This is a genomic window from Solibacillus isronensis, from assembly GCF_023715405.1.
GTDB classification, from domain to species: domain Bacteria; phylum Bacillota; class Bacilli; order Bacillales_A; family Planococcaceae; genus Solibacillus; species Solibacillus isronensis_B.
In genome coordinates, this window is the sequence record NZ_JAMBOC010000004.1 from 1 (window position 1) to 115,343 (window position 115,343).

Here is a 115,343-nt window from a genome sequence, read left to right on the forward strand (position 1 = left end):
AATTTCCGCTCGACTTGCATGTATTAGGCACGCCGCCAGCGTTCGTCCTGAGCCAGGATCAAACTCTCCATAAAAGTAGTTTGAAAGCTCATTTGCTTTGCTAGCGATCCAACTTCGTTAGAAGTTGGAATCTATTGTTTGCTTCATTTAAGAAGCTTGTTTCATTAACGTTGCTTGTTCAGTTTTCAAGGTTCATTTTGTTTCGTTGTCGTTTTAGCGACTTCTCTAATTTAACATCTCTGTTTCTTTTTGTCAACAACTTTTTTGAAAAAGTTTTTTGAAAGAAATTCGAGAAAGTAATTTAGTTTTTTTCAAGTACGTCTTAGCGACATTTAATATATTACAATACTTTCAATGTTTTCGTCAACACTTTTTTAAAAATAATTTCAGAGCGTTTATAAACGCTCTGCTTAATATACTATAACCCATACTCAGATTCAATATAAAGTCTGTCTACATAATAGTTCCTGTGGAATATCACTTCGTTTTTAGCAATAACAGTATCCACCAGAATTAACTCTTTTTCAATTAAGTATTCAACAAACACTTCCAAGTCTACAGAGTAATAACTCAGCTCAGGATGATCATGCAATTGCTGAATCGTCCATGAAGGTTGTGCAAGCATTGTTTCCAAAATATGTTGCGCCCCATCCGTAGTTCTGGAATTGATTAAAAACTCACCGGCTAAAAACAATAACTCCAGACGCTTCTCAAGACTTTCGTTACTCATAATCAATTCTTCATATAATTTATAAATTGCTGGATCATTACGTTTTACCTGAGCCCAAACAGTCACTTCAGGATAATGCCCACTATCGATAATCGATAATCTTCCTAAATGATGCAATGAAGCAACTACATGATTGTACGCATCTAAAAAATGACCATCTTCAAATAATTCTTTTCCTTCTTTATAACGACGGATTAACTTGGCAAACTGGATACCTGTTTTTAATTTACGACCGAAGAATGGGAACTCTTGTAATTCAGAACGTAGTTTATATAGAAACTCATTGCGGTCAAACATAATTTTACCGTGGAAAAGCCAATCAACCAACCGCTTATTCGAACCAATGAAAATCCATTTACGTAACCGTTCCTCCGTTAAAATATGCATCACCATTTTCGCTTCACCATATGAATAGTGTTTCGAATAAATAGGCTTATCACTTTCTTTTACAATAATTAAAAGAACCGAATCAAATGTATCGGTCATATTCTCAGCACCTTCACGCTTGTTTATCAATATTACTCCGAGCGTTTCCGGCTGACTTGCACGTTCCTGATAAATCGGTCTCAAAATATGTTCCATTGTTATCCCCCTATAAAGTTTACCTTCTATATAATGTCATTGTAGATGCTATAAGATAAATTAACTAGTATTACATTGATAAACTTTCAGCCATGATGAAAGTCCATCATTTCCTTAAAACAAATAATAGAAATCCCGTTATTTTTTCTTTCGCCATTCATTTATAAAAACCCTTCATTTCAACATTTTTAAATAGTATTAAGGGATATATACAAGCCGCCTAATTCTTTCCTGTCTACTAATTTATATCCAATTTATGTTATAGTATATTTTAGATTAGGAGGCAATTGAAATGAAAAAATATAATAGTAAAATTAATAAGATCCGCTCTTTTGCATTATCCCTTATTTTCATCGGCTTCGTTATTATGTATGGTGCAATCTTTTTCAAAAATAATCAAATACTTGTATTAATCTTCATGACAATTGGACTTCTTTGCATCATCGGCAGTACAGCTGTATACGGCTGGATAGGATTGTTGTCTACAAAGGCTGTGCAAGTCGTCTGTCCGGAATGCGGGAAATGGACAAAGATTTTAGGTCGTGTGGATATTTGCATGTATTGCAATGAACCGCTTACTTTAGATCCTGCATTGGAAGGAAAAGAATTCAATCAAGAGTACAATAAAAATTAATTGTTAGACAGTACTGGAGTAAAGGTGATTAAACTTTTGCTCCAGTTTTTTATATAAAAAAACCTAGCAACAACCGTTACTAGGTTAAATATTATTGAACTTTTGTTGCACCGACTGCTACACAGTCAGGACATGTACCATAGACTTCTAAACGGTGCGAATTAACTTGAAAGCCTGTTACTTGCGAAGCAAACTGCTCCACTTCATTTAATCCGGGATAGTGGAAGTCTACAATTTTACCGCAGCCATCACAGATCATGTGATAATGGTCGCCCGTTACGAAATCAAAACGACTCGCTGCATCCCCATAAGTAAGCTCTTTTACTAAGCCTACTTCACGAAAGACACGTAAATTATTATAAACTGTTGCTACACTCATATTAGGAAACTTATCGCAAAGCGCCTTGTATATATCATCAGCTGTTGGGTGAATCATACTTTGAATTAAATATTCCAAAATCGCATGACGCTGAGGAGTAATTCGTACACCAGTAGTCTTTAACGTGTCCAGCGCATCCTTTAAATGCAATTCAGACATCGTCATGCACCCCTTTTCATACATATTATTAATTTGTAATCGTTATAATTAGTGTAGCGAATTTGTCCATGCGTTGTCAACAATTGCTTATTCCAATTGAATTAAAAGTATTGGGTAGAAAAGCTAATTGAAAATGAAAGCGATTAAAGGCTTATTCTTTCATATAGCATTCTCAATTAGTACCCTCTAAGAATATCCATTTTATTTTCTAAGTCACGTTCCCCATTGAGCCATTTTTCCAGACTTGGTTTGAAAATATCCAGACTGCGCTCTACATAACGTGATGAATGACTCGAAAAATGTGGTGATAATGTAACATTGTTCAAGTCCCATAGCAGGCTGTCTGCCGGTAATGGCTCGATCTCATAGACATCCAATACGGCATGCTCTATCAGCTCGTCTTGTAAAACGCCGACAAGAGTATCCGTTTCCACTAAGTCACCTCTTCCGAAATTCATAAAGATGGCTGAACTCTTCATCAGTTCAAAATGCTCGCGAGTCAGCATATGCTTCGTTTCCTTAGTAGACGGCAGCATCGAAAGAACAATATCTGCTTTCGGTAACTGCTCTTTTAAATCATCCAGCTTATATGTTTCATTCATATACGGCGCTTCGTTGCCTGAGCGATTGCAGCCAATTGTATGCACATCAAATGCCTGCAAAATACGTCCTACTTCTCCGCCGATTGCACCCGGACCGATAATCAATGCCGTACTTCCATTTAGCTCTGTCGGACGCGCCTTTTTATTCCATTCTTTCTTCTGTTGCTGCTCATAAATAAACGGTAATACACGTTTCAATGATAAAATATGAGCTAAAATCGATTCAGTCATCGGCTTCTTATGTATCCCGCGAACATTCGAAACGAGTATATTACGTTTCGCGATCGCTTCTGCCGGCATCTTCTCGATTCCTGCAGATGCAACGAAAATCCATTGCAATTTGTCTGCATGCTGTAAATGTTCTTCCTTTAAATCTTCCCCATAAGTTACTAAAATTTCGGATTGTGCAAGTTTCTCCACATCCAACTTCTTATCAAATAAAAAATCTACCTGAGGAAACTGTGCTAAAAGCGGCTGTTTTAAATCTTCGCGTGGTTCAAATGTAAAATAAATCGTTACCATTGTCATTCCCCTTTGCGCACCTATTAATTCGTGCGATTTTTTAAATAGTTTAACACATCTTCAATATGATTTTTCACCCGTACTTTGCGCCACTCCTTTTCAACGATTCCCTCTTCATTAATTAAAAACGTTGAACGCTCAATACCCATATACTCTTTTCCGAAGTTTTTCTTCAATGTCCATACACCATATTTCTCAGCAACTTCATGATTCTCATCCACTAATAATGAAAACGGCAATCCGTGCTTTTCAATAAACTTTGTATGCTTCGCTGCATCATCCAAACTTACACCTAAAATTACAGCATTCAAATCTGAAAAATCTTCATATTTATCGCGGAAGTCGCAAGCCTGTGTTGTACAGCCAGGTGTTAAATCTTTTGGATAAAAATAAAGAATAACGTTTTTGCCTTTATACTCTTCCAGCGAAATCATTTTCCCCTCTTCGTTTTGCAATTCAAATACTGGTGCTTTTAAATTTTCTAATGTCATGTCTATTCCTCCAAAATTTTCTTCTATGATACAAAACAATGCCCGATGCTTCAATTTCTTTGGCGTTCCCTTTCATTACATACTACAATAGATATGAAATCATTTCATGTAACCTATTTTGGAGGAATAAATTATGAATCATACTAAATCTGAACAGCTTCATGCAGAAGCACTCGAACATATCGTTGGCGGGGTAAATAGTCCATCCCGTTCTTATAAAGCAGTAGGCGGCGGTGCACCTGTTGTCATGGTCCGCGGTAAAGGAGCATACTTTTGGGATGTGGACGGTAATCGCTACATCGATTATTTAGCAGCCTATGGACCGATTGTTACGGGGCATGGTCATCCGCATATCGCAAAAGCCATTGCACATGCAGCAGAAACAGGGGTATTATTCGGTACACCGACAGAGCATGAAATCAAATTCGCAAAAATGTTAAAAGAAGCTATTCCTACATTGGATAAAGTACGTTTTAACAACTCAGGTACAGAAGCCGTGATGACATGTGTACGTGTGGCACGCGCATTTACAGGCCGCACAAAAATCATTAAATTCGCCGGCTGCTATCACGGTCACTTCGACCAAGTACTTGTTGCCGCGGGATCAGGTCCTGCAACATTAGGTTCACCTGACTCTGCCGGTGTTCCTCATGCTGTCGCAACAGAAGTAATTACCGTTCCTTTTAACAATAATGAAGAATTTACATTAGCGATGGAAAAATGGGGCAATGATGTTGCAGGGATTTTAATCGAGCCAATCGTCGGCAACTTCGGAATTGTAGAACCTCACAAAGGATTTTTGGAACATGTACATGCATTGGCAAAAGAGTATGGTGCATTAACAATTCACGATGAAGTCATTACAGCTTTCCGTTTCCACTACGGTGCAGCGCATACAATGCTTGGCTTAACTCCGGATTTAGTCGCAATGGGGAAAGTAATCGGCGGCGGTCTGCCAATCGGTGCATACGGTGGTCGTAAAGAAGTAATGGAAACAGTCGCTCCACTTGGCCCTGCATATCAGGCTGGTACGATGGCCGGTAACCCTGCAAGTATGCAAGCAGGTATTGCATGTCTAGAAGTGTTGCAGCAACCGGGGATTTATGAAGAGATGGATCGCTTAGGTGCTCTTCTTGAAGAAGGTATTTTAGCCGCTGCAAAAAAACATAATGTGACGATTACACTAAACCGTTTAAAAGGCGCATTCGCTGTTTACTTTACTGATGTCAAAGTGGAAAACTATGAGCAGGCGGAAAATACGGACGGTGAAAAGTTCGGTCGCTTCTTTAAATTAATGTTATCCCAAGGCATCAACTTAGCCCCTTCAAAATATGAAGCATGGTTCTTAACGACAGAACATACAGAAGCAGACGTGAAAGAAACGTTAAAAGCAGTAGATTACGCATTTTCTCAACTATAATAACAACTGCCGCTATACATTTTATAGCGGCTTCTCTTCATTGACTCCCTCAGAAAGGAGGAAAAGAACATGAAACTAGGTGCACGCGTTTTAAAAACGGGTGTTGCAATTGTTTTCGCCTTATTTTTAGCTCAAATACTGAATGTACCCTCACCTGTGTTTGCTGCAATTGCTGCTGTATTCGCAATCCAGCCTTCTATTTACCGCTCTTATCTTACAATTTTAGAGCAAATACAGGGTAATATAATCGGCGCTACCATTGCTGTCCTATTCGGTCTCATTTTCGGTCATCATATCGTGGCTGTCGGTATTGCCGCTATTGTCGTCCTTGGCATTATGATGAAGCTAAAGCTCGAAAAATCCGTTTCACTGGCACTCGTAACGATGATTGCCATTATGGAAGTACCGGGCGATGATTTTCTGATGTTTGGTTTAATCCGATTTAGTACTGTGATGCTGGGTGTTTTTGCTGCTTTCGTTGTCAATATGTTATTTGTACCGCCTAAATACGAAATAAAATTATTTAAAATGATTAACTCTGTCCAGGATGATATCATTCGCTGGACACGTTTAGCCGTTCGCCAGGCTAGTGAACATACTTCAACGAAAATGGCTGTAAGTAAATTGCAGTCCCGACTAAATGAAATTGATACAATGTATGGTTTTTTCAAAGAAGAACGCAGTTATTTCAAAAACCGGAAGTATGTGAAAGCCCGAAAACTGGTTATTTACCGCCAAATGTTATTAACTTCGAAAAAAAGCTATGAGTTGCTCGTTCGTCTGCATAAACATGAAAATGAGCTCGGGAAGTTACCAAGTAAATTCCAAGTAATTATTCAAGAACGTTTAGATTTCTTGCTAACCTACCACGAACAACTGTTATTGAAATATACCGGGAAGCTGAGGCCAGAACATTCAAAATGGACACGTCACGAGGAATATTTGCAAGGCAGTGAGCTAATGGAGCAGTTTATCAAACAGATCGCCCTTGCTCAGGAAGAGGCGGCAGAAGATGAGCAGTTTTCAAGCTACCATCTGCTTTATATTTTATCGCGGATATTAGATTACGAGGAAAACCTGGAGCATCTTGATACGTTGATCGTTTCTTATCGCAGCTTCCATAGTGAAGAAAAAAACCTCGACTTGGAATCAGAGTTCTACTAAATAAAAAGAAGGTGTGCATTTTTCGCACACCTTCTTTTTAACTTTTCATCTTCGGATCAAGTGCATCCCGCAATCCGTCGCCCATAAGGTTAAAGCCGATTACAGTCAGCATAATCGCAAGTCCCGGGAAAATCATTGCCCATGGTGCGTTTAGTAAAAACATCCGCGCATCTGCGAGCATTTTCCCCCACTCAGGCTGTGGCGCTTCTGCACCAAGTCCTAAAAACCCTAGCGCTGCCGCTTCGATAATCGCTGTCGCAATCGCCAGTGTCCCCTGTACGATTACCGGAGTCATTGAGTTCGGCAAAATATGCTTCCATAATATCCGGGAGTTTTTCATACCGATTGCTCTAGCAGCATGAATATACTCTTCTTCTTTAATACTTAGAACCCGCGACCGAATCAGTCGGCCAAAGTTCGGTATATTAATAACCGCAATGGCAATTAATGCGTTTTGCAATGATGGTCCTAAAATCGATACAATGGCGATCGCCAATAAAATACTTGGAAACGCAAGCATAATATCAAAAATTCGCGAAATAATCGTATCAACCCAACGTCCATAGTACCCTGCAATAATCCCTAAAAAACTGCCGGCAACTGCAGAGATTAACACGGCCGATAAACCAACCGTTAACGAGATGCGTGCCCCATGTAAAATTCGCGAAAATATGTCGCGACCCAGATCATCTGTTCCAAACCAGAAATCAGCAGATGGAGGCTGCAGACGCATACTTAAATTTTGCTCGTTTATACCTTGTGGTGCAAATAAAGGGCCGAGTATTGCCAGAAGCACAAAGAATAACACAATTGCACTGCCGAACAGCGCAGACTTACTTTTCTTGAAATTCGTCCACGCCTCTTGCCACGGTCCTTTTACTCGTTCTTCTTCAATTCGCTGAACTTTATTTTGTATAACTTCAGCCATGCTATGCGCCTCCTCTCTAGTTGTATTTAATGCGCGAATCAATCACTGTATATAAAAGGTCAACAATCAAGTTAATCATTACGAATAAAAAGGCAACAATTAATATACCTGACTGGATGACAGGATAATCACGGAATCCTATCGCTTCGTATATATAGCGTCCAATTCCCGGCCAACTAAATATCGTTTCCGTTAAGATCGCACCGCCTAAAAGCATACCCGTTTGTAAACCGACTACTGTCAAAACAGGAATCAACGCATTTTTCAATGCATGCTTATAAACAACAACGAACATTTTCTGACCTTTTGCCCGCGCTGTACGAACAAAATCCGAACGCATTACTTCCAACATAGAGGCTCTTGTCATACGTGCAATGATCGCCGTCGGAATCGTTGCGAGTGCAATGCCAGGTAAAAATAAGTGCTTTAACACTACAATAAATTGATCAAACCGGCCTTGCCATAATGTATCAATTAAGTAAAAGTGAGTAATTGCCGTAACCGGATCCCGCACTTCTTCCCGTCCCGATGTCGGCAACCAGCCCAGCTGAATACCGAATGCCCATTGCTCCATTAAACCTAACCAGAAAATCGGCATCGAAACACCAATTAAAGCAATCACCATCGCTAAGTAATCAAACCATGAATTTTGAAACCACGCCGAAACAATCCCTGCATTTACCCCAACGATAATTGCAATAATCATCGCGAAAAATGCCAGTTCAAATGTAGCTGCTAAATAAGGCCACATTTCAGAAGAAATCGGCTGCCTTGTTCTTAATGACTCCCCCAAATCTCCCGTTACAATCCCTTTTAAGTAATCGAAATATTGAATATACCACGGATTATCTAGGCCAAGTTTCAAGCGAAGTGCCGCGATTGCATCTGCAGTAGCTTGCTGTCCTAAAATGACTTGTGCTGGATCACCGGGAATGGCACGAATAATTAGAAATACTAAAAAGGTCATCCCAAGTAATACAGGTATTAGATGCAGTAGACGTTTGCCAATGTAGTGAAGCATGCTCTTCACCCCTTTTATGAATGTATGTTTCTACTAGTTGAAAAAAGGAGAGGAATATTCCTCCCCTTTCACTTAACTTTCTATTACTCCATTGAAACGTTATGCAATTTATCAGAGCCTGTTGGGTGTGGCAAGAACCCATTCACACCTGCTTTTGCTGCAAGTAATGGTGTAGAGTGTGCAAGCGGAACCCATGGAGCGTCGTCATGAATGATTTCCTGAGCTTTTTTGTATAATTCATTACGCACATTTTCATCTGTTTCAGACTGTGCCTGAATTAATAAACTATGAACTTCTTCATTAGTATAGTACGCATAGTTATTTGAACCGATATTGTCTTTGTCTAACAATGTGTAGATGAAGTTGTCTGCATCTCCATTATCACCAGTCCAGCCAAGCATGAATGCATCTGCTTCACCGTTTTTCGCTTTTTCTAAATATGTTGCCCATTCAAATGTTACGATTTTCGATGGGATTCCAACATCTTCTAAGTTTTTCTGAATAACTTCCGCCACTTTCGCTCCGTCCGGCATATAAGGACGAGGTACCGGCATTGCCCATAACTCAATTTCTTTTCCGTCATAGCCAGCTTCAGCTAATAATGATTTCGCTTTTTCTGGATCATAAGGGTATGGAGAAATTGCATCATTGTAACCGCTAATTGATGATGGCATCGGGTTTGCCGCCACTTCTGCACGTCCTTCAAAGAACGCATCAACAATCGCCTGTTTATCGATTGCATAGTTTACTGCTTGACGTACCAATTTGTTATCAAACGGTGCGCGTGTATTCGTTAAACCTAAATAGCCAATGTTCATTGATGGACGTTCAATCAGTTGTAACGTCGAATCACCTTCTACTGTTTTACCGTCTGAAGGGTTAATACCATCCGCTAAATCGATATTGCCTGCCATTAATTCATTTAAACGAGCAGAGTTATCCGGAATTGAACGGAAGATAACTTTATCTAATTTCGGGAAACCTTCTTGCCAGTAGTCCTCAAATTTCTCAATCGTGATTGAGTCATTACGTTTCCATTCTGTGAATTTAAATGGACCTGTACCTACAGGGTTATCGCCGAATTTATCGCCTGCTGCTTCAAATGCAGTTGGTGAACCAATTCCGAACGGGCTCATTGCCAAGTTTTTAAGGAATGGTGCCTGCGGACGAGAAAGTGTGAATACAACTGTGTAATCTCCTTCTGCCGTTACATCTTTAATAATATCTTCGCCCTCTGCTTTAAACATAGAGTTGAAATAGTAGAAATCTTCCTCTTTTCCACCTTTCCAGCGATTGATATTCTTAATTACCGCTTCTGCATTGAAGTCTGTACCGTCATGGAACTTTACACCTTCTTGAAGTTGGAATGTGTAAGTTAAACCATCTTCACTTACTTCCCATTCTTTTGCTAGTCCAGGGTTGATCGTTGTATCTTGTTCCCCGAAGTTTAGTAATGTTTCAAATAGGTTTTGTGTTACTTTGAATGATTCGCCATCTGTTACGATACCTGGATCAAGTGATACAGAATCTGCTCCACGGCCAAATACTAATACTTGAGGTGTTGAAGAACTTGAATTGTCTGTCGTACTGCTGTCTGTATTTGAACTTGAATCGTTGCTTGGTTCTGATGATGACGTTTCTGCATCGTCAGCACCACAAGCAGCTAAAAATAATGACATTATTAATAGCATCATAAGACTTACTAAATACAATTTACCTTTCCTCAATAAAAAAACCCCCTAGACTTTTTAATCTATTATCATTGTGGCGTTTCATATAAATGACACGCCACAGAATGACCTGGTTTAACTTGCTGGAGCATCGGAATTACTTGCTTGCACTTATCCATCGCAAAAGGACAGCGTGTATGGAATGTGCATCCTGTCGGCGGGTTTGACGGGCTCGGTATATCACCTTTCAGCAATAGCTGTTCCCTCTCAAACTGCGGATCTGGAATTGGTACAGCCGATAATAGCGCCTGTGTATAAGGATGTAATGGCTCATGATATAACGATTCGCTTTCCGCAATTTCGACAAGCCTGCCTAAGTACATCACGCCTACCCGGTCACTAATATGTCGCACAACCCCTAAATCATGGGCAATAAATATATATGTTAGTTTCAAATCTTCCTGCAACCGCTGCATTAAATTTAAAACTTGTGCTTGAATGGATACATCCAGTGCAGATACCGGTTCATCTGCAATAATCAATTTCGGATTTGTCATTAAGGCTCTGGCGATACCGATTCGCTGTCTTTGTCCGCCGCTAAACTGATGAGGATAGCGTTTTGCATGATAGGAGCTTAAACCGACGATTTCCAAGTATTCATGTACTTTCTTTTTGCGTTCCTTTGCATTTCCAATCCCGTGTACAATCAACGGTTCCTCTAATATTTTTTCAACCGTATGTCTTGGATTTAATGAGGCATACGGATCCTGAAACACCATTTGAATCTCTCTCCGGACTTTTCGCATTTGTTCGTTATTTAACTTTGTGAGCTCTACGCCATCAAATGTCACCTGGCCTTCTGTTGGTTCATGCAATCGCATAATTGCCCGGCCCGTAGTAGATTTCCCGCAACCGGATTCTCCGACAATGCCTAATGTTTCCCCTTCATAAAGCTCAAACGAAACGTCATCTACAGCCTTCACATCACCGACATGACGTGCAAACATCCCATGCCTGATCGGAAAATATTTTTTCAGATTGTCAACTTTCAGCAGCACTTTCGACATGTGTAACTCCCCCTTCTTCCATATCCAATAAGAAGCATCTTGCTTTATGTGTACCGGACGATTCATATAGCGGAGGATTATTTGTTAAACAACGATCGAATGCATATTCACAACGTGCTGCAAAACGGCAGCCTTCCAAAATGGAACCTGGTTTCGGGACATTTCCAGGAATCGAATAAAGCGTATCCTTTTTATAACGCATATCCGGAACTGACTGGATAAGCCCTTTCGTATAAGGATGCTGCGGGTTTCTAAATATTTCATTAACTGGTGCCTCTTCTACGATTTGCCCCGCATACATAACAATGACGCGCTCACAAGTTTCTGCAACAACACCTAAATCATGTGTGATGAGTAAAACAGCAGTATTCAGCCGTTCATTTAAATCCCGCATTAACTTTAAAATTTGGGCTTGGATTGTTACATCGAGGGCTGTTGTCGGTTCATCGGCAATAAGCACTTTCGGATTGCATACAAGAGCCATCGCTATCATTACACGTTGCCGCATTCCGCCCGACAGCTGGTGTGGATAGTCTTTCAGCAACTGTTCCGCGCGCGGCAAACCTACCAGCTTCATGATTTCCACCGCCCGGGCACTCGCTTCTTTTTTCGACCATTTCGGATGATGGATTCGAATCGCTTCGATTAATTGATTTCCGATCGTAAACAACGGATTCAGCGAAGTCATCGGCTCCTGAAATATCATTGCGATTTCATTGCCTCGAATTTTGCGCATTTGCTTATCTGAAAGCTTTGAAATATCTTGCCCTTTCAATAAAATTTCTCCATTTGTAATTTTTCCGGGAGGACTCGGTACGAGGCCCATAATAGAGAGGGAAGTAACACTTTTACCACAGCCGGACTCCCCTACGATGGCGAGAATTTCCCCTTCATGAATTGAAAAGCTTATTCGATCGACAGCTGCAACCTTTCCACTGTCTGAAAAAAATGTCGTTTCTAACTCTCTCACTTCAAGCACAGCTTTTCGACTCATTTAACCACCCCAATATTCTGAAGATTAAAAGTATTTGAAAATATGATATTATAACATCTAGTAATTTACAACATTATCGTAAAAAAATGTAATTTTAAATATACATAAAAAAAGTGACCATGCTGATTTATTTCAACATAGTCACTTAATTTTAATCTAATTTTTGTACTTGGAATAAGTTATAATATGCTCCTTGTTGCTCCATTAGTCGTTGATGATTGCCGGATTCTATAACTTCTCCGTGTTCAATAACGATAATGTTGTCAGCGTGGGTAATTGTAGACAGGCGGTGAGCAATAATGATCGTCGTCCGCTCATGTGCTAAACGGTCAAGCGAGTCTTGAATTAGTGCTTCACTTTCCAGATCGAGTGCAGAAGTCGCCTCATCCAATACTAGAATTGGCGGATTTTTTAGAAATACTCGTGCAATTGCTACACGCTGCTTCTGCCCGCCTGAAAGTTTGACACCACGTTCTCCTACTTTCGTGTCATAACCTTCTGGTAATCCCATAATAAAGTCATGGGCATTCGCCGCTTTGGCAGCAGCAACTATTTCCTCATCTGTCGCATGCGGATTTCCCATTAAAATATTCTGCTTCACTGAATCACTAAACAAAATATTATCCTGTAATACTATCCCGATTTGCGAGCGTAATGATTCAATCGTAACATCTTTAACGTTTTGATCATCAATTTTTACCGCTCCCTCCGTCACATCATAGAAGCGCGGAATCAAACTGACGATTGTTGATTTCCCCCCGCCGCTCATACCTACAAAGGCAACAGTTTGTCCAGGTTCAATCGTGAAATCAACTTCATTTAAAATCGTGTTTCCATCTTTATCATACTTGAATGTAACATGATCAAATTGAAGCTTCCCTTTTGCTGCGGGTAACACCATTGCGTTAGGCTTGTCTTGAACTTCATATTTCTCATCCATCAGTTCAAACATTCGGTCCATTGAGGCAATTGACTGAGTCAATGTTGTCGATGAACTCACCAAACGACGAAGCGGACCATACAAGCGTTCAATATAAGCATAAAATGCGACTAGTACACCGATGGATAAGTCACCTTGTAAAAACTGATAACCTGCAAAGCCAATCACGATCAGCGGTGCCATATCCGTAATGGTATTAACGACAGCAAAAGATTTTGCATTCCAGCGTGAATGGTCCAGCGCTTTATTAAGAAACTCCCCATTCGTTTCATCGAAAATCTTCTGTTCATGCTTTTCCAATGTAAAACTTTTAATAATGCTCATACCGGCAACACGCTCATGTAAATAACTTTGAACGCCTGCCAAAGCCTGTGAGCGTTCCTTCGTTAAGCTACGAAGTCTCCCGAAGAAATACTTTACACTAAATGCGTAAAAAGGTAGTGCTATAAGCGACACAAGCGTCAACTTTACATCCATTGCAAACATAACACCGATTACGATTAAAATAGTGGCCAAATCGAGCCATAAGTTCATTAATCCGGTCATAACAAAGTTTTTCGTCTGCTCAACATCATTGATGACTCGCGAAATTACTTCTCCGGCCCGCGTATTCGCATAATACTTTAAGCTTAACTTTTGTAAGTGGCCATACAATTCCTTACGAATATCAAATAGAATATTGTTACTCAAGTTTTGCGCAAAGTATTGGCGGTAATATTCGATTGGTGGTCGAATAACAAAAAACAATACGAGTGCAATACCGATCCATGTAAATAATTGGCTTGTTTTTTCTTCTGTAGACATACCATCCTTTAGTAATATATCATCGATAATTATTTGCAGGAGCCATGGTAAAAATAACGGAATCGCAAATTTAAGTATGCCGATTACGATCGTTAAAAATAAAAGCATTTTATACGGCTTGACGAACCGCATATAACGTTTAATACTATCCAATGCAAAAAACACTTCCCCTCAGAAATTTTGCAACAGCAATTATCATATCATAATTCCCCATTAAGCATTTACACATGTACTTTACCCAAAAGAAAAACACAAGCAACCTAAAAAGTTACTTGTGTCTCATCTACTCTTTATTTGCCTGAATTTCACTCAATAAGATATACCGATTTGTCCAAGACTCTATGAAGTCCGGAGCGAATGGTCCACGACGTTGTTCAATCCAGCTTACCAATGTTTTTACATTCCGCTGTAAAATTTTATCTATGACTTCGGGGTAGTTCATTTCCAACCTGTGCTGCTCATATTCATCTTCATCCAATAATGCATGACTCATATCAGGAAACACTTTTACGTCCAAATCATAGTCAATATATTTTAAGCAGTTGTTATCAAACACAAACGGTGAACTGATGTTGCAATAGTAATACACCCCGTCATCCCGCAACATACAAATAATATTGAACCAATGCTCTGCATGAAAGTAACAAATCGAGGGCTCACGTGTCAGCCAGGTGCGACCGTCTGATTCAGTAACAAGTGTTTTTTCATTTGCACCGATAATAATATTTTTTGTTGCTTTTAATACCATCGTTTCTTGCCAGACACGGTGGATATTACCATTGTGCTTATAACTATGTATTTGGATTTTTTCTCCTTCAACCGGTAATGCCATCATAAAGCCCACCTTTTCGTCTTAGCTAAAAATTCTAGCAGTCTTTATTGTATTATAACAATGCTTTGGCAAAACTTGTAGTTCGAATGCAATTATTTTCAATTTTGCGTGAAAATTATTGCGAATCCTTAATAGTTGCACATATTAAAACAAAGTATCAATAAGTTCAGCTTCTTATATGATTTCCCTGCTCTTTCTTTTTAAAACAAAAAAGATGTTCTGAAAGTTTGCACTTTCAGAACATCTTTCTGCACTTCATTAGAAGTTGTTGTTGTTACGCTTCGCGAATTGTGCGTTACGTTGCTCTTGTTCGCGTTGCTGTTTTTGGTTTTGTTGTTGAACTTCGTTGAAGTTTTGGTCTTGACCAAATTCTTCAAGGTTGTTGTTTTGGCGATTATTTTGTTTTTGATTTTGGTTTTGGTTTTGGTTTTGCTGGTTGAACTCGTTGAAGTTTAGTTCTTGACCAAACTCTTCAAAGTTGTTTTGTTGGTTGTTGCGTTGGTTTTGGTTTTGTTGATTATTACGGTTTTGCTGATTATTACGGTTTTGGTTTTGTTCATTGCGACTCATCTTGTATCACCTCCATGACCTTTATTGTGGTCTGGTGATAAAAGAATTATGCATTTATTTTTTCCCAGATTTTTAACATCGGCACAGGCATCGGTAATTTAGCAATTTGCTCTTTTGTAAAGAAAGCCATATTTTCCTGTTTGCCATTCACTTCAGCTACATCGACTAAATAGCTGTCAATATGCCATTTCAAATGTGAAAACACATGTTTGAAACTTAAAATCGGTTCTTTAAAATTGTGCTCCAAAGTTACGTTATATTGTTTTTCCACTTTGGTTAAACTATTTTCATCTGACTGGCGTTCAATCATAATAAACTGCCACATATTTGCGAGCAGACCATCTTCAGGACGCTTCTCCATTAAAAAACGACCTTCTTTATCACGAATAATATAAACATCATATTCAATATTTTTTGTTTTCAGCTTTTTGGATTTAACCGGTAAGCTGGATGGGTCTCCTTCATGGAATGCTGTGCAATAATCACGCACTGGACATAATAAGCATTTCGGTGAAGTCGGTGTACAAATTAATGCTCCAAGCTCCATCAGTCCTTGATTGAACGCAGAGGTATTTTCTGGATCAATTAGCTCCGTTACCGCTTGTTCAAAAATTTTCTTTGTTTTCGGCAAAGCGATATCAGCATCTATATTTAATACACGACTTAGTACACGCATAACATTTCCATCTACAGCATGCTCCGGCTTTCCGTAAGCAATACTTAATATTGCTCCTGCTGTATATGGTCCAACACCTTTCAGCTTTGAAATGTCAACGCGGTTATCCGGTACTTTTCCACCGTACACTTCGACTACTTCCCGTACACCTGCTTGTAAATTACGGACACGGGAATAATAACCTAAACCTTCCCACATTTTAAGCAACTCTTCTTCCGGGGAATAGGCTAAACTTTCCGCTGTAGGGTATTTTTCTATAAAACGGTTGTAGTATGGGATGACTGTATCAACTCTTGTTTGCTGCAGCATTACTTCAGACACCCATATTTGATACGGTTCTTTCGTCCGACGCCAAGGCAAATCTCGTTGTTCTTCCAAAAACCATTGTACTAAAGCCTGGCGAAATTGTTTTGTATATGGATAGTTCACATTGTCCTCCAAAAATTCGATTTTATTTCCTTCAAAAAGGGTATATTATAATGTGGATACTATTGCTAAATTTTTCCGTTCTCGAACGGTTTTAAGATCGAGGGGTTGATACATTTGGATTCAGGCACACATTTCGTCATGGGGATTGCTATCGGAGGCCTAGCACTTGTAGACCCGACTGTCGCAAGTCATTCCATGACCTTTACGGCTGTAATGGCTGGAACGATTATCGGACAACAGGCACCGGATATTGATACGGTTTTAAAACTTCGTAATAATGCGGTTTATATACGACATCACCGAGGGATTACACATTCAATACCTGCCGTTTTACTATGGCCTCTATTAATAACAGGTGTACTCGCTCTTATTTTACCTGATGTCCATCTATTCAATGTTTGGCTATGGACACAGATCGCCGTATTCTTACATGTGTTTGTAGATATTTTCAATGCATACGGCACACAGGCATTGCGCCCGTTTTCAAAAAAGTGGGTTGCACTCGGTGTTATTAATACATTTGATCCAATTATATTCACCATGCACTGTATCGGTATTTTACTTTGGTTATTAGGGACAGAACCTGTCCTCACATTTACGGTCATGTACATTATTATTTTCTTCTATTATATTTTACGTTTTGCTCTTCAAAAGGCGGTTAAAACTGCTGTTCATCATGAACTGCAGGACGAAGAATTTGTAATTGTTGCTCCGACAATGCGTTTTTTCCATTGGAAAGTTGCCGCAAAATCTAAAACGCACTTTTATGTTGGTCGTGCCTATCGCCGATCCGTCAATATTTACGATAAGTTCGAAATTGAGCCTATCCCAAAAACGGAGCTCGTTGAAAAAGCGATGAAAGATCCAAACTTAGATGCTTTTTTATCATTTTCACCACTTTACCGGTGGGAAATTTCAGAGCTTGAAAGCGGCGTAACAGAACTGCGTTTAATCGATTTACGATACCGCAGTAACGATCGCTATCCTTTCGTTGCAGTCGCCCATTTAGATGACGAGCTTAACATTGTCAATTCTTATACCGGCTGGATTTTCACAGAAGAAAAATTGCAGAAACGACTGCAAATAGGAGCCGGCAATGACTGAATAAAAGACGGAAAACCACCAGCCACAACTGGTGGTTTTATGTTGCAATCAGCAAAGAAGCTACACAATTGCTGAATGGTTTTAATTCAACGTATCATCACTGTCATTTAAAAGTTGCGCATATTTCGGGTTTTGTGCCGCAAATAAGTGAAGCTTATCCCCATAGCTTTCAATCAACTGGCTCACTAATTTAGATGTATATTCCGCGCCGCGGTAATCCGCACCGGCTTTGGCAGAAGTCGACTCGAAATCACTGCATAATAATTCCACCCATGTACGTGCACGACCTGCCGGTAATTTAGGATTTTTCGCTAATAATTGTTCTGTTAATCTTTGATATAATTCTTCCATGCTACTTCCCTTCTTTCATTGGACGTAATATAGAAACTGGTAATGCTTCTTCAAATCGTTCCGACCCTAATCGGTGTCCCCATGCAAAGCGACCTTTTAAATAATCTACTTGGAAAAATTCACCTGGCGATCCGTTCAAACGATAGATTTCACCCGGAATAATTGTTGAAAGATCAACTAAAAACGCTTCCGCCATCAATGCTTTACGCTCATAGACCGCATACTCATTCACAATCCCCAATTGCTCTGCTTTTCTTGCACGTTCACGTAAGTTTGCAATTTCCTGACGCAATTCCTGTTCAGTCATTGAACTATATGTTAATTCATTCATTTTGTTGTTGCTCCTTCTGTTCAATATATTCATTAATTTTCTCTATTGGAAAGCCCTTTTGATAAAGTGCCTGTTTAACTTTTTGCCGAAGATCAGATCCTGTTAATTTGGCTGCATATTTACGCCAAATTTTATCACCTTGAGCTTCTATTAACTCGGACCATTCATCTTCGTCCCGTTCCAATGTAATCTGGCCGAGTATTTCTTTAACAATCTCATAGGAATAACCTTTACGCAACAGCACATCCTGAATTTTCTGCTTCACTTGTGCCGGAGTTTTTTTTGTATTGGACCGCACGGCTTTTTCCGCTAATTCCATTGCAAGCTTTAACTGTTCCTCATGTTCAAATGTCGCCAATACTTTTTGCTGCAAATTTTTATCAATCCCTTTTTGCATCAGGTCTTGGCGAATAGCAGCCGGCCCTTTTTTTGTCGTACGCTTTCTCGTTTCAAGCAGTGCTTTGGAATAACTTTCATCATTTAAAAAGCCTAAGCCCGTTAATTTATGAATAGCTTCCTGTACAACTGCCTCCCCATGTCCTGCTTTCAGGAGTTTGGATTTCACTTCATGTTCACTACGCATTTGGAAACTTAAAAAGTTTAGCGCTTTGTTAAACGCTTTTGCAATTTCATCTTCATATTGTATTTCATCTATTTCCATCTGCTCAAGTACTTTGCCTTTTTGCAGACCGAACTTAATAAGTGTGCCTTCATCAACGGCAAAAGCATATTTTTCGTTCAAGTATATATTGTAGCGCTCTTGATTGTTTTTTTGACGACCAATTTTTGTAATGATCTGAACTTGCACCGTGTACACCTCACAATAACAATGTACATTCTAGTATACATCTTTTTACTTATAGTTTCATGGAACGGTATACTAATAGGGACAAAAAGAAATAAAGGCGGTGTTTGTTATAAAAGTTGCAATTGCAGGCGGTACAGGAATGGTTGGCAGGAGATTGAGTAAGCTATTACTTGAACATGGTCACGAAGTCATAATTTTGACGCGTGGAGAGCAACAAAATGAAAATAACCTCTACTATGTGCAATGGTTAAACGACGACTCGACACCGAAGCGTTATGTTGAAAATACGGATGCATTTGTAAATTTAGCTGGTGTCTCGCTAAATGAGGGACGATGGACAGATAAGCAAAAACAAAAAATCCTATCAAGCCGTTTGGAATCTACCGATGAAATCATCCGAATTATACAAAACGTGAAGCACAAACCGAGAGTATTCATTAATGCGAGTGCTGTTGGTATTTATCCTGTTTCCGAAACTGCTGTTTATACGGAACAGGCTACCGAAAAAGCAAGTGATTTTTTAGGGAGCGTTGTGGCACAGTGGGAAAATAAAGCAATGCAGGCTCAACAATTAGGCATCCGCACTTGTTTAACCCGTTTTGGCGTAATTTTGGAAAAAGGCGAAGGTGCACTGCCGATGATGATATTACCTTATAAGCTTGGTGTTGGCGGAACAATCGGCTCGGGCAGGCAGTGGCTTAGCTGGATTCATGTAGAAGATGTAGCACGTGCTATACTTTATGCAATTGAAAACGATACATTATCAGGACCGATTAATTTTACAACACCAAATGTAAAACGTATGAAGCAATTTGGGCACTCAATTAGTAAAGCAATGAAGCGTCCACATTGGTTCCCGGTTCCAAGCATTGCTTTAAAGATCGCTCTTGGCGAGAAGAGTATGCTCGTACTGGAAGGTCAGCATGTATTACCCGAAAAATTGTTAAACGCAAATTTTGAATTTAAGTTTGTTTCTGTAGAAGATGCAATTCGGGATCTCTATGAATAAAACAATGCTTTTCACGCAACCTACCTTGTAAAAGGAGGTTGCTTTTCATTGAAAAAACATATTTTAGGGATTAGCTTCGTGTTAGTCGCCACATTTATTTCCTTTATATCTGTATCTGTTGCAAAAGCCGAGGAATTTCATTGGGGCTTCAAGCCAAGCCGGAATGGCGCACCTGTAGAAATAGGAGAACCGCTTGAGTCTATGTTAAGTAAATACGGGGCCATTTATAAGGGCAATGAAGAAAAGAAAATTGTTTACTTAACATTCGATAACGGCTACGAAAACGGCTATACCGAAAGTATTTTAAATACTTTACGGGAAGAAAAAGCTCCAGCCACTTTCTTCTTGACCGGCCATTATTTAACGAGCGCGACCGATTTAGTAAAAACGATGGTTAAAGATGGCCATATTATCGGAAATCACTCATATGGACATCCAAATATGGCACGTTTGTCCGCAAATGAAATGAAGAAAGAATGGAAGCAGTTTGATGACAAATTAAACGAACTGACTGGCGTCAAACGGACTTATTATGCCCGACCGCCGGAAGGTATCTTTAATGAAGAAGTTCTGAAAGTCGGCAATGAAACGGGTTATCGCCATATGTTCTGGTCAATCGCTTTTAAAGACTGGCTGAAAGATGAACGACGCGGCGCAAAATATGCTTATGATGCATTGATGAACCAGCTTCATCCAGGTGCCATTATTTTAATGCATACAGTAGCGCAAGATAATGCTGAAGCGTTACCGCAATTTATTAAGGATGCTAAAGCACAAGGCTACACATTTGGCTCATTGGATGATCTGGTGCTTGAATACGAAAAAATTTCCCCGTATTAGAAAAGTAGCGTTCCTTTCTTTTCATTGTACTTTCCGCTATACTGTACTGATGAAGAAAAGGAAGTGACTCGCACTAAATTTTGGTGCGAGTCACTCTATTTAAAGGACGTGTAAACTTGAGTGAACTAAAAATGGAAGTCGGGCAAAAGTTCCCGTTAACGATAAAACGCCTTGGCATTAATGGTGAAGGTGTCGGTTTTTATAAACGCAATGTCGTATTCGTAAAAGGTGCGATTCCTGGAGAAGAAGTAACAGTAAAATTAACAAAAGTATCACCGAAATTTGCTGAAGCAGAAATTTTGGCAATACGTAAAGCAAGCGAATTCCGTCAAGAAGCACCTTGCCCTGTGTATTCTGAATGCGGTGGCTGTCAATTACAGCATATGACTTATGACGCGCAGTTAATGAATAAGCGTGATATCGTCGTACAAGCATTCGAAAAATACGCTAAAGAAATCGGACAAACAGCTGAAATCCGTCCAACGATCGGAATGGATAATCCGTGGCATTACCGCAACAAATCTCAGTTCCAAGTACGTAAAGAAGGCAAGCGTGTATATGCAGGTCTATTTGCTGAAGGAACAAATCAGCTTTTAAATATTAATGACTGTCTTGTACAGCACCCTGTAACTTCAAAAATTACAGTTGCTGCTCGTAAAATTTTACAAAAGCTAAATATCCCGATCTATGATGGGAAAACTTTAAACGGCTTAGTTCGTACAATTGTTGTTCGTACTGGTATGCGCTCTGGCGAAACACAAGTATGTCTTGTTACAACACGACGCGAACTTCCGCATAAAGAAGAATTGATTGAACGTATTAAAAAAATTGATCCTTCAATCGTTTCTATTACACAAAACGTCAACCGCGAGAAAACATCGTTAATATTTGGTCCAGACACTTATATTTTAGATGGTAAAGACGCGATTCATGAAAAATTGGGCGAATTTGCATTTGATTTATCAACTCGTGCATTTTTCCAGCTTAACCCTGAACAAACAGTACATTTATACAATGAAATTAAAAAAGCTGCGGCACTGACAGGAAAAGAAAATGTTGTCGATGCATACTGCGGTGTTGGTACTATCGGTATGTGGCTGGCAGAAGGTGCCCGTGAAGTGCGCGGTATGGATAATGTCGATGAAGCAATTGCTGATGCGAAGTACAATGCACGTACAAACGATAACCTGCAGCATGTACGTTTCTTCCCAGGCTCTGCAGATAAATGGTTGTTCCGCTGGTCAAAAGAAGATTACCGTCCGGATGTCATTTGTGTAGATCCGCCTCGTACAGGTTTAGAGCCAGGCTTTATTAGAACTGTTTTAAAAATCAAACCAAAGCGCTTCGTCTACACATCTTGTAACCCATCAACACTAGCGCGTGATTTAAAGGAATTATCAAAGGCTTACAACGTTGAATATATTCAACCAGTAGACATGTTCCCTCAAACAGCACAGGTTGAATGTGTTGTGAAACTGACTTTAAAAAAATAGTAAAATCTATGCCTACACAAGAACTTTTGTGTAGGTTTTCTCTTTGGTAAAAACTTGCAAATAGACTCCAATTGACGCAATATTAAATTAAATATATTCTCGGAGGGATCTATTTGGGAAGAATCATTCATTTTGAAATTCATGTTGACGATATGGAACGCGCGAAAAATTTCTATCAAGCTGCTTTTGAATGGCGTTTTGAGGATTATAGTGAATATGCAGGCACGCCGTATTTTGGAGCCATTACTGGTGACGACCAATATCCAGGCATTAATGGTGCTTTAATGCAGCGGCAAGGCCCTTCTCCTGCAGAAGGACAAAGTGTCAATTCCGCAGTATGTACTTTAGGTGTAAGTGATTACGATGAAACCGAAGCGAAAATTTTAGCAAATGGCGGCAAAATAGCTTTGCCTAAATATGCGCTGCCAGGTATGGCTTGGCAAGGATATTTCATCGATACTGAAAATAATATTTTTGGTCTTCATCAACCAGACCCAGAAGCAAAATAATACGAAAGCGACGAACCTTTTATATAGGTTACGTCGCTTTTTTAAGAGAATCATTTTAACAGAACCTCCCCCACTTCTTTACTTTTCATGTAAAATAGAAATCGCCAGGAGGTATTAATATGAAAAACTTTCTATTTGTAGTGATCACTTTTATTATTTCTTATTGGGCGATTTCTTCTTTCGCAGGCTTCATCTTCCCAAGCAATGATGAAAATTCAGCTACTTCAGCAAGCTCACTTCAAGCTGCTGTGACATTTGGTGGTGTAAACTATTTAAATGTGTTCATCTACATAATTTTAGCAATGATTTTAACAGCGATAGTCTTTTTTTCAGTAAAAAGCAGACGTTCCAATTAAGAGAACGTCCGCTTTTTTATATAGCTAATTTTTTCGATTTGCCAAAAAAATGAATGACAACGGCTACTGTCAGAAGCATAAGCGAAATAACAAATAAAAACCCGTTACTCGGGAAAATTTCCAAATATAATCCGCCTAAAAGCGGACCAGTTAAACTGCCTAAACTGAAGAATATACCACAAAGCAAGTTCCCTGTCGGCAACAGCTCTTTCGGAGTCAAATCGGTCATATATGTGATACCGAGCGAGAACATTGAACCTACACACATACCGGCAAAAAAGAATACTGCTGCTACAAACAATTCGGAATGCTCGAAGAAGTTACCTATTAAGAAAAATATGCTTCCGGCAAACAATCCCGAAACAATGACTTTGTGACGACCAATTTTATCGCCTAATGCACCAAGCGGAAATTGCATAACAATCGCTCCGATCGAAAAGCCAGCCAAAATAACGGATACATAAGTTACATCAAAATCTTTTCGTAACGCATATACCGGGAATAAAGCATTTAAGGACGATTCTAAAAATCCATAAACAAAAGGCGGTAAAAAGGCAATCCAGCCGTACTTTATAGCGAGACTATAACGCTTGAAACCCGACTCATTCGCATCTCCTGCCAAAGCTTCCGGTTTTTCGTTTTTCACGAAAAAGATTAACGACCATGCTAATAAACATAATGCCGATGAAATAATAAACGGAAAGCTTTCCGAAATTTTAATTAACGGGACAAACAATGGGCCGACAGCAAAGCCTACACCAAAAGATATGCCGTATATTGACATGCTTTTACCTAGTTTATGTGTAGCTGTTGTTGAAGTAATCCAAGTTTGTGTTGAAAAATGCAGTGCATGATCCCCGATGCCAATTAACAGACGGAGAATAAACCAAAACATGACACTTTTCCATAATGGAAATAAAAACAGTGATATGAAAACGAGTGCCCCACCTAATAAAATAATAGGTTTATAACCATATTTACGTAATGGCTGCTCGATAAATGGCGAGATCAATAATGTACCTATGTATAAACCTGTTGCATTCAGACCATTGAGCGTTGAGGAAACGCCATCCCCTTCAAAAATTACTGAAATCAGAGGTAAAAGCATTCCTTGTGAAAATCCTGAAATTGATACAATAATAACTAAAATAGCAAACCTGCGCTGTTCATAACTCATTTCAATATTCTCCCTTATTTCATACAATTCATCGTATCACAGCTTTTGGGAGAAATAAAAATAAAAATAAACTCAAAAACCCCAGCTAACTTTATCTCTAAAAGTTAACTAGGGTTTTAAATATCACTATATTCCATTTCAATGTTGCGTAAACAGTCGTATCGGCAATTAGCCGTAAATGTTTAAACTTCCTCCTTTTCTCGAGTTTGTCTATACATGTTTTTTCCGACCATCTCCTTCTTATTTAGGTATGAGTTTACTTTATCATAACACTTCATTAATGTAAATATTCAAAATTAACAGAATGTTAAAATAATTAACAAGTACTATACAATTTCCTATTTTTTAAAGTTAATTTAATAGGTTAGTCCGATATATACTATAAGTTGTTGTTTAACTTTTAGAAAATAGCGTAGTATAATATGAATAAGTCAATACAAAAGGAGCATCATACATTATGAAGCCAATTACAAACAAAGAACAACAAGTAACATATTTAAAAGAACGCCTGGAAATTTTCCTTGAAGTGCTTGATGCAATCGATCCTGAAACGACGGAAATTGAAGATATTGATCGCTTAATTCAAATGATGGATGATTTAGAAGAAAAAATGGATCAATTCCAATCCCGCGAAGATAAATAGAAAATTCAGCAATACCTGTACACTGGGTATTGCTTTTTTCATTCTTTTGACTAGTTCTGCTATTATTCGCCGTTTTTTCATTTAATCTGACAAACATTCATGTAAGCGCTCTTTTTTTTCTACATTAAAAGAGTTATAATGTAAGATGGTTTATTAAGAAAGACATAACATTCATTTCTTCGTGAAAGTTTTGTTCTAACTTATATCAATTTTATTGATCAAAATACACATATTTTTCTGGGGGGAAAAATAAGATGGCATACTTAGAAACTTTAGAAAAAAGTCTTTATTCTTTAGTAACTGAAACATCTACTAACTTACCAAAAGACGTTCGTCGTGCTATTAAAGCTGCAAAAGAAGCAGAAAATGCTGGTACACGTGCAGCGATGTCTTTAGACACAATCACTACAAATATTGTAATGGCAGAAGATAATGTATCTCCAATTTGTCAAGATACGGGTCTACCAACATTTAAAGTATATACTCCGGTTGGCGTAAACCAAATCGAAATTAAAAAAGCAATCCACACTGCAATTGCTGCAGCTACTGGTGATGCTAAATTACGCCCGAATTCAGTTGATTCATTGACTGGTAAAAACTCTGGAACAAACATTGGTGCTGGCCTTCCAGTAGTGAAGTTTGAGCAATGGGAAAATGACTATATTACAGTGAAGCTTATTTTAAAAGGCGGCGGCTGTGAAAACAAAAATATCCAATATTCTTTACCTACAGAATTAGAAGGTTTAGGCCGCGCTGGTCGTGACTTAGACGGTATCCGTAAATGTATTTTACACTCTGTATGGCAAGCACAAGGACAAGGCTGTTCTGCTGGTTTCATCGGTGTTGGTATCGGTGGTGACCGCTCTTCAGGTTATGATCTTGCAAAAGAGCAATTATTCCGTCACGTTGATGACGTGAATCCAATCGAAGACTTAGCAAAACTAGAAAAGTATATTGTAGAAAAATCAAATACATTCGGTGTTGGTACAATGGGCTTCGGCGGTGAAGCGACATTACTAGGTTGTAAAATCGGCGTAATGGACCGTTTACCAGCTTCATTCTTCGTATCTGTAGCATACAACTGTTGGGCTTACCGTCGTATGGCAATCGATATCGATCCGGCGACTGGCGAAATCACAAACTGGCACTACCAAGAAGGTGAAAAAATCACTTTCCGTGATGAAGAAAAACAAGAAAACTCGGACAACAAAGTAGTTGAATTGGTTGCACCGATTACTGAAGAAAAAATTCGTTCACTTAAAGTTGGGGACGTAGTAAAAATTTCTGGCCGTATGTACACAGGTCGTGACGCAATCCACCACCACTTAATCGGTGAAGGTGTAGAAGCGCCAGTAGATTTAGATGGTCAAATTATTTACCACTGTGGTCCGGTAATGGCGAAAGACGAAGCAGGCAACTGGGTCGTAAAAGCTGCTGGTCCAACAACTTCAATTCGTGAGGAGCCATACCAAGGCGACATCATGAAAAAATTCGGTATCCGTGCTGTAATGGGTAAAGGCGGTATGGGACCAAAAACTCTTAAAGCTTTAGCAGAACACGGTGGCGTTTACTTAAATGCAATCGGTGGTGCAGCTCAGTACTACGCAGACTGCATTAAATCAGTTGACGGTGTAGACTTAATGGAATTCGGCATTCCAGAAGCAATGTGGCACTTAACTGTAAAAGATTTTACTGCAGTAGTAACGATGGACTCTCATGGTAACTCATTACATGCTGATGTAGAGAAATCTTCTTTAGATAAACTAGCATTGCATGCAGAGCGCGTATTCTAATAGTTATGAAAAACGACTTCTTCCTAAATGGTTGAAGTCGTTTTTTATTTCTGTATTTTAAATTACATATAATTCTAACTATTCCTTTTATCGGTATGCTATACTATTTTATTATATAAGGTATAGGTGGTGTTATATGCTCTATATTAAGATATTGATTAATGCATTATTTATAGCTGCCCAAATACACGTGAGTACTAAATATCAGTATAGACGCAGCTTTCTTGTTGCCCTTTCGTATACAATTTATGTGATTATTATTCTCCCTTACGTAACCCTCGAGTATATATACCTATATCTTTCATTAATGCTTTGGCTATTTTTCAGCGCAAGCTTTTTTATGCGGGATCGATTGTTTGGTTAAAAAAAGCAGCACAGAATTTGTCTGTGCTGCTTTTAAATATTATTGAACTAATTGTGTATCGGCTGGTTCATTGTAAACTGTTGTATCGAGCTCTTTTGTTGCACGGCTTGATACGACACCTGAAACCATTGACCCGCTTACATTAAGTGCTGTACGACCCATGTCGATTAAAGGTTCTACCGAAATTAAAACACCTGCTAACGCAATCGGTAAATCCATTGCAGATAAGACGATAATGGCTGCGAATGTCGCACCACCACCTACACCTGCCACACCAAATGAACTAATCGCCACAATTAAAATTAATGTTGCGATAAAGCCAGGTGTTAACGGATCAATACCTACTGTCGGTGCAATCATTACTGCCAACATTGCCGGATAAACACCCGCACAACCATTTTGCCCAATTGAAAGACCAAACGAGGCAGCAAAGTTGGCAATTCCATCAGGAACACCAAGACGCTTTGTCTGTGTTTGAATATTTAACGGTAATGCCCCTGCACTTGAACGTGAAGTAAATGCAAACAGCAGTACTTCAGCTGTTTTTTTCAAATAAGTTAATGGACTTAAACCTGTTAATGCCACAATGATTAAATGCAGAATGAACATAGCGATCAATGCAACATAAGAAGCTAGGATGAATTTACCTAAATCCATAATCGCCCCTAAATCACTCGTTGCAACGGTACGTGCCATAATGGCAGCTACACCATATGGAGTTAAACGTAAAATAATACGTACAACACCCATGATTAAACCGTAAAGTGCATCGACACCTTTTTTAACATTTGCCGCCGTTTCTTCTTCTTTTCGACGGAGTGTTAAATAACTAAATCCTAAAAATGCCGCGAATATTACAACCCCGATTGTTGATGTTGCACGAGATCCTGTTAAATCCGCAAATGGATTTGCAGGAAACATTGATAAAATCTGTTCAGGTAAAGGTGTCACTTCTGCCGAACGTTCAACCAATGATTCACCGCGTGCAATTTCAGCCTCACCTTGCATAATTTGAGATGCATCTAAGTCAAATAACACTGTTGATGCAATACCTAAACCAGCTGCAACGGCAGTTGTGCCGATTAATACTGATAAAATAACTGCTGCTGACTTACCTAAGTTTTTACCAAACGTTACTTTTGTAAATGCAGCTAATATCGAGATGAATACTAAAGGCATTGCAATCATCTGCAGTAACTTTACATAGCCGGTTCCGACGATGTTATACCATGGAACAGTTTCATTAATGGCATCTGCCCCTGCCCCATAGGCAAATTGTAAACCTACCCCAAGTAAAATACCTAATCCTAAGGCAATAAAAACACGATTTGAAAACTTAACATGCTTCGCTTTAAGGAAATATAAAAAAGCAATGACGATTAACAGCAAAGCAATATTAAGCAATACGTAGAAATTCAAAGTAAACTCCTCCAATTTAATAAATATACTCCATTATATTACTCTATAATCCTTATAAGTCAAGTTGGCATTATTTTTTTTAATTCTCTATTGTATGTTATTTACAAAATAAGTTACCTATATTATAATAATTCTAAATAAGAAATTATTATAATCTAATTGAAACCCATTATCAGTCCCTATTAATATTAATAATCATTATCAAGGAGGTATTTATGAATAATTCTAATCGAGAAAACTTATCATTAAATGAGAAAATCTTAGAACACAAAGAATTAATTGCTGCTTTAGTATCCGGCTTTATCATTTTGCTCGCGTGGCGAATGGAATCAACAGAGCAAACGACAGCTGCTGTAATAGCATATTTAACAGCATTTTTTATCGGTGGCTATGCAAAAGCAAAAGAAGGCATTGAAGATACTATTGAAGATAAGTCTTTAAATGTAGAAATTCTAATGATTATCGCTGCCATTGGTTCTGCCATTATCGGTTACTGGATGGAAGGTGCTATATTAATCTTTATATTTGCCTTAAGCGGCGCACTTGAAACATATGCAATGAATAAAAACAATCGTGAAATCTCTTCATTAATGGAACTGCAGCCAGAGGAAGCATGGCTTGTACGAGGCGGATTTGAACCGATTAAAGTTTCCGTAAAAGATTTGAAGGTAAACGATCATATATTAGTAAAACCAGGTGAACGTATTCCGGCAGATGGCGAAATTTATAAAGGTATTTCAACAGTTGATGAGGCAGCGATTACCGGTGAATCAATGCCGATTACTAAAAATGTAGGGAATGAAGTTTTTGCCGGTACAGTAAATTTAAACAGTGTGTTAACTGTAAAAGTAACGAAGCCTAGTTCCGAAACATTGTTCCAAAAAATCATTACACTTGTTCAATCTGCACAAAGCGAAAAATCACCTTCCCAACAGTTTATTGAACGCTTTGAAAGTGTGTATGTAAAAGCAGTATTATTGGCCGTAGCACTCATGATGTTTTTACCGCACTATTTATTAGACTGGGATTGGACGACAACTCTTTACCGCGCAATGGTATTACTTGTTGTTGCTTCTCCTTGTGCATTAGTTGCTTCTATTATGCCGGCTACCCTTTCAGCGATTTCCAATGGTGCGAGAAACGGGATACTTGTTAAAGGCGGTGTGCATTTAGAAAATTTAAGCTCGATCCGCGTATTGGCAGTAGATAAGACTGGTACATTAACACAAGGAACACCTGTTGTGACGGATTTTATTGTTCGTGATGATTTAGATAAACAGCAGACGTTAGCTTTAATAGCAGGGATTGAAGGACAGTCAAACCATCCCCTTGCACAGGCGATTAACGCATTTGCTAAAAAGGAGAATGTCAACACTCCGGATAGTATTACTATTGAAGATATTCCTGGTTACGGGATGAAAGCGCAATTTAATGAACAGTCCTATTTAATCGGAAAACCTGACTTTGTAGGAGCAAATTTGGCAAAGCAATTTGCTGGTGGAGCACTCGAACAATTAGCGAATGAAGGTAAAACAGTTGTCTTCCTGAAAGATCATCAAGGCATTGCAGCACTAATCGCCCTTAAAGATGTCGTTCGGGAAGAGGCAAAAAAAGCGGTAGCTGCACTGCAAGAGCTAGGTATTAATGTAGCTATGCTGACCGGCGACAATGAAACAACTGCAAAAGCGATTGCAAAAGAAGCTGGTGTTACGACTTATGTGGCGGAGTGCTTGCCGGAAACGAAGGTCGAGCATATTAAGCAATACGAAAAAACATCCGGCCATGTCGGCATGGTTGGCGATGGTATTAATGATGCCCCTGCCCTTGCTACAGCCTCCGTCGGTATTGCAATGGGCGGCGGTACAGATGTCGCACTAGAGACAGCGGATGTAATATTAATGAAAAACGACTTATCTAAAATTGCCCATGCCGTTAAGCTTTCGCGAAAGATGCAGCGTATCGTGAAACAGAACATTATTTTTTCATTAACGGTTATTGCACTGCTGATCATTTCGAACTTTTTCCAAGCAATCAGCCTTCCTCTAGGCGTTATTGGTCATGAAGGCAGTACGATTTTAGTAATTTTAAATGGATTACGTATGCTGAGTAAAAATGTTTAATCCAACAATAAAAAAGTGCATCCCCTTAGCAGGATGCACCTTTTTGCTTTCTCTATTAAACTAGTACAAACCATAAAGCCATTGTTACGATAATTGTTGTTAAACCCATCAGCAATGTTGCCATCGTTTGCGCTTTATAGGCATCCGTTACTTTCATTCCGCTGTATTGTGTAATTACCCAGAAGAAACTGTCGTTTACATGACTCACTGTCATAGCACCCGCACCAATTGCCATAACGACTAAAGCTAAAGGTACAGCCCCTTCGATTCCTAAAGTCGGGAGCATCGGTGCGATTAAAGAGGATGTAATAACTATTGCTGCAGTTGAAGAACCTTGCGCTGTTTTTAAAGCTGCAGCAATTAAAAAGGGAATTAATAAAAATAGTGCGCCTGTAGCTAAAACACCTAAATCCATTTCCTGCAGTTTATCACCGACGCCTGTATTTTTAATAACAGTACCAAATGCACCACCAGCCCCTGTTATTAGTAAAATTGGCGCTGCTTCTTTTAATGCTTCACCAATCCAGTTTGATAATGTTTCTTCACTCAGTTCAGGCAGTAGTAAAAATGCAGCAAATACCCCTAGGATGAGTGCTACTGTCGGTGAACCTAAGAATCTGAAGAAAGTATTAACTCCCGCTTCCGGATCACCTACTAATGCAGCAACCGAACCTGCCCCGATCAACACAATCGGCAACACAATCGGTAAGAATGATTTGAACGTAGAAGGCATTTTACCAAAAGACTTAATAATTTCATCGTAATCCAGTGCCGGTTCATCATCTGCCTCAACTCGAATTTTTGATGCCACTTTCGTTGCCCAAATATAGCCTACAATTGTCGCTGGAATAGCAACGATTAATCCCATTAAAATAATCGTACCTAAATAATCTGTCGCACCAATATTCCCTGCAGCCGCAATTGGTCCAGGAGTAGGCGGCACGAGTACGTGTGTTGCATATAAACCAGTAGCTAAAGCAACTGCCATTGAAGCAATTGTTACGCCTGCACGTTTAGCCAGCGCTTTCTTTAAACTCGTTAAAATAATATAGCCTGAATCGCAAAATACCGGAATGGATACAATGTAGCCAATGATCGACATTGCTAATTGCGGTCGTTTCGGTCCGATTACCCGCAATACGACTTCAGCCATACGATATGCAGCACCGGATTTTTCTAATATAATTCCAATAATTGTACCTGCTACGATGACGATACCGATACTCGTCATCAGTCCTCCAAAACCTATGTTAATACTCTCTACAACTGTTAGTAAAGGCATACCTGCTGCAATACCAACAAAGAATGAACTAATTAATAATGCAAGAAACGGATGCAGTTTTAGTTTTGCCGTTGCAAAGACAATGAACAACACACCAATCAGAATAATTAGAAACAACACTTCTTCCCCACTCCTTTATATTAGTCTTTTTATTAAATCCATAACCTTTTGATCCAGATAAAAGCTTGGATTATTCAATGATTGCTCCACTGAAATTTCCTCACTAACAATGCTTTCAACCTGATGAAAATAGGTTTTTAGCATATGAGAATTTTCGATCATTCCTGAAAGTAAAATGGTAGGAACACCTTGTTCTTTAGCCAGCTTAGCAACCCCTATTGGAGCTTTCCCAGAAAGTGTTTGTTCATCCGATTTCCCTTCACCTGTTATAACAAAATCCGCGTGTTCCAGATGATTTGAAAATTGCACTGCTTCCAGCACAATATCTACACCAGGCTTAAATTGGTGAGGAAAAAATGCCATAAATGCAGAGCCTATTCCGCCCGCTGCACCAGCTCCTGCACAATGACGGACTTTTACATTTTGCTGTGATTCAATTATAGAAATATAATGTTTTAAATTTTGATCAAATATATTAATATCATGCTGATTTACTCCTTTTTGCGGACCAAATACGGAAGTAGCCCCGTTTGCACCTATTAACGGATTATCTACATCACAGGCAATCATGAATGTGCTCTCAGAGATTCGTGAATCAAAACTAGACAAATCGATTTTCTCGAGTTCCTTAAATTGAAATACATCGTTTAAAATTTCCTTACCATTTTTCGCAATAAACTTCATTCCAAGTGCCCTTAGCATCCCTTGGCCACCGTCATTTGTAGCGCTTCCCCCGATACCGATAATAAAGTGACGGTAACCTGAATCCATTGCATGCTGTATTAATTGACCCGTTCCATATGTTGTCGCAAAACGGGGATTTTTTTCTTCTTCATTAATAAGAGTTAACCCTGAAGCTTGGGCCATCTCTATTACACAAGTTTTTCCGTCACCGAGTACTCCATATTTAGCTTCAATCAATTTTCCTAATGGATTTTGAACAGATGCTGTCAAATACTTACCTTTTGTTGCTTTGACTAGTGCATCAAGTGTTCCTTCACCGCCATCGGCAATCGGTAAACAAATTGTTTCAATCTTATTGTCCACCTTTTTAATTGCTTCCTTTATAACTGATGTAACCTCTCCGGAAGTCAATGATCCTTTAAAGGAATCCGGGCTTATAATAATCTTCATATGATTCCTCCCTCACGTGAATAAAGCGCTTACAAAGATTATAGTGTTAAAATTCTGAATTTAATTTATACTTGGTGTATAATTTTTTTTATAAATATTATTTTATTTTTGTACGAGGTGTATAAATTGTTAACATTAAGGATGGCAAACGAAATTGTAGAACAAACAATGTTACGGTTAAAGCGTAATGTAAATGTAATGAACATTGACGGTGTTATATTAGCTTCCGGTGATAAGGAGCGGGTGGAAATGTTTCATGAAGGTGCAAAATATGTGGCGGAAACAAAAAAACACTCATAATATCAGATGACAATATACATGAATTTCCCCAAACAAAGCATGGGATTAATTTACCGATCTTTTTTCAGGAAGAAATCGTTTGTATTATTGGAATTACCGGTGTGGTCGATGAGGAGCTGCTAAATATTTCTTCATTAGTTCAATTAACAGCAGAAGTATTAGTACATCAGGCTCTTATTGAATCTAAAAGTGAATGGCAGCGGAAAATGAGTGTTCATATTTTTGAAGAACTAATAAGTGGCACATCTATAAATCGTGTTATAAAAGAACGGATAAATAAACTGGCCATTCCCTTTCTTGCTCCATATTGCATCATATTATTAAAGGCAGAACAAAAGACTGGTTCCCACCGGACACTTATTCAATATATCGAGGACTTCTTTTATAACAAACCCGTCATTTTTGGACATTTTCAGTTGGACGAATATTTTATTTTAACGACAGAAATGGATCTGCCTACTCTAACTAAATTAGTGGAAGCTTTTAATACATATATAAAAAGCAAATTCAGTATAAAAATTGCTGTAGGTGAACATGTTGAAAATCTTGAACGGTTACCGCATTCCTATAAAACAGCGCAGTTAGCCTTAAAACATCATCATACCGTCTCGAAAGTAATCTACCATCAGGAAGTTGAAGTATTCACCTTATTTAATCCAGAGGTAGCCCATCACTACAGTATAAAAACATTGAACCAACTGGATGATAAATTAATTGCTACATTGCAATGCTTTTTTAATAATAATAAGTCAGCTTCAGCGACTGCCGACGAATTGGAAATACACCGACATACGTTAGCTTACCGGCTTTCTCAAATTAGAGAGCATACCCATTTAAATCCTACTGAGTTTCATGATGCATTAAAACTGCAAATCGCACTATGGCATCGTGAAGGTCAAAACTAAACCTATAAAAAAATGCCATTTCGATAAAAAGAAATGGCATTTTTCCGTATCTTTTCTACCTAAAAAACAGGTGATTTGGCTTGCTTTTTACTTTCCTTGGCAAGTTGCCTTTTTTGGAATGATGCATTAAGCAAGCCGCCTAATATGATGATCATTCCTGTGAAATATAGCCAAAGCATTAAAATAATGACCCCACCAATACTTCCGTATGTCGAACTGTAATTTCCGAAATTGTTAATATAAAATGAGAATCCGTAAGTTAATACAAGCCAGCCCAAAGTCGCAAACACAGCTCCTGGAATAACACTAAACATCGTTAATCGCGGATCGGTATTCGGAACGATCCAATACATGACTGATATTACGATAAAAATAAGTGCCGGTGGTGTAATCCAGCGAATGAAATTCCAAATACTCGCAAATGATTCCTCTACACCTAAATAGCCGAAAACGATATTACCGATCTGCTGACCAAAAACCGGGAATAACAGGGCTATTAAAATAACTGCTACTAACGCAATCGTAAAAACAAGTGACCATAAACGGTTTAAAAAACCTGCTCTACCTTCTACATCATAGGCACGGTTTAATGCTTTCATCAGTGCATCTACACCTCTTGAGGCAGACCAGAGCGTACCAATAATACCGATTGAAAGCAAACCACCGTTTTGATTGTTCAAAACATCAGTTAGTGTAGTTTCAATCAGTCCATATACTTCTTCAGGCATAACATCACTTAAAAAATCGAATATTTGCCCTTGTTCCAAATTTAAATACGGTAAAAGCGTTACCATAAAAATAAGCATAGGGAAAAATGATAACAGGAAAAAATAGGCCAACTGTGCTCCCATGCCTGACATGTCCACATTTTTAATTCGATAAATTAAGTCTTGGATGAACCCTTTCGTAGTTAATATATTTATTTGGCTGCGCTCCGGTGAAAAATATGATTTAACAAGAGAAATCTTTTCTTTTAGTTCTTCCTTTTCTTCCATGCTGCCACCACCTGTTCACATTATGTTGATTCAGTGGATATCATGGACATCCGGTTACCCGATTTGATCATCCTTTTTCGAGAAAGCCTGAATCGTTTCTGAAACCATACTTTGAATTGTAGCAGGTAACTCCTTAATATCATTTTGATTTTGCATAATTGATTGGACACCATTATTTACTGTCCCATACAAAGATTGCGCTTGTTCCATTTTTGTTTCTACCAATCCTATTAATTCATCCCGATTTTCAGCATAGTATGCTACTGTATCTTTTGCTTTCTTTGCTGTTTCAACAGTATGATCTCGAGTTTGTTTATCCATCATACTAATTGCTGCACCAGTTACTGCTCCAATTGCTATAAAAGGCAATAGTTTACTTTTCATTATTTTTTCTCCTCCTATATATGCTTTCGTATTCCCTTAATAATTTTTCATAAAACTTATCTATTTGTATTTTAACGAATGTTCGATATTATTAAAAGTATTCAGTAAACTTTAACCTGTTGACAAGATGATGGTTGCATGAAATGATATTTTTGTAAACATTGAAAGGTAGGGCACACAAATTATGGACTTATCAAATCCGTCGCAGCAAAATGTCATCTATATGATCGAGCAAATTAAAGAAAAACTTCGTATGGTAAATGTTGATGCTATGCAGTCTTCTGCATTTGATGAAGAAAAATACGAAGACCTGCAATATTTATATGAAATGGTTATGAAACGCGATTCATTTAGCCCAAGTGAAATGAATGCCATCGTAGCTGAACTAGGCGCCCTTCGTAAATAATATCAAATGTGTAATGTGAAAAAGAAGCTCATCGATTAATTCGACAAGCTTCTTTTTTTATTCCCTATTCCCCAGGAAATATTAATTATTTATTTAATTCGACAGCGATTTTTGCACCTACACGGGCATTATGTTTAACAAGGGCAATATTGGCATCCAGTGATTTACCTTCTGTCAGCTCTTTCACTTTACCTAATAAGAATGGCGTTACATTTTTGCCTGCGATGCCTTGTTCTTTCGCTTCATTTAATGCATTGTCAATAATTCCGTCAATAACACTTGATTCCATAGCGTCTTCTACTGGGATCGGATTAGCGATTAATGCACCGCCACGTAAACCTAAATCCCACTTAGCACGTAGAATTGCAGCAGTTTCTTCTGCAGAATCAACGCGGATATTTACATCGAATTCACTTTCACGTGCATAGAATGCAGGCAATTTATCTGTTCCGTAACCAATTACCGGTACACCTTTAGTTTCAAGGTATTCCAATGTTAAGCCGATGTCTAAAATTGATTTGGCACCTGCACATACTACAGCCACATTTGTCATTGCCAGCTCTTCCAAGTCTGCAGAAATATCCATTGTAGTTTCAGCGCCACGGTGAACCCCACCAATACCGCCTGTTACGAATAATTCGATACCAGCAAGCTCAGCACAGATCATTGTTGCCGCTACAGTAGTTGCACCGATTTTCTTTGTTGCAAGTAAATAGCCAATATCACGACGGCTTGTTTTTGCTACACCTTGAGCATTACCGAACATTTCTAATTCTTCATCAGATAAACCGATTTTAATTTTCCCATCGATTAATGCGATTGTTGCCGGAACCGCACCGCCATCACGAATAATTTGTTCCACTTCACGAGCTGTTTGTACATTTTGAGGATATGGCATACCGTGTGAAATAATTGTTGATTCCAACGCTACGATTGGTAAGCCTTTCTCTTTAGCTTCTAATACCTCTTGTGAATATGATAAATATTGTTTCATTATAAATTCCTCCATTCAAGTAAGTTATCTTTTGTTAAATCTTCACGTACTGTTTTATCCGATTGTAATGTTTTCGATGCATTTACCAACCCGAGCTGGATTGCTTCTTCAAGCTCTTCATCGTTTAATACACCATGTAAAAATGCACTGACAAAAGCATCTCCGGCACCTGTAACATCTACTATATTTCTAGTTGCAATGGCTTTGTAGTGTACTATATTACCTTCGTTCCCCACCATTACTCCATGTTCGCCAAGAGTGAGCACAACATGCTCCGCTCCTTTTTGCAACAACATGTTAACAGCCTTTTCATATTGGCTATATGTTTCCAGCTTCACATTTAAATAGCTTTCCGCTTCATCTCGATTACAAATAAAGTAACGGATACCGTGCAGATCATGCGACATATTTTTCATCTTAGGTGAAGAAACAGGGATAACCGCCAATGCGATATTACGCTCTATTGCGAAATTCCTAATATATTCTACTGTTTCTAATGGGCTGTTTAAGTCAATGACAATACAGCTGGCATTTTGTAATATTGCTTCGTGCTTTTTTAAAACACTCGGCAACAACTGATCATAAATCGCCATATTTGCCATCGATATTACCAGTTCGCCCATATTATCAAGTACTGCTGTATAAGAACCTGTATTATAATCGTTTAATTTCTCTACTAAATCCACATTCATCATACTCTTACAATTTTGTTCAATAAATGCACTATCATGATCTTCACCCATTACAGTAATTAAGGAAACACGGTTGCCTAACCGCCCTAAGTTTTCAGCGATATTGCGGGCAACACCGCCTACCGTTTCTGTAACAGAAGCAGGATTGGAAGTCCCTAATTGGACATTTTGCTCAATAGTGAATTTACGATCGATATTGGCACCACCAATTGCAATGATTTGATTTTTCTCTGGCAAAACATACGCACGTCCTAAAATTTCCCCTCTTTTTATAAGCGATGAAATCATATTAGCAAGCGCTGGTCTGGACATTCCCAGTTGTTCTGCCATTTCCTGTTGTGATAAGTAGGGATTCTTCTTTATTAATTGGAAAATCAATTTTTCCTTTTCATTCAACTTTATCACCTCTAATCAAACATTTGTTTATAATTATAAACTTTTGTTTACTAAATGTCAAATTAATATTAAATTTTTCGTCTTGCGTAGTATGGAAGTACTTTCTTCTTTTATGAGCTGTGACATAATAAAAAAGCTGTTCAGAAGGTTTCCCTTCCAAACAGCTTTCTTGCTATTCTACTATTACATCGCCATTTTCTGCTATACGTGGCTGTACGAGCACTTCAACACGGCGGTTTTTGGCTCTGCCTTCTTGAGTATCATTCGTAGCTATCGGCTGGAATTCTCCGAAACCTTTTACACTGAAGTATTTGGAATCAAGTTGTTCATTTCCCGAAACGATTTCTTTCATGAAGTTTACTGCACGCATTACAGACAGATCCCAGTTGGAATCAAATTCAGGTGTCTTAATCGGTACATTATCTGTATGACCAGTGATGACAATATTACGCGGTGGATCAAACATTAATAATTGAGCAAGCTCGTCAGCAATTGTTGCATATTCCGCTTTCACATCTGCTCGTCCCATATCGAATAAAATACTGTCCCGAATGGTAATTAATAATCCCTCTTCTGTCATTTTCGTTTCAAACTGGTCTTCCAGCTCATTAATCGCAATAAACTCGTCCACACGGTTTTGCGTTTCATGTAGGCGTTGCTGATCTTCCATATATTTAGAGATACCTGTTGGTGTAGAGTTATCCGGTGTTTGTATGATAGATGAGTTGTCCATTACACCTGTGCCACCGGTAAAAATATTATTAAATACTGCAGACATTTGCTCCAATTTTTTCTCATCCACTGAGCTTGATGCAAATAGTACAATAAATAATGCTAATAATAACGTTAATATATCTGCATAAGGTACTAACCAGGACTCGTCAATATGCTCCTCATGCTTTTTATGTCTTTTACGCTTCTTTGCCAAGGCCACCCGCCCCGCTTTCGGTAATTTGCTTACGTTCTTCCATCGTTAAGTATGAAGCCAGCTTCTGCTCGATTACACGAGGCGCTTCACCTTCAAGTACGGATAAAATCCCTTCAATCATCATTAGCTTTTGCTTAACTTCTACAGCAGATTTGCGTTTTAGCTTGTTGGCAAATGGATGCCATAAAACGTAACCAGTGAAGATACCCAATAACGTTGCAACAAAGGCCGCTGAGATGGCATGTCCTAATTTATCAATATCGGTCATGTCCTTTAATGCGGCAATAAGACCTACTACAGCACCTAATACCCCAAGTGTCGGTGCATATGTACCTGCTTGCGAGAAAATGCCTGCACCACTTGCATGGCGATCTTCCAGCGCTTCAACTTCCTCTGTTAATACATCGCGAATATAGTCTGCGTTTTGACCATCAATCGCTAATGTTAAACCATTTTTTAAAAACGGATCTTCAATTTCGGCTGCTTTGCTTTCTAATGCCAATAGTCCTTCACGACGAGCCAAATCTGCCCATTGTGAAAACATTTTAATCAAGTCGATATCACTTGCGAGTTTTGTTTCTGAAAATAAAATTTTAAAAAGCTTTGGAACCCTTTTTAGTTCCTTCATCGGGAAAGCGATTGTAACTGCAGCAATCGTACCGAAAATAATAATTAAAATCGCAGCAGGGTTTATTAACACTTCCGGTGTAACGCCTTTTAAGAACATCCCGACTAACAGGGCGATAAAGGCGATGATAACCCCAACAACTGATGATATATCCATATATAGTACCTCCAAATTACGATGTCTTTTCTTTATTTCGGTATATTTAAATTTTTATTAACTTCCTTTACACTAGTTATAAGAAGATTTTTTTGTTTTTGACACATTATTGTTCTTTTCTAAGCTTGAATATGACTATTAATGCGTTGGGAATTAACTAATTTTTAAGATAATTATTGGAGGAATGAATCAATGAATTCTATGTTCGAAGCAAATTTGACGAAATACGCAGAACTGGCAGTAAAAATCGGGGTTAATATTCAACCAAATCAATATTTGTATATTGCAGCTTCTATCGAATCGGCACCTTTTGTACAAGTAGTGACAAAAATCGCTTATGAAGTTGGCGCTAAACAAGTTTTTGTAGATTATACAGATGATCAAATTACACGTACTCGTTATGAGTTGGCATCTGAAGATTCTTTCGATTTCTTCCCGCCATGGAAAGTACAGGAGCGTGAATGGCTTGCTGAAGAAGGAGCGGCATTTATGAGCATCGTATCTCAAAGTCCGGATTTACTGTCGGGGATTGATTCAAAACGAATTGCAGCATTCCAGAAGGCTTCAGGCACTGCATTAAACAAGTACCGTCAATATGTTCAGTCGGATAAAATTAGCTGGACTGTTATTGCAGCTCCATCAAAACAATGGGCTCGCAAAGTATTCCCGGATTTACCGGAAGAAAAGCAGGTAGATGCATTATGGGATGCCATCTTTAAAGCGACACGTGCGGATTTGGATAACCCGGTAGAAGCTTGGGCACAGCATAATGACAACTTGCATGAAAAAGTTGATTACTTAAACAATAAAAATTATGCGAAATTGCATTATACAGCACCTGGGACGGACTTGACGATCGAGCTTCCTAAAGGACATTTATGGTGTGGAGCAGGCAGCGTCAATGAAAAAGGCGAAGAGTTCATGGCAAATATGCCGACTGAAGAAGTTTTCACAGTACCGCATAAAGATGGTGTAAACGGGTATGTATCTAGTACAAAACCATTAAGCTATGGCGGTAATATTATCGATAACTTCACACTCACATTTGAAAATGGGCGCATTGTTAAAGTAGAGGCCGAGCAAGGTGAAGAAGTGTTAAAAAATCTAGTTGCTACAGATGAGGGCTCACATTATTTAGGGGAAGTGGCACTTGTTCCATTCCATTCTCCAATTTCACAGTCGAATATTTTATTTTACAATACATTATTCGATGAAAATGCATCAAACCATTTGGCAATCGGCAGCGCCTATGCATTTTGTATCGAAGGCGGAAAGTCAATGTCTCGTGATGAGTTAAAAGCTAACGGTTTAAACGAAAGTATTACACATGTCGACTTCATGATCGGCTCTGAACAGATGAATATTGACGGAATTACAGCAGATGGACAAGCTGAAGCCGTTTTCCGTAATGGGAATTGGGCATTTTAACAGCTGTATTGCATCCTTCTTTTACAGATAAATAAAATTTCAAGATGTCGCCATATTTACATTTTTTTCTACATTAACTAACTAAATTACCCTACAATGTTCCAATTTATTAGGTTATAATTGGTTAATGATTGTTATCACTAAAATAGAGAGGAGTTTTTATAATGTTTGATCACCATTATCCGTTCTTATCTGACTTTTATACGATAGTGTTAGGATTTACGGTAATACTTCTTGTATTCTTATTTATGTTTATTATGTACTTACGTATTGGTTTACAATCACACGACTCTGTTATAGTAGATTCAAAGGCAAACGCATTTGCGCCAAACGAAAAATCATTGGATGGCCACCATCATCATTAAAGTTTTTTACAACCACTCATAGGGTGGTTGTTTTTTGTGGGTAGCGGATTTTTGCTATACTTCTCTCTATTTAGTAGAAATTTAACTTTATTAATGCGCATTTGTTTGAATTATCTAAAAAATATTTTAAAATATAATAGAATCGAAAGGGGTTTGAAAAACAAATGTCTGCATTACAAACAATTTTAGAGTTTAACGGAAAATTCGTAGATGAAAAACAATATGAGCAGTATGCTACAACAAAATATCCTGATAAAAAAATTGTTGTTTTAACTTGTATGGATACACGTTTAGTTGAATTACTACCAAAAGCAATGAATTTGCGCAATGGGGATGTAAAAGTTGTAAAAAGTGCAGGGGCAATCGTAAATCACCCGTTCGGAGGGATTATGCGTAGCTTACTTGTAGCAGTTTATGAATTACAGGCGGATGAAGTCTATATTATCGGCCACTACGACTGCGGGATGAGTGCAGTTGATCCGAACGTAATGATCGGTCATATGCTTGAACGAGGGGTTAAACAGGAAACGATTGATGTCATCAATTACGCTCGATTTGATTTAAAAGAATGGTTATGCGGTTTTGGGGATGTTGAAACAAGTGTATTAAAAAGTGTTGATTTAGTTAGAACACATCCACTAATGCCAAAAGGTGTTCCTGTACATGGTCTTATTATCGACCCTGCAACAGGAAAGCTGGATTTAGTAACGGACGGCACAGTTGACCAAAAATAAAATTTAAATAATAAGCGACAGTGCCCTTCAATTAACTACTGGAGTGAGCACTGTCGCTTTTTTATATTGTCGTCCCTTTATGTTCCCGCTGCAAAATGGCGTACATATAATGGTCGACCCATTTGCCGTTTATATACAAAAGCTCTCGCAATAATCCTTCTCTTGTAAAACCCGATTTTTCCAATACACGAATCGAAGCTGAATTTTGTGGTGCAACATATGCCTCTATTCGGTGAAGATTTAATGTAATAAAAGCGAATTCCATTACTATACGTACCGCTTCTGTAACAATTCCTTTACCTGTGAAATTCTCATCCATTGAATAGCCGATAAAACCACTTGAATAAGGTAAACGTTTAATTGAGTAGAGTGAAATATGTCCGATTAATTGACCTGTTGCATTGTAAAAAATCCCGAAAGAAAATTCACGGTTTGTTTGCAGCAAATGTATGCTTTCCAAAATTTTATTATACTGTACTTGTTCCGTATAAAATTCATCTCGATGTAATGGTTCAAATTCGGACCAATACATTTTATTGTCTCTTAGTAATTTTGCCAACCCTTTCGCATCGGACGGGGTGAATGTGCGAAGCGAACATTGTTGCCCAATAAGTTGAACCATTGGACCCTCCTTCTTGTGAAATAGCTTGAATAAGCTTTTCATTGAACCACCTTCATTTCATTTCAAAGCTCGCCTACCGTTTTTTCAACTTTTTCTTTTTTGATTTTACAGGCTTTGGCTTTATATCTATAAATTCCGTTTTTTCTTTATCTGGAGCTGTTTCATTACCTTTTTCGAAAATGTTCGTAAGCTTCATGCCCCGTTTTGTAACTTCTTTTTCTATATGGGCAACTGTTTCTTTTAGTACTTGAACACGTGCATAGTTTTTGTCGTTCCCTGCTATTAAGTGCCAAGGGGCGTCTTCCGAATTGGTTTTTTCGAACATTTCATCGGCTGCCTCACAATATAAATCAAATTTATCACGATTCCGCCAATCTTCAGCCGTCAATTTCCATGATTTATACGGATCGGCTGCTCTTTCATTAAAACGTTTAAGTTGTTCATCGGAATCGATATGGATCCAAAATTTAATCATTATATAATCTTCATCTGTCAATTGTTTCTCAAAGCTATTAATTTCTTCATAAGCGCGTTTCCACTCTGTCTCTTCAGCAAATCCTTCTATGCGCTCCACAAGTACCCGCCCATACCAGGAACGGTCGAAAATTGCGATTTGGCCATGCTGCGGCAACTTTCTCCAGAAACGTTGCATATAATGATACCGCATTTCATGGGGCTGCGGGGCTGAGATGGGCCATACCATTAACCCGCGCGGATCGATACGTTCAGTTAGGCGCTTGATCGCTCCCCCTTTGCCCGCTGCATCCATACCTTCAAATGCAATAATAAGGCCTATTTTATTGTTGAATAAAAATTGCTGGGCGTTTAGCATTTCGTATTGTAAAGCTTTCAATTGCTTCTTATAGACCTCTTTCTCCAGTTTTTGCGATAAATCCATATCTTTTAGCTTTTTCAAATAGTGCTGCCTCCCCTACTCCGGTTATTTATGTATATTTTACTTGAAAGTGTATGGAATTGGTAATTGTTGCAGTCATTTATTTGAATCGTTTGATTATTTTATGTTGAAGCCTTGTTTTGATAGAACAAAAAAAAGCGGGCGCACTTATATATGCACCCACGTTTATAACTTAATCTTCTAATGTTGTTAAAATAATCGGTTTGTCTTTAGTTACGATAATCGAGTGTTCGATTTGGGCAACTAATGATTTGTCCGGTGTAATGAATGTCCAGCCGTCACCTGATTCTACGATATGCTCAGCCTTCGCCGAAATAAACGGCTCTACTGCCAACACCATGCCTTCTTTCATGATTGTTGTATCCCAAGCATCATAATAGTTCAATACATGGTTTGGCTCTTCGTGTAATGATTTACCTAAGCCATGACCTGTTAAGTTCATAATTACTGTCAACCCGTGATCACGTGCTTCACGCTCTACTGCTTTACCGATTTGATTTAATTTTGAACCTGCTTTCACCTTTGTCATTGCACGATCAAATGCTGATTTTGCTACAGTGCAAAGTTTTTCTTTATCTTCATAACCTTCACCAACAACAAATGAAATACCTGTATCTGCAAAATACCCGTTTAAAGAGCCCGAAACATCAATGTTTACGATATCGCCTTCCTGAATAACCTTGTTACCTGGAATACCATGTGCAACTTCGTGATTTACTGAAATGCATGTATATCCCGGAAAATCGTATTCACCTTTAGGACCCGAAACCGCGCCTGCTTCCGCAAACATACGGCCTGCAATTTCATCTAATTCTTTCGTTGTCACGCCAGGTACTGTCGCAGCTTTCATCGCCTCACGAATTTCAGCACAAATGCGTCCAATTTTTTTAAACGCCTGGATTTCTTCTTGAGTAGTAACAATCATGTGTAACTTCCTTCCTCTTAAACAATGTCTATCCTTAACTATAGCATACTTAAAATCGGTTGTAATTGTTCAAGGATTTTAAAATTTGCCGTTTAATTACTAATTTAGTACAACTTTCTACTATTAATATGAAAAAACTTGCAGCAGGAAAAGTATTCCTCACTGCAAGCTTTGAGTTTTCTATTCGTTATGTTGTTTTTACTTTTTGCAGTAAACGAGGTGCAGATGTGAATAAAACAACTGCGATAATTGCCGTAAGTATAGTAGCAGGTACCATATAAGTACTGTTGTAGATAATTGAATAGGCCCATACATTATCATCGCCTGCATATTCTTTAAAGAACACGACACCTGCAAGCAAGTGCGATACAAATCTTAAAGCACCACCTATAAGTGCCCCAATGACGATATAAAATGCCATTTTCACTTTATTGAGCGATTGTGCAGCCTCTAATAACGGCTTTCTTACAATTGCCGCTAACCCTACTACTGTAAATGCAAGGCCGTAATCTAAAATAGCCTGAAGCCAGTGTACAATGTATGCACCGAACATCATTTGCATCACGCCGATCAGCAAGCCTGTTGCAAGTCCTGCTGTTAATCCCCAACGAATGGCCATTAACATGATCGGTACCATAACAAAGCTGATTGACCCGCCTTGTGCCCACATTTTAAATGATACTTGATCCAACACAAGTCCGATGGCAGCAAATATCGCTATCTCCACCATCATCAATAATTTCTTTCTGTCCATAACAATGCCCCTTTCTTTTATCCGATGTAACAAAAGTGAAGAGGGATAGAATGGAACTTTTACTTCTTCTAGGTATTTAGAAAAAGTAAAAAACGATAATCAGGACAAAAGCCTGACTATCGTTTGAACAGTCGGATTCTATCCACATCCCTACGCAAGTGCTAACTTACAGGTTCAAAGAGTCAGTGCAATCCCGTGCACAATCTCAGCCGACTTTCTCGGCACCCCTTGTGGTACATCTAATTTTTATTGTTTGAACATGCTCATTGTAACGAATATTTTTACAACTTTCAACAGCTATTATTTTGAAACGTAATAGAATTACATATACTAGATACGAAGGAGTGATAAATAATGGATCAATCGAAAGGTTTAAGTGCACTGAGCTATTTGAGCTTTTATTTTGCACCGTTTATTTTACCGTTAATTATATTTATTGTTACGAAAGATGATGCCGTTAAAGGCCATTCTAAAAAAGCTTTTATTACCCAACTCATACCGATACTGTTAGGGATTTTTTATATGATTTACTTTTTCACTTCCGTTCTTTCCTGGAATGACACTTTGACCTTGAGCATTCAGGACTTTTTTATTAGTTCGCATTTTATCGGATTTATTTTTTTAGTTGTTATTACGTTTATCCTGGCGATATGGAATTTAGCTCAAGCGATTAAAGTTTTACGTTAATGTTTATGAACGCTCCATCTTTGGGTATATTTTTTATACGAAATGTATTCGTTAAGGAGTGTTTACTAATGAAATTAAAAAAACTCATTAAAACAGCAATTAAATATGGACCAATCGTGTATCCGATCATTAAAAAAATGATGGACAACAAAAAAACTACACCCCAACCAGCAACTTCACGACGAACTCCAAAACGTTGACGCAAAAAACACATTTCCCACTTTAACTGGAGGGAAATGTGTTTTTTTTCTTACTTAATAATAATCTCAGTTTTACTGTAGCCTTCTTTTAGCTTTTGTACTTGCAAAATAGCTGGCATTGCTGCTTTTAATTCGGCCACATGGGAAATGACGCCGATTAAGCGCCCTGTTTGCTGAAGATCGATTAATATATCGATCGCTCTTCTTAACGCTTCCTCATCCAAAGTACCGAATCCTTCATCAATAAACATCGTATCGATATGCACACTTCCTTGAACACTTTGAATAACATCGGCCATTCCTAAAGCTAATGAAAGTGAGGCATTGAATTTTTCACCACCGGACAGTGTTTTTACATCCCGCGTTTGCCCTGTATGACTGTCATATACATCGATGCTGAGTCCGCTTTGGGCATTTCCTTCTTTCCTTCCTGTAGATTTCAGGAAGTATTGGCCATTTGATAAGACACGCAAACGTTCATTTGCCGCATGCGTCACTTTTTCCAAATAGCCGATTTGTACAAACCGCTCAAATGAAATCTTCGCATCATTTTGACCGCGAATTAAATTATAAACATGTTCGACTTGCATCAGTTTCGCTTTATAGCTTTCAATCTGCTGTGCGGATTGGTCAAGTTTATCGCGCGTCTCCTCACATTGCTCCACATAGGACTGGATCAACGTCATTTTCGAGTACTGTGCCTCGATCTGCTCATTCAGCTCATGAATCAGTTGCTCACATGCCGTTAAATCAGCTCGTTCTTTTCCTTCGAGCAAAGGTTCTTCCTCAGCAATTTGAACAGATAATGTATGAACACTTTGTTTGTACGCTTCAACCGCATCCTGAATTTGCTGCTGTACATTTAAAGGCAGTAATGCAGTCTTATACGTTTCCAAGTCGAAACCTTCCTGCTCCAATGCTGATTCAAATGCTTTTTGCGCTAAAAGAGATTCCTGCTGTTTTTCTGTTACAAGATTTTTCGCATGGAGATGGTTTACTTCACAAGATTTTTCATCCAATTGGATTTTTTGCATCGCTTCAAGTGCATTTTGAATTGCAATTTTCAAATGGCGATGTTTTTGCTGCTGGCTCGCCAATTCTTGTGTTACTTCATCCAATCTAGAAAACTGAGGCAATAATGATTGCTCACTTTGCTCAAGCTTCCCTTTTTCCTGCGCATATTGTTTATCAATATCGATTACATATTGCTGCCCTTTTTCAATGCGCCCTTGCAGCACTTCTTTATTTTCTGAAAGCTGTGCCATCGTTTTCTTTTCATTGATAAGCTGTGCCTGCTGCTGTTTTTGCTTTGTCAACTGCGCAGTCAGTACGGCCAATTGCTGTTCATACTCATGTAATTGTGAAAGCTCAGCGTCAAGTAACTGAAGCGCACTTCTTTTTTGTTCCAACGTTGCCTTTTCCACATCAAATTTCGAATTGACCTGGTAAAAGCTTTGCATCGCCCGATCGCCTTCATGACGCAGCTGTGCCAATGCATTGTCATCAATTACAACTGCTTCGCTGTTATGAATGGATGGGTGCTCTGTGCTTCCACATACAGGACATGCTGCCCCGTGCTGTAGTGATGCTGCAAGAAAGGCTGCCTGGTTGCTGCGTATTTGCTGCTCCATATTTTGCAGCTTCTGTTGTGCTTCATCAGCAACTTGTTTCTTATCAGCAAGCTGTTTCGCTAAAGTTTCGACATTTATTTGTATTGCAGCCACTTCTTTTACCATTTCAATTTTCCGTGCTAATGCAGCATGTGCTTCATACGTTTCATGGTATGTAATGGTCGCATCTTCCAGCTCATTTATAATGGCTTGCTGCTGCTGTTGTTTTTCTTTTAAAGAGAATGCTTCGTTTTGCAGCTTATCAAATAATTGCTTGGCATTTTTTTGGTTTTCTGTAAGCTTTGCCACCTTTTCCCGCTGTGTATTAATCGATTGATAAATCGGGACAAGCTGCTCAAGCTGCGAAATCGATTTCGTATAGTTATCCAACAATGGTTCTTGCTGTTTTTGCTCCTGATAATGATTTGTCGCCTGCTGAAGTTGTTCTTGTGCACATTCATAGTCAGTCTTTGCTTTTTGTAAGGAGACTTCCGCTTGTTCAAGCTGCCGTTTCACCTTATCATATTCACGTTCTAATGGTTCTATTTGATTAGCCTTTTTGGCAAGTATAAGTTTCTGCTGTTCCGCTTGTATTTTATCTTTTTGTTGCAATAATTCTTCGAGCCGCGCTTTCCGTATTAAAAACTTTTCAATCCGTTCATTTAACAGTCTTTGTTCATTTAATGTTTTAACTAACTTTTGTAATTCCTTTTTCGATGCATCATATTCACCTTTTAAAGCAGTACATTGACCCTCATAATATTGCTGTTCTGTCAGCAAGGCACTCTTTACTTGATACAGATTAATGACATCATTGTTCAACGTTGAAAACAATTCCGATTCTCTTTGCGGAAGTCGGGACCGAATTTCATGAATTGTATTGTCCTGCTGCATCTTTGCTTGTTCATAATGCTTTTCAGCAATATTCTTTTTCTCTTTAAGCAGTTCCACCATTTTCGTAAAGCGTTCCGTTTTGAAAATTTTCCGGAAAATCTCTTCTTTATGCTTTGATTCCGAAGTGAGGAGCTTTTGAAATTCTCCTTGCGGCAGCATGACGATCTGATTGAACTGGGACTGTGTTAAGCCGATCAGTTCTTCAACTTTCGACTGAATGAGCTTCACTTGAAACTTCTCCACAGCGGGCACAATGACCCCATCCGTAATTTCAAAAAACTCGCGCTTTGCACTTGCTCCGTCATGACCAAATTTCCGCCAAATACGGTAAAGGCGACCCCGTACTTCAAATTCTAGTTCGACTTCCGTATCAACAGTTTCATCCGCAAAATCACTGCGCAAAAACAGCGACTTTTCCCGATCCTCTCCACTTCCAGAATCATAAAGTGCAAACGTAATCGCATCAAAAATAGTCGTTTTTCCCGCGCCCGTTGCACCGGAAACGACAAAAATTCCATGTTCATGGAGTTTAGTAAAATCAATGACTTCTTTTTGATGATATGGTCCAAATGCTGTCATCGATAATTTTATTGGCTTCATCGTTACAGCACCTCCTGTTTTTCACGTTCATTTTCAATTAGCTGCTCTAATACATCAGTATAAATCTCTTTTATTTCATCACTTAAAGGCTTGCCTGTCATTTCCGTGTAAAATAGTTCAAACAGCTCCGAATCATCCATTTGAACTCGGTTCATAGTTGTCGCATGCTGTTCAAGCTGTGCATACACAACCGTTCGTTCAATATGCAAAGCATTCGGATAAACAGTGCGGACAAGTTCGGCAGCACCTTTTACATAATGTTCATCCTGCAATTTAACAAATACATAGTCGTCGTTTACTTTATGCTGCAATATATCCTCAAGCATTCCCGTTACGACACGCATATCCCGTACTGGTGTAAGCATCCTTTTTTCAATCGCCACTGATCCGTCTTCTTTTAAATCAACAACCAAAAATCCTTTTTTATGTGTCACTTCAGATTCTGAATACTTAAGTGGTGATCCGGAATATTGAATTTTCTCGCTTGCAACAAAGTGCGCCTGATGTAAATGTCCTAACGCTGTATAACAGAACGGTTCGAATAATGCTGAGCTGATACATTCCGTCCCGCCAATCGTCAATTTGCGTTCAGAGTCACTTGTATTCGGCTCCGGCATCCCGTCTTTTGTAATGAAGGCATGACCGATTATAATATTGCGTTTCGTATAATCCATTGTTTGTTTAATCTGTTCAATGATTTTCGCCATCGCCGCTTCATGCGATGTAACGGATTGATCATGAAATACTGCCCGTACAATTGACGGCTCTGCAAAAGGTACTAAATAAAAATGAACTTCCCCATACGCATCATGCATAATAACTGGTTCGATATTCTTTTCTAAATGACCGACGATATGTAAACCGCTCGCCTTCATAAATTCACTGCCAAAATTTAAACGTGTAGCGCTATCATGATTTCCAGCGATTGCTAAAATCGGTGTTTTTTCATCGACTAAAATTTCTTTCAATGTTTTATTTAATAGTTGGATCGCATCTGTCGGTGGTACTGACCGATCATACAAATCTCCGGCAATAATGATGACATCCGGCTTTTCTTTTCTAATTTCTTCGATAAACTGTTCAAGCACAAATTGCTGGTCTTTCGTCATCGATACACCTTGTACTATTTTTCCTAAATGCCAATCTGCTGTGTGAAAAATTTTCATGAATACCGCCTCCTATCTTATAACTATAAGTGTACATGAGGGAAAATAAAAAAACCACATCGTACGAATATTCGTTCGCACGTTGTGAGTGAGTAATTGAACAAAAAAACATTCCTTCAAAAGATTTTTGATGGAATGCTTTTTTTATACAAATATCGGTATCGGTTGATCCAGCGTATGCAGCGCGATATATGGTACTTCTTCTACCGCTAACTCCCTTTGCAGCTGAAGTATTTCTTCAAATGTTTTCGGGTTTGGGGCCGGCATTGCATCGATCGGCAAAATGAGTGCTTCATTCCCGTTATAATTTTTCAACATTTCATTAGCCATAATACGGTACCCTAGCTGGTTTGGATGCACATCCGCCACATTTGGCAAATATGTTGTGCGCTGCTGTTCAAATGCTTCATAAACATCTACAAATATATAACCTGCTGCTTCAGTTTCCTGCTTCAGTATCGTATTTAAAAGCTTTACCGCCTCTACTGCTCCATCTGCCTGTTCTTTATGAACACTTACATAAGGAAAATAATAGCCAAGTACATAAACTGCCGCTTTCGGTGCCTTTTCATTAATTAACGAAAGCAGCTCTCCCATTTGGGTACGCACTTCATTTAACGCGAAATTCGTATTGAGCTGACTAAAAACGAGTGTTCCCTGTTGCGGGTTATGTGTAATAAGCGGCAGTAAATTATTCGCTCCGGCTGACAGTGTGATTAATGTTGCTTCACTTAGCAATGGTTCAGCCTTTTCAGACTGAACGGTTTCAATCACATTTCCAACACGGTAACCGGGGAAAGTAAGCTCTTTAGAAAAATGCCCGAGCTTACCATGTCTCTCCAGCTGTAAAGCAATGTAATCCGTATAACCTGCATCAATTTGACTGTAAGGTGTTTGCCCTGCTGCCAAAGAGTCGCCAAGTGCAATATAAACTTCCCGTTCATTGGCCAATGCTGCCGTTGGAAACAGAACAATACAAAAAATAAGACTAAATATTATTTTTCGCATTTATTCACCCCACTTCAATTGTTAGAATGCCCAATTACCTTTTCTGAAAATCGGTTCTGTTGTGCCATCTGCCAGAATTCCGTCAATATCCATTTCCGCACTGCCGATCATGAAATCTTCATGTGTGATCGATGTATTAATGCCCAGCGCTTCCAGTTGGCCCTTTTCAAGTTCCTTACCACCTTCATAGCACGTCGGATATGCTTCACCGATTGCTAAATGATTAGAGGCATTTTCATCGAATAATGTGTTGTAATATAAAATATTTGATGAAGAAATAGGTGATTCATGCGGTACTAATGCCACTTCTCCCAGATATGAAGACCCTTCATCAGAAGCAACTAACTGCTGTAATAAGTCCTGACCTACTTTTGCCTCAACGTTCACAATCTTCCCTTTTTCAAAAGTCAGCTTGAAATCATCAATAATATTACCTTTATAAACAAGTGGCTTCGTATTTGATACATAGCCGTTTACACCATACTTTGCAGGCAGTGTAAAGACTTCTTCTGTCGGCATATTCGCGATGAATGTCGTGCCATCAGGTGCTTCGCTGCTTCCGCTTTTCCACAAATGTTTGTCCGGAAGTTCAATCGTCAAGTCTGTACCAGGTGCCGTGTAATGAAGCTTCGCATACTTTTTCTTATTCAGCTGATCTGCACGTGCGTGTAAATTTTCAATATGAGTTTGCCAGTTTGCTACTGCATCCCCTTCACCAATACGCACTGTTTTGAAAATTGCATCCCATAATGCAGGAACCTGCTCTTGTTCCTGTAAATCAGGGAATACTTTTGCCGCCCATTTCGGGGAAGGAACAGCAATAATTGACCATGCAATATCATCATTCATAACAGCTTTACGGTAATTAACTAATGCTGCACCAGCTGCTTTTTGCTGTGCTCCGATTTTTTCTGAGTCAATACCTGCCAGTAAATCTGGATTTTCTGCATCGATCCAAAGAAGTGCACCTTTACGTTCAATTAATTCTTCACGTTGTGCAACAACCCATTTCGGGAAATTAGCTGTTTCTTCCACCGTAACATTCTCATAATAAGCACGCTCAAAGCTGGCATCAGTTAAGTTTACATGAACACGGCTTGCGCCTGCTTCATATGCTTTTTTTACAACAATACGTGTAAAGTCCAGCGTATCCGTAGATGTGTTAATTAATAAATATTGGCCTTTTTGAATATTTACTCCGATTCGAACAGCTAAATCTGCAAATTGCTCTAACTTCTCTTGGAATGTCATGAATTATTTCTCCTTTTTCTTACTAAAAGTCATGCCTTTTTTATTGGACTTTGCTTGATACGGCTTTTTCTCTGTTGCTTTGTTCGCTGCAGGTGCCGCTTTTGATGTTACTGTCTTTGCATTCCCCTCGACAAGTTGTCCTTGAGTCCATACTTTTTGAACACCTTTTAAGGAAAGATCGCGCAACCATTTTTTGAATGTCTTTTCGTCTTTGTACGATAGTAATGTCAGTACTTCTCCGTCTGCACCGGCACGTCCTGTACGCCCAGAACGGTGTGTATATTGCTCGATTGTTCTTGGTACATCAACATGAATAACATGTGTTAAACCTGAAATATCTAAACCTCGTGCTGCAATATCTGTCGCAATTAAAATGCGTGCTTCCCCTTTTCGGAATGCATCCAGCGCTTTTTTACGCTCATCTTTTTTCATATCTGAATGAAGTGCTACAATCGGCGCATCACGGTATTCCAGCTTGTTCTGTTTCATTAGTACTTGGTCGATGTTATTAACAAATGCCAATCCGCGCAATCCTTCAATATTTGCTAATCGACGAAGCATATCGGTTTTGTCCCGCTCATCTACTTTTACAAAAGAGTGGACAACTTTGCCGAACTTCACCATATCTTCCGGCTTTATTTCGATGCTGACCGGTTCGAACATTAAGCGTTCTGCTACAAGCTTGATCTCTTCTGTAATCGTAGCCGATACGACAACGACTTGACGGCCAAAAGCAGCATTTTCGATAAACGATTTTACGACTACACGGTACTCGCGGCTAAGAAGCTGATCGCATTCATCCAAAACGATTGTTTCGATTTCTTTTAGTTTTAATTTACCTTGGCGTGCCAATTCATTGAGACGACCTGGTGTCCCAACAACAATTGTTGGCTTTTTCTTTAATTTTTCGATTTGGCGTGCCGAGTTCGCACCACCGATTAGTTGCTGCACAGTGATGTCTGTTCCTGCTGTCCAGTCACGGATTACTTCAACGATCTGCATCGCAAGCTCCTGTGAAGGTGCAACGATCAATGCCTGAGTTTGTTTCTTATTACCGTCTACTTTATTTAAAATCGGTAATGTGTAGGCTAGTGTTTTACCTGAACCTGTCGGTGATTCTGCTACGATATCTTTTCCTTCAACCATCGCAGGAATCATTTCCTCTTGTATTTTCATTGTCGTTTCAAACGACCATTTATTTTGAAGTGTTTCGTTTAATAAGCTAATTGCTGACATATTGTTTTACCACCTTTTATTCGTTGGCTTTAGTGTACCATATTCGGTTATTAATGCGGAAATTTGGCGGGATGTCGGTTAGTGCTTTTCAGCGAAAAAAGGAGGCGATGTGTCAAATGAAAAATGGCGCATGGAAGCTGGGGCTTTTTCTAATAAATTCGGAAATCATCTAATATATTTTAATTTGTTCTAATAAAATGGCGATCTTCTAATATATCCGTCCGTTGTGCTAATTCGGTTCGGTTCGCTTTGTTCTAATATCACCTAGCCTTTTTCTAATAAAGCTCCGACATTTTCGAATACCCCGTATAAATGTTCTAAAAATTTAAACCGTATGCTTTTCCACACGATTTGAACTAAAAAACTCGCCCATAAACTTCAAGCGTTCACCGAAGTTCTAATAACCTCCTCATTTCTTCTAATAACTTTCTCCATTGTTCTAATAAAAACGCCTACACCAAAAAAGCATGCCAGAAATCTCTTTCCGGCACGCCTAGTTTCTAAACTCTCTCGATAATTAAAGCAATTCCCTGGCCGCCCCCGATACAGAGACTGGCTACCGCATACTTCCCGTTGCGTCGTTGCAGTTCGTATGCAGCGGTTAAGATGATTCTCGTTCCACTTGCACCTACCGGATGACCGAGGGCAATTGCACCACCATTTACATTCGTTTTCTCACGGTCCAGTCCAAGTTCCTTTTCCACTGCGATATACTGGGCTGCAAATGCTTCATTAATTTCAACTAAGTCCATGTCCTCAATTGTTAAATTCGCACGCTCCAATGCTTGACGAATTGCCGGAGCCGGGCCGATTCCCATAATTGTCGGATCTACACCAGCGATTCCCCATGACACGATGCGGGCTAACGGCTTTAACCCTTGTTCCTTTACAAAATCTTCACTTGCGACAACGACAGATGCTGCCCCGTCGTTAATTCCCGAAGCGTTCGCAGCAGTAACTGAGCCGTCCTTTTTAAATGCAGGGCGTAACTTTGCCAAGCTTTCCAGTGTACCGCCTTCTTTAATATGTTCATCCTGATCTATTAAAATCTCGCCTTTTCTCGTAGCTACAGCAACCGGCACAATCTCTTTCGCAAAGGTGCCGTCCTGACGAGCTTTTGCTGCACGTTCGTTTGAAAGAAGTGCAAATGCATCTTGTTCCTCGCGGGAAATCGTATATTGTTCAGCAAGCTTTTCTGCCGTCAAGCCCATCCCTGAACCTGTATACTGGTCAGTTAATGTCGCTTGAAGCATATCTGTAAACTCTAGGTTGCCCAGTTTTGAACCGCTGAAGCGTTGCTCGAAATTCGAATATGGCGATTGGGACATATTTTCCGCTCCCCCAGCGAGTACAACATCCCCTTCACCTAGCTGAATCATCTGAGCCGCCGATACGACAGATTGCATGCCCGATCCGCAAAGACGGTTTAACGTTAATGCTGGCACTTCCTTTGGCACACCTGCATAAAGGCCGATATGACGGGCTAAATATGCCGAGTTTGCACCTGTTGTAATTACACCCCCGTAAATGACATGGTCCACTTGCTCAGGCTGTACGTTTGCGCGATTTAACGCTTCCACTGCTGTTTTTGTACCAAGCTGTACTGCATCTGTTGTTGCAAAAGAACCTCCAAAAGCTGTAAATGCTGTACGTGCCCCGTCTACGATATATACGTTTTTCATTATTCCATCCCCTTTGTAAGTACTATTTTATAATTTGCTTTGCGATAATCCCCTTCATGATTTCGGTCGTTCCTGCGTAAATTGCTGCTACCGGAATATCACGATATCGTCTTGCGATTTCATATTCCTCCATATAACCGTAACCACCGTGCAGCTGCAGACAATCTGATACGACACGCTTGGCCATTTCACTGATCCACCATTTGGCCATCGATACTTCCTTCACGATATCTTCTCCTGCAATATGTTTGGCAATTAAACTATCGACATATGTACGGCCAAGGTCAATTTCAGTCGCCATTTCCGCTAACTTGAATTGAGTATTTTGGAAATCGGCGATGCGGCTGCCGAATGCCTTTCGTTCTTTTACATAGTCTACTGTCAGTTTTAAGCAGCATTCAGCCTCGATTTGTGTTTCTATAGCGACAATAAGTCTTTCCTGCTGCAGTTTTTCCATTAAATAATAGAAGCCACGGTTTTCTTCCCCTAAAAGGTTTTCTGCAGGTACACGTACATCTTCAAAAATAAGCTCTCCTGTATCTGCACTGTGCATTCCGATTTTATCGAGTTTTTTTCCGCGCTTGAAACCAGGTGTACCATTTTCCACAATAAGCAGACTAACACCTTTATATGCCGGAGTGGCCTGCGGATCTGTTTTACAAACGACAACAACATAATCTGCATGTATGCCATTCGTAATAAACGTTTTTTCACCATTTAAAATATAAAAATCGCCATCTTTTTTCGCGGTCGTTTGAATGCCTGCAAGATCAGAGCCTGCACCCGGTTCCGTCATAGCAATAGCTGAAATGTACTCGCCTGTAACGCTTTTAGGAAGCCATTTCTCCTTTTGTCCAGTTGTCCCGTATGCTTCAATATAAGGTGTCACAATATCGGAATGAAGTGAAATCCCGCTTGCTAACCCTGCACCGACACGCTCAAGTTCCTCCGTTAATATAGCAGAATAGCCAAAATCCAGTGCAAGCCCCCCATACTCTTCACTCACCATTGGACATAAAAAGCCATTCTCCCCAAGCTTCAGCCAAAACTCACGTGGAATATCCCGATCCTTTTCCCATTGTTCAAAATATGGATATGCCTCTTTATCCAGCATTTTGCGTAAAGCTTTTCTAAACATCTCATGCTCTTCAGTATAAATGTCCATTTCCCCGCCCCCTTTGTTTTTTCTGAATATTATTACACTTTGATTTTAACAGGCACAAAAAATGGAAACAATGTTTTTATAAGAAATATTATTGCACTATACAGAAATTCTGGTGAAAAAAAGAGTTGCCAGAATTAGTTCATGACAACTCTCGGTATTAACTATTGTTTAAAAGTAAAATAGCTTTTCTTGTATGGCCATTTACTTGTTCTAACGCAAGTTTTACTCGTTCATAATTTTCATTTGTTTTTAGCATAACAATTGCCGGCTTAACAGCAAATTTTGTTTTTTCAAGTACTTCTTCTGCTTCCTCATATTTGCAGTCCGTCGCATCGATGACAATTCTTTTAGCCCGCTCTATTAATTTTTTATTGCTTGCATGTACATCGACCATTAAGTTTTCGTACGTTTTGCCTAATTGCACCATAGACGCTGTACTGATCATATTTAAAATCATTTTATGTGATGTGGCTGCTTTTAATCGTGTTGACCCTGTTAATATTTCGGGCCCTACAACAACTTCAATCGCTTCTTCCGCATAGCGGCTTACTTCAGAATTAATATTGCTCGTCAAACTTACCGTGTAGGCACCGACAGATTGCGCATACTCTAAAGCACCCATTACAAATGGGGTCGTTCCACTTGCCGTAATACCGATAATGGAATCGAACTGCGTTATGTTTTTTTCCTTTAACTTGTTTATTCCATCTTCCAAACGATCTTCAGCATTTTCAACTGCTTGGAAAAATGCATCCTTTCCGCCTGCCATGATCGTTTGTACTAGTTCCGGATCGGTCATAAAAGTAGGGGGACATTCAGATGCATCAAGCATTCCTAAACGACCACTAGTTCCCGCACCGATATAAAAAAGGCGGCCACCGTTATTCATGTTTTCAACCACTCTTTTAATTACTTTCTCAATGGTAGGTAAAACTTGTTCAACACTATTCACAACCTGCATATCTTCTTTATTCATGATTTGAAGTATGTCCGAGATAGGCATTACATCCAAATTCATTGTTTCATTATTACGTTTTTCAGTCGTTAATTGATCGTAATTCATGTTATCTCACCTTCCAATAGACGCCATGTTTGTTGAATCGTTTGTTTAACTACATCACTTACTTCCTTATTACTTTCATGTAACGCTAATAAGTAAGCTCCAACTGTCCCCGGAATTGTTGGCTTCAAAGCAATCAAATCTGGAAATCGCGATGAAAAACGGACGATAAACTCTTCAAAAAATATATTGTTCAAAAATAATCCGCCGTGTAATACAACCGGCTTCGTCCGATCAATTCGTGAATAGGCACTTTCAATAAGTTCCAGTAAAGCTTCTTGAACGGCACTGACCATGGATTTTGCTAATAAATCTTCTGTAAAAGCATCCAGAACAATCCTGCTTACAGATGAAATAGCTGTTACAGGATTTGTGCTTCCGTAAACTTTTGTAATGAGTTGGTCAGGTGACAGTACATTAAAATGGGTCAATATCTTTTCCTGAAAAGGTTTCAAAGGTACTTGGTCATCATGCGCTTTTAAAACGGAACGAATGGCAAGCTTCCCTAAATGATACCCGCTTCCTTCGTCACCCAATAAATAGCCCCAGCCACCAACACGAAATGTTTTTTGCTGCTCATAACCGAATATAATCGCTCCGGTTCCAGCAATAAGTAAAGTGCCTTCCCTGCCCCAAGTACCCGCTGCCAATGCGGCATGGATATCACTCTGGATTTTAAGTTTTTCCAGAACGGGTGATTGCTTAAACGTATCATATATTTTCTGTTGTTCAGCTTGTCGATCTGCCCCTGCCATCGCAGCAAATACCGTTTCCACATCTTTAAATGCGACCCCTGTCTTTATTAACAACCGGTTGATTAACTCATTTATAAGTGTGTACAACTGCTCTGTTGAAATCGCTGTTAAATTGCCGGAACTTCCTTTGGCAACTGCAAGTAAATGTCCACTTTCATCACCAATTACAGCGGTTGTTTTTGTGCCGCCACCATCTATACCAATCCATAGTTTTCCTGACATATGCTCACCTTATCTATTCATTTTCAAGTGCAACTAAGTTGTGCACAATTCGTCGAAACCGTTGAATTTCACAACCCCGTCCAAAATGAACGCGATTTGTTAACAAAATAATCGCTAATTGCTTCTCATCCGATATCCAAATTGAAGTGCCCGTAAAACCGGTATGCCCAAAACCGTCTCGCAAATATTGGCCGGAAAATGAAGGCGAAGAATACAATTGCCACCCTAAGCCACGCTGTTCCTCATGTTGCTTAGTAAAACTTTGCTTTGCTAATTGTTTAGTATGCTCGTGAAAAATAGAATCGGTACCCTTCATAAACGATTGAGCAAACTTTGCCAAGTCTTCTGCAGTCGAAAACAACCCTGCGTGCCCGCTTACTCCGCCAAAATGCAGTGCATTTTCATCATGTACTTCACCCCACTGATGTTTCTTTAAATAGGTACGATATTCAGTAGCAGCAATATTCCTCAGTAACTGGACAGACGGATTAAATACGGTATTGTGCATATGAAGCGGCTGAAATACATTTTTATCGGCATAGTCTGCTAATGAAATTCCGGTAACCTTTTCTATTAGTTTTCCTAATAAAATATAGTTTACATCACTATAGATCACCTGCTGCTCTACATTTTTCCGTCCTGTTTCCTGTGCTATCCGTTCAATGACATCTGTGTAAGCTATCCCTTCTATATAAAACTTAATTTCAGCCTGAAAGCCGCTAGTATGTGTTAATAAATGACGAATCTTAACTTCTTCATGCATCAACTTAAGTTCCGGAAAGTAGTAGCTAATGGAATCATCTAAATCAATCAACCCCTGCTCAAGCAATAATAAAATCGAGCTTGCCGTTGCTGTTACTTTCGTTAATGAAGCACAATCAAACAGCGTCTGTTCCGTCATTGGAATTTGCTGCTTTGTATGTGCCATCCCAAATGCTTTACAGTAAAGGGCATCTTCTGCATTTGCCACAGCCAATACCGCACCAGGCAGTTCTTTATTATGGACCGCTGTTTCAATAAACTCTTCAACTCGTGATAAAGACATAATTCCCCTCCTATTTGATTGCACCTTCAGTCATACCTTTTACGATATGGCGTTGGAAAATCGAATAGAAAATGATTACCGGAATAACAGCAATACATAGTCCCGCAAATAATACACCCCATGCACTGTCGTATTGCGCGTCTATTTTCAGTAAATTCATCGCAACACCTAACGTATTTTTACTTTCGGTTTGCAGTAAAATTAACGCCATAAAAAATTCATTCCAATATGAAATGGCATTTAAGATTGTAACTGTCATAATCCCAGACTTGATGAGTGGTGTCACAATTTTAAACAAAATTCCATATGGACTCATACCATCAACGACCGCTGCTTCTTCCAGCTCTTTAGGAATATTTCCTATAAACCCAACGAGAATGAAGATCGTAAATGGTACATGTGAAATGGCATAAACAAGCGATAACGCCCACAAGTTATCCAGTAAATTAAACTTCATTAATAAGAAAAATAGAGGGATCCAACCTAAAACGGATGGAATCATCATTGATGCTAAATAAACATTCACTAGCACTTCACCAAATTTCGAACGAACACGCTCCAATGCATAAGCTGTCGGAATCGATAATAGGAGTGTTAAAAACGAGCCAAGTACTGTTACAAAAAAACTGTTTAAAAATGCTCGCCCGATATTGTAGTCATTCCATGCACGTTCAAAATTTGTAAAACTAAAATCAGTCGGGAATGACCAAGGTGACGTGAAGATTTCTGCATTCGATTTAAACGCACCCATAAACATCCATATTAATGGGAAAATAACGATAAACGCCCATAGGATTAACGGGATACGTACTAAAATTTGTGAAACTACTTTCATCTAAATTCCCCCCGCTAATATTCGACTTTTTCTTTTTTCAATATAAATTGCGAAATGAGAACAGTAATGAGCGATACGACCAGGATTAGAACACCAATCGCTGCACCATAGCCAAATTGGAAGTCTTCAAACGCGCGCTGGTATAAATACGAGCCCATTACTTCTGAAGCACTTCCCGGGCCACCACCTGTCATTACTTGCACAAGTACAAACGAACCGTTAAGAGACGTAATAATGATATAAAGAATGGATGTTTTTATTTGTGGCCAAACAAGCGGAACCGTAATATGCCAAAATTGCTGCCATTCGGATGCACCATCAATATCTGCAGCTTCATATAAACTTTTTGGCACATTCGAAATACCACCCATAATAAGGAGCATAAATAACCCAATCCCTGCCCATATTGCGGGAATCGCTATACTAGGCAGTACCCAGGTTTTATCACCTAACCAAGGGCGGGCCCAATCTGTCAATCCGACCTGATTTAATAAGCTGTTGACAATTCCCATGTTCGGATCATAAATAAACTGCCATAAAATCCCGATGACTACTACGGACATAATATTAGGAAAGAAGAATACAATTCGATAAAATGGCGCTTCTTTAATCTTAAGCTGTGTTAATGCCACTGCAAAAAATAGAGCGAGCGTCATGATCCCAATGACTTTTACAAAAACGAAGAAAAAGTCATTTATGATTGCCTTTTTAATAATGGAGTCGTTCCATAGACGAATATAATTATCTAAGCCGATAAATGTTTTGTTTGCGCTTGTTCCGGACCAGTCAAAAAATGAGTAATACAACCCGCCTAACATAGGATAAACAGTAAAAATTAAAAAGAGCAGAAAAGTCGGCAGTAAACAAAATGCTAAAAACAAATATTTGCTTTTGGAAGAAAAGGTCATTGTCGTTACTCCTTTCTCTATTGATTAAATAAGGTTGCTAAAAAGCTTTTAGCAACCTCATTTTCCTTACCTTATTTTCTTAGTTCCTCTGCTTTTTTCACCATCTTATCGACGAATTCCTCAGCAGTAATTTCACCAAGTAAGATATCAATAATTAGTAATTTAATTTCATTTGTAATTTCAACCGAAATTTTTTGCACTTCAGCATCTGGTGTGTAACGTTTGTACGTATGAACAGCACCTGGATTATTGATCATTTCATTAATATTTTTCAAGAAATCCTGAACATTCGTATTCGAAGACAGATCAACATCTTTCATGTTCATAATCGCACCTGTTGCTTCAGCAAATGCCTGCGCATATTCTTCCGTAAAGATGAATTCTAAAAATGCCTTTGCAGCTTCCGGATTTTGCGATTTTTCAGCAATGGCAATTGTACGGATATCCGGTACAAGTGCTAATGGCTTACCAGGATCATTCATCGGTGTTGGTGTGAAGCCAAATTCAAAACTGTCCGGCGTATCATTTTTCATTTCATTTGGTAACCAGAAACCTACTGGAATATAAGCATTTTTATGCATTAAGAAGTTCATTTGTGATTGCGTATGGTTGTAAGCCGCAAAACCGCTATCAATTACGCCTGCTTTAGCAATTTTTTCAACCTTCTTCAATACTTCAAGCGTTTCAGGTTTTTTCCAAGCCTCTACTACACCGTTGTTTAAGTCATTTAATAACTCTTCGCCGCCTGCTGCAGCAAATGCCGGGTTCAATACGCCACGGTGGAAGTATTGTGTATGCTGCCCTGTCGTTACAAATGGTGCAATTTTTGTGTCAGCCTTAATTTTTTCCATAGAACTGATCCAGCTGTCAAAGTCAGTTGGTACTTCCCATCCGTTTTCTTCAAACCACTTCGTGTCATACCAAGTTCCCCAAGTATCGAATACTAATGGTAAACTATAGATTTTCCCGCCATCTACTTCTTCTGCCGGCGAGATAAAGCTGTCTAATAGTGCTTTACCGTTTTCAAGTTTAACCCCTTTTGCAAATTCACTAATATCCATTAACTGACCTTCAGCGATCATTTGTGTTTCACTAGCTCCTGCCCCATCGATATATACGACATCAGGTGGTGTTTCTGAAATCCAGCGTGTGTTCATCTCTGTATTAATATTCGGACCTGCATGTTCAACAATTTCTAAATCCGGATGCTGTTTTTGGAAGTCCCCAATAACTTGCTTCCACCATCCATCACCATATCCTCCGACAAAATATTGAATTTCCAGTTTGCCTGACAAACCATCCCCTGTACTTTCTGTAGAAGTATTATCCGATGAAGTCGTTGATTGTTCAGTATTGCTGTTTCCTTCAGTGTCGCTGTTTGATTCCTCGTCATTCGAACACGCAACGAGCAATAACATTAAACTCATTAATGCTACTAAAAACCAAGTCTGCTTTCTCTTTTTCATAACAAACATACATTACACCCCTTCATTTTCATTATGTTAACTATATGAATATAGTCAGCACCAATATTAACGAGAGAAACCCTTAATTACCTCGAGTGTGCGATTTAACGCAATTATCGAATTATCATAGTTTAATGTGGCAATTCCTGTATATAAAATATCAATTAATGTCAGTTGGGCGATGCGTGATGCGGTTGCCGAGCTACGAATATCCGCTTCATTAGAAACAACGTATAATGCATAGTCTGCAAAGCTTTGTATTGTATTTCGCTTGTTTTGCGTCATTGTAATAATCGTTGTCTGATTCTCTTTTGCAACTGTAAGCGCATTAATAATTTCCTTCGTTTCACCTGAGTACGAGATTGCGAATACAACATCCTCGCTCGTTGCATGTGTTGCGGCAATAAGCTGCCCATGACTATCGAAAATCGTTTCACAGCTTTTATTGATCCGCTTCAATTTGTGTTCGAAATCCTGTGCAACGATTGCTGAAGCTCCGATGCCAATAAAGATGATCTTTTTCGCATTATTAATTTTATGGATAATCTTTTCAAGTTCTCTTTCACCATTAATCATTAGCGTTCGTTGGATTGCGTCGATATTATGCATTTCAATTGTCTGTATCATTTGGAGTATCGTTGAATCTTTTTCTAATTCAAAGTTGTGGTTGTGTGGAATTTTCAGAGTAGGTGCTGAAGCAATACTTAGTTTTAAATCTTTGAAACCGGAAAAGTTTAATGCCCTGCACATCCTCACAATTGTTGCTTCGCTTGTTTTAGCTTTTTCAGCCAACACAGCAATCGGCATGCGAATGACATCATCTAAATGGCTTAATATATATAAAGCCACATTTCTTTCAGCAGGTTTAAGCAATTCCATCCCCGAACGTATTCTTTCAATACTATTTTCCAAGTTTATTACCTACTCTCGAACAAAATGTTGTAAAACTTCATTATTAATTTAATATATATGAAATTTAACTTCATAATAAAACCTATATTGCTAGTCGTCAAGAATTTATTTAAATTTTCTGAAAATAAATGGATTTTAATGTATTATTTTATTGATAAATTGACTATTGCTATAATATTGTAGAAATTCAATTATACGGTGGTGAATCTTTATGAAGTATGCATTTTTGAGTGACTTACATTCGCACTATAAAAATACGAAAAAGGTGTTAAATCATATACAGCAAGTAGCGCCCAATGCAGAGATTATTGGCTTAGGAGATTTGTTTGAGTGTAAAATCGGCAAGAAAAAGGCAAAAATGGTTCGGCATGCAAAGTTAAAAGATGCAGCTATAGTTGATGAAAGGTTTATGAGCCTCTTAACATTCCCTTCAATTATCGGGAATCAGGAAGAACGTATTGCCCTAGTAACAGGGGATGAGCGCTTTCTTCAATATGAAAATGCGCTTGTAATTGAACACGCCACTTTAATTCATGGGCACCAAATAGAGTGGGATAAAACATTCAATCCTACCTTCCCGAACATTGAAACGCCATTGCTGTTTTTTGGACATAGTCATGAAGCTGCGATCTATAAAGATGGGCTACGACATTCTGTCCCTTACGATATCCCGCTGGCTGTCGGAAAAAATCAATACCAGATTAATGTCGGTCCTGTCGTTGATAATAAAGAATGGTGTCTGTATGACAGCGAGGAAATGACGGTTACATTTATGCAGGCTCAATAGGAAAAGGCTGCCCTGGAGTAAATTCAGGACAGCCTTTTTTAATCTTTCAATATAGCGGACTATAAAACATCCGGCAGCTCGGAATCCATACCAAATTTTTGGCGGAAACCGCATTTCTTGCAAAGTTCTTCAATAGCTTCACGACGGGAAAATCCGTCTACTAAGTTTTGTGCACGGTCAGTAGTAATAATGTCGCCGAACTTCTGATCGTGGACATTCCCTAAATTAATGACACCCTCGCCATCCAAACAGCAAGGTACAACAGAGCCATCTACTAAAATGGCTGCATGTGTACGCAATGCATGACAGAACCCTTTGCCTTCATCCGCTTTTTCAAGCAGGCTCGGCCAGCGGAATTCATGATCTTGGTTTAAATAAATATTTTTTGCGATTTTTACTCCTGAGCCCATTTCTACCCGCTCTTGAATTTCATAGTCCAACTCATACTCTTTTTCCAGAATTTCAAGTGTTTCGCGGTTTCTGCGGTTTGCCAGCTCGGAAACATTTTTGCGCTGTAAATTCCATAGACGGTAAGAAATAATGACATTATGTTTTCTTACATCCCGTACAAATTCCAAAATATCACCTAAGTACTTTTCACGGTTTTCAGATCCTTCATGTCCATCAAAACTATGAAGCGAAAAGTTTATTTGTCTGAGTGCAGGCTTGCCCAGCAGCTTTTCACGGTTCTTTTTAATTAATGTCCCGTTTGTCGTAATATTTACTTTAAAGCCTTTTTCATGTGCAATATCGAGTAACTGCCCGATGCGCGGATGCAATAAAGGCTCCCCTTTTACATGTAGGTATATATATTTTGTGTAGCCGCTAATTTCATCTAAAATATGAGCAAATTGCTCTACCTTTATTAATCCTTTTGCTCGCTCTGTAGGTGGACAAAAGCTGCATGCTAAATTACATACACTTGTAATTTCGATATACACTTTCTTAAAAGTTTTCAACGCTCGTTCACCATTCCTTTTTTTGATCCTAAACAATACTTCTCATTGTAACAAATTTCTTATGTAAAAAGGAAGCTGTCTGTTTGGCTTAACACACAATGCAAATAAAAAACCGCCTAGAATATGAATGATATTCTAGGCAGTTCGTATTTTTATCCGCGGTAGCGAACGGATAGGCCTTTAAGGAATTTACGGGCAAAGTTGTCGCCGCATTCTTTGTAATTACGGTGACCCGGTTTACGCATAATGGCGCCAAGTTCGCCTTTTGATACTGCAATACCCCCGTCATCAAGCACATCCAGCATCTCTTCTGTCGTCAGCTGGCATGCCACTTTCAGCTTTTTCAGCATCATGTTGTTAACATGATCCGGCTTTTCCTGCACAGGCGCTGGCTGCCCTTCTTTTTTAGGCATCGGTCCACGCTTATACGTAATCAACCCATTGAAAAATGCTTCCAAATTTTTATGATTCACTTTCATTTGGTCATAATCAGCAGGTGCTTCCTCATCTTTTTCCAAAGACTTCGTTAAAATTTTCGGCATATCCTCCGGGGAAACTGTAACGCCACCTAACTTAAAAATTTCAATCATTTCTTTATTTTTCAAATCCAATGCATAACGCGTTCGGATGAGAATATCATTATTATCCATAATAACCTCCATACTTCTTTCGCTAGCAAATATTATATCAGAGGTTGGACTTGGAATGTTAGCGTGATCTCTTAAACGTTCCATATCTTTTAGCGTATTTTTTCATCCATTTCCACTCAGCAAAAACTAGTATTCACAATATTTCAAATCCAGAAACCCCGCGCAAAATCAATAACACTAAATAGTAATTTTATGCTCTAAACAGAAAATTTACGTGATTTATAAAAAAATAGGTTTATAATTTTCTGAAGATTTGATATAGTTATATTGCATTAATTTGCAAAAAATATCATGTTTTTACACAAAATGGGGGGTTTTAAGATGAAATTGAACAAGTTTCTAACACTTTTCATGGCACTTGTACTATCTGTAGTACTTGCGGCATGTGGTGGGGACGACAGTAAGGACAATGAAACATCGGAAGGTTCTACAGGTACTGAAACAAATAATGAAGGGTCTACAAGCACTTCATCAGAACCAAAAGAGCTTAACCTAGTATTTATGTCTGAACCACCGTCTTTACACCCGGGTTTAGCGTCTGATACTACATCAAGTACTGCTATCAACAACATTTTCGAAGGTTTAATGACAATGGAAAACGGCGTTCCGGTTGAGGCTGCCGCTGAAAGCTATGAGATTTCCGATGACTTATTAACTTATACATTTAATTTACGTGATTCAAAATGGTCTAACGGAGACCCTGTAACAGCAAACGACTTTGCTTTTGCTTGGAAATGGGCATTAACTCCAGAAAACGCTTCTGAATACGCGTCAATTTTATATCCAATCAAAGGCGCTGAAGCTTACCACTCAGGTACTGGCTCTGCCGATGATTTAGGTATTAAAGTTGTGGATGACAAAACGTTAGAAGTGACATTAGAAGTTCCAACACCATATTTCTTGGAATTAACTGCTTTCAAAACATTTTCACCAATTCACCAAGCTACTCAAGAAGCAAATGCTAACTGGTACACTGAAGCAGATTCAATCGTATCAAATGGTGCATACACTCTAACGGAGTGGGTTCACAACGGTAACTTGGTATTCACTAAATCAGAAAATTACTGGGATGCTGAAAACGTAAAAATTGATACAGTAAATGTAGCAATCGTTGAATCTGAAGCTTCTCAAATGAACATGTTTGATGCAGGTGAAGTTGACTTCTTAGGAACAAGCTATGGTTCTATCTCTCTAGATGCAATCGATCGCTTAAAATCAGAAGGTACGCTTAAAGTTGCTGAATACTCAGGCGTTTACTGGTATAAATTCAACACGACAGATAAAGTAACGGGTAACTTAAATATTCGTAAAGCTTTAACTTTAGCAATTGACCGTGCAAGCTTAATCACTAATATTACGAAGGCGGAGCAACAACCTGCATTGGGTTATGTTCCAAACTCGGTAGATGGTTTTGGCGATGATGAAGGCTATTTCAAAGATGCTGATTTCGAAGGTGCGAGAGAATATTTAGCAAAAGGTTTAGAAGAACTTGGTTTATCAGATCCATCTGAATTAGAAGTTACTGTTTCACACAACACTTCTGAAGCTCATGCTGCGATTGCACAATTCATTCAACAAGGATGGACAAAAGAATTAGGTATTAATGCAAAACTTGATAACTCAGAATGGCAAGTATATTTAGACAAACTTTCTAACTTAGATTATCAAGTAGGTCGTTTAGGCTGGATTGCTGACTTCAACGATGCTTACACATTCCTGGAAATGTATAACTCTGCGAAAAACGGAAACAACGATACTGGTTGGGAAAATGCTGAATACACTGCCCTATTAAAACAATCAGTTACTGAGACAGATCCAGAAAAACGTACTCAGATTATGTTACAAGCAGAAGCAATCATGGCTGAAGAAGTTCCAGTTGCGCCAATCTACTACTATACTAACCCTTACGTTGTAAAAGATTATGTAACAGGCATGGAGCCAGATGCATTAGGTAATATTTCACTTAAAAATGTTGATATCAACAAATAATTTTTACGTATCAACACAACTTACTGTGTATTTTTAAATGAAAGGCTGCTCAGAATCCATGTGATTTAGGGCAGCCTTTCCTAATATTTCTGAATATTCATTACTTTACAACAAGGAGGGGGTTGTCTAATGCTTAACTATATTTTTAAGCGAATAATTTACATTTTGATAGCATTATTCTTTATCATTTCGGCAACGTTCTTTTTAATGAAGCTCGCACCAGGAAGCCCATTTGCCAGTGAACGTGAGCTATTACCAGCAATCGAACAGCAACTAAATGAAAAATACGGCCTCGATAATCCATGGTATATCCAATATAAAGATTATTTAATCTCTTCACTTACATTTGATTTTGGAGAATCCATGAAATATAAAGGACGTTCAGTAAACGATATGATTTCAGAAGGATTTCCTGTTTCATTAGTATTAGGTTTAGAAGCAATGCTGTTAGCAATAGGTTTTGGAATTTTATTAGGTGTTATTTCAGCGCTCTATCACAATAAATTTCCTGACTATGTGTCGACTGTCATCGCTGTTATAGGTATTTCTGTCCCATCCTTCATTCTTGCAGCGTTATTACAGCTGTATTTGTCACTAAAAGCTGGTTGGTTCCCTGTAACGGGATGGAAAGGCTTTAGCTATACGGTTTTACCTGCAATCGCTATTGCCCTGTCACATGTAGGGTTTATTGCAAAACTTACTCGATCGAGTATGCTGGAACAAAATAATAGTGAATATGTAAAGCTTGCCCGTGCAAAAGGAATTGGAAAATGGACAATTGTATTTAAACACTCTCTTCGTAATGCGTTGTTGCCGGTAATCACTTATTTAGGACCTTTAACTGCCGGCGTATTGACAGGTAGTTTCATTATTGAACAAATTTTCGCTATTCCAGGTATTGGTCGTCACTTTGTTCAATCCATTACAAACCGTGACTACACGACAATTATGGGAGTAACTGTTTTCTATTCGATTCTTTTATTAATAGCGGTATTAATTGTAGACATTTTGTATCACTTTATTGACCCTCGCATCAAATTGAAAGGAGCGAAAAAATAATGACTATAGAAAATAAATATAATGACCAAATCGCTCCGGAGCGTTTTAAAATTGTAGGCGCCCGTCCAAATGATGCGGATTCCTTAAACAAAAAGCAAATTTCCTTTTGGCAAGAGGTTATGTACCGTTTTTCACATAATAAGCTCGCAATTATAGGCTTGATTATTTTAGCGTTTATTACGATTATGGGCATCTTTGCACCGATGTTTTCCTCTTGGACTTATGAAGAAAATACGGGTCTTTACAATACAGCCCCTTCAGCTGCCCACTGGTTCGGTACTGACGACCTTGCACGCGACTTATTCGTTCGCGTATGGATTGGCGCACGAATTTCGTTATTCATCGGTCTTGCCGCAGCTGTGATCGATTTAATTATTGGTGTTCTCTGGGGCAGTATTTCAGGATTACTTGGTGGCCGCGTAGATAACATTATGATGCGTATTGCCGATGTTTTAACAGCGATTCCTTATTTATTAGTTGTTATTATTCTACTAGTCGTTATGGAAAAAGGATTAATTCCTATGATTATCGCCCTCTCCTTTACCGGATGGGTAAACATGGCTCGTATCGTTCGTGCTGAAGTGCTTTCAATCAAGAGTCGTGAATTTGTTTTAGCATCTCGGACATTAGGTGCTGGTACATGGCATTTAATTAAACGTCATCTAATTCCAAATGCAATGGGGGCAATTCTAGTAACAATGACATTAACCATCCCAGCTGCTATCTTTACAGAATCATTTTTAAGCTATATTGGTTTAGGGGTACAACAACCGCTTGCAAGTTGGGGGACGATGGCTTCAGAAGGAAATAAGGCAATCCAATCTGCACCTTGGCGATTAATGTTCCCTGCCCTCTTCATTTCGTTAACGATTTTCGCATTTAACGCTGTTGGAGATGGTCTTCGCGATGCTTTAGATCCAAAATTACGTAAATAGAAAAGGGTGTACGATATGAAAAAGAAAATTTTAGAAGTTAATGATTTACATATTCATTTCAAAACGTACGCCGGTATTGTACAAGCTGTACGAGGCGTAAACTTTGAACTGTACGAAGGCGAAACATTAGCTATCGTAGGTGAATCGGGCTCAGGTAAAAGTGTTACGAGTAATGCTTTGATGAAGCTGATTCCTGAGCCACCCGGTATTTATGCAAAGGGCGAAATTAAATTTAATGGTCGTGATCTGATTCCTCTTTCAGAAAAAGAAATGTTGTCAATCCGGGGCAATGAAGTGGCAATGATTTTCCAAGATCCGATGACAGCACTTAACCCAACGATGCGAATCGGCAAGCAAATTATGGAAGTATTATTGAAGCATAAAAAAGTTTCCAGTAAAGGAGCAGCGAAAACTCGTTCCATTGAATTATTAAATCAAGTGGGTATCCCTTTTCCGGAAAAACGTTTTGCTTCTTATCCACACGAGCTTTCCGGTGGTATGCGTCAGCGCGTTGTCATCGCGATTGCCCTTGCTGCGGATCCTAAGCTTTTAATCGCTGATGAACCAACTACAGCACTCGACGTAACGATTCAGGCACAAATTTTAGAGTTGATGAAGGACATTCAAAAAAGTTCAAATACATCGATTATTTTTATTACCCATGATTTAGGGGTCGTGGCAAACGTGGCTGACCGTGTTGCCGTTATGTATGCCGGACAAATTGTTGAGTATGGTACAGTAGAGGACATTTTCTACAACCCTAAGCATCCTTATACTTGGGGTCTGCTAGGTTCAATGCCCGACTTAAACAACTCTACAGACGAGTTATTACGTGCAATACCTGGTTCACCGCCAAACTTGATTAATCCGCCTACAGGCTGTGCATTTGCCCCTCGCAATGAGCTGGCTTTAGCAATCGACTATGAGGAAGAGCCACCGATGTTCCAAGTTTCTGACACTCATTTTGCAAAAACTTGGTTACTTCATCCGAATGCTCCAAAAATTCCACTTCCTGAGGCGGTTGCTCGCCGTATTGAATCGGCAAAAGGAGGCACAGCTAATGCGTAAAAAGATTTTAGAAGTAAAAGGGTTAAAACAATATTTCGGTACTGGCAAAGAGCCAATTAAAGCGGTTGACGGCATTAGCTTCGACGTTTATGAAGGCGAAACCCTTGGACTAGTGGGTGAATCTGGCTGTGGTAAATCAACAACGGGACGTTCGATTATTCGCCTATATGATATTACTGAAGGTGAAATTTTATTTAACCAAAAAAATGTGAATTCTTATTCTTCAAGAAAAGAATCGATGCAGTTCAACCGTGACATGCAAATGATTTTTCAAGATCCCTACGCATCGTTAAACCCGCGAATGACAGCTGGTGAAATTATTGCGGAAGGCTACGATATTCACGGCCTTCACAAAAATAAAAAAGACCGTCAAGAAAAAATTGGAGAGCTGTTAGAATCTGTCGGTTTAAACCGTGAGCATGCAAACCGTTATGCACATGAATTTTCAGGCGGTCAACGTCAACGTATTGGGATTGCCCGCGCGTTAAGCTTAGATCCAAGCTTCATCATTGCGGATGAGCCAATTTCTGCTCTAGACGTATCTATTCAAGCTCAAGTCGTTAACTTATTAAAACAGCTACAAAAAGAACGTGGGTTAACATACTTATTCATTGCCCACGATTTATCGATGGTGAAGTATATCTCGGATCGTATTGCTGTTATGTATCGCGGAAAAATTTTAGAGTTAGGTGATGCGGATGAGATATACAACAATCCGATTCATCCTTATACAAAGTCTTTACTTTCTGCTGTACCTCAACCCAACCCTGAGTATGAGCGTAAACGTGTCCGTATTCCTTACAAGCATGAAGAAACACCTGATAATGCGGAGACTTTAGAAGCACGTCCAGGGCATTTCGTATTTGCCACAAAACAGCAACTTGCTAGCTGGTTATAAATAAAGAGCCGAGTATCCAATTTGAGTACTCGGCTTTTTTCATTATAGTGTCCAATTTCTCTACCATTTTCTCACTCCTTCATTGCAAAGGATTGGAAAATGGCCCTTTTATTTCTCATGAAAAATAGCCTCGACAAAATCGAGGCTATCATTTTATATCGTTTGTTTTGGTCTTAACGTATGCTTCAGTACTTTACCAGATGCATTTCGTGGCAGTTGATCGATAAAGTCGACTTCAAACGGAACTTTATATTTTGCAAGCTGTGTCATGCAATAGTCCAATACATCTTGTTCCATTAGTTGTTGGCCTTCTTTTAATACAACAAATGCCTTTGGAACTTCACCATAAACTTCATGAGGGACCCCTACGACCGCAGCCTCTAAAATCTGAGGCATTTGGTAAAGTACCTCTTCCACTTCAATCGGATAAATATTTTCTCCGCCGCGAATAATCATATCCTTTTTACGATCTACAATATATAAATAGCCTTCCTCGTCAAAACGGCCTAAATCTCCAGTATACAGCCATCCATCCTGAATCGACTTTGCTGTTTCTTCCGGTGCGCGCAAATATCCCTTCATTACTTGGGGACCTTTAACGCAAATTTCACCGACTTCCCCTAATGGCACAATTTCACCATTTGCATCACGCAGCTGAATTTCAGTCCGCGCTAACGGTTTGCCTACTGAACCGATTTTAAACAGTGCTGCATCATCCAGCAATGAACTCGCTGCAGGTGAATTTTCCGTTTGCCCGTACAAATTCTGTACTTTTACTTTCGGGAATGTATCCTTCAGACGCTTAACAAGCTCATATGGCATCGGTGCAGCGCCGTAACAGAACAGGCGCAGTTGACTAAATTCATAGGACTGCAGCTCTGGTTTGTTTAATAAAATCGTATACATTGCCGGTACACCAAAGAAAATGGTTGCCTTTGTTTCCACTAGATTTTTCAATGTTTGATCTGGTGAAAATGCTTCTTCTATAAGAACGGCTCCTCCTTTATAAATTGTCGGCACCGCAAATACATGGCTGCCTGCACAGTGGAATAATGGTGTACAAATAAACATACGGTCCTCAGTCGTCATATTCAATGAGTCAGACCAGATTTGCGCAGTCTCCAAAATATTCCGATGACTGAGCATAACCCCTTTTGGTTTTCCTGTCGTTCCGGATGTATACATAACAACGGACGTATCCTCAAGGTCTAACTGCGGTAATGCTGGAGAAGCGCTACTTCCATTTATAATTTCTTTGATTTGTGAAAGTGAAAGGATTTCCTGAAAATCATGTGTCGTAAGATCAATCGTCGCTTGCAGTTTTTCATCATATATTAAAATTTTTGCCTCTGAATGCTTAAATATAAAATCCACTTCAGGAGGAGCCAGCTTTGTATTCACAGGCATTACGGTTAAGCCTGCAAGCTGGACACCATAATAAACAGCCATAAATAAATGGGAGTTGAGCGCAAATTCTGCTACAATATCATCTTTTTGAAAACCCTTTTCAATCAGATAACCGGCAATTTTCCGCGAGTTCTTCAGAAGTTCTTCATATGACCATACTTCATTTTCAAATTGAATAGCCGTTGCATTCGGTGTCTCCAGAGCTTGGTCAACTAATGCCTGTAAAACTGTCATTTAAAATCCCCCTCAGTTTATAAATATCTTAATATTCTAAATTTTAACAATTTTAAGCTGCTTAATGCAATATTTTCTGTGTTTTTATTTTTCTAAGCATTTTACGAAAATATTTGAATCCTCGAATGATATACGTTTTTTTTGGATAAGCTAGTTGTCAAATAAAGCTAATTGATCCATTTTATTTGGACATAAAAATATTCAGAGTGGACAAATTAATGATGAAGCAAAAGGAAGCAAACAAGCGCCTTTTACTTCACAATTGCTAAATCAAAGAGGAGGAAAACTATGCCAGCTTTAGAGGTGAAATGTACTGTATCAGATTGTTTTTTCCATGCAAAGGGGAATTTCTGTGGGGCCGAAAAAATTGAAATTGATATGGAAAGCATAACCAACAAAAAAGAGCGGTCGGAATTTGCTTCTGATTTTGATTTGCAAGCCCCTAAACAAAAAGAAGCCAAGTCTTCCAGTGACACTTGCTGCAAAACATTTATTTGTAAAAAAGATGCAGAAAAGCGTCACTAAGTAAATTGGAAGAAGCTGTCTAGAAAGTGTACACCACTTATTTAGACAGCTTCCTTTTTATTAACGATTTAATGCGGACCGTTGCCACCTAACTGCCCACTACCAGGCACTTCATTAACCTTGTAAGTACGGCTGTCTACTTCCAGATTTTCCGTTAAAGGTCGAAGCGGCATTTCATCAGTCGTCTTCACTTCCTGTTCCTTGGCAAGGATAGCAAGCGTTTCATTATACGAAAGGCCGGAAGCTGCATTTAAACGCTTTACTTCATTAACATCTGTTCCTGCTTCTGTGAAATTTTTTTCGTTCATTCATCCACCTCCTCAACTATTAGGATGTGCGGTGAACAATTGTTTATGTAACTATTAGTTAATCAAATCTACAATGTTTCCGTAACATGCACTTCTTTGTATAACATAATTCCAACCAATCCGACTAAAGAAAAAAGTACCGGAATAATGAAGCCGTAGAAATAACCGTATTGTAAATTTATTGAACTTGCCTGAACATAGTCCAATATTGCACCTAAAAAAATCGGCAGTAACACAGCACTTAGAAAGCCTCCTGTATTGGCAAATCCTGATACAATGCCGGACTCTGTCATCGGGAAAGACTGCCTTACAGCAGCAAATGTCAATGCGCTTGCCCCATAACCAAAACCGATAAGGAAGAAAAGAACTATGACCCCAATTAATGATGGGTACCCCTGAAATAAAAGAAACATAAACCAGCTTGCAAAAACAATCGATTGCACCGCTATATAGGGTTTTTTAATCGATTCATACATACTCGCAACCCAGCTCATAAATGGTGCACCAATAATTGCACCAACTAAACTAACCATAATTAACTGGCTCGCTTGTGACCGGCTCATTTCGTAAAGATCCATTCCGTACGGCACAGCCCATGAACTGATAAATCCAACATAGCCTCCCACTACTCCAAAATGGCATAAAAATAAAGCCCATGCTTGCCGGCTGGAAAAGACTCTTTTTACTATGCCAGCTGTTTTTTCACGTTGGACTGGCTCTGTTTCTACAGGCAATGTTTGCGGAAAAGCTCTTTTTGCTTGTTTTATTAGAACCATGTACAGCATTATGCCGCATAAACTTACAAGAAGACCTAATGAGAAAAATGCCCATCTCCATCCAAGGAGTCCAATCCAAGACGAAAATGGTACAGTTGCCAACAAGAAACCTAAACTGCCTGTCATCCCGGCAAAACCTACTAAACGGACAAATTCCTTTTTATAAAACCATTGGCCTAATATGAGCATCATATTAACCCAAATCGTTGCATCCCCTATTCCGGTAAAAATTCGCGATATAAATAATACCGACTCATGTGTCCCGACACTGTAAAGAACTGTTCCCACGCCGGCAAGGACCGCACCAAATATAAGAAAGAAGTTTGGACCAAAGCGATCCGCCAAAATCCCCATTGGTATTTGCAAACTTGTATATACAAAAAATTGAACTCCTGTTATTAACCCGATTGTCGTAGCTGTAATATTAAAGTCGTGCATCAGCTGATCGGTAATTAAGCCAGGTGCAGTCCGCTGACTAGCCATCAATAAATACGTAAGCAATACCGAAACAAAAACTACCCATCTGTACTTACTATTTTGCTTTTCCAATGTTCACTGCTCCCATAAAAGTTTTTCTTTAAACATTTGAATTCTTTAATTATGAGTTCTTATTCCTTATCCATTTTATGAAAATACTTTGCCAGTTATCTTTTCAAGCCAACACTTTCATAAAGTTATATACCCTACATATAAATAACAGTATGCAGGGTTAGTTGCATATTTTTATTCAAGAAAAAAACAATGAAGGAAGTGAAACTATTCTTCAAATTGGTCCAATACCTGTTAGTACTGTTCGATTAGATTATGGACCGAACCAATTGGTATATTATCCTCATGTTACTTACAAGTGGGATCATTCATGGGAAAGTGAGATGAATGAGGCGATTAAGGCGTTAGTAAAAAAACAAATTGCACAGCAAGTTGGTGATATGCCGACAACAGTAGAAGAAATGCTGGGGCTATATGAAATAAAAAATAATCAGCGGCAAGTACTAAGTTTGAGCCTTTCCAATTATACGTACCATGAAAAAGCCGCACACGGAATGACGACAATTGAATCACTGACATTTGATATAGAAAAGAAGAAGCTATGTACACTCAAGGATTTATTTAAACCGGGCACCAATTATGTCAGAAGACTTTCTGCTCTTGTCGATATTCAAATACAGGAGCGGGATCTCCCTACATTAGGTGATTTTCCGGGTATAAGTCCGGATCAGGATTTCTATATTGCAGATAAGACACTCGTCATTTATTTTCAATTATATGAGATTACTCCATATGTTGTAGGTCTGCCTATGTTTCCGATTTCTGTTTTTGATTTGGCAGATATTATCGATGAATCCGGTCCGCTTGGCAGATTGGCGACTAACGGTTAATGTTAATTAAAAATGTACTATATTTTTAATTTCAAAATATAGTACATTTCTTTTCATACTTGTAATGAGGTGCCAAGTAAAAAATTTTATACGTCCCTTTCCAATGTTAAATAATGAAAAGCGCTACAATCGTCGTCACGATTAAACCGATTATTACCGGTACAAGATTTCTTCTCGCAAGCTCAAACGGGCTAACATTACAAATGGCTGCTGCAGGAATTAGCGCCCATGGAACAAGTGTACCGCCACCTACCCAAATAGCAGCAATTTGACCAAGAGCAGTCAATGTAGCCGTACCTTCTCCGATTGCAGTACCAAATAAATTCCCTAGTGATCCGACTAATGAAATCCCTGAAAATCCAGAACCGTCCAGTCCTGTAATTGCCCCAACACCTGTTAATGTCACAACAGCAATTTCCGTTGTTAATGGTACAAGCGCCGCCAGTCCCATACCAAGGTCATTCACTATACCATGTGATGTTTCAGGCAAATGATTTCCGAGAATTGTAAGGAAACCCGCGTCGCCTAAATAAAAAAATGCCGCAATCGGGATGACCGGTCCAAATACTTTAAACCCAAACTGAAACCCTTTAATAAAGTAGCTCGTTGTTTGGTCGAGCCCTTTCTTTTTATAAGCAATAACACAAAGTATCAGCAGGATAAAAACAGAAGTGCCTCCTACTAGTGCTGTTGCGTCTCCCCCTTGAAGATCAAAAATAGCCATTGCAACAACATCCAGTACAAAGACAACCGGAATTAAAAGAGCGAAGATTTTTTTCTGAGTCATCGATAATAGATTTTCCGTTTGCTCCAGCTCTTGCTCTGTACTATTATCATACGTTCCCACTAAAGGAATAGTGCCGCGCTTCATATCCCGCTTCAAAAAGTAAAATGCTACAGCTGTCGTCACAACCCCCATTGTTATGACAAGAGGAATACTTGCCGATATGACATCTCCTACAGGAAGTCCTGCAGCATCAGCCGTTAACTTCGGTGCACCTTGAATAATAAAATCACTGGATAACGCAATCCCGTGACCGAATAAGTTCATTGCCATCGCTACACCTAATGCCGGCAGTCCCGCCCGTATAGCTACAGGCAACAAAACAGCCCCGAGTAGCGCAACTGCAGGTGATGGCCAGAAAAACCAGGAAATGATCATCATCAATATCCCGATTGTCCAAAATCCTAATGTCGGGTTTTTAATAATCTTTGTAAAAGGGGCAATCATTACTTCATTAATTCCCGTTTTAGTTAGTACCCGGCTCATCGCAACGATAATTGAAATAATTAAAATAGTAGATAAAAGTTCGGTTATTGCATAAATAAAGCTATTAAAAACCCCGCCAATTGAAGAAACAAAATCCCCTGTCGCGACGAAAGCAATAACGAAAATCCCCACAATACTAATCAATGTTGTATCCAGACGTCTAATCATAAAGATAATGATCAGCATGATGAAAACAACATAGATCCAGTGGAGAGCTGTTATTTCAATCCCCATACTCTACCTCTTTTCCTTTTTACTTAGCATATGGAGAGAAAAGAAAGGTTGTGAGCGCCTAGTACCAATATATATTTTTTAAGTTTTTATGTTATTCGCCTAGATTCTATAAATTATAGCTCAATGTTAGTAAGGCCATTCTAAAAATAACTTCCTTGGTCATTTGTGTTTATTTATTGATGGTAAAGAGACATATTACATATAAAAGATAAAAATAGAGGTGTACTTATGGCGATTTGCCCGTTATGCAATGCATTAGAAAAAGTCAGTATGACATGTCCGACATGTAACAGTCCGCTGCAGGATGGAGGAAAGATAGCCGATTATTCAGATCCATACGGACATTATAATGATGAAAATACTGTTAAGCTTTTTGACGGCTATCCAAATACCGCTAAAGAAGAGATTTGTCCACATTTACTCGTTTGCAGAGATTGCAGCTTTGAGCGGATCCTGTTTATACAGGAACAATAAAAAGCATGTCCGAAATAAAGTTTCGGACATGCCATAATCAAAATTATCAAATAAATATATCCAGAATTAATACTACGCTAAGACCGACAATCGATGTCGTGAATAGTAGAAGACCCCATGTTTTAAATGTATCTTTAATCGATAAGTTGAAGTACTCTTTAAACAGCCAGAAAGATGCATCGTTAACATGGGTAATTGTATTACTGCCCGCCGCTGTTGCCAAAACCATCAGTACCGGATTGACATCAAATGTATGGATTAACGGTCCTACAATACCTGCTGCTGTAATCGCCGACACAACCCCTGTACCCGTAGCAATACGGATAACCGCTGTAATCAGCCAAGCCATAATTAATGGGTTAATGGACGTGTTTTGCATCACGCCTGCAATAAGATCACCGATGCCTGTATCTAAAATGATCTGTTTAAATGCACCACCAGATCCGACGATAAAGATAATCATTGCAATACCTTCTATCGCACCCGAGAACGAATTCATTACTTCCTTCATCGTACGGCCAAGACGGATACCGAATACATAAATCGCTATCAGTACTGCCAAAATCATACTAATTTCAGCACTACCTAAAAAGTTAATAAATTGGCCGACAGCCGATTCTTTATCGAAAATCATATTGTAAATCGTAGCACCTGTAATAATAATCGCCGGTAATAACGGAATTAATAAACTAATTCCAAAACCTGGTGCTTCATCCAGATTTACTTCTTCGGATTTTTTCAATAATGGAGGTATTGGCAAATCCAAATTCTTTAAAACACGCGGAAGAATAATCCCCGCTGCTATAATTGCCGGTACCGCTACAACAATCCCCAGCAGATACACCATACCCATATCCGCACCATATGCTTCTACAAGTGCAGTCGGACCTGGCTGTGGCGGGAATATACTATGCGCCATCGTAGCAGCTGCAACCATTGTAATTCCTAAGCGCAAATAAGGCATTTTCGCTTCAATTGCAATTGAAATAACTAATGGTGCCAAAATAATAAACGCCACTTCATAGAATACAGAAATACCGAAAATTGCACCGACAATTAAAATCGCCCATTCTACATTTTTTGCTCCGAATTTTTTGAGCAATGTCGAGGCAACTCGTTGGGCAGCCCCTGAATCAACCATTAACTTCCCGAGAACTGCACCCATACCGATAATAATCGCTAAACTACCAAGTGTGCTCCCAAAGCCTGTTTTAACAGATGTCACAACATCCGTTAAAGATAAACCATTTAAAATCCCAACAAGAATTGCAACAATAAGTAAGGCTAATACACTATTTAATTTTACAACGATGTTTAAATATAATAATAAACCGACACCAAGTGCGACCCAGATGATCGGTAAATAGTCTACTATGAAATCCATGTTTTTCCCCTAGGTTAATAGCTGCACATCCATGCTTATCTAACACACAGCTTTTGTATTAATGACTTTGACGCATATTAAGTTGGCCACCAAAGCGGATTGTTTTGTAGTCAGACAGCTTTTTATCCCCTTTGATTTGCTGTAATAACAACTCCACAGCTTTATTCGCCATTTGTTTTGTCGGCTGTGAAATGGTCGTAAGTTGGGGTGTAAACAAGTTTGCAAATGATACATCGTCAATACCGATAACCGCTAAATCTTTCGGAATGACAAGTTGATTCTCTTTTGCAAAGTTTAAGATTTCGACTAATACACGGTCACTGCCTGCGATGATCGCTTCCGGCCGTTGATCCAGTTTAAACATATTACGAAGAGACACTTTCATTTCTTCGACTTCGACACTATGTATATATTCATCTTTTACTTGTATGCCTCTACTCACTAAAGCTTTTTTATAACCTTCAATTCGCTCCAGCCGTGGTGTAATGTTACGTGTTACCGGTGCGGTCAGCATGGCAATCCGGCTATGCCCGTTGTCGGTCAATGCCTTTACCGCCATTTCTGCCGCTTGTTCGTTTTCCAGTAAAATAGAGGGAATTCCCAACCCCTCTATCGTACGGTCCATGAAAACAATCGGATACTGTTTCTTTTTCATTTGCTCATACAAATCCAGATTATCTCCAGTCGGGAAAATAATTATCCCATCCACCTGTTTTGCCATGAGCATTTCAATGTACTGCCGTTCTTTCTCAGGTTCATCATCCGCATTGCATACGATTGTATGAAAGCCGTGTTTATTAAAATTCAGTTCAATTGCTCGAATAATATGAGTGGAAAATGAATGTAGAATGTTCGCGACAATAATTCCTACAGTGAAAGTGGATTTTTGCGACAAACTGCGAGCAATAATATTTGGTCGGTAATTAAGCTCGCGAATGGAATATTCCACTTTTTTTCGGGTATGCTCGCTCATATATTCATAGCGGCCATTCAAGTATTGCGAAACGGTACTTTTAGAAACTCCCGCATGCTTTGCGACATCGGAAATCGTGATATTTTTCAAATATCACACCCCCGAATATGCGTTAAAGCCACCATCTACTGCAATTGTTGTTCCCGTAATAAATGATGAATAAGAAGAGTCCAGTAAAAATAGGAGCGCCCCTAATAACTGATCTGGCTCACCAAATTTTTTCATCGGAGTTGCTTCAATTATTTTTTTCGAACGTGCTGTATACTCTCCTTCTGCGTCAACGAGCAGATCTTTATTTTGCTGAGTAATGAAAAATCCTGGTGCAATTGCATTTACACGTAAGCCTGTTTCAGCAAAGTGAACAGCCATCCAGCTTGTAAAGTTGTTAATTGCCGCTTTTGCTGCACTGTACGCAGGAATTTTCGTTAATGGTGTGTATGCGCTCATCGATGAAATATTGATGATGGCTGGATTTTCAGCTTGTAGAAGTGCCTCTCCAAACACTTGGCACGCCAGGAATGTCCCTGTGAAATTTAAAGAAAATACATCTGAAAAACCATTTTCCTGAAGGTCAAAAAATGAAAGACCTGTAGAATTTTCCTCATAATACTCTTTTTCTGTAATCGCATCTGGATGGTTTCCGCCTGCACCGTTAATTAAAAAATCAATACGGCCAAAATGCTCAAGAATTTGTTCTTTTGCTGCAAGTAAAGAATCTTTGTTAAGTACATCAGCTGTGATGGCCACAGCTGTTCCGCCTGCTGCAACGATCTCTTCTTTAACTGCTTCAACCTTAGACTCAGTACGACCGACAATTGCCACCTTTACATGATGGCGTGCCAATTCTATTGCCATTTTTGAACATAGAACACCACTGCCGCCTGTAATTACTGCTACTTTATTTGCTAAATTTTCGTGTATTGGAATCATTATTTGCCTCCTGTTTGTTCGCTGTAAGCATCCCATAAACCATTTAAATACATAATACCGAGTGCACGATCATATAAACCGTAGCCAGGGCGACAAACTTCTCCCCATAAGTGACGGCCATGATCCGGACGTACATAGCCTGTATAATTTTGATCATGCAAAGCTTTTACGATTCCTTTAATATTAATTGAACCATCTGATGTAAAATGAGAAGTTTCTGCAAAGCTGCCGTTTTCGTCGATTTTAACGTTACGAATATGGGCAAACGGTGAACGGTATGCATATTTTTCAGCAATCGCAACCATGTCGTTTTCAGGTGATGCACCCATCGATCCAGAGCAGAATGTAAAACTGTTGGCTAAAGAATCATTGATATCGATTAATTTTTCATAGCTTGCAGCTCCTGTAATGATGCGCGGTAAGCCAAAAATTGAGTACGGAGGATCATCCGGATGGATGGCCATACGTATCCCAACCTCTTCAGCAACTGGGATAATAGCATCTAAAAAGTAGCGTAAGTTGTCCCATAGCTTTTGCTCATCCACTTCTTTGTAAGCTTCGAAAAGTTCCGCGATACGGGCCATACGTTCAGGCTCCCAACCTGGCAATGTTAAATCAGAAGCTTCACTAACCGTTTTCACAAGCTGCTGCGGGTCAAGACTTTGTACTTTTTCTTTATCGAAGTAAAGTGCTGTCGACCCATCCTCAAGCGGGTGGAACATATCTGTCCGCGTCCAGTCGAAAATCGGCATAAAATTATAACAAATTACTTTAACGCCTACTTCCGCCAAGTTCCGTATTGTCTGTTTATAATTTTCAATATATAAATCGCGGTTACCAAGACCGAGCTTAATATCTTCATGAACGTTGACACTTTCAACAACATCAATATGGAAACCTTTTGACTGTATATACTCCGCTTCTTCTTTAATCTCTTCTTTCGTCCAAAGCTCGCCTGCTGCCTTTTGATGCAATGCCCAAACAATTCCTTTAACATTCGGAATCTGGCGGATATGGTCGAGCGTCACTGTATCATTTCCTCTTCCGTACCATCGAAATGTAATATTCATCTTTTACACCTCCCCTTGTTTTGCTGCGTCTACATATTTTTTGCTCGCTTCTACTACTGCTGCATGTCCGCCTGTTGCATAAGCTTTATTTAAATCACTGCCGATACCTACTGCGATTGCTCCCGCATCAAGCCATTCACCGATATTGTCAGTATTTATGCCACCAGTCGGCATAATTTGTACATGCGGTAATGGACCTTTAACTGATTTGATGAACGAAGGTTTAAAGTTATTTGCAGGGAATAATTTAATCACATCACAGCCATACTCAAGTGCCGATACCATTTCCTGAATCGTCATACAACCCGGGAAATATGGAATAGCATAACGATTGCATACTTTTGCTACTTCTTTGCTGAACTGTGGGCCTACAACAAATCTTGCTCCATTCAAAATCGCATGACGTGCTGTTTCTGCATCAAGTACCGTACCAGCACCTACTACTGCATCGGAATTGCGGAATGCTTCCAGTACTTGCTGTGTATTTGGCGTTGTGTAAGTGAGCTCGATTAAATGAATGCCTCCTTCAATCGCTGCATTCGAAAGAGCGATTGCTTCTTCTGCTGAACTTCCTCGAATCACTGCTACTACTTTCGAACTTGTTATCGCTGCTAATGTTTCAGCCTTTACCATATGTTCATCTCCCTTTAATTTGATTAACGTTCAATTGTTTTAATATTGTTCATAAAGTCGAGTACTTCCTGTAGTTCCGGCAACCCCTCATTATCACCTTTTACAGTCGTTACTAATGCGCCTACCGCATTAGCAAAAGTAAGACTCTCTATCGGTGAATAATTGTGAAGTGTCGCATATATATATCCTGCATCAAACCCGTCTCCGGCACCTACCGTATCAACTGGTGTAATCTTGAAAGCTTCTTTTTCGTGCCAAACATTTTCTGAATAAAGCTTTGCCCCGTTTGCACCGTCTTTAATAACAAGCTGTTTGATCCCATATTGCTCGGCGAAAGCTTCCAGTCCAGGTTTGCTTACCTCATGTTGAATAAGCTCCATTTCCTCCAGTCCTGCAAGTAAAATATCTACATAAGGGAAAATTTGCTCATACGCTTTACGAGCTTCTTCAATCGTCCATAGTTTTAGTCGTATATTCGGATCGAACGATATCTTTATATTTTTTTCCTTCGCCTTTTTCAGAACAGCTAGTACAATTTGCAGATTTTTTGGTGCGATTGCCAAAAATACGCCTGTTAAATGGACGATTGACACGCCATTCAATAATTCTTCCGTAATATGTTCTGGCTCGATTGTTAATACAGGCGATTGATGACGGTAATAGAAGGTTTTTCCAGATCCGTCTTCACGTATTTCTTTAAAATTCAGTGATGTGGGATATCCATCAACAAACTGAACGTCCGATACATCAATGCCTTCTCCGCGAGCAAACTTGTATATCCCCTTACCGAATTCATCATTACCTAGGCGACTCATCCATTTCGACTGCAATCCAAGTCGGGCACAACCAATAGCAAAGTTTAACTCTGCCCCACCCGCTTTCTTAGCAAAGCCTTGCACATAACGAAGCGGTCCTGTTTCGGATGGGTTAAACGTAACTAATGCATCTCCTAATGTAAAAACAGTTGGATTTGTAGTCAAAATTATTCCTCCTTGAGAAAACTTAAGCTAAATATTACTAAACCGGTTTAGTAATTTGAATTATTCAAATCTTACATTGAAAGTGCTTTCATTTCAATAGTAAATTTTAGAATATTTTAAAAGTAAAATGTTTTTCGATAGTACTGAATGCTGTTATATAAGGACTCAATACGCTTTTTCAGGCCATAAATTTCTTTTTTATTTTTTTGGCGATTAAATTTGCGGGATAGTAATTCTTAATATCCAATTTTGTTTAATATTAATAAGCCCATTTTATTTTTAATATCATATACTGTTATGACATCAAATTTAAAAAAATCATTATAAAAATACCAAAGCTACTAACTTCTAGCCGGAAAGTATTGAACGTTCTAAATGAATATAAGGAAGGAGAGAACGAATGATTGTAGATGGGGTTTTTTCAGGCGGCGGTATTAAAGGCTTTGCATATGTAGGGGCCATTCAGGCGCTCGAAGAAAAGGGTGTGAAGTTCGAACGTGTAGCCGGTACAAGTGCCGGAGCCATATTGGCAACTTTTATCGCTGCGGGATTTAATACAAAGGAACTTGAAGAAATTTTTGATGAACTAAATTTAAAGGTTTTACTCGATCCCCCGAAATTCATAATCGAGTTACCGTTTTTAAAATGGCTTAATTTATATAAAAGAATGGGCTTGTATCGTGGTAAATCCTTGGAAAACTGGTTTCTCGAAAAACTTGCGACAAAAGGCATCTACACATTCGGAGATTTACCAAAGGGCATTTTAAAACTAGTAGCATCCGATTTAACAAACGGCAAGATTCTTGTTCTCCCGGATGATTTGCATCACTATAATATAGATCCCAAAAGTTTTCCGGTCTCCCGCGCTTTACGCATGAGTTGCGGTCTTCCATTCTTCTTTGAGCCTGTCTATTTAAAAAATGGGAAAAGGGAATCTGTTATTGTAGATGGTGGCGTTTTGAGTAACTTTCCAATGTGGATTTACGATAATGGAAATAAAGAGCGGCCGGTTCTTGGTATGAAACTCAGTAGTTCAAGCGAGGATAAGAAACCTCATGATATTAATAATGGAATTCAACTATTTGAAGCGTTATTTAGTACGATGCAAAATGCTCATGATAATCGGTATATTTCTCGAAGACACGAGAAGAATATTATCTTTATTCCGGTTGAAGAATATAGTGCAACCCAATTTGATTTAGATGAAGCAACAAAAAATAAATTAATGGGTATCGGAAAAGAGCGGACAATTCAATTTTTAAAAACCTGGTCTCCAGTTTGGTAAATTCCCCAATAAAAAAACTGGATGCTTTCATAGTTATGATTCACCCAGTAATTGAAGTATCCACTTTTTCAAATCAACTAATCGATTAGATTCAGGTAATTCACTTGCTCCAGTCACAATAATCGGAACAACCGAATCCACTTTATGAAGTGAGCCATGCGCGCCACCACCTGCATGATCATGGCTATGCTTTTCAATAAATTCATAAGATGGTTTAGCATCCACGATAATAACTCTACCTTCCTGTGAATGAAGCGCTCCATGCAGCCTTGCAAGTGCATCTGGATACTCCTGATATACAATATGCTGTTCTTTCGTCATTTTTAAATTCAGAATTGAGGCATCTCCAGCAATTCGCCATGATTGATCATAATCATCTACGTACTTACCATCTGGTGAGAATTCTAACTTTCCATCACTATGTGGGCTAACGACATAGTTTGTTTGTCCACTCTTCCATGCGATAAAGCCAATTCGCTCATCCTCTTTTAAAGCATTTACGATTTCGGATAGCTCAACTTGGGGGTCAGTTAAGTAAATGTATGACATACGCTCGTTAACAGCGACGGCAAGTTGGGCATTCGGATTTTTCCTTTCCCAAAAAGTATAATCCTTCAATAACTGATTTAAATCAATTAATGCCGTTTCTTTATCATCAGTTACAATCGATTGACCACTATCGCCCAGTATAATCCAAGTTACTTCTTTTATAGCCTCTTCCCATGATGGAAAGCGATTTAGAATGTTTTGTACTGCTTGATCCGCTTTCTGTATTCCCTTTAAATCTTCAGGCCCATGTTTGTGTATAGAAGCATCTGCATCCGGTAAATAGGCAAGTGTAAAGGGCGGTAACATTTTTTGGTCAATCAAGTAATTCAGTTCATTCGCAGTAAATTGGTTATTGACACCTAAACGATTCCATACAAATTTATAACGATTATTTTCTGAATTATATTGAGATAACGTTCCAAGTGAAAATATTGCAGGACCATTAACATCAATATTTTTCGGCAAAAGATCTGCTACCGTAATTAATTTAGGTATATTTAGGCGATGTTGAAAATTTCCACGATATAATAGACCGTTGATCGAAGCTGAAGAAAGATTCCGATGAGCCAGCTCTTCATGGATTGTATGCACTTCTTTACTTAAATGGCTGCTATTCAAATGGACAACACTATCAAGAGCAACATTTTTAACTCCATTACTCCAGATTTCGCCGATTCCGCTGCCGTAGCTAATCATTCGATTTTCATCTTCTTTAAACCAGATTAATCCCGGCACTTGATGCTGATCTGGATATGTACCCGTTAGTAACGTACTGTCAATTGTGACTGACATCGTCGGATAAGAGCTAATCATTTCCTGATGCAGCTGTCCGTTGTTCATTAAATATTCTAAAGCAGGTGCATCACCTTCTTTTATCACTTTTTGTAATGGTTCATTCATTAAGGAATCTACGACAATGAGAACTACAGGTTTATTCGGGTTTTTCATTATTTGACCTTCCAGTTTTTTTAATGGGGAAATTGAAAGCGCTAATAAAAAACTAGCACAGATAACAGCAACAGAGATTGCTGCAACTATTAATTTTCGTTTCATCGTGTCACCTTCAAATTAATTATATAAAGAATAGTATGGTTTGAACTTTATGAATGTATGCCGCTAATAACAAATCCTGGCCTGAAATAATTTTTTTTGAAATGGGCAAAGTAATTTATATTGCTATCATATTGCCTTGAAAGGTGGTTTTTCCATCATGAATAAAACAAAAGTCAAACTATGGACAAACCAATACTTAATAATTATTTTACTGTCTTTAATAATGTTCGTTTCTTTTTATATGATTACAGCAGGTTTTCCAATTTATGTAGCCACGATTAGTGAGAACCCTGCAATTGCAGGAATTATGACGACAACTTTAATGACTGCATCCCTGATTACACGCTTCTTCGCTAGTATAATTATCCAAAAAATTAATATGAAATTGCTGCTGATTATTTCTTTGCTTTATTTTATAGGAACAATCGCCCTCACTTTCGTCAATGATTCAATCGGATTTTTAATCGTCATTAGAGCTCTTCAAGGGATTGGATTTTGCATGCTTACAAATTTGGTGTTTACAATTTCCAGTACTATTGTGCCAAAGTCCCGCTTAGGTGAAGGCATTGTTTTCTTTGCAATGTCTACGAGCCTTGGGACAACTATTGGGCCTCTTATTGCTATTTCCTATTTAGCAAATTTTTCATTCCAGTCTATGATGGTACTAACATTAGGTCTTATGGCATTTTCATTTGTGTGCAGTCTATTTACAAAAAATACGAAAGCTGAAAAGGAACATCCAAAGGAGAAAAATAAAGAGCCGTTCTATAAATATATGTTCGATAAACGTGTTCTTCTTCCGTCTATTTTAGTAGCATTCAATTATATGACGATTGCAGGGATTGTGAACTTTATGGGGGCATTTGGGAAAGAAATTAATGTAGGGGCAAGCATATCACAGTTTTTTATTGCTCAAGGAATTACAATGGTGATCATCCGTTCTTTCTCTGGTAAGATTTTCGATAAGTTCGGGCATAGAATTCTCATTATTCCGGCTGCAGTTTCAGGTGCTGTCGGGTTGGTCGTATTAGGCTTTTCAACTAACATGATCATGGTTTTACTGTCAGGTGTACTGTTCGGAATTGCTTTTGCTATTCTTCATCCCATTATTCAAGCTTGGGCATTAACACTTGTTCCACCGGAGAAAAAGGCAACAGCCAATTCGATGCTTCTTATATTTATCGATTCCGGTTTAGCTATTGGTTCAGTAGGATTAGGTTTTATAGCAAGTATAGTTGGCTACGGCATGACCTTCAGTTTTTCTGCGGTACTTATGATTCTTATTTTAATCATCTATTTAATTGGAAGTAAGAAAATGACCGTATATAACGATAATTAAAGCATAAAAAAGGTGAAATCTTTTTCGATTTCACCTTTTTTGAATTACTTATTCATTACTTTAAACATTTCCGGTACTGAATTGAGATCAATATCCCACATAATTGGAAGCAGGAAATAAATGGCCAGTGTGATGAATACTACACCAAACACATTCAGTGCAAATCCAGCCTTCATCATGTCCTTAATCTTAATATACCCTGATCCGAAAACTGCCGCATTTGGCGGTGTGGCTACTGGTAGCATGAATGCACAAGATGCTGCTACACCAGCAGCAATCATTAATGCGTATGGATGAACTCCTAACGCTACAGCCAGCGATGCCATGATCGGGAACATCATAGAAGCAGTTGCAGTGTTTGAAGTAATTTCAGTTAAACCAAGAACAAGCGCTGCTACAAGGAAAATCAGGACGATAACACTTACGCCTTCAAGCCCCATAAGTTGTGTACCAATCCACTCAGATAAGCCCGTTCCTACAAAACCCGAAGCAATTGCAAGCCCTCCACCGAATAGTAGCAGAATGCCCCATGGTAACTTTACTGCTGTTTGCCAATCCATTAAGCGTTCTCCTTTACGGTTTGCAGAAGGCAACGCAAATAACACAAGCGCAAAAATAACTGCAATCATGCCATCTGTTAAACCGTCGACAAATTTGCTCAGTAAAAATGTACGCGTAATCCAAGAAAATGCAGCTAATGCAAAGACAATGAATACAAGTTTCTCTTCAAATGAGGCTTCTCCAAGATCTTTTTTCTGTTTATCAATAACAGCACGTCCACCAGGCATTGTTTTTAATTTTGATGGGAACGCAATTTTAACAAGGTAAATCCATGTCACAAAAATAAAAATCCATGCAAATGGTACACCAAACAGCATCCATCCAGCAAATGATAGTTCAATGCCATACATTTTATTAATCGCTCCAGCAAGCAATGTATTTGGCGGTGTACCGATTAATGTGGCGATTCCACCAAGTGAGGCAGAATATGCAATTCCGAGCATCAATGCTTTACCAAATGCAAAACGCTGTGGAGATGTATCAATCGACGGGTCATTTTTTAATCCGTCTGCAACTTGGTTGATGATGGCAAGTCCAATTGGAATCATCATCATCGCTGTAGCGGTATTAGAAATCCACATCGATAAAAATCCTGTTGCAATCATAAATCCTAGAACAATTCGGTCCATATTTGTACCGACCATCGAAATAATTGAAATTGCTATACGTCTATGTAAGTTCCATTTCTCCATTGCAAGAGCGATGATAAATCCTCCCATGAACAGAAAAATCGTTTCATCCCCATAAGAAGATGCTGTTACCTTCATATCCAAGCTATTCGTTAATGGAAACAATACGAGCGGCAATAACGATGTTGCCGGAATCGGAATCGCTTCCGTAATCCACCATGTCGCAATCCAAATAGTACTCGCCAATACTCCCCTTGCTTCTGTTGAGAGACCTTCTGGCTGGAAGAACAATAATGTTAAAACAAAAAGCAGTGGACCTAAAAATAGACCAATCATCTGCGCTGTTGTATAACTGCGAGGCGTATATCCACCACCATTACCTGAGTTTTCGTTACCAGACTTTCCGGTAACACCCTTTGATACGACCTTTGAAGAATTTGGTTTTATGAAAAAAGTAAACATGTCTTTTACTTGATCATGCATTTCCCATAACCGATTCCAAGTTGTTGAAAACAATTCCTTACCCCCTAAAATTTGATTATAAATAGCCTTATACCTATTTTTGATGCTTTATTGTTATTACCTTTTACATTTTTACTTAGGTTAAGAAAAAAAGCAATAGTATTTAAAATATTTCGATTTAAGTATACAAATGAATATTAAGAGGAGAATATACAAAAAATCCCACTATTTAATTGATGTAAATAGTATTTTTATACACAAAGTATTGTTATATAACACTTTAATATTATATTAAAAAAGTAATTATTAATTGCAAAACAAATAAATTTACTTTTTATAAGAAAACATTTATTTCTTTCAAAATTAGAAATTCGCATGAAGCATAAAAAAGAACGGACTCCCTTAATAGGAAATCAGTTCTTTTTTCCAGAAATTAACGTGCATTCGCTCTTTTAAAACCATCATAGACAGATATTACAGCACTTACGATGAAAATGATAATAACACTGCCAACCACCCATATGCTAAATTGCGTCCACGTCATCGTAAATAATTCCATCATATAAGTTACAAAATGATCGTTCATTATATCAGGATTTATTACAATTACTACAAACACAACAGTGGACAATAATTGGATAACCGCATTCCATATTGCCATTCCTTTTGTCCATTGTTGTTTTAGTAATTTATAAAGTGCAAAGGAAATCTCCAGTCCAATGATTAAAATAACTAGCGGCAAATATTGGAGTAAAACTTCTTGATTCAGCGCAATCATAACGAACTGGAGTCGGTCCCCATCACCTTCGTATACCCCTATAAGCTGGTTGGCATAAAAATAAAGAGTTGCCCAAATAGCTGTCCACAATAAACTTCCAAAAACCTCAAACATTGAGATCGCTCTTTTTTTAGGTATATAGGGGACATTTTTTAAATCATCTGCTGTCCATTTTTGCATGCTTGCAGTTAGCGGTTGCTGTTCTTTATCTTTATCAACCCTTTCAATAATCGCAAACGTTAAAGTTGCCCAGAAAAAAACTTGGATTGCAGCATTAAATATCGACCAGATGCTTTCTCCAAAAATAGATAACACACTCATTAAAATTGCTTCTTCACCATTATAACTAACAATATATTTCGTAATAACCGTAATCAGAGTAATGATAACGGCAATAGGGACAATCATTTTAAGCAATGAGACATATACATCAAAATAACGAGGACCAATCAGATGCATCGGCTCATCTTTATAGCCACTCGCCAGGACGGCAGGATTGCCCAACTGATTAATAACCTGTTTTGCATCATCCTCACTATATTGTTCCGGCAACATGTCCTCGATCGTTGAACGTAACTCCAGTGCAATATCCGTACGCATTTTTTCAGGCAATCTCCGAGTGACTTCTTGAATATATACATCAATGATCCTCATTTTCTTCATCCCCTCTTAATAAAGCATATAGTTCCTTAGAATTATCGATCCATTCCTTTTTTAGTTGCAGAAATATTTCCGTACCATATTCGCTCAACACATAGTATTTTCGCGGTCTGCTCTCAGAAGTATCCCAGCTGCTCGTAACAAGTTCCTGCTTTTCTAGTCGGCGTAGCAACGGATACAGAGTACTTTGATCAATTGAAATACCAGCACCTTCTAATAGCTGAACCAATGAATAGCCATACTGCGGAGTTCTTAATTGACTTAAAACGGCTAAAGTTAATGTCCCTCTTCTAAGCTCTGTCGTTAAGGAATTCAGTAAATTACTCATATATACACCTCAAATCATTATAATGTATGTCATACAGTATTATTCTTATACTATGTATCATACAGTATTAACGTGAAGAAAATCCATTTTAAAATAATTTCAGATAAAAAATAAAACCAGTGAATCCTTAAAAGAATCCACAGGTTTTAAATAAGCAACCGGAGATAGGTTTGTATCCATTTTATAGCTGTTTACAAAAGTGTTAAAAAATAGGCTTGATTCCATTAATCGGAATCAAGCCTATTTTTATTCTTCTTTATTTAACCCAAAGCTATTAAGCAATGAACGTACTTCATCCGTAGATTTTGTATTCATCAACTGGTTTCTCAGTTCGCCGGCACCTCGGAATCCTTTTACATAAATTTTGAAAAAGCGGTGAAGTCCCGACATTGAACGAGGAAGTTCTTCGGCATACTTGTCCTGCAGATCAAGCTGTAGTTTCAGAAGGTCAAGATACTCCTCAGGACTATGCTCCTTTGGTTCCTTTTCAAAAGCGAAAGGATTTTTGAAAATACCGCGTCCAATCATTACTCCGTCAATTTCGTACTTTTCTGCAAGTTCTAAACCAACTTGACGGTCCGGAATATCACCGTTAATTGTTAACAGTGTATTTGGAGCGATTTCATCACGCAATGCTTTAATTTCAGGAATAAGCTCCCAATGTGCATCAACAGCACTCATTTCTTTTCGTGTACGTAAATGAATGGAAAGATTTGCAATATCCTGTTTTAAAATGTGGGTAAGCCACTCTTTCCACTCATCGATTTCTTTATAACCAAGTCGTGTTTTCACGCTGACAGGCAAACCACCTGCTTTAGCAGCTTCGATTAACTCTGCTGCTACATCCGGACGTAAAATCAGACCGCTGCCTTTTCCTCGCCCCGCAACATTCGGTACAGGGCAACCCATATTAATATCGATTCCTTTGAAGCCCAATTCCGCCATACCAATGCTCATCTTGCGGAAATTCTCGGGATTGTCTCCCCATATATGTGCAACAATCGGCTGTTCGTCTTCTGTAAATGTTAAACGACCGCGTACACTTTTTATTCCTTCAGGATGACAGTAACTTTCCGAGTTAGTAAACTCCGTGAAAAATACATCCGGTCTTCCTGCTTCAGCCACTACATGGCGAAATACTAAATCTGTTACATCTTCCATCGGCGCGAGTACAAAAAATGGTTTCGGTAACTCCTGCCAAAAATTCTCTTTCATATGTTAAGTTCAATTCCTCTCATTACAAACAATCATCTCTTACTTTTAAATTTCCTGTAACAATATTAGCGTAAATGGTGCAGAAAAGTAAAAGCAGATGATTTAAAAAGCTGTCTTTTAATCAATAAATAGCTTTTTATTCCATTAACCGGTAAGCAGTTTCCTGTTTATCCTTTTTAGTGTTCCTAAAATACTCATTGCTGCTAAATAACTCGTTTTAGGATTTGCAGGAAGAGGATTATTCTTAATTGTAAATGTTGCTTCCCCAAAATCCCCTGTCATTTCAATTTGGTGAATATTTTTATCAATTTTCGGGTCTGCCACTAAAGTTACACTCGTTTCGTCAAATCCAATTCCAGCCAGCGCAAGCACAATTGATACATTCATATTTTTAGGGTAACGTCGGATCGCTTCCGTCGCACTCCCTTCAAATATCACTTTCTCTTTCTCGATTGTTTCCTCAATTAATGAGCTCGCCGGCTTGCGTGTTGTTAGCGCAACGGATGTAACTGTACCAAGCACATGGGCGTTTTGGAGTAAATCCAACCCTCCAATTGCACCTGATGGCAAGTAAAGTCTTCGGTTGAATTCATTCGCTAAGGTGTTCAGCTCTGCCAACAGCTCCTCATCCACTAATGCACCAATACTAATTAAGACAACATCCTTTTTCCTGATTGCTGAAGGTAGCAATGTATGAACCGCTTCAATATTTGCGGCCTCCACAACTATATCAATTTCTGAATCTAAAAATGCATCTATTTCCGTGTACACCTTTACTCCATAATTGGATTCAAGTAAATGATGCTTTTCCCTGTCCCTTACAAAAACACTTGTAATACGCAAGTTTTCTTGCCTCTTTTCATTTATTTCTTCCAACAGGAAATGAGCAATTGCACCCGCGCCGATTAAACCGATTTTCATTGTGTACCTCCTTTAAATCATCTTCTATTTTCAATTGTACTCTTCTACAACCATATCATAATTTCAGCAATGGATTCTCCTATCCTTTAACAGAGGGTTTACTTCAAATATATAGATGAATTCGTTAGTATGAATATAAGGCAAGAAATTAGAGGAGGCATTCGTATGGAACTGACAGTTTATTTAGCAGGACAAATTCATGATGATTGGCGGGGAGAAGTTGCACAAAAGGCGAAGGAAAAAAATCTTCCTTTACACTTTGTAGCACCACAGACAGACCACGATTGTTCAGACAATATTGGCGAGGAGATTTTAGGCATACAGCCTTCTGCATATTATAAGGACAATGCTGCTTCTGATATTAATAATTTCCGGACACAGGTATTAATGCAGAAAGCAGATATCGTCATTGCATTATTCGGTGAAAAGTATAAACAATGGAATACCGCAATGGATGTAAGTACAGCGATTGCGATGAATAAACCGACGATCATTATTCGTCCTGAGTCATTAATTCATCCTTTAAAAGAGCTATCTAATAAAGCAAATGTAACAGTGGAAACTGTTGAACAGGCCATTGATGTAATCCGTTATATATTTGATTAAAGTACCTCATACAAAAAAAGAACGAATTCCATGGAATTCGTTCTTTTTTATAAATATTTTATATAATTATATACGCTTCAAGGCACCATTAGGCTGTGGTAATTCTGACGCTGTTATTTCATTCATTTTACAGAAATGTGTAAAGAATTGCTGAGCCAGCTCTTTTTCCTGAGGGTCCGTTTTCAAGGAGATAATATCACGTAAAATTTGAGCCATCCATACATTGTCAAAGTAACGATGTTTACCTGTATTCCATGTCATTTTGTGAGTGAACTTTTCGTTTACATAATAGTTCCAGAACAGCATTTGCTCTGCTTCCTGTTCTGTCAGCTTAATTCTGTATTTTGAATGTGCTGGAATATATCCATCTTCACTCAATTTCCCGATAAAATTCTCTTCTACCATATACACACCTAAAATGCGTCGATCTTTTTCAGGCGAATTTTCATCTACAGCCGTTAACAAGACAGCACTGTTTAGGTGCAGGCGAATAGGCTTTACAGGCTTCCCTTTATTTACACCGCTTTTCGTTAATCCCGAAAAAACCTTCCAATCTGAAAATGCTGTTTGCTGTTCTTCAGTGTCACACCAAAAAACTAATTGTGACTCTGGGTGAAGTTTGAAGTTTTTCATATGTTTTTCATGTATTAAACGAATTTCCTGGTTTTTACGCTGGAGTTTTAATTTCTCTTCTTTTTGCCATTCTTCTTCTCTTCGTTCAAGTTCTTTTTTCTGAATGATTTTTTCTAGTGTTTGAACATCATCTTTATCGTGAAGTACTAAGTGCTTTCCAAATACATCAGGGAAAACGAATTTTTTACTTTCCGATGCGAAATGTATTTCAATACTTGATTCATTCTGTTTAACGATACTACCCATTCCGAAATGCTTATGTGTAACTTTTTTATTGATTAGATTCATTATTTAAATCCTCCTTGTAAAATAAAAACACAGTTACGTTAGATCGTCCGTCAATAATTAGCCCCTTTAAGAGCTTAGACAACTGCCTGATTTTTTTGCTTTCATGAATAAAAAAAGTACATAAAAACGTATCCTTAATACAGAACTCAAAAAGAACAAAGAATACATAATACGCACCGAAAACAATTATAAGACTATTATAACATTTTTTTAAAGAAAATACAAAAATTTTATTGACTTTTTATTTTACGTTAGATAAAATTAAACTTTTATTCTCACTCAACCAAAATATTTACCCCTTAAAATTGTAATAGGCATCGGGTTCGGACGTATAAAAACACGTTTCTACCCGATGCTTTTTTCTTTCCTGACTCAACGAATATTGAGGTTGCACAGCTCCCTTTTAAAAATTTACACGTTACCAAGCACTATACTGCCGGACTTTACATATGTTGCGTATATATAAACATGCCTTGTTTTAGTTCAAGCCTATATTTGCATATAAGTAAGTAAATGGCTGGACGATGATTATGAAACCTAAGGAGTGGATGAATGGGTGCAATTAATGGTGAAAGCTATATTAACCGATTAAATTCGTTAAATAATGAAATATGGCTGGATGGAGAAAAAGTGGAAGGGCTGTTATCAGAACATCCTGTATTTAAAGGGCTTATTCAGACGAAAGCTTCCCTCTATGATTTACAGCATGATCCTAAAATAATAGATGAAATGACTTTCGAATCCCCCCTTTCAGGAAAACGTGTCGGCCTTTCTTATTTGATGCCTAAAACGAAAGAGGATTTAATTAAAAGGCGAAAAATGATGGAGCATTGGGCTAAACATACACATGGAATTCTAGGAAGAAGTCCCGACTATTTGAATTCCGTTTTAATGGGTTTCACCTCATCTGCAGCACTGCTTGAGGGTCAAGAAAACTGTTACCCAGACAACCTCCGCGCATTTTTTGAATTGGTGAGAGAAAATGATCTATCGATTACACATACATTTATTACGCCTCAAGTTAATCGTTCTCAAAGTTATATTGAAAATACAAATGAACCTATCTCTGCAAAGGTTATCGCGGAGACTGAAGATGGCCTCATTATAAAGGGTGCACGTTTATTAGCAACACAAGGGGGTTTAACCGATGAGGTGTTTGTATTTAATGTCGGTAAGCTTGTATTCGGCGAAGATGAAACTTTTTCGTTTGCGGTCCCATCAAATACGAAAGGATTAAAATTTATTTGCAGAGATTCCTTTATAGGCGGAGAGTCTGCATTTGATCATCCATTAAGTTCAAAATATGAAGAAATGGATTCCATCGTCGTATTTGACAATGTATTAGTACCGTGGGAACGTGTCTTTTTTTACAACAATGTCGAGGTTGCCGAAAAATTTATTATTCAAAGTGCTTTTCACCATTTTGCCAAGCATCAAGTTTTAATAAGGCAGATTGCGAAAACGGAGTTTATTTTAGGTATAGCTGAACTCCTCATCGAGACGATCAAAGTTTATGAATATCAGCATATCCATGAAAAGATGTCTGAAATTATTGTGGGGCTGGAAACTATGAAAGCCCTGTTGGATAAAGCGGAGAATGATGCCGTACTTGATGAATTTGGCTATTTACGACCTGCAATTTTCCCTTTGAAAGTTGCCGGATATACGTTTTCAAAAATTTATCCACGTCTCACTGAAATCATTCAGCTTATTGGTGCAAGCGGAATAATTACACTACCGACAGAAAAGGCATTTCACTCCCCAATTAGAGGCGATTTAGATCAGTATCTTCAAGCAGCAACTAAACCTGCTGAAGAACGAGTGAAAATATTCCGGTTAGCTTGGGATTTAACGATGAGTTCATTTGGAACGAGGCAAACACAATATGAACGGTTCTTCTTCGGTGATACTGTTCGGTTAGCGAGCGAATTATATTTCACTTATCCTAAAAAAGAATTTGTAGAGGCAATCTATACTTTCCTCAATCGGAAAAATTAAGAGACGTTGATGCTTTATGCATCATTGGGAACCGCACTAATCTTTCACTGCCGCATATACTAGAGTAGAACGATAATCAAAAAGGATGATATTAAAATGACATTGCTGAAAATGGTGAGCTCTATTGTGGCATGTACAAATTCCCATCCATTTGACGAAGATGCAATCGATGAAAGCAGCGATATGAACCGCTGGGAAAATGAAGGCGGCAGACCCCTTTAATTAATTCAACTTATTGTTAATATAACGATGGTTTCCGAATGCAAAGACAATTAAATATAAAAAATATCACTTTTCTCTAAGGAAAAAAGTGATATTTTTTGCGTTTTTCAGAGCCATCCATTTAGGTTGCTTGTCCCAATTTTTTCTGTATTTTTCTTCATTGTTTACTTCATCCATTGCCTCATCATTTACGCTCTTAACCAAACATCGGTACTTGTATATAACTGATTTGCTCTAAAACAATAATTCTTGTTGTACTTTCTCGTTCATACGTGTCTGTAGATTCTGTTAAAGTCAGGAAATCTTGATTTACCGATTCCAATGTTCCGGTAATAAGTTCCTCACCAACTGCAACAGTTATTTCTTGGTTTAATAACCTCAAAAGCTGAATATACAAAATGCCATTCAATCTAATCCCCTCCTTTTTTAGTAAGCTATATTTTTAATGTTCGTTAATGGAATATACAGAAAGTTTGAGTTTGAAGAAAGTGTTATATAGTCAAAGTTTACTTCTAATAACGTACCCGTGACTTTTCCATATTCCGTTGCAACTGTGAGACTCGATCCTTTTAAAGTTCCGAGAATATTACGTAATTGCCACATATTTACCCCCCTTTATGAAGTTATGTTAAAAGGATATGTTTGCTGGAGAAACTTGTTTGGGTAAATATTCTATTTTTCAAGATTCCCAAAAAAATATAAGTATGCCGCACAATTTTTGTGAAATAAGATTCATATCCTATTACTGAGGTGAGAGCTATGAAGGAAAGACAAGAAGGATTAGTAAGTGTAGTTATTCCATGCTATAATGCCGCGCAATTTATAGTAAATTGCCTAGACGGTCTTCAGTCGCAAAAATACAATAAAATGGAAGTCATTCTTATAAATGATGCGTCAACTGACAATACATCCAAAATAGTTGAAGACTGGCTGGAAAATACAAAACCTTCTTTTTCGGTTATTGTATGTAATCTACCTGTAAATACAGGCTTTGCCGGGGCCCTAACAATCGGCTATTTTATGAGTTCCGGCGAGTATATTACAGTTAATGATGCAGATGATATTTCGCACCCTCTGCGTTTTGAAAAACAAGTAGATTTTTTGTTAAACAATCCAGATTACGATTTAGTCGGATCAAATTACCAAGTATTTTATGATGAAAACTTGGAAGTGCTCGGTAAAACGGCCGACTGGTTGAAGTATGGTGAGTCTATACGGAAATGTTACGAAGCAGGAGGTCACTGTGTGTGTCACGGAACAATTTTATTTCGCGGAAAAGTATTTGATTTGCTTGGTGGCCCGACTCGAAGAATCGTCGGAGCAGAAGATTATGAATTCATCGTTAAATTTTTAAATGCAAAATTAAAAATAGAGAATCTGAAAGACATTTTATATTACTACCGGAAACATGATCAACAACGTTCCAAAACTTTTTATGGAGGTGAAAAGAGTGGCTGACGAAAGGATTTTAATAGTAGTAGATGCTTTATATATCGGGGGAACCGAAACTCATGTATTAGGGTTGGCAAAAGAACTGGTTAAAAATAATATTTTTGTGGCGATTGCAGCAAATAAAACCGGTAGTTTAGTTGATGCATTCGAAGCATTAAATTGCCCTATTTATTCAATCGAATTTCCAAAATCAATCTCTTTGGAAAAAGATCATGAAATTATATTAGTAAAAGAAGTTGAGAAAATTATCGAGACCGAAAATATTACCCATGTTCATATTCATCAGACCCCTTCCGGATATTTAGCTGGTAAAGCGGCCGAAAACAGAAATATCCCTACCGTCATCACAATACACGGAACGTATTATCCTAACCATGAAATACAAGAACTCCTTAAATTATCCGATGCAGTCATCTGTGTGAGCCCTCCTTTATGCAATTATATAAAAACATTTGATATAGAAAACCCTTATTTAATACCAAACGGAATCAATTTAGAGGATTATCCAAGAAATTCCGCTGTAAAAGATGTTAGAAGTGAATTGAAAATACCTGAAGATGCTCCAGTTCTTCTCTATGCCAGCAGAATCACATGGGCAAAAGCACAAGTTTGTTCTATTTTTTTAAGAGCTTGCAAAGATCTCAAATTAAATACTATCCCTAATCTTCATGTCATTATAGTGGGTGACGGCAATAAATTGAGCGAGATAAAATCATTAGCTCGAATGATTGAAGAAATGTGTGATGAGGCTTTTATCCATATAGTAGGAGAGCAAAAAAATATGCACCCCTATTACTCAGCAGCAGATTGTGTTGTAGGCACAGGCCGTGTAGCTTTAGAGGCTATGGCTTCTGAAAAACAAGTTGTTGCAGTCGGCAACCACGGGTATTTTGGGATTGTGGATATAAACAATTTCGAAGATGCCTGGAGTCATTATTTTGGAGACCACGGATCAAAAGCAGCTTGCAGCAGACATTTATTACGGGATGATTTGAAGAAAATTCTGATGGATCAAAATCACCTTAAACTAAACGGGATTACAGCAAGAAAAATAGCCGAGGAACTGTTTAACATTAATAATGTAGTAAAAGAAACATTGAAAGTTTATTCCGAGACAATAAAAGGTGGGATGGAAAAATGAAAAAGGTTTTATATATAGGCTGGATCGGGTTTAATAATTTGGGTGATGAACTGTTATGGCATATTTTCAGAGATACATGCACCAAATACTTGGATAAAGATAAAATCATTGTTAAGCCATCAATGCCTGGAACTGATTTAAAAAACCTCGACGAATTTGATACGGTTGTATTAGGCGGAGGCTCATTATTATTGCCGGGCTACCTTGAAATTCTTCAAAATGCTATTCATAAAGAAAAATCAGTACTCATATGGGGATCCGGGTTAGATTGGATTGAAGAATCAAATCTAAATTTATTGATAAATGATCAACTGGCTTCATTAGAACAAAACTTTAAACAAAAAGATATTGATGTACTGGAAGAAGTTTTGGAGCATGCGCTTTTTGTAGGTGTTCGAGGTCCTCTAACAAAAAAAGCGATCGAAATTATGGTGGGCAAAGAAAAATCCGAAAAGGTTAAAATAATTGGCGATCCTGCTTTACTATTACAAAATAAAGACGCATTGAAGCCTCATGTACAAGAAAAAATTATCGGAATCAATTGGGGAACAACATTTAATCGCTTATATGGAGCAAATGAAAGTTCAGTAGAAGACCAATTAGTCGCAGCAGTGAAAAGACTAATTGACAAGGGTTATAAAATACTGATATACACGATGTGGTCAGACGATATATCCCCTTGCGAAAGACTTTATAATAAAATCGGCGACACAGAAAATGTACAGTTAGACAAAAACCTTTATACCGAACAGCAAATGATTAATAAATTATCGACGTGTACTGCAACGATAAACTTTAAACTCCATGCCAATTTACTATCTATGGCTGCAGGTATACCAGCGATTCCACTAGGCTATCGCTTCAAAGTTTTTGATTTCGCAGCACTGCTTGGATTACTGGATTTAGTCGTTTCCACAAGTTCGAAGCAATTAACGGATGAACTAATGGATCGTATCGTGATGATTGAGAAAAATGAATTAATGCCAGTTAAGCAATACAATACTACCCAACAAACATGCACCCCACTTTTAGAATCACCTTTCACAAATTATTACTTTTAAGCTTATTTAAACAAGACTCCTCTCTTCAACAACTCGGGCTCAGGATACTGGTTGGTTCAAGACTGATTAGCGAATTTTAAGGAGTCTTTTTTTTTCGAGAAAATTACATATAAAAGGAAAGAAATAAGCTAGATACTGCAATAATTACCACCTCATAAATGCGGCTTTCTTAAGGCAAACTAATGCAAATCTAAAAGAAAGGTGTTGTGCAAAAAACATGAATAAACCTTTCGTGCCGCAGCTTGTTTATTTTGAACCGAAAGCATTGGACTATCCGCTCGGCAAAGAATTAAAAGAAAAGTTTGAAGCGTTGGGCATTGAGATACGTTATACAACCTCCCATAACCAAATACGAAACTTCCCCGGAGACACTGATTTGCAAAAGTATCGAATCGCAAAATCTACACTTGTCGTTGGTATTCGCAAAACTTTGAAGTTTGATACGTCCAAGCCATCCGCTGAATATGCTATTCCGCTTGCTACAGGGTGTATGGGTCACTGTCATTATTGCTATTTACAAACAACAATGGGAAGCAAACCGTACATTCGCACATATGTGAATGTCGAGGAAATATTTGAAGCAGCGGATCAATATATTGAAGAACGTGCTCCTGAAATCACCCGGTTTGAAGCGGCCTGTACTTCCGATATTGTAGGGTTGGATCATTTAACACATTCATTAAAGAAAGCGATAGAGCATTTCGGCCAAACTGAGTTGGGCAGGTTAAGGTTTGTTACGAAATTTCATCATGTTGATCATTTACTCGATGCAAAACATAATGGTCATACAAGATTTCGTTTTAGTATTAATGCGGATTATGTCATAAAAAATTTCGAACCGGGTACATCTTCGCTCGCCCAGCGAATTGAAGCAGCCGGCAAAGTAGCGAGAGCGGGTTATCCTCTTGGATTTATCGTAGCACCCATTTACCTTCATGAAGGATGGCAGGAAGGTTACTATCATATGTTTGAACGACTTGACGCCGAACTCCCCCAAGACGTTAGGGAAGACATTACATTCGAATTTATTCAGCACCGTTTTACAAAGGCTGCTAAAAATGTGATTAATAAAAACTATCCGAAGACGAAGCTAAAATTGGACGAATCTGTAAGACGCGTGAAGTGGGGGAAATACGGAATTAGTAAGTATATTTATCAAAAGAACGAAGAGGATGAAATGAAAGAAAAGCTCTACAGCTATATGGAAAAGTTCTTTCCAAATGCGAAACTTGAGTATTTCACGTAAATAATACGAAGAAAAGCAAAAGCAGACACGTTCAACTTTGAACTGTCTGCTTCTTATATTTAACGGATTTTTAATTTTTATTTTGTAAAATCAATTTTCTTTTGCAATAAATAAATTGTGACGCCGCCTACTAGCATTGAAAAGGCTTCTCCCACTGCTACCATTCCGTACGTTGGCCAAAATGGCAGATCAAAAACAATCATCAACTGGGCTGCAACTGTAAACATGGATGCCGTAAAAATAATACCGGTTACAACAATTTTTAACACTAAGTTTTTCATATTTTTTGTAACGATTCGGCAAATAACCAATACAATCAGTGTAGCAATCCCGCCTACTGGTACATCAATCCACCACATCGGTGAAAAGAGGTTCGCAATGACTACACCTAATGTTACTGCTACTATGTAACGTTTATGGAATAGCACTAAATAGTTAAACATTTCCGAAAGCCTTAATTGTACGGCTCCGAAACTAATGACAGCCAAAACAAGCGTCACTGCTACATAAAGAGAAGCAACGATCGCAACTTTTGCTGTTTCATGCACGCTGACACGTGATGATGAAACAGAATTTTCCATTATTTAATTTCCTCCTTTATAAAATAGCTTGTACTGGCTATTTTACTGATAACTATGACCAAAGGAGCATGGGTGCTAGTACCCTGCCAAAGTGCCATAGTGTGATTTTGCACCCATTCATTATGGAGTAAATATTAAATAATGGCAATACTTTATTTGTTCATCCATCCACCATCAATCGGTAAAATTGTTGCATGCATATAATCGCTTGCTTCACTCGCTAAAAATAACGTAACATTTGCAACCTCTTCCGGTTTGGCCCATCTGCCCGCAGGTGTTTGCTCAGCTACTAACTTCGCCATTTCGCCTGACCCTTCAAAATCGGCCGCATTCATCGGTGTTTCAATCGCACCCGGTGCAATTCCGTTGACACGTATTCCTTCCTTACAATAATCATAGGAAAGCTGTTTTGTATAACCGATTACAGCATGTTTGGAAGCGGTATATGCGGCTCCCCCGCCACCAGCAATCATTCCTGCAATCGATGCCATATTTACGATAACACCGCGCTTTTGGTTAAGCATTTTCTTCAATACTGCATTCGTTACTAAGAACATCCCTTTTACATTCACATTAAAGATTTTGTCCCAAAGTGCTTCTTCTGTTTCAAGTGACGGGACATACCCATCAAGGATACCGGCAGTATTACATAAAATATCTATTGATTCTAATTGTCCAATCGTTTTTTCAATAAACTGTTGATCTGTTACACTTCCTGCATAGTGATGATACTTGTCGTCTGTTAAATATGCTTTCTGAATATCGATCCCAATAACAGTAGCCCCTTCATTTAAAAAGGCAGCAGCTTGCGCTCGTCCGATTCCAGATGCAGCACCCGTTATAACGACGACTTTATTTTTAAATTGCTTTTCCACTGTAATTCCCTCCAAAAAAATAACTGACTTGCATAAAAACAAGCCAGCATAAATTCCTTATAGAACGATTTCCCAATCATCCGCTAAAATATCACAAACCGTCGGTGTAAACATCGTATACCCTTCACCTGTTACATTAATAACAAAATACGGGTTCATATCCAAGCCATCCAATGTAGTCGCAGGCACATATTTTACATATAGTTCAGCACCGCCCCAGCCTTTACGGATTATTTTCTCACCATTTTTTAAACGAGGCAAAATTTCTTCAAATGTCATATTCATCTTCCTTTATGTATTCATATTTCTTATACATATTATAACAATAAGTTGCGGAAATCACATGCACCGGGCATCAAAAAGATATCCCGGTGCATGGCATCCTTATGTTCCTCTATGCTTTGTAACTTCTTGCGGCGGGTTATTGTGAATTACTTGATTAAACTCTTTCGAATACTCTTCACGGCGATTCGTATCCTTTTTTTCTTTTTTGTTCTTAGTGAAGCTCGTTTTACTTTTTTTCGCCATACTTTTTCACCTCCTAAAAACGAATTGGATTCTTATTTATTTTGCTTATATTTAATGAATGTATGCTGTAATCAACTGAACACCAATTTATTTATATGAAGACAATTTTTAACGCTTGGAATCCAAATTATTTTCCGGAGAAGTTTTAAAACTTTTTGTATAAAAAATGATATATGACCTATACTATTAAAGATTTCACTTCAAATCTAAGTGACTGGGAGGGTTAACCCGATGAGTGCGAATGATCAATCTCAAAAGGACCAACAAAAACTGAATAAGCTTACACAGAGTATTTTTGGAGCAATCTAAAATTAATCTGAAAGCGAGGCAGTGTGTCATGGAGGATCATAAGTGGTAATCAAAATAAGAACCTGGAATTAAAAACTCCAGGTTCTTTCTTATTGTTCAGATGATACAATTGAACACCTCATAATTTTTATTTTTTTTTGCGATTAATGTTTAAAAAATGAAATACGGCCTATACTATTAAAGATTTCACTTCAAATCTAAGTGACTGGAGGGTTAACCCGATGAGTGCGAAAGATCAATCTCAAAAGGACCAACAAAAACTGAATGAGCTTAAACAGAATATTTTTGGAGTAATCTAAAATTTAATCTGAAAGCGAGGCAGTGTGTCATGGAGGAGCAAAAGTGATAATCAAAAAAGAACCTGGAATTAAAAACTCCAGGTTCTTTCTTATTTTTTTATGATTCGATGCCAGCAATACCAAATCCTCCAGGACCCGCATGAGTTGAAATCATCGCACCGGCCTGGATCCACCTTACATTTTCGAAACCGGCTTCCTTCGCCACTTCTTCTAAACGCTTCTTAATCTGTTCATCAAGTCCTATCGAGTAGATTAAATATAATTGCTTCCGATCAATATTGTATTCATTTAAATAATCCCTCATAAGTTTTTCTGCAACAATGTCCATCTTGCCACGGTATTTTCTAGTTGAAACGAGCTTACCTTCTTTTAACTCAATGCAAGGCTTTATTTTAAGCAATGCACCACCGATATATGCAATATTACTGACCCGTCCCCCTGCTTTTAAAAAGTCTAAACTTCCGGGCAGGAAAGCCAGCCTTGTTTTAGGGACAATTGATTCAACTTTTGCAATTAAGTGCTCATGGCTAATGTCAGGCTCTTCTTCAAGTAGATTTGCTGCATACATCACTACTGCACCTAATCCCCCCGTTACATTTAATGCATCAATCAGGAAAAGATCGTCAAAATCTGCTGCTGCAATAACCGCACTTTGAAAGGAAGCAGATGCTTTTGACGTATAGCCAATGTGAATGATAATGCTTTCAGGAAACTTTAATCGAATATTTGTAAACAAACCTTGATATTCATGGGTATTTGTCGCAGCTGTAGACGGAATTTTTTTCGTTTGATCATAAAAATCAAAAACTTCTTCTACAGACAGCTCACCGTCCAAATAATCTTTTCCATCCATAATAACGTGCATCGGTACTACTTGAATTTGATGTTTTTCAACTAGGTCCTTCGGTATATCTGCACCACTCTCAGTCGATAAAATAATTCTTTTCATTGTACCTTCCTTTCAAAAATGCAGTCACTGCTGCAATCTTTTTTGCGTATTCACCTTAAATATACACTAAAAAGGAAATGCGGGATGCACAACTTTTAGAATGAGCGTTGTATTAAATACATATATTAAAATCGAATGCGAATTAGGAAAATGTTAAGGCATCAAATTTTACTGCCTTACAATTGGCATCGAACAGCATCTGAACGAGCCGCCCGATTTAATGATTTCTGAAAAGTCGACTTCCAGCACTTCATAGCCATGCTGTCTCATTTGATAATTCACATCACGGTTAACCGGCAAGCTCAGCACACGATTTTGTCCAATAGAAAGTACGTTTGTCCCCATTGAAAATTGCTCGTTTTCGCTTACTTCGATTAAGTGATACATACTCGACAAAAGTTTGACTACTTCTGGTTTGAATGCATCCGGAAAAATAAGTGCATCTTTTGATGAAAGAATATTGAATACACAGTCTAAATGTAAATATTTTGGGTTAAACGGTATTGGAAGAATTTCATAATCGGGCAGTTCTTTTTGTAAATTTTGAATGGCTCTCTTGCATGTGCGATCACTAATTCCGACAAAAACTCTATTGCCGTCAATAATCACATCGCCACCTTCAATAGAATGTACAGAAAGGTTATGATAAGAAATTTTATTTTCATTCAGCCATTGCGCCAAAACTTCATCTTCACCTTGACGTATAGAATTTGCCATCTCTGAAACAAACAACTGATCACCAATAGTAAAACCAATATCTCTTGTAAATACTTGTTCCGGATGGTCTTTACTAGGTGGTAGTTTAATTACTTCCACACCAGCATTGCGAAGCGTTTGTTCAAACTTTCGATGCTGGGCTATCGCAAGATCTTGATCAATATTATCTTTCATATATTTTTTTTGAACATCATTAATTACTTCTTTAATTTCCATATATTTAGGTTCGCATAACACGACCTTTTTTAAAGTTCCATACTCACTTTGACATACTATTTGAGATTGCTTCGAAAATATTTTTACCATAAGTCATCCTCCAAGTTCTTGATTCACCTTATACTATTCCCTATTTTTGCGATTTCAAAAACTCTTTGTGATCATTACAAGGTGAATACTATTGTTTTAAGAAATTTTCGTTGGGGTATGGAATTGCAATAAGAATTAGGCGAAGAACATTAACGGAGGAGATAGTATGATTACGAAAGGGCAGGCACTATTAACAAAAGAAGATTTCCACAATCGAACGGACTTGCCAAGTTGGCTCTATAAAGAATATGAAACTTTTCATAATACAGTAACAGATAAAACATTCCCGTGCTTTTTTGGAATGAGCGGCGAATTAAAAGGCGAACTTCGCTATGCGTATATTGCACAGGACGACTGGAGTAACTTACCCCTCGCAGTAGAAGGTTTTTTAGATTTATTTAAACAGCCCGATTATAAAAGGCACGGTCTCTTTGTATTTGTTGAGCCTTTTGAACAAGAAGGGGCGCTAGATGATTACCGTCAACAGTTTTGGGATATCCTCCAGTACCTACATACAGTAGATAAAGTAGAATGGCCGGAAAACAGTCCTCGTGACCCGGACCATTATTTGTGGGATTTTCATTTCGCTGGAGAGCCTATCTTTGTATTTGGAAATGCTCCTGCATATAAGAAGCGCAAAACCCGCCATTTAGGAAATGCAATGGTACTCGGATTTCAGCCTCGTAAAATATTCCAAGGTTTAGAGGGTACCGAAAAAGGCGGTATTATGTCCAGGGAAAAAGTGCGGAAACGTGTGGAAGTTTGGGATCAGCTTCCGAAGCATCCCGATATCGGACACTTTGGAGATCCGACACATAACGAATGGAAACAATCCTTTATCGGCGACGATATCATACCTATCCAAGGTAAATGCCCTTTCCAGCACAAATCATCGCTATGAGTTTATATTTATAATAATAAAAGAACGAATCCACTGTGAGGATTCGTTCTTTTATCTATTTATTTTCAGGCTAACGCTCTCTTTTCAAACGAAATGACATAATAAGGGCAAGGCCGATATCCATACAATTTTATCTATACTGTATCTACCCCTCAATTATCGAAACGTTATAACTTTTTGTGAGCTAATATTCTAATCCAGCAATACCAACTCCTCCTGGACCAGCATGTGTAGATATTCCAGCTCCCGCTTGCATCCATTTCACATCTTCGAATCCTTTTCCCCTTGCAATTTCAACCATCCGGGTTTTAATAGTTTCATCAAGTCCTATTGAGTAAATCAAAAATAGCAGCTTTCTATCAATATTATATTCATTTAAAAAATCACGCATAAATTTTTCTGCTACTATACTCATCTTCCCGCGATAGTTTCTTTTTGAAACAAGGTTCCCCTCTTTTAATTCAATGCAGGGCTTTATTTTCAACAATGCTCCCCCAAGATAAACAAGATTACTGACTCTTCCACCTGCTTTCAAAAAATCAAGACTACCTGGTAGAATCGCAAGCCGTGTTTTCGGAACAAAGGATTCTATTTTCTCTATTAAGCGAATATGGTCAATGGAAGGTTCATTTTCAAGCAGAATGGCTGCATACATAACGATCGCAGCTAATCCTCCTGTTATATTTAATGAGTCCACAAGGAAAATATCGTCAAATTCTTTTGATGCAATGACCGCGCTTTGAAAAGTGACAGTTGCTTTTGATGTGCACCCAATATGAATAATAATACTATCCGGAAAATTAGATCTGATTTTTGAAAATAAATCATAATATTCCTGTACATTAGTAGCTGCAGTAGATGGAATTTTCTTAGTACGACTATAATAATCAAAAACTTCCTCTACAGAGAGTTCCCCGTCCAAATAATCTTTCCCATCCATAATGATATGCATAGGAGCTACTTGAATTTGATATTTTTCAACCAGTTCTTTCGGTAAATCTGCCCCACTGTCAGTTGATAAAATAATCTTTCTCATCGTATACACCTTCCAATTAACGCAGCCATTTCTGCGTACTTATTTATTTCCGATAGTTTTTACTGTAATATCAACTTATTTATAGATTAAATAAACCTCTAATATATTTATATGTAAGAGATAGATTAGCATAACCTGTTTAGACATACTCAATAGAAAAAAACGAATTCTTTTTCAAAAATCCGTTTCGTAAATTTATTGCTCTTTTTCTATTCCCTGATTAAAAACGTTCCTCCGTAAGATCGACATTTACTGAAACTGCGGCTTTATTTCCTCTGGCGGCCGAAATCATTAATGAAGACGGTCGGGCTGTTTCAGTTTCTCCAGCGATATAGACATTTTTCTCAGAAGTTCTGCCAACCCCATCCGTTATGACTTTTCCATTTTCATGTACCTCACAACCTAACATTTCCACAAGCTTATTCGGACGGTAATATGTTGGCGCTACAAAACCAAAAGAGCGTTGAAGCATTTCTCCTGATTCAAATTCTATTTTTTCTAAAAACCCGTCATTACCAATTAAAGTTTTTATCCGATCTTCTATTATTTCGATATTCCGCTTTTCTAACTGTGTTGCCGCCTCTTTCGAAAGTTCAAGGCCATTTGTTAAAACAACTAAATCCTTCGACCAGTTATATATTAATTTAGTCAAATGCAACACATGGTCTTCTTTTTCCGCGATGACCACCAAAGGCTTATCCCGCTGTTCCCAACCATCGCAGTATGGACAGCTAAATAAACTTTTTCCGTAGTAGTTTCTTATGCTAGGTATGAAAAAAACCTCTTGTATGCCTGTAGCCAGTATAACTTTTTCTGTCATATACTCCTTCTTATTAGATGCTTTGACAATATATCTTTCATCTTTATCCTTGGTTATTTCAGTAACTGTTGCGTTTACGTAGGATACTGATGAATAGTTCTCCAATTCCTTTAATCCTATTTCTCTAAACTCCAGAGGATTGGTCCGATCCCGTGTAATAAATCCACGAGCCTCATGCGTCACGCGATTGCGATTCGTGTTATCATCGAATAATACAACTTCTCTTCTAGCCCTGCCTAAAACTAAACTGGCACTTAATCCAGCCGGTCCCCCGCCGATTATAATACAATCCAATACATCCATTATTATCACCCACTCATTTTGTTTCTAATTTCATTAAATTCCCAGTACTTATATAGAAAAAACATCAATAATTTTTATATGCCCTATCTTGGATATTTTGAACCAAAAATCCAGAGCTATCCTTTAGTCGTAAATTTTCATATAAAATATTTCATAAAATGCAATGAATAATAAAATAAATCAAAAAATTATAACTTTTAAATATATATTATAATTTTCCGAAATATAGATAGACATAAGTCCCATAATAATATATTCTAATATTCGTCTTTAATACCCTCATTTTGGGATGAAAGTCAATACATAGGTAAAAGGTAGATGAAAATGCATATACTAAAAAATTTCAAGATAAAAACCAAGTGGATAGTGTTGATTTCACTCGCAATTATTTCAGCGGTCGCCATCACTGTTTTATTTAGTCAGTGGACAGTACGAAATATATTAACCGAAGAAAATGAACAGACTTCTGCTAATAATGCTAAAAATGCTGTGGATCAAGTGTCATTAGGTTTGGAAACTTATGAAACAAACCTTTTACAATTCGGTCAGGTTATTGAAACGATTTTACAAAAAAATCAAGTGGATTTTTTACATATCGATAAAATTACTAGCACTATAAAAGAGAACAATGAAAATTACTTATCCGTCTACTTCATGGATTTTAATTCCGGCAAACTGCATTCCACACCTGGAATAGATTATGAGTGGGATGTACGTGACTCTCAAACATTTGCAAAATTGAATGCAAACCCCAACATGCAATGGATGGACGTCTATTTGGATACTGGTATTAACAAGTTAATGACTTCTGTTATTGCCCCGGTATTTAAAGATAATAAACTTGTCGGTGCGGTCGGCTATGATATTGACTTCTCTACAATTGGTGAGATTCGTGAAGGGATCGAAGCAAAATCATCTTCAAAATTAATGATTGTCGATCCAAATGGATTGATTGTATCTTCATTTATCGAAGATGGGGACGGTAAGAATATCATTGCCGATAATTCCGGCAAGATTACTGGAGTTACCGATCTATTAGATACTTCCGAATTAGAAAAAAAGTTTAATTGGATGTCAGATGCTAAAAATGGGAACAACCAAATTGAACAGTTTGTATGGAATGACGTGAATTATACAGGTGAAATACAAGTTATCGAGAAGAATAACTGGCAAATTGTTTCTTTAGTAGATGAAGATAGTTATGTGCAACAGTTAAATAAATTAACGATTGCAGGCTGGATTTCATTAGCCATTGGTTTGATAATTGGATGTTTATTCGCCTATTTCATGGCACGAAAATTAGTGGATATTTTAAAAAGCTTTAAAGTAGTATTTGAAAAAACAGCAAGCGGTGACTTTATTTCACGTTTCGAAACAAAGTCAAATGATGAAATTGCAGACTTAGCCAATCAATACAACAATATGCTTGATGAAGTTCGTAATTTAATTAACCAAGTAAATGAAAATTCAATGGAAATCCAGCATTCTTCTAACAGTTTAGCTATTATTGCCAAGGAAAATGAGCAAGCGTTAAATAATGTCTCAAACAGCATTGAAGAAATTGCAATGAATACGAGCACACAGGCAGAAAAAATGCATGATGGTTCTACAGCTATTCATGTATTGGCTGATGGTATTGAATCTATAGAACTAAAAACTCAGCAAATGGTAAATGATGCTGACGAAGCATTGGTAGAAGTGCATACAAGTATTGATAAAGTTCAACAATTGGAAACATCTTATGCGAATTTAGAGCGAGCTTTCAATGAAGTAACGGTCGTAACCGGACAGTTAGACGGAAAAACGAAATCCATTTCGAAAGTAACAGATGTAATTGCCCAAATTACTGAACAAACAAATTTACTTGCGCTTAATGCTTCGATTGAAGCTGCTCGAGCAGGTGAGCACGGGAAAGGTTTTGCAGTTGTAGCAGATGAAGTAAGAAGCCTAGCAGAAAGTTCAAAAGCTGCAACAACTAATATTCAGCAAATCATTCTAAGTATTTTAGAGGATACTCAGCAACTCGTTCAAGTGATGAAGCAGACAAATGAGATTAGCGAAGATCAGAAGTTAGCAGTTAATACTGTAGATAATGCAATTAAACAGCTTTCCGATACATTGGAAAATATGAAAATGTCGATTTCAAACACGATGGAAAATGTTTTAACAATGCAGCAGCAAAAAAATGTCGTTGTCTCTTCAATAGCAGTTGTTAATGAAATGACAACAGAGGTTACAGCAGAGACGCAGGAAATTGCGAGTTCAATCGAAGAACAAACATCAGCTACTTCTGAAGTAACGACACATGCTACGCACTTAAATAAACAAGTTGAAAAATTATCTGAATCTGTTTCAAAATTTAAGCTATAGTAAGCAATTACAAAACAATAAAGGTCAACCTGTCAAAAATAACAAGCAGTTCAAATTTTACTTAAAATTTGAACTGCTATTTTTATGTCGTAACGGTTTAAATAGGATGATCTTAAATTTACTACTCAAATACTGCTACTAAACGACCTTTTACTTCATGATTTTTCAGTTTCTCGATACCTTTGTCGACTTCTCCAAATGGAATAGTAATCAGATTCGGACTCATTTTACCAGTAGAGAAGCAATCATATACTCCTTGTAAGTCTTCTACCGATCCACCATTGCTTCCTAAAAGTTTAATTTCTTTTGTAATCATTAAATACGTATTGATATTGGATTCCAGTTTCCCCATACCAACAATTACAACTGTGCCTTGTACTTTTACAGCTTCCAATGCATCAGACGTTGTTTGTCCAAAACCGGCAAAGTCAACAATGACATCACATTCAGCTTCTTTCATCTCTAAAATCGTATCGTAAACTTTATGGGCACCCAGTTCATCAGCAAGTTTACGCGCATCTGGAGAAACATCGGTTGCATATACTTCACACCCTTTAATTAATGCCATTTGTAAAGCAAATTGTCCAAGTCCGCCGATTCCGATGATTCCTAATTTTGTACCTTCTTTCGCTTGCCCGATACTAAAAAGAGCACGATAAGCGGTGATACCGGCATCTGTTGAAGCTGCACCTTCTACAAAGGAAACGCCTTCAGGGATAATTACACATTGATGCTCAGGAACACGCACTTTTTCCGCATAACCACCATCATAGTTATATCCGGCAGTTACTTTCGTTGCTCTATCCATCGGGTTAACGCCAACACGGTCCCCGACTTTAATGTTTTTCACACCTTCACCAACTTCAATCACTACCCCGGCGAACTCATGCCCCATAATAACAGGCCCATTAGGGAAAAGTGGCATCCAGCCTGGATCCTGCAATGCCGCTACATCTGAGTGGCATAGTCCAGCAGCTTTCACATCAATTACAACATGACCCGGTATTGCTTTTGGATCTTCTTTCTCAATCAATTCTAATGGTTTATTTGTACCTGAAAATAACCAGCCTTTCACAAAATCGCCTCCCAATATTCAGTTCCATCCTAGAATACCCTCTTCATTTCAAATCAAATCAAATCAAATCAACCTTTTTTATAGCACGTAAACCGATTCCAGCAGACGTAAAAAAAACCAAACCCCAAAAATATTGGGGCTAGGCTTTAGAATATCTTAACAGTCTTTATTATTCTGTTTTTGGTTTTTATTACGATTTTGATTTTGATTTTGATTTTGATTTTGATT

Annotated in this window: 114 protein-coding genes, 1 rRNA gene, 1 pseudogene and 1 riboswitch (1 of these 117 running past the window's edge); of the genes and pseudogenes, 40 read left to right on the forward strand and 76 right to left on the reverse strand. The window is 38.3% G+C overall.

The features are described from left to right. Both M3166_RS14935 and M3166_RS14940 read right to left on the reverse strand, forming a co-directional pair. Window positions 1-74, reverse strand: a 16S ribosomal RNA gene (locus M3166_RS14935); the annotation flags it as partial. Between the two features lie 344 nt (window positions 75-418). Then, entirely contained in the window at window positions 419-1,312 is an 894-nt protein-coding gene (locus tag M3166_RS14940) for a nucleotidyltransferase-like protein (protein ID WP_251690665.1), read from the reverse strand. Window positions 1,313-1,604: 292 nt separating this feature from the next. On the opposite strand from M3166_RS14940, the gene M3166_RS14945 reads away from it, so the two are divergent. Then, the gene (locus tag M3166_RS14945) at window positions 1,605-1,946 is read left to right on the forward strand and encodes a YgzB family protein (RefSeq protein ID WP_251690666.1); all 342 of its coding nucleotides are present in this window, start codon (window positions 1,605-1,607) and stop codon (window positions 1,944-1,946) included. 91 nt (window positions 1,947-2,037) lie between these two features. Here M3166_RS14945 and perR read toward each other — a convergent pair whose 3' ends face one another. The 3 genes from perR to bcp all read right to left on the reverse strand — a co-directional run bounded on the left by perR (window position 2,038) and on the right by bcp (window position 4,099). Then, entirely contained in the window at window positions 2,038-2,484 is a 447-nt protein-coding gene (gene perR / locus M3166_RS14950) for a peroxide-responsive transcriptional repressor PerR (RefSeq protein WP_079523609.1), read from the reverse strand. Window positions 2,485-2,660: 176 nt separating this feature from the next. Then, the gene (locus tag M3166_RS14955; protein WP_251690667.1) at window positions 2,661-3,608 is read right to left on the reverse strand and encodes a D-2-hydroxyacid dehydrogenase; all 948 of its coding nucleotides are present in this window, start codon (window positions 3,606-3,608) and stop codon (window positions 2,661-2,663) included. Between the two features lie 23 nt (window positions 3,609-3,631). Continuing rightward, window positions 3,632-4,099 carry a thioredoxin-dependent thiol peroxidase gene (gene bcp / locus M3166_RS14960; RefSeq protein ID WP_251690668.1) on the reverse strand — a complete coding sequence of 156 codons (468 nt, stop codon included), beginning with the start codon at window positions 4,097-4,099 and terminating at the stop codon, window positions 3,632-3,634. Between the two features lie 133 nt (window positions 4,100-4,232). Between bcp and M3166_RS14965 the strand changes: the two genes are divergently transcribed. Beyond that, the gene (locus M3166_RS14965; RefSeq protein ID WP_251690669.1) at window positions 4,233-5,519 is read left to right on the forward strand and encodes a glutamate-1-semialdehyde 2,1-aminomutase; all 1,287 of its coding nucleotides are present in this window, start codon (window positions 4,233-4,235) and stop codon (window positions 5,517-5,519) included. Between the two features lie 69 nt (window positions 5,520-5,588). Then, entirely contained in the window at window positions 5,589-6,683 is a 1,095-nt protein-coding gene (locus M3166_RS14970; protein WP_008405739.1) for an FUSC family protein, read from the forward strand. Window positions 6,684-6,720: 37 nt separating this feature from the next. On the opposite strand, the gene nikC is transcribed toward M3166_RS14970, so the two are convergent. The 9 genes from nikC to mutY all read right to left on the reverse strand — a co-directional run bounded on the left by nikC (window position 6,721) and on the right by mutY (window position 16,614). After that, complete coding sequence (nikC, locus tag M3166_RS14975) at window positions 6,721-7,611, reverse strand: nickel transporter permease (protein ID WP_251690670.1); 891 nt, start codon at window positions 7,609-7,611, stop codon at window positions 6,721-6,723. Window positions 7,612-7,627: 16 nt separating this feature from the next. Next, window positions 7,628-8,632, reverse strand: a complete 1,005-nt coding sequence (locus M3166_RS14980) for an ABC transporter permease (RefSeq protein WP_251690671.1) — start codon at window positions 8,630-8,632, stop codon at window positions 7,628-7,630. Window positions 8,633-8,715: 83 nt separating this feature from the next. Further along, complete coding sequence (locus tag M3166_RS14985) at window positions 8,716-10,359, reverse strand: ABC transporter substrate-binding protein (protein ID WP_251690672.1); 1,644 nt, start codon at window positions 10,357-10,359, stop codon at window positions 8,716-8,718. Between the two features lie 32 nt (window positions 10,360-10,391). Further along, a complete protein-coding gene (locus tag M3166_RS14990) occupies window positions 10,392-11,369 on the reverse strand; it encodes an ABC transporter ATP-binding protein (RefSeq protein WP_251690673.1) in 978 nt (325 codons plus the stop codon). Beyond that, window positions 11,344-12,363, reverse strand: coding sequence for an ABC transporter ATP-binding protein (locus tag M3166_RS14995; RefSeq protein WP_079523618.1), 1,020 nt, complete (start codon window positions 12,361-12,363; stop codon window positions 11,344-11,346). The genes M3166_RS14990 and M3166_RS14995 overlap by 26 nt, the downstream gene beginning before the upstream one ends. A 151-nt stretch (window positions 12,364-12,514) precedes the next feature. After that, a complete protein-coding gene (locus tag M3166_RS15000; protein WP_251690827.1) occupies window positions 12,515-14,239 on the reverse strand; it encodes an ABC transporter ATP-binding protein in 1,725 nt (574 codons plus the stop codon). 151 nt (window positions 14,240-14,390) lie between these two features. Next, a complete protein-coding gene (gene ntdP / locus M3166_RS15005) occupies window positions 14,391-14,939 on the reverse strand; it encodes a nucleoside tri-diphosphate phosphatase (RefSeq protein ID WP_251690674.1) in 549 nt (182 codons plus the stop codon). A 258-nt stretch (window positions 14,940-15,197) separates the two neighbouring features. Next, window positions 15,198-15,509 (reverse strand): hypothetical protein, encoded by a 312-nt coding sequence (locus M3166_RS15010; protein WP_251690675.1) that lies wholly within the window; start codon window positions 15,507-15,509, stop codon window positions 15,198-15,200. A gap of 46 nt (window positions 15,510-15,555) precedes the next feature. After that, window positions 15,556-16,614, reverse strand: coding sequence for an A/G-specific adenine glycosylase (gene mutY, locus M3166_RS15015; protein ID WP_251690676.1), 1,059 nt, complete (start codon window positions 16,612-16,614; stop codon window positions 15,556-15,558). Between the two features lie 114 nt (window positions 16,615-16,728). On the opposite strand from mutY, the gene M3166_RS15020 reads away from it, so the two are divergent. After that, window positions 16,729-17,718 (forward strand): metal-dependent hydrolase, encoded by a 990-nt coding sequence (locus M3166_RS15020; RefSeq protein WP_251690677.1) that lies wholly within the window; start codon window positions 16,729-16,731, stop codon window positions 17,716-17,718. A gap of 81 nt (window positions 17,719-17,799) precedes the next feature. Here the strand turns inward: M3166_RS15020 and M3166_RS15025 are convergent, their stop codons facing one another. Genes M3166_RS15025 through recX form a run of 3 tightly spaced genes read right to left on the reverse strand, consistent with a single transcriptional unit; the run spans window position 17,800 to window position 19,208 of the window. Continuing rightward, window positions 17,800-18,069 carry a YfhJ family protein gene (locus M3166_RS15025; RefSeq protein WP_251690678.1) on the reverse strand — a complete coding sequence of 90 codons (270 nt, stop codon included), beginning with the start codon at window positions 18,067-18,069 and terminating at the stop codon, window positions 17,800-17,802. A 1-nt stretch (window position 18,070) separates the two neighbouring features. Further along, a complete protein-coding gene (locus tag M3166_RS15030; protein WP_251690679.1) occupies window positions 18,071-18,400 on the reverse strand; it encodes a YfhH family protein in 330 nt (109 codons plus the stop codon). Beyond that, entirely contained in the window at window positions 18,393-19,208 is an 816-nt protein-coding gene (recX, locus tag M3166_RS15035) for a recombination regulator RecX (RefSeq protein WP_251690680.1), read from the reverse strand. Before recX ends, M3166_RS15030 begins: the two co-directional genes overlap by 8 nt. 109 nt (window positions 19,209-19,317) lie before the next feature. Here recX and M3166_RS15040 point away from each other — a divergent pair, with 109 nt between their 5' ends. The 5 genes from M3166_RS15040 (at window position 19,318) to M3166_RS15060 (ending at window position 23,415) form a co-directional block, all read left to right on the forward strand. Beyond that, window positions 19,318-20,217: a TIGR01777 family oxidoreductase gene (locus M3166_RS15040; protein ID WP_251690828.1), complete on the forward strand. Its 900-nt coding sequence runs from the start codon at window positions 19,318-19,320 to the stop codon at window positions 20,215-20,217. A gap of 48 nt (window positions 20,218-20,265) precedes the next feature. Further along, complete coding sequence (locus M3166_RS15045; protein ID WP_251690681.1) at window positions 20,266-21,057, forward strand: polysaccharide deacetylase family protein; 792 nt, start codon at window positions 20,266-20,268, stop codon at window positions 21,055-21,057. Between the two features lie 131 nt (window positions 21,058-21,188). Then, a complete protein-coding gene (gene rlmD / locus M3166_RS15050; RefSeq protein ID WP_251690829.1) occupies window positions 21,189-22,550 on the forward strand; it encodes a 23S rRNA (uracil(1939)-C(5))-methyltransferase RlmD in 1,362 nt (453 codons plus the stop codon). 113 nt (window positions 22,551-22,663) lie between these two features. Beyond that, a complete protein-coding gene (locus tag M3166_RS15055) occupies window positions 22,664-23,059 on the forward strand; it encodes a VOC family protein (RefSeq protein WP_251690682.1) in 396 nt (131 codons plus the stop codon). A 119-nt stretch (window positions 23,060-23,178) separates the two neighbouring features. Continuing rightward, window positions 23,179-23,415 carry a carboxypeptidase gene (locus M3166_RS15060; protein WP_251690683.1) on the forward strand — a complete coding sequence of 79 codons (237 nt, stop codon included), beginning with the start codon at window positions 23,179-23,181 and terminating at the stop codon, window positions 23,413-23,415. Between the two features lie 16 nt (window positions 23,416-23,431). Here M3166_RS15060 and M3166_RS15065 read toward each other — a convergent pair whose 3' ends face one another. Continuing rightward, a complete protein-coding gene (locus tag M3166_RS15065) occupies window positions 23,432-24,592 on the reverse strand; it encodes an MFS transporter (protein ID WP_251690684.1) in 1,161 nt (386 codons plus the stop codon). Window positions 24,593-25,049: 457 nt separating this feature from the next. Between M3166_RS15065 and M3166_RS15070 the strand changes: the two genes are divergently transcribed. Together M3166_RS15070 and M3166_RS15075 are read left to right on the forward strand one after the other, a co-directional pair. Further along, window positions 25,050-25,235 carry an SE1561 family protein gene (locus M3166_RS15070; RefSeq protein WP_008405711.1) on the forward strand — a complete coding sequence of 62 codons (186 nt, stop codon included), beginning with the start codon at window positions 25,050-25,052 and terminating at the stop codon, window positions 25,233-25,235. A 254-nt stretch (window positions 25,236-25,489) separates the two neighbouring features. Then, window positions 25,490-27,028: a fumarate hydratase gene (locus tag M3166_RS15075; RefSeq protein WP_251690685.1), complete on the forward strand. Its 1,539-nt coding sequence runs from the start codon at window positions 25,490-25,492 to the stop codon at window positions 27,026-27,028. Window positions 27,029-27,431: 403 nt separating this feature from the next. On the opposite strand, the gene M3166_RS15080 is transcribed toward M3166_RS15075, so the two are convergent. After that, window positions 27,432-28,811, reverse strand: a complete 1,380-nt coding sequence (locus M3166_RS15080; RefSeq protein WP_251690686.1) for an L-cystine transporter — start codon at window positions 28,809-28,811, stop codon at window positions 27,432-27,434. Window positions 28,812-29,026: 215 nt separating this feature from the next. On the opposite strand from M3166_RS15080, the gene M3166_RS15085 reads away from it, so the two are divergent. Beyond that, window positions 29,027-30,931, forward strand: a complete 1,905-nt coding sequence (locus tag M3166_RS15085) for a heavy metal translocating P-type ATPase (RefSeq protein WP_251690687.1) — start codon at window positions 29,027-29,029, stop codon at window positions 30,929-30,931. Window positions 30,932-30,986: 55 nt separating this feature from the next. Here the strand turns inward: M3166_RS15085 and M3166_RS15090 are convergent, their stop codons facing one another. Continuing rightward, entirely contained in the window at window positions 30,987-32,333 is a 1,347-nt protein-coding gene (locus M3166_RS15090; protein ID WP_251690688.1) for a GntP family permease, read from the reverse strand. 15 nt (window positions 32,334-32,348) lie between these two features. Further along, entirely contained in the window at window positions 32,349-33,467 is a 1,119-nt protein-coding gene (locus tag M3166_RS15095) for a glycerate kinase (protein WP_251690689.1), read from the reverse strand. A 168-nt stretch (window positions 33,468-33,635) separates the two neighbouring features. On the opposite strand from M3166_RS15095, the pseudogene M3166_RS15100 reads away from it, so the two are divergent. Together M3166_RS15100 and M3166_RS15105 are read left to right on the forward strand one after the other, a co-directional pair. After that, window positions 33,636-33,937 (forward strand): annotated as a pseudogene (locus M3166_RS15100) (sugar diacid recognition domain-containing protein); the annotation flags it as partial. A gap of 36 nt (window positions 33,938-33,973) precedes the next feature. Next, on the forward strand, window positions 33,974-34,672 hold the full coding sequence (locus M3166_RS15105; protein WP_251690830.1) for a PucR family transcriptional regulator: 699 nt from the start codon (window positions 33,974-33,976) through the stop codon (window positions 34,670-34,672). 59 nt (window positions 34,673-34,731) lie between these two features. Here the strand turns inward: M3166_RS15105 and M3166_RS15110 are convergent, their stop codons facing one another. After that, window positions 34,732-35,667, reverse strand: coding sequence for a YihY/virulence factor BrkB family protein (locus M3166_RS15110; RefSeq protein ID WP_251690690.1), 936 nt, complete (start codon window positions 35,665-35,667; stop codon window positions 34,732-34,734). 54 nt (window positions 35,668-35,721) lie between these two features. After that, window positions 35,722-36,051, reverse strand: coding sequence for a YtxH domain-containing protein (locus M3166_RS15115; protein ID WP_251690691.1), 330 nt, complete (start codon window positions 36,049-36,051; stop codon window positions 35,722-35,724). A 184-nt stretch (window positions 36,052-36,235) separates the two neighbouring features. Between M3166_RS15115 and M3166_RS15120 the strand changes: the two genes are divergently transcribed. Then, window positions 36,236-36,457 carry a DUF1128 domain-containing protein gene (locus tag M3166_RS15120; RefSeq protein ID WP_008405695.1) on the forward strand — a complete coding sequence of 74 codons (222 nt, stop codon included), beginning with the start codon at window positions 36,236-36,238 and terminating at the stop codon, window positions 36,455-36,457. 85 nt (window positions 36,458-36,542) lie between these two features. Here M3166_RS15120 and M3166_RS15125 read toward each other — a convergent pair whose 3' ends face one another. The 4 genes from M3166_RS15125 to motA form a co-directional block, all read right to left on the reverse strand. Beyond that, window positions 36,543-37,451 (reverse strand): pseudouridine-5'-phosphate glycosidase, encoded by a 909-nt coding sequence (locus M3166_RS15125; protein ID WP_008405693.1) that lies wholly within the window; start codon window positions 37,449-37,451, stop codon window positions 36,543-36,545. After that, the gene (locus M3166_RS15130) at window positions 37,451-38,539 is read right to left on the reverse strand and encodes a carbohydrate kinase (RefSeq protein WP_251690692.1); all 1,089 of its coding nucleotides are present in this window, start codon (window positions 38,537-38,539) and stop codon (window positions 37,451-37,453) included. Before M3166_RS15130 ends, M3166_RS15125 begins: the two co-directional genes overlap by 1 nt. 172 nt (window positions 38,540-38,711) lie before the next feature. Further along, window positions 38,712-39,467: a flagellar motor protein MotB gene (gene motB / locus M3166_RS15135; protein WP_008405690.1), complete on the reverse strand. Its 756-nt coding sequence runs from the start codon at window positions 39,465-39,467 to the stop codon at window positions 38,712-38,714. Then, window positions 39,451-40,251 carry a flagellar motor stator protein MotA gene (motA, locus tag M3166_RS15140; protein ID WP_251690693.1) on the reverse strand — a complete coding sequence of 267 codons (801 nt, stop codon included), beginning with the start codon at window positions 40,249-40,251 and terminating at the stop codon, window positions 39,451-39,453. The genes motB and motA overlap by 17 nt, the downstream gene beginning before the upstream one ends. A gap of 192 nt (window positions 40,252-40,443) precedes the next feature. Here motA and M3166_RS15145 point away from each other — a divergent pair, with 192 nt between their 5' ends. From M3166_RS15145 to M3166_RS15155, 3 genes are all read left to right on the forward strand, one after another. Continuing rightward, on the forward strand, window positions 40,444-41,679 hold the full coding sequence (locus M3166_RS15145; protein WP_251690694.1) for an aminopeptidase: 1,236 nt from the start codon (window positions 40,444-40,446) through the stop codon (window positions 41,677-41,679). 164 nt (window positions 41,680-41,843) lie between these two features. After that, window positions 41,844-42,044, forward strand: coding sequence for a hypothetical protein (locus M3166_RS15150; protein ID WP_251690695.1), 201 nt, complete (start codon window positions 41,844-41,846; stop codon window positions 42,042-42,044). A gap of 164 nt (window positions 42,045-42,208) precedes the next feature. Beyond that, window positions 42,209-42,778 carry a beta-class carbonic anhydrase gene (locus M3166_RS15155; protein ID WP_251690696.1) on the forward strand — a complete coding sequence of 190 codons (570 nt, stop codon included), beginning with the start codon at window positions 42,209-42,211 and terminating at the stop codon, window positions 42,776-42,778. A gap of 61 nt (window positions 42,779-42,839) precedes the next feature. Here M3166_RS15155 and M3166_RS15160 read toward each other — a convergent pair whose 3' ends face one another. The 4 genes from M3166_RS15160 to thiT form a co-directional block, all read right to left on the reverse strand. Further along, the gene (locus tag M3166_RS15160) at window positions 42,840-43,400 is read right to left on the reverse strand and encodes a GNAT family N-acetyltransferase (protein ID WP_251690697.1); all 561 of its coding nucleotides are present in this window, start codon (window positions 43,398-43,400) and stop codon (window positions 42,840-42,842) included. Between the two features lie 73 nt (window positions 43,401-43,473). Then, window positions 43,474-44,316, reverse strand: a complete 843-nt coding sequence (locus M3166_RS15165; protein WP_251690698.1) for a polyphosphate kinase 2 family protein — start codon at window positions 44,314-44,316, stop codon at window positions 43,474-43,476. Between the two features lie 172 nt (window positions 44,317-44,488). Further along, window positions 44,489-45,241, reverse strand: a complete 753-nt coding sequence (gene map, locus M3166_RS15170; RefSeq protein WP_251690699.1) for a type I methionyl aminopeptidase — start codon at window positions 45,239-45,241, stop codon at window positions 44,489-44,491. A 187-nt stretch (window positions 45,242-45,428) separates the two neighbouring features. Beyond that, on the reverse strand, window positions 45,429-45,995 hold the full coding sequence (gene thiT, locus M3166_RS15175) for an energy-coupled thiamine transporter ThiT (protein ID WP_251690700.1): 567 nt from the start codon (window positions 45,993-45,995) through the stop codon (window positions 45,429-45,431). A gap of 130 nt (window positions 45,996-46,125) precedes the next feature. Next, window positions 46,126-46,234: riboswitch (TPP riboswitch) on the reverse strand. 115 nt (window positions 46,235-46,349) lie between these two features. Here thiT and M3166_RS15180 point away from each other — a divergent pair. Together M3166_RS15180 and M3166_RS19405 are read left to right on the forward strand one after the other, a co-directional pair. Then, complete coding sequence (locus M3166_RS15180; RefSeq protein ID WP_251690701.1) at window positions 46,350-46,682, forward strand: DUF4870 domain-containing protein; 333 nt, start codon at window positions 46,350-46,352, stop codon at window positions 46,680-46,682. A 68-nt stretch (window positions 46,683-46,750) separates the two neighbouring features. Then, window positions 46,751-46,882 carry a hypothetical protein gene (locus tag M3166_RS19405; protein ID WP_285848937.1) on the forward strand — a complete coding sequence of 44 codons (132 nt, stop codon included), beginning with the start codon at window positions 46,751-46,753 and terminating at the stop codon, window positions 46,880-46,882. 50 nt (window positions 46,883-46,932) lie between these two features. On the opposite strand, the gene M3166_RS15185 is transcribed toward M3166_RS19405, so the two are convergent. The 14 genes from M3166_RS15185 to M3166_RS15250 all read right to left on the reverse strand — a co-directional run bounded on the left by M3166_RS15185 (window position 46,933) and on the right by M3166_RS15250 (window position 64,697). Further along, complete coding sequence (locus tag M3166_RS15185; RefSeq protein ID WP_251690702.1) at window positions 46,933-49,986, reverse strand: AAA family ATPase; 3,054 nt, start codon at window positions 49,984-49,986, stop codon at window positions 46,933-46,935. A 2-nt stretch (window positions 49,987-49,988) separates the two neighbouring features. Beyond that, window positions 49,989-51,152, reverse strand: coding sequence for an exonuclease SbcCD subunit D (locus tag M3166_RS15190; protein WP_251690703.1), 1,164 nt, complete (start codon window positions 51,150-51,152; stop codon window positions 49,989-49,991). Window positions 51,153-51,296: 144 nt separating this feature from the next. After that, window positions 51,297-52,160 carry an SGNH/GDSL hydrolase family protein gene (locus M3166_RS15195; protein ID WP_251690704.1) on the reverse strand — a complete coding sequence of 288 codons (864 nt, stop codon included), beginning with the start codon at window positions 52,158-52,160 and terminating at the stop codon, window positions 51,297-51,299. Window positions 52,161-52,181: 21 nt separating this feature from the next. Next, window positions 52,182-53,411, reverse strand: a complete 1,230-nt coding sequence (locus M3166_RS15200) for an aminopeptidase (protein WP_251690705.1) — start codon at window positions 53,409-53,411, stop codon at window positions 52,182-52,184. A gap of 3 nt (window positions 53,412-53,414) precedes the next feature. Continuing rightward, window positions 53,415-54,647 (reverse strand): DEAD/DEAH box helicase, encoded by a 1,233-nt coding sequence (locus M3166_RS15205; protein WP_251690706.1) that lies wholly within the window; start codon window positions 54,645-54,647, stop codon window positions 53,415-53,417. Between the two features lie 500 nt (window positions 54,648-55,147). After that, window positions 55,148-56,329 (reverse strand): acetyl-CoA C-acetyltransferase, encoded by a 1,182-nt coding sequence (locus M3166_RS15210; protein WP_251690707.1) that lies wholly within the window; start codon window positions 56,327-56,329, stop codon window positions 55,148-55,150. Window positions 56,330-56,351: 22 nt separating this feature from the next. Then, complete coding sequence (locus M3166_RS15215; RefSeq protein WP_251690708.1) at window positions 56,352-57,494, reverse strand: acyl-CoA dehydrogenase family protein; 1,143 nt, start codon at window positions 57,492-57,494, stop codon at window positions 56,352-56,354. Between the two features lie 157 nt (window positions 57,495-57,651). Beyond that, window positions 57,652-58,557 carry an N-acetylmuramic acid 6-phosphate etherase gene (murQ, locus tag M3166_RS15220; protein ID WP_251690709.1) on the reverse strand — a complete coding sequence of 302 codons (906 nt, stop codon included), beginning with the start codon at window positions 58,555-58,557 and terminating at the stop codon, window positions 57,652-57,654. Then, the gene (locus tag M3166_RS15225) at window positions 58,554-59,531 is read right to left on the reverse strand and encodes an N-acetylglucosamine kinase (protein ID WP_251690710.1); all 978 of its coding nucleotides are present in this window, start codon (window positions 59,529-59,531) and stop codon (window positions 58,554-58,556) included. The genes murQ and M3166_RS15225 overlap by 4 nt, the downstream gene beginning before the upstream one ends. 13 nt (window positions 59,532-59,544) lie before the next feature. Then, window positions 59,545-60,576 carry a serine hydrolase domain-containing protein gene (locus tag M3166_RS15230; protein WP_251690711.1) on the reverse strand — a complete coding sequence of 344 codons (1,032 nt, stop codon included), beginning with the start codon at window positions 60,574-60,576 and terminating at the stop codon, window positions 59,545-59,547. Between the two features lie 10 nt (window positions 60,577-60,586). After that, on the reverse strand, window positions 60,587-61,411 hold the full coding sequence (locus M3166_RS15235; RefSeq protein ID WP_251690712.1) for a carbohydrate ABC transporter permease: 825 nt from the start codon (window positions 61,409-61,411) through the stop codon (window positions 60,587-60,589). 14 nt (window positions 61,412-61,425) lie between these two features. After that, entirely contained in the window at window positions 61,426-62,319 is an 894-nt protein-coding gene (locus M3166_RS15240) for a carbohydrate ABC transporter permease (protein ID WP_251690713.1), read from the reverse strand. 71 nt (window positions 62,320-62,390) lie between these two features. Continuing rightward, window positions 62,391-63,794: an extracellular solute-binding protein gene (locus M3166_RS15245; protein WP_251690714.1), complete on the reverse strand. Its 1,404-nt coding sequence runs from the start codon at window positions 63,792-63,794 to the stop codon at window positions 62,391-62,393. A gap of 57 nt (window positions 63,795-63,851) precedes the next feature. Next, the gene (locus M3166_RS15250) at window positions 63,852-64,697 is read right to left on the reverse strand and encodes a MurR/RpiR family transcriptional regulator (RefSeq protein WP_251690715.1); all 846 of its coding nucleotides are present in this window, start codon (window positions 64,695-64,697) and stop codon (window positions 63,852-63,854) included. A gap of 211 nt (window positions 64,698-64,908) precedes the next feature. On the opposite strand from M3166_RS15250, the gene M3166_RS15255 reads away from it, so the two are divergent. Continuing rightward, window positions 64,909-65,484, forward strand: coding sequence for a metallophosphoesterase family protein (locus tag M3166_RS15255; RefSeq protein WP_251690716.1), 576 nt, complete (start codon window positions 64,909-64,911; stop codon window positions 65,482-65,484). A gap of 59 nt (window positions 65,485-65,543) precedes the next feature. Here the strand turns inward: M3166_RS15255 and M3166_RS15260 are convergent, their stop codons facing one another. Together M3166_RS15260 and M3166_RS15265 are read right to left on the reverse strand one after the other, a co-directional pair. Then, on the reverse strand, window positions 65,544-66,443 hold the full coding sequence (locus M3166_RS15260; RefSeq protein ID WP_251690717.1) for a radical SAM/SPASM domain-containing protein: 900 nt from the start codon (window positions 66,441-66,443) through the stop codon (window positions 65,544-65,546). A 152-nt stretch (window positions 66,444-66,595) separates the two neighbouring features. Further along, the gene (locus tag M3166_RS15265) at window positions 66,596-67,093 is read right to left on the reverse strand and encodes a DUF1456 family protein (protein WP_008405641.1); all 498 of its coding nucleotides are present in this window, start codon (window positions 67,091-67,093) and stop codon (window positions 66,596-66,598) included. 321 nt (window positions 67,094-67,414) lie between these two features. On the opposite strand from M3166_RS15265, the gene M3166_RS15270 reads away from it, so the two are divergent. From M3166_RS15270 to M3166_RS15290, 5 genes are all read left to right on the forward strand, one after another. Continuing rightward, entirely contained in the window at window positions 67,415-69,082 is a 1,668-nt protein-coding gene (locus M3166_RS15270) for a peptide ABC transporter substrate-binding protein (RefSeq protein ID WP_251690718.1), read from the forward strand. Between the two features lie 129 nt (window positions 69,083-69,211). Further along, entirely contained in the window at window positions 69,212-70,141 is a 930-nt protein-coding gene (locus tag M3166_RS15275; RefSeq protein WP_251690719.1) for an ABC transporter permease, read from the forward strand. Beyond that, window positions 70,141-71,076, forward strand: a complete 936-nt coding sequence (locus M3166_RS15280; RefSeq protein ID WP_251690720.1) for an ABC transporter permease — start codon at window positions 70,141-70,143, stop codon at window positions 71,074-71,076. Before M3166_RS15275 ends, M3166_RS15280 begins: the two co-directional genes overlap by 1 nt. A gap of 15 nt (window positions 71,077-71,091) precedes the next feature. Next, a complete protein-coding gene (locus M3166_RS15285) occupies window positions 71,092-72,144 on the forward strand; it encodes an ABC transporter ATP-binding protein (protein ID WP_251690721.1) in 1,053 nt (350 codons plus the stop codon). Next, entirely contained in the window at window positions 72,137-73,042 is a 906-nt protein-coding gene (locus M3166_RS15290; RefSeq protein WP_251690722.1) for an ABC transporter ATP-binding protein, read from the forward strand. The genes M3166_RS15285 and M3166_RS15290 overlap by 8 nt, the downstream gene beginning before the upstream one ends. Before the next feature lie 153 nt (window positions 73,043-73,195). Here the strand turns inward: M3166_RS15290 and M3166_RS15295 are convergent, their stop codons facing one another. Then, window positions 73,196-74,683, reverse strand: a complete 1,488-nt coding sequence (locus M3166_RS15295; protein ID WP_251690723.1) for a class I adenylate-forming enzyme family protein — start codon at window positions 74,681-74,683, stop codon at window positions 73,196-73,198. Window positions 74,684-74,971: 288 nt separating this feature from the next. Here M3166_RS15295 and M3166_RS15300 point away from each other — a divergent pair, with 288 nt between their 5' ends. Next, a complete protein-coding gene (locus M3166_RS15300) occupies window positions 74,972-75,208 on the forward strand; it encodes a DUF1540 domain-containing protein (protein ID WP_079523677.1) in 237 nt (78 codons plus the stop codon). A gap of 68 nt (window positions 75,209-75,276) precedes the next feature. Here M3166_RS15300 and M3166_RS15305 read toward each other — a convergent pair whose 3' ends face one another. Beyond that, window positions 75,277-75,516 (reverse strand): hypothetical protein, encoded by a 240-nt coding sequence (locus tag M3166_RS15305; RefSeq protein ID WP_251690834.1) that lies wholly within the window; start codon window positions 75,514-75,516, stop codon window positions 75,277-75,279. Window positions 75,517-75,584: 68 nt separating this feature from the next. Then, window positions 75,585-76,841, reverse strand: coding sequence for an MFS transporter (locus tag M3166_RS15310; protein WP_251690724.1), 1,257 nt, complete (start codon window positions 76,839-76,841; stop codon window positions 75,585-75,587). Between the two features lie 269 nt (window positions 76,842-77,110). Here M3166_RS15310 and M3166_RS15315 point away from each other — a divergent pair, with 269 nt between their 5' ends. After that, a complete protein-coding gene (locus M3166_RS15315; protein ID WP_251690831.1) occupies window positions 77,111-77,671 on the forward strand; it encodes a DUF3298 and DUF4163 domain-containing protein in 561 nt (186 codons plus the stop codon). 106 nt (window positions 77,672-77,777) lie between these two features. Here the strand turns inward: M3166_RS15315 and M3166_RS15320 are convergent, their stop codons facing one another. Beyond that, window positions 77,778-79,175 carry a hypothetical protein gene (locus M3166_RS15320; RefSeq protein ID WP_251690725.1) on the reverse strand — a complete coding sequence of 466 codons (1,398 nt, stop codon included), beginning with the start codon at window positions 79,173-79,175 and terminating at the stop codon, window positions 77,778-77,780. A 228-nt stretch (window positions 79,176-79,403) separates the two neighbouring features. Here M3166_RS15320 and M3166_RS15325 point away from each other — a divergent pair, with 228 nt between their 5' ends. After that, on the forward strand, window positions 79,404-79,649 hold the full coding sequence (locus M3166_RS15325) for a hypothetical protein (RefSeq protein ID WP_251690726.1): 246 nt from the start codon (window positions 79,404-79,406) through the stop codon (window positions 79,647-79,649). 46 nt (window positions 79,650-79,695) lie between these two features. Here the strand turns inward: M3166_RS15325 and M3166_RS15330 are convergent, their stop codons facing one another. The 6 genes from M3166_RS15330 to M3166_RS15355 are packed head-to-tail and all read right to left on the reverse strand — an operon-like array spanning window position 79,696 to window position 85,619. Next, a complete protein-coding gene (locus M3166_RS15330) occupies window positions 79,696-81,033 on the reverse strand; it encodes a gluconate:H+ symporter (RefSeq protein ID WP_251690727.1) in 1,338 nt (445 codons plus the stop codon). A 58-nt stretch (window positions 81,034-81,091) separates the two neighbouring features. After that, window positions 81,092-82,096 (reverse strand): LacI family DNA-binding transcriptional regulator, encoded by a 1,005-nt coding sequence (locus tag M3166_RS15335; protein WP_251690728.1) that lies wholly within the window; start codon window positions 82,094-82,096, stop codon window positions 81,092-81,094. A gap of 3 nt (window positions 82,097-82,099) precedes the next feature. Next, complete coding sequence (locus tag M3166_RS15340) at window positions 82,100-82,936, reverse strand: SDR family oxidoreductase (RefSeq protein WP_251690729.1); 837 nt, start codon at window positions 82,934-82,936, stop codon at window positions 82,100-82,102. Beyond that, window positions 82,936-84,006 carry a mannonate dehydratase gene (gene uxuA / locus M3166_RS15345; protein WP_251690730.1) on the reverse strand — a complete coding sequence of 357 codons (1,071 nt, stop codon included), beginning with the start codon at window positions 84,004-84,006 and terminating at the stop codon, window positions 82,936-82,938. The genes M3166_RS15340 and uxuA overlap by 1 nt, the downstream gene beginning before the upstream one ends. A gap of 3 nt (window positions 84,007-84,009) precedes the next feature. Continuing rightward, window positions 84,010-84,639, reverse strand: a complete 630-nt coding sequence (locus M3166_RS15350) for a bifunctional 2-keto-4-hydroxyglutarate aldolase/2-keto-3-deoxy-6-phosphogluconate aldolase (RefSeq protein ID WP_251690731.1) — start codon at window positions 84,637-84,639, stop codon at window positions 84,010-84,012. Window positions 84,640-84,662: 23 nt separating this feature from the next. Continuing rightward, complete coding sequence (locus M3166_RS15355) at window positions 84,663-85,619, reverse strand: sugar kinase (RefSeq protein WP_251690732.1); 957 nt, start codon at window positions 85,617-85,619, stop codon at window positions 84,663-84,665. Window positions 85,620-86,019: 400 nt separating this feature from the next. Here M3166_RS15355 and M3166_RS15360 point away from each other — a divergent pair, with 400 nt between their 5' ends. After that, complete coding sequence (locus M3166_RS15360; RefSeq protein ID WP_251690733.1) at window positions 86,020-86,904, forward strand: patatin-like phospholipase family protein; 885 nt, start codon at window positions 86,020-86,022, stop codon at window positions 86,902-86,904. A 33-nt stretch (window positions 86,905-86,937) separates the two neighbouring features. Here the strand turns inward: M3166_RS15360 and M3166_RS15365 are convergent, their stop codons facing one another. Next, a complete protein-coding gene (locus tag M3166_RS15365; protein WP_251690734.1) occupies window positions 86,938-88,506 on the reverse strand; it encodes an alkaline phosphatase family protein in 1,569 nt (522 codons plus the stop codon). Window positions 88,507-88,663: 157 nt separating this feature from the next. On the opposite strand from M3166_RS15365, the gene M3166_RS15370 reads away from it, so the two are divergent. After that, a complete protein-coding gene (locus M3166_RS15370) occupies window positions 88,664-89,845 on the forward strand; it encodes an MFS transporter (RefSeq protein WP_251690735.1) in 1,182 nt (393 codons plus the stop codon). Between the two features lie 44 nt (window positions 89,846-89,889). Here the strand turns inward: M3166_RS15370 and M3166_RS15375 are convergent, their stop codons facing one another. From M3166_RS15375 to nadX, 5 genes are all read right to left on the reverse strand, one after another. Beyond that, window positions 89,890-91,551 carry an SLC13 family permease gene (locus M3166_RS15375; RefSeq protein WP_014822659.1) on the reverse strand — a complete coding sequence of 554 codons (1,662 nt, stop codon included), beginning with the start codon at window positions 91,549-91,551 and terminating at the stop codon, window positions 89,890-89,892. Window positions 91,552-91,930: 379 nt separating this feature from the next. Continuing rightward, the gene (locus tag M3166_RS15380; protein ID WP_251690736.1) at window positions 91,931-92,929 is read right to left on the reverse strand and encodes an HAAS signaling domain-containing protein; all 999 of its coding nucleotides are present in this window, start codon (window positions 92,927-92,929) and stop codon (window positions 91,931-91,933) included. Continuing rightward, window positions 92,916-93,263 carry a PadR family transcriptional regulator gene (locus tag M3166_RS15385; protein ID WP_014822657.1) on the reverse strand — a complete coding sequence of 116 codons (348 nt, stop codon included), beginning with the start codon at window positions 93,261-93,263 and terminating at the stop codon, window positions 92,916-92,918. Before M3166_RS15385 ends, M3166_RS15380 begins: the two co-directional genes overlap by 14 nt. A gap of 246 nt (window positions 93,264-93,509) precedes the next feature. Beyond that, window positions 93,510-94,478, reverse strand: coding sequence for a tRNA dihydrouridine synthase (locus tag M3166_RS15390; protein ID WP_251690737.1), 969 nt, complete (start codon window positions 94,476-94,478; stop codon window positions 93,510-93,512). A gap of 144 nt (window positions 94,479-94,622) precedes the next feature. Next, window positions 94,623-95,399 carry an aspartate dehydrogenase gene (nadX, locus tag M3166_RS15395; protein ID WP_251690738.1) on the reverse strand — a complete coding sequence of 259 codons (777 nt, stop codon included), beginning with the start codon at window positions 95,397-95,399 and terminating at the stop codon, window positions 94,623-94,625. Between the two features lie 165 nt (window positions 95,400-95,564). On the opposite strand from nadX, the gene M3166_RS15400 reads away from it, so the two are divergent. After that, entirely contained in the window at window positions 95,565-96,005 is a 441-nt protein-coding gene (locus M3166_RS15400) for a YtoQ family protein (protein ID WP_251690739.1), read from the forward strand. Between the two features lie 66 nt (window positions 96,006-96,071). Here M3166_RS15400 and M3166_RS15405 read toward each other — a convergent pair whose 3' ends face one another. Beyond that, window positions 96,072-96,926, reverse strand: a complete 855-nt coding sequence (locus M3166_RS15405) for a malate synthase (RefSeq protein WP_251690740.1) — start codon at window positions 96,924-96,926, stop codon at window positions 96,072-96,074. A 552-nt stretch (window positions 96,927-97,478) separates the two neighbouring features. Here M3166_RS15405 and hpaB point away from each other — a divergent pair. Then, on the forward strand, window positions 97,479-98,924 hold the full coding sequence (gene hpaB / locus M3166_RS15410) for a 4-hydroxyphenylacetate 3-monooxygenase, oxygenase component (RefSeq protein WP_251690741.1): 1,446 nt from the start codon (window positions 97,479-97,481) through the stop codon (window positions 98,922-98,924). A gap of 96 nt (window positions 98,925-99,020) precedes the next feature. Then, complete coding sequence (locus tag M3166_RS19410) at window positions 99,021-99,146, forward strand: hypothetical protein (RefSeq protein ID WP_285848938.1); 126 nt, start codon at window positions 99,021-99,023, stop codon at window positions 99,144-99,146. A gap of 196 nt (window positions 99,147-99,342) precedes the next feature. Here the strand turns inward: M3166_RS19410 and M3166_RS15415 are convergent, their stop codons facing one another. Together M3166_RS15415 and M3166_RS15420 are read right to left on the reverse strand one after the other, a co-directional pair. After that, window positions 99,343-99,555, reverse strand: coding sequence for a hypothetical protein (locus tag M3166_RS15415; RefSeq protein ID WP_251690742.1), 213 nt, complete (start codon window positions 99,553-99,555; stop codon window positions 99,343-99,345). Between the two features lie 17 nt (window positions 99,556-99,572). Next, complete coding sequence (locus M3166_RS15420) at window positions 99,573-99,749, reverse strand: DUF2642 domain-containing protein (protein WP_251690743.1); 177 nt, start codon at window positions 99,747-99,749, stop codon at window positions 99,573-99,575. 156 nt (window positions 99,750-99,905) lie between these two features. On the opposite strand from M3166_RS15420, the gene M3166_RS15425 reads away from it, so the two are divergent. From M3166_RS15425 to splB, 4 genes are all read left to right on the forward strand, one after another. Then, window positions 99,906-100,604 carry a glycosyltransferase family 2 protein gene (locus M3166_RS15425; protein WP_251690744.1) on the forward strand — a complete coding sequence of 233 codons (699 nt, stop codon included), beginning with the start codon at window positions 99,906-99,908 and terminating at the stop codon, window positions 100,602-100,604. After that, window positions 100,597-101,739 carry a glycosyltransferase gene (locus M3166_RS15430; RefSeq protein ID WP_251690745.1) on the forward strand — a complete coding sequence of 381 codons (1,143 nt, stop codon included), beginning with the start codon at window positions 100,597-100,599 and terminating at the stop codon, window positions 101,737-101,739. The genes M3166_RS15425 and M3166_RS15430 overlap by 8 nt, the downstream gene beginning before the upstream one ends. Continuing rightward, on the forward strand, window positions 101,736-102,800 hold the full coding sequence (locus M3166_RS15435) for a polysaccharide pyruvyl transferase family protein (protein ID WP_251690746.1): 1,065 nt from the start codon (window positions 101,736-101,738) through the stop codon (window positions 102,798-102,800). Before M3166_RS15430 ends, M3166_RS15435 begins: the two co-directional genes overlap by 4 nt. 217 nt (window positions 102,801-103,017) lie before the next feature. Further along, the gene (gene splB, locus M3166_RS15440) at window positions 103,018-104,046 is read left to right on the forward strand and encodes a spore photoproduct lyase (RefSeq protein ID WP_251690747.1); all 1,029 of its coding nucleotides are present in this window, start codon (window positions 103,018-103,020) and stop codon (window positions 104,044-104,046) included. 77 nt (window positions 104,047-104,123) lie between these two features. On the opposite strand, the gene M3166_RS15445 is transcribed toward splB, so the two are convergent. The 6 genes from M3166_RS15445 to M3166_RS15470 all read right to left on the reverse strand — a co-directional run bounded on the left by M3166_RS15445 (window position 104,124) and on the right by M3166_RS15470 (window position 108,610). After that, on the reverse strand, window positions 104,124-104,627 hold the full coding sequence (locus M3166_RS15445) for a QueT transporter family protein (RefSeq protein ID WP_251690748.1): 504 nt from the start codon (window positions 104,625-104,627) through the stop codon (window positions 104,124-104,126). Window positions 104,628-104,779: 152 nt separating this feature from the next. After that, window positions 104,780-105,502, reverse strand: a complete 723-nt coding sequence (locus M3166_RS15450; RefSeq protein WP_251690749.1) for a 3-oxoacyl-ACP reductase — start codon at window positions 105,500-105,502, stop codon at window positions 104,780-104,782. Between the two features lie 57 nt (window positions 105,503-105,559). Next, the gene (locus M3166_RS15455) at window positions 105,560-105,781 is read right to left on the reverse strand and encodes a DUF2829 domain-containing protein (RefSeq protein WP_014822646.1); all 222 of its coding nucleotides are present in this window, start codon (window positions 105,779-105,781) and stop codon (window positions 105,560-105,562) included. A 105-nt stretch (window positions 105,782-105,886) separates the two neighbouring features. Further along, window positions 105,887-106,030, reverse strand: coding sequence for a hypothetical protein (locus tag M3166_RS15460; protein ID WP_014822645.1), 144 nt, complete (start codon window positions 106,028-106,030; stop codon window positions 105,887-105,889). Between the two features lie 705 nt (window positions 106,031-106,735). Next, window positions 106,736-107,587, reverse strand: a complete 852-nt coding sequence (locus M3166_RS15465) for a DegV family protein (protein ID WP_251690750.1) — start codon at window positions 107,585-107,587, stop codon at window positions 106,736-106,738. 168 nt (window positions 107,588-107,755) lie between these two features. Beyond that, window positions 107,756-108,610 carry a dimethylarginine dimethylaminohydrolase family protein gene (locus M3166_RS15470; RefSeq protein ID WP_251690751.1) on the reverse strand — a complete coding sequence of 285 codons (855 nt, stop codon included), beginning with the start codon at window positions 108,608-108,610 and terminating at the stop codon, window positions 107,756-107,758. A gap of 166 nt (window positions 108,611-108,776) precedes the next feature. Here M3166_RS15470 and M3166_RS15475 point away from each other — a divergent pair, with 166 nt between their 5' ends. Continuing rightward, on the forward strand, window positions 108,777-109,511 hold the full coding sequence (locus M3166_RS15475) for a YqcI/YcgG family protein (protein WP_251690752.1): 735 nt from the start codon (window positions 108,777-108,779) through the stop codon (window positions 109,509-109,511). 184 nt (window positions 109,512-109,695) lie between these two features. On the opposite strand, the gene M3166_RS15480 is transcribed toward M3166_RS15475, so the two are convergent. Further along, complete coding sequence (locus M3166_RS15480) at window positions 109,696-110,547, reverse strand: DegV family protein (RefSeq protein ID WP_251690753.1); 852 nt, start codon at window positions 110,545-110,547, stop codon at window positions 109,696-109,698. Between the two features lie 220 nt (window positions 110,548-110,767). Further along, a complete protein-coding gene (locus M3166_RS15485; RefSeq protein WP_251690754.1) occupies window positions 110,768-111,670 on the reverse strand; it encodes an NAD(P)/FAD-dependent oxidoreductase in 903 nt (300 codons plus the stop codon). Window positions 111,671-112,036: 366 nt separating this feature from the next. Between M3166_RS15485 and M3166_RS15490 the strand changes: the two genes are divergently transcribed. Beyond that, a complete protein-coding gene (locus M3166_RS15490) occupies window positions 112,037-114,040 on the forward strand; it encodes a methyl-accepting chemotaxis protein (protein WP_251690832.1) in 2,004 nt (667 codons plus the stop codon). A gap of 121 nt (window positions 114,041-114,161) precedes the next feature. Here the strand turns inward: M3166_RS15490 and M3166_RS15495 are convergent, their stop codons facing one another. Together M3166_RS15495 and M3166_RS15500 are read right to left on the reverse strand one after the other, a co-directional pair. Further along, window positions 114,162-115,115, reverse strand: a complete 954-nt coding sequence (locus tag M3166_RS15495; protein WP_251690755.1) for a zinc-binding dehydrogenase — start codon at window positions 115,113-115,115, stop codon at window positions 114,162-114,164. Window positions 115,116-115,271: 156 nt separating this feature from the next. Continuing rightward, window positions 115,272-115,343: the final stretch of a hypothetical protein gene (locus tag M3166_RS15500; protein WP_251690756.1), read on the reverse strand. The gene runs 126 nt beyond the window's last position; the window shows 72 of its 198 coding nt (coding positions 127-198); its start codon lies beyond the right edge, outside the window — the gene reads right to left on this strand; the stop codon is at window positions 115,272-115,274.

Coding starts and splice junctions, on each gene's coding strand:
- M3166_RS15110 (WP_251690690.1), bottom strand. CDS start 35,667: ATGGAAGAAAAGGAAGAACTAAAAGAAAAGATTTCTCTTGTTAAATCA.
- M3166_RS15295 (WP_251690723.1), bottom strand. CDS start 74,683: ATGACAGTTTTACAGGCATTAGTTGACCAAGCTCTGGAGACACCGAAT.
- M3166_RS15320 (WP_251690725.1), bottom strand. CDS start 79,175: ATGGGGATTGAAATAACAGCTCTCCACTGGATCTATGTTGTTTTCATC.
- M3166_RS15305 (WP_251690834.1), bottom strand. CDS start 75,516: ATGAACGAAAAAAATTTCACAGAAGCAGGAACAGATGTTAATGAAGTA.
- M3166_RS15275 (WP_251690719.1), top strand. CDS start 69,212: ATGCTTAACTATATTTTTAAGCGAATAATTTACATTTTGATAGCATTA.
- M3166_RS15445 (WP_251690748.1), bottom strand. CDS start 104,627: ATGGAAAATTCTGTTTCATCATCACGTGTCAGCGTGCATGAAACAGCA.
- M3166_RS15420 (WP_251690743.1), bottom strand. CDS start 99,749: ATGTGGCAATTACGTAATATTCTCGGAACTTTAAAAGGATCGAGTCTC.
- M3166_RS15300 (WP_079523677.1), top strand. CDS start 74,972: ATGCCAGCTTTAGAGGTGAAATGTACTGTATCAGATTGTTTTTTCCAT.
- M3166_RS15385 (WP_014822657.1), bottom strand. CDS start 93,263: ATGAGTAATTTACTGAATTCCTTAACGACAGAGCTTAGAAGAGGGACA.
- nadX (WP_251690738.1), bottom strand. CDS start 95,399: ATGAAAATCGGTTTAATCGGCGCGGGTGCAATTGCTCATTTCCTGTTG.
- M3166_RS14990 (WP_251690673.1), bottom strand. CDS start 11,369: ATGTCGAAAGTGCTGCTGAAAGTTGACAATCTGAAAAAATATTTTCCG.
- M3166_RS15480 (WP_251690753.1), bottom strand. CDS start 110,547: ATGAGAAAGATTATTTTATCAACTGACAGTGGGGCAGATTTACCGAAA.
- M3166_RS14980 (WP_251690671.1), bottom strand. CDS start 8,632: ATGCTTCACTACATTGGCAAACGTCTACTGCATCTAATACCTGTATTA.
- M3166_RS15350 (WP_251690731.1), bottom strand. CDS start 84,639: ATGGTAAAGGCTGAAACATTAGCAGCGATAACAAGTTCGAAAGTAGTA.
- M3166_RS15120 (WP_008405695.1), top strand. CDS start 36,236: ATGGACTTATCAAATCCGTCGCAGCAAAATGTCATCTATATGATCGAG.
- M3166_RS15160 (WP_251690697.1), bottom strand. CDS start 43,400: ATGGTTCAACTTATTGGGCAACAATGTTCGCTTCGCACATTCACCCCG.
- M3166_RS15225 (WP_251690710.1), bottom strand. CDS start 59,531: ATGTCAGGAAAACTATGGATTGGTATAGATGGTGGCGGCACAAAAACA.
- M3166_RS15195 (WP_251690704.1), bottom strand. CDS start 52,160: ATGCGAAAAATAATATTTAGTCTTATTTTTTGTATTGTTCTGTTTCCA.
- M3166_RS15325 (WP_251690726.1), top strand. CDS start 79,404: ATGGCGATTTGCCCGTTATGCAATGCATTAGAAAAAGTCAGTATGACA.
- M3166_RS15425 (WP_251690744.1), top strand. CDS start 99,906: ATGAAGGAAAGACAAGAAGGATTAGTAAGTGTAGTTATTCCATGCTAT.
- M3166_RS15025 (WP_251690678.1), bottom strand. CDS start 18,069: ATGGAAGAATTATATCAAAGATTAACAGAACAATTATTAGCGAAAAAT.
- M3166_RS15255 (WP_251690716.1), top strand. CDS start 64,909: ATGAAGTATGCATTTTTGAGTGACTTACATTCGCACTATAAAAATACG.
- M3166_RS15115 (WP_251690691.1), bottom strand. CDS start 36,051: ATGAAAAGTAAACTATTGCCTTTTATAGCAATTGGAGCAGTAACTGGT.
- M3166_RS15365 (WP_251690734.1), bottom strand. CDS start 88,506: ATGAAACGAAAATTAATAGTTGCAGCAATCTCTGTTGCTGTTATCTGT.
- M3166_RS15435 (WP_251690746.1), top strand. CDS start 101,736: ATGAAAAAGGTTTTATATATAGGCTGGATCGGGTTTAATAATTTGGGT.
- M3166_RS15180 (WP_251690701.1), top strand. CDS start 46,350: ATGGATCAATCGAAAGGTTTAAGTGCACTGAGCTATTTGAGCTTTTAT.
- murQ (WP_251690709.1), bottom strand. CDS start 58,557: ATGAATTACGATCAATTAACGACTGAAAAACGTAATAATGAAACAATG.
- M3166_RS15455 (WP_014822646.1), bottom strand. CDS start 105,781: ATGACATTTGAAGAAATTTTGCCTCGTTTAAAAAATGGTGAGAAAATA.
- M3166_RS15290 (WP_251690722.1), top strand. CDS start 72,137: ATGCGTAAAAAGATTTTAGAAGTAAAAGGGTTAAAACAATATTTCGGT.
- M3166_RS15405 (WP_251690740.1), bottom strand. CDS start 96,926: ATGAATCTAATCAATAAAAAAGTTACACATAAGCATTTCGGAATGGGT.
- M3166_RS15060 (WP_251690683.1), top strand. CDS start 23,179: ATGAAAAACTTTCTATTTGTAGTGATCACTTTTATTATTTCTTATTGG.
- M3166_RS15215 (WP_251690708.1), bottom strand. CDS start 57,494: ATGGACATTTATACTGAAGAGCATGAGATGTTTAGAAAAGCTTTACGC.
- M3166_RS15475 (WP_251690752.1), top strand. CDS start 108,777: ATGATTACGAAAGGGCAGGCACTATTAACAAAAGAAGATTTCCACAAT.
- ntdP (WP_251690674.1), bottom strand. CDS start 14,939: ATGGCATTACCGGTTGAAGGAGAAAAAATCCAAATACATAGTTATAAG.
- M3166_RS15390 (WP_251690737.1), bottom strand. CDS start 94,478: ATGAAAGAGAATTTTTGGCAGGAGTTACCGAAACCATTTTTTGTACTC.
- M3166_RS14965 (WP_251690669.1), top strand. CDS start 4,233: ATGAATCATACTAAATCTGAACAGCTTCATGCAGAAGCACTCGAACAT.
- M3166_RS15095 (WP_251690689.1), bottom strand. CDS start 33,467: ATGAAGATTATTATAAGCCCGGATTCCTTTAAAGGATCATTGACTTCC.
- M3166_RS15380 (WP_251690736.1), bottom strand. CDS start 92,929: ATGAGGATCATTGATGTATATATTCAAGAAGTCACTCGGAGATTGCCT.
- motA (WP_251690693.1), bottom strand. CDS start 40,251: ATGGATATATCATCAGTTGTTGGGGTTATCATCGCCTTTATCGCCCTG.
- M3166_RS14970 (WP_008405739.1), top strand. CDS start 5,589: ATGAAACTAGGTGCACGCGTTTTAAAAACGGGTGTTGCAATTGTTTTC.
- M3166_RS15030 (WP_251690679.1), bottom strand. CDS start 18,400: ATGAATGAATTAACATATAGTTCAATGACTGAACAGGAATTGCGTCAG.
- M3166_RS15155 (WP_251690696.1), top strand. CDS start 42,209: ATGTCTGCATTACAAACAATTTTAGAGTTTAACGGAAAATTCGTAGAT.
- uxuA (WP_251690730.1), bottom strand. CDS start 84,006: ATGAATATTACATTTCGATGGTACGGAAGAGGAAATGATACAGTGACG.
- M3166_RS15340 (WP_251690729.1), bottom strand. CDS start 82,936: ATGATTCCAATACACGAAAATTTAGCAAATAAAGTAGCAGTAATTACA.
- bcp (WP_251690668.1), bottom strand. CDS start 4,099: ATGACATTAGAAAATTTAAAAGCACCAGTATTTGAATTGCAAAACGAA.
- M3166_RS14955 (WP_251690667.1), bottom strand. CDS start 3,608: ATGGTAACGATTTATTTTACATTTGAACCACGCGAAGATTTAAAACAG.
- M3166_RS15265 (WP_008405641.1), bottom strand. CDS start 67,093: ATGGATAATAATGATATTCTCATCCGAACGCGTTATGCATTGGATTTG.
- M3166_RS15010 (WP_251690675.1), bottom strand. CDS start 15,509: ATGAGTCGCAATGAACAAAACCAAAACCGTAATAATCAGCAAAACCGT.
- M3166_RS15200 (WP_251690705.1), bottom strand. CDS start 53,411: ATGACATTCCAAGAGAAGTTAGAGCAATTTGCAGATTTAGCTGTTCGA.
- M3166_RS15470 (WP_251690751.1), bottom strand. CDS start 108,610: ATGGTAAAAATATTTTCGAAGCAATCTCAAATAGTATGTCAAAGTGAG.
- M3166_RS15285 (WP_251690721.1), top strand. CDS start 71,092: ATGAAAAAGAAAATTTTAGAAGTTAATGATTTACATATTCATTTCAAA.
- M3166_RS15190 (WP_251690703.1), bottom strand. CDS start 51,152: ATGAAAATTTTTCACACAGCAGATTGGCATTTAGGAAAAATAGTACAA.
- M3166_RS15210 (WP_251690707.1), bottom strand. CDS start 56,329: ATGAAAAACGTATATATCGTAGACGGGGCACGTACAGCATTTACAGCT.
- M3166_RS15000 (WP_251690827.1), bottom strand. CDS start 14,239: ATGCGGTTCGTCAAGCCGTATAAAATGCTTTTATTTTTAACGATCGTA.
- M3166_RS14940 (WP_251690665.1), bottom strand. CDS start 1,312: ATGGAACATATTTTGAGACCGATTTATCAGGAACGTGCAAGTCAGCCG.
- M3166_RS19410 (WP_285848938.1), top strand. CDS start 99,021: ATGACATTGCTGAAAATGGTGAGCTCTATTGTGGCATGTACAAATTCC.
- M3166_RS15330 (WP_251690727.1), bottom strand. CDS start 81,033: ATGGATTTCATAGTAGACTATTTACCGATCATCTGGGTCGCACTTGGT.
- M3166_RS15360 (WP_251690733.1), top strand. CDS start 86,020: ATGATTGTAGATGGGGTTTTTTCAGGCGGCGGTATTAAAGGCTTTGCA.
- M3166_RS14945 (WP_251690666.1), top strand. CDS start 1,605: ATGAAAAAATATAATAGTAAAATTAATAAGATCCGCTCTTTTGCATTA.
- M3166_RS15205 (WP_251690706.1), bottom strand. CDS start 54,647: ATGTCAGCAATTAGCTTATTAAACGAAACACTTCAAAATAAATGGTCG.
- thiT (WP_251690700.1), bottom strand. CDS start 45,995: ATGGACAGAAAGAAATTATTGATGATGGTGGAGATAGCGATATTTGCT.
- M3166_RS15280 (WP_251690720.1), top strand. CDS start 70,141: ATGACTATAGAAAATAAATATAATGACCAAATCGCTCCGGAGCGTTTT.
- M3166_RS15125 (WP_008405693.1), bottom strand. CDS start 37,451: ATGAAACAATATTTATCATATTCACAAGAGGTATTAGAAGCTAAAGAG.
- M3166_RS15460 (WP_014822645.1), bottom strand. CDS start 106,030: ATGGCGAAAAAAAGTAAAACGAGCTTCACTAAGAACAAAAAAGAAAAA.
- hpaB (WP_251690741.1), top strand. CDS start 97,479: ATGGGTGCAATTAATGGTGAAAGCTATATTAACCGATTAAATTCGTTA.
- M3166_RS15085 (WP_251690687.1), top strand. CDS start 29,027: ATGAATAATTCTAATCGAGAAAACTTATCATTAAATGAGAAAATCTTA.
- M3166_RS15370 (WP_251690735.1), top strand. CDS start 88,664: ATGAATAAAACAAAAGTCAAACTATGGACAAACCAATACTTAATAATT.
- M3166_RS15150 (WP_251690695.1), top strand. CDS start 41,844: ATGTTTGATCACCATTATCCGTTCTTATCTGACTTTTATACGATAGTG.
- M3166_RS15070 (WP_008405711.1), top strand. CDS start 25,050: ATGAAGCCAATTACAAACAAAGAACAACAAGTAACATATTTAAAAGAA.
- M3166_RS15105 (WP_251690830.1), top strand. CDS start 33,974: ATGAGTGTTCATATTTTTGAAGAACTAATAAGTGGCACATCTATAAAT.
- M3166_RS15145 (WP_251690694.1), top strand. CDS start 40,444: ATGAATTCTATGTTCGAAGCAAATTTGACGAAATACGCAGAACTGGCA.
- nikC (WP_251690670.1), bottom strand. CDS start 7,611: ATGGCTGAAGTTATACAAAATAAAGTTCAGCGAATTGAAGAAGAACGA.
- M3166_RS15485 (WP_251690754.1), bottom strand. CDS start 111,670: ATGGATGTATTGGATTGTATTATAATCGGCGGGGGACCGGCTGGATTA.
- M3166_RS15240 (WP_251690713.1), bottom strand. CDS start 62,319: ATGACCTTTTCTTCCAAAAGCAAATATTTGTTTTTAGCATTTTGTTTA.
- M3166_RS15400 (WP_251690739.1), top strand. CDS start 95,565: ATGGAACTGACAGTTTATTTAGCAGGACAAATTCATGATGATTGGCGG.
- rlmD (WP_251690829.1), top strand. CDS start 21,189: ATGGAAGTCGGGCAAAAGTTCCCGTTAACGATAAAACGCCTTGGCATT.
- map (WP_251690699.1), bottom strand. CDS start 45,241: ATGATTGTTACTACTCAAGAAGAAATCCAGGCGTTTAAAAAAATTGGA.
- M3166_RS15065 (WP_251690684.1), bottom strand. CDS start 24,592: ATGAGTTATGAACAGCGCAGGTTTGCTATTTTAGTTATTATTGTATCA.
- M3166_RS15465 (WP_251690750.1), bottom strand. CDS start 107,587: ATGAAAAGAATTATTTTATCGACTGAGAGTGGTGCAGATATACCGAAG.
- M3166_RS14995 (WP_079523618.1), bottom strand. CDS start 12,363: ATGAGTCGAAAAGCTGTGCTTGAAGTGAGAGAGTTAGAAACGACATTT.
- M3166_RS15230 (WP_251690711.1), bottom strand. CDS start 60,576: ATGTCTTTATCACGAGTTGAAGAGTTTATTGAAACAGCGGTCCATAAT.
- splB (WP_251690747.1), top strand. CDS start 103,018: ATGAATAAACCTTTCGTGCCGCAGCTTGTTTATTTTGAACCGAAAGCA.
- M3166_RS19405 (WP_285848937.1), top strand. CDS start 46,751: ATGAAATTAAAAAAACTCATTAAAACAGCAATTAAATATGGACCAATC.
- M3166_RS15235 (WP_251690712.1), bottom strand. CDS start 61,411: ATGAAAGTAGTTTCACAAATTTTAGTACGTATCCCGTTAATCCTATGG.
- M3166_RS15075 (WP_251690685.1), top strand. CDS start 25,490: ATGGCATACTTAGAAACTTTAGAAAAAAGTCTTTATTCTTTAGTAACT.
- M3166_RS15245 (WP_251690714.1), bottom strand. CDS start 63,794: ATGTTTGTTATGAAAAAGAGAAAGCAGACTTGGTTTTTAGTAGCATTA.
- M3166_RS15185 (WP_251690702.1), bottom strand. CDS start 49,986: ATGAAGCCAATAAAATTATCGATGACAGCATTTGGACCATATCATCAA.
- M3166_RS15270 (WP_251690718.1), top strand. CDS start 67,415: ATGAAATTGAACAAGTTTCTAACACTTTTCATGGCACTTGTACTATCT.
- perR (WP_079523609.1), bottom strand. CDS start 2,484: ATGTCTGAATTGCATTTAAAGGATGCGCTGGACACGTTAAAGACTACT.